This is a genomic window from Leifsonia sp. CL147, assembly GCF_900114565.1.
Taxonomy (GTDB): domain Bacteria; phylum Actinomycetota; class Actinomycetes; order Actinomycetales; family Microbacteriaceae; genus Leifsonia.
The window spans coordinates 56,375-159,267 of the sequence record NZ_FOTM01000004.1; the positions used below are offsets into that span (position 1 = coordinate 56,375).

Consider the following 102,893-nt stretch of genomic DNA (forward strand, 5'->3'; position numbering starts at 1 on the left):
GGATCGCGAAGGTCGGCGGTCGTGCGCGCATCGAGTCCGAGCCCGGCGCGGGCACGACGGTGACGATCCTCTGGCCCGCCTCGGACGAGCACCGCTGGGTGTCCCCGCCGGACAGGCGGCGGCCCGGGAGGCTGTGGCGGGTCCTGGTCCGGAGGTGGACGCATGATCGCCCTCAACCGCGTCCTGTTCCTCAGCCTCGGAGCGCTCTTCTCGGCCTATCACCTCTTCCTCGCGCTCTCGTCGCTGTCCACGCCGCGCATGGCGGGGCCGGCCATCGTGGCGATGGTGCTCTACGCGGTCGCGACGGTGATCACTCTGTGGCCGACGAGTCCCACGAAGATGCCGCTCTGGCTGGCCGCCTTCGACCTCGCTGTCTGCGTCGTCATCCCGATCCTGGTGACCAGCCAGTTGGATGCGTCGAAGGACAACGGCTACGCCACCTGGTACGTGGCAGCGGTCGGCACGTTGATGACCATCTGCGCCGTGCGCCGACGTCAGGTCGTCGCCTGGGTGGGCGTCGGCTTCCTCGCCGTCCAGACCGTGGTCTGGGCGGGCCCAGGCGCGTTGGCGGGTCTCGGCGTCGTCGGGTCGGTGGTGTGGGTCGGCGTCGCGGTGGTGATCTCCGGATCGCTAGCGAAGGCGGGACGGGACGCCCTCCAGTTCGCCCGCGCCGAGCGGGAGGCGACCGAATGGCAGGCGGCCCAGGAGGCGCACGTGATGGAGCGTCAGCTGCGCTTGCGTCAGACGTACCGTGTGGCGGCTCCGATGCTCGCCGAGATCGTCCGCCGCGGAGGCGACCTGACCGAGGCCGAGCGGCGCGAGTGCCGCTACCTGGAGGGCGCGATCCGCGACGAGATCCGCGGCCGGCGCCTCCTCAACGACGACGTCCGCCGTGAGGTGATGGATGCGCGCCGCCGCGGCGTGGTCGTCAGCCTTCTGGATGAGGGCGGCATCGACGACCTCGACCCTCGCGGTCTGGAGTCGGTGCTGCACCGGCTGGCCGAGGCGATCCGCGGCACCACGACGGACAAGCTGATCATCCGGACTGTGCCGCGCTCCTCGGAGACCGCGGTCACGGTCGTCGGGCTGCGCATGTCGGACGACGGGGCGGCGAACGCGCTGGGCGCCGAGTCGGACGACGACGAGGTCGACCTCTGGCTGGAGATCCCGCGTCCCGTCGCCTGAGGCGGTCTACCACGGCACATTCGTGACGAATGGTCGTTCTGCGGGGCTGGGAGTGCACATTCGTGACGAATGGTCGCTTGGCGGGGCTGGGAGTGCACATTCGTGACGAATGGTCGCTTGGCGGGGTTGGGAGTGCGCATTCGTGACGAATCGCCGTTCTGGCGGGGCTGGGACGGCACATTCGTGACGAATGGTCGTTCTGCGGGGTTGGGAGTGCACATTCGTGACGAATGGTCGCTTGGCGGGGCGGGGACGGCACATTCGTGACGAATCGCCGACGGCGACGGGCCCGGAGATGGGGAAAGGGGCCGACACCCGAATTGTCGGCCCCTTTCAAACCCCGAGTCAGGGCGATAACCCGAATATCGCCCTGACTCGCCCCCAAAGCACTCGCCCGCTTACCCTAGTCGGCGAGTGTTTGGCGGTGTACTCACGAGGAGAGACACCTAGCAATAACCATATTGACGCCCTTCCCAGCAATTACATAGTCGTCATTTTGGAGGACACTGGGGGACACGGAGCGGCCCCCGTTCGAGGCGCACCGCGAAAATCCGGGTGCCCCGCACTCGGGGGACGCCACGACCGGGGTACAACGGGCGACTCAGCCCGAGAACGAGCGCCAGGCACCGGGACCCGGGCGCAGTTCCGCGCGCAGGGCACGCTGCGAACGCGACCACGCATCCGGGCCGGAGTCGGCCCGCGCCTCCTTCGCCGCGGCCGCCTGCGCGGCGGCGGCAGCGGTGAGCACAGCGGTCACCGCCGCGACCTCCTCCGCCGTCACCCCGCGCGTGAGGAACCGCAGCTGCGAAGGATCGAGCGGCGAGTCGGACCGGACGTGGGCGCCGCTCACAGCGGGATGTTCCCGTGCTTCTTGGGCGGCAGCGTCGCCCGCTTGGTACGCAGCGCCCGCAGCGCCTTGATGACCGACACCCGCGTCGCCGCCGGCTCGATCACTCCGTCGAGCTCGCCGCGCTCGGCCGCGAGGAAGGGGCTCGCCACGTTGTACGTGTACTCGTTGGCGAGTTTCGTCCGGACGGCCGCGACATCCTCACCGGCCTCCTCGGCGCGCTTGATCTCGCCGCGGTACAGGATGTTGACCGCGCCCTGTCCGCCCATGACGGCGATCTCGGCCGTCGGCCAGGCCAGGTTGATGTCCGCACCGAGCTGCTTGGAGCCCATGACGATGTAGGCGCCGCCGTAGGCCTTGCGTGTGATGATCGTGACGAGCGGCACCGTCGCCTCTGCATACGCGTACAGCAGTTTGGCGCCGCGGCGGATGACGCCGGTCCACTCCTGGTCGGTCCCCGGAAGATAGCCGGGCACATCCACCAGGGTCAGGATCGGGATGCTGAAGGCGTCGCAGAATCGCACGAACCGCGACGCCTTCTCGCCGGCGTCGATGTTGAGCGTCCCGGCCATCGCGCTCGGCTGGTTGGCGACGATGCCGACGGAGCGGCCCTCGACGCGAGCGAAGCCGATGACGATGTTCGGCGCGAAGAGCGGCTGGATCTCGAGGAACTCGCCGTCGTCGACGATCCCTTCGATGATCGTCTTCACGTCGTACGGCTGGTTCGGGGAGTCGGGGATGACGGTGTCGAGCCGGCGGTCCGCGTCCGTGATCTCGAGCTCCGGCTCCGCGTGGAAGGTGGGGAGCTCCGCCAGGTTGTTCTGCGGGAGATAGCCGATCAGGGTGCGCGCGTAGTCCAGCGCATCCTCCTCGTCGCTCGCCAGATAGTGCGAGACGCCCGAGATCTTGTTGTGGGTGAGGGCGCCGCCGAGCTCCTCGAAGCCGACGTCCTCGCCCGTGACCGTCTTGATGACGTCGGGACCGGTGACGAACATGTGGCTCGACTTGTCGACCATGATGACGAAGTCGGTGAGGGCGGGGGAGTACACGGCACCGCCGGCGGCCGGGCCCATCACGATCGAGATCTGCGGGATGACACCGGAGGCGGCCGTGTTGCGGCGGAAGATCTCGCCGTACTTGCCGAGGGCGACGACACCCTCCTGGATGCGGGCGCCGCCGGAGTCGAGGATGCCGATCATGGGCACGCCGGTCTTGAGGGCGTGGTCCATCACCTTGATGATCTTCTCGCCGGCGACCTCGCCGAGCGAGCCTCCGAAGATCGTGAAGTCCTGGCTGAAGACGGCGACGTTGCGGCCGTGGATGGTGCCGACGCCGGTGACGACGGCGTCGCCGTAGGGACGCTTGGCCTCCATCCCGAAGGCGTGCGTGCGGTGGCGCACGAACTCGTCGAACTCGACGAAGGATCCGTGGTCGAGGAGGAGCTCGATCCGCTCCCGGGCGGTCAGCTTGCCCTTCGCGTGCTGCTTCTCGATCGCGGCCTCGCCGCTCGCGGTCACGGCCTCGTGGAACCGCGCCTTCAGATCGGCGAGCTTTCCGGCGGTGGTGGTCACGTCGGGCAGTTGATCGGCCTGACGGGGTTCGGTGTCGGTCACGCCGTTCACTCTACCGGCCAGCCGAATGGCCGCGCCGTTGACGAAACCCTACAAATCCGCCGCCCGGCCCTGGCGGACCGGACCAGTGCGAGAGACTGGGACCGTGGACTTCCAACGCAGCCGTTCTCTCGTCCCCGTGCTCGAAGTGCTCCCGGAGGCGGGCTCGACCAACGACGTCCTGAGCTCCCGCGCCGGCGATCTCCCCGACCTCGCCGTGCTGGTGACCGAGAACCAGACGGGTGGCCGCGGACGGCTCGGGCGCACCTGGGTGACGCCGCCCGGCACGGCGCTCGCCATCTCGGTGCTGATCAAGCCCGTCGGACTCCCTCCCGCGTCGTTCGGCTGGTTCCCGCTGCTCGGCGGCCTCGCCATGAGCCGCGCGCTCGACCCGCTGGTACCGGGAGGCGTGCAGGTCAAGTGGCCCAATGATGTCCTCATCGAGGGCGACAAGGTCTGCGGGATCCTCGCAGAGCTCCTGCCCGGGATGTCGGGCCTGGTCCTCGGAGCCGGCGTCAACCTCTCCCAGACCCGCGACCAGCTGCCCACCGAGACCTCCACGTCCCTCCTCCGTGCCGGCGCGCACGGGATCGACGCCGACCGCGTCCTCTCGGCGTACCTGATCCAGCTCACCACCCTGTACAAGGAGTTCCTCTCGGCGGGGGGCGATCCCCTCCGCAGCGCTCTGCGGGACGAAGTGGCCGAGGCCTGCCACACGATCGGCCGGGCCGTGCGCGTGCACCTGCCCTCCGGGGACGATCTGCTCGGCACGGCGGTCGGCATCGACGAGCACGGCCGGCTGATCGTCGAGTCGGATGCGGGCCGCACCGCGGTCGCGGCCGGCGACGTGACCCACCTGAGGTATTAATTGACCATGACCACCAGCCCGGACGGGACCCCAGCGCAGCCCGCCCAGCCACCCGAGCGCGTGGTGGCCCGGCTGCGGCCCAATGCCCGGAGGCTGTTCTGGCCGAGTCTCGTGCTCATCCTCACCGCCGGCGCCCTCGGCTTCCTGGCCGGCCGGGTCGGCGAGGTCTGGGAGGTGGTGCTCCTCTGGTCGTCCGCTGCGGCAGTGGTGCTCCTGCTCTTCCTGCTTCCGCTGGCCGCATGGCTGAGCCGCCGGTACACGATCACGACCCGCCGGCTGATCATCCGGCACGGCTTCTTCGTCCGGGTCCGGCAGGAGCTGCTGCACAGCCGCGGTTACGACGTGAGCGTTCGGCGGACGTGGCTGCAGAGCGTATTCCGCTCCGGGGATGTGCTCATCAACTCGGGCCTCGACCATCCGGTCGTGCTGAAGGACGTGCCGAGGGCGGACCAGGTGCAGCGTGCGCTGTCCGAACTGATGGACCACTCCCAGACGGTCGTGGCGGTCCGGCGTCAGCAGTCGGAGTCAGTCACCGACGAGACCACGGTCTGGGGTAGCCGCTAGCGTCGAGCCGGTCATCGGCGCCTTCTCGCGGATCACGCGGGAGGGGACGTGCGGGCCGGCGGAGATCCCGGTCAGGCGTTCGGTGCTGCCCTCGCGCCCGGCGCGGGCGTTCGAGCGACGCGGCGAGAAGACCCACCAGCGGTAGAACGCGAACCGGAAGACCGTGCCGAGCGCCAGGCCGATGACGTTGTTCGAGATGTTGTCGGCGAGGAGGCTGTGGTGGCCGAGCAGGTAGTGCGAGACCCACACGCACGCCAGCGGGATCGCCATCCCGGCGAGGCTCACGATGAAGAACTCGACGCCTTCGCGCGTGGCGTTCTCGTTGCGCGTGCCGGAGAAGGCCCAGTAGCGGTTGCCCAGCCAGTTGGTGCCGATGGCGACGAGCGTCGCGATCGCGGTCGCGTAGAGGGTCTTGTGCGGGACGTTCTGCAGCACGAAGAGCATCAGTCCGTTGAAGACGAGGAGGTTCACCACGAACCCCACGCCCCCGACCGCGCCGAATTTGATCAGCTGCGGAAGGAGTCGCGCGTGATGCGCCGATGTGCTCGTCTCGATCGTCATGCCCCTACCTGAAGATGCGCGAAGATGGTCAATGCGTGTCACGGTACGCGGATCAGGTTTCCCGTTCCTGTGAATTTCGCCCTACCCGCATGAAAAGTATCAGAGGAGTGGACGGTCCATGGCTAGTCAGATCATCGGAGTCATCGGCGGCGGCCAGCTGGCCCGGATGATGATCCCTCCGGCGATCGAGCTGGGCCTGGAGCTCCGCGTGCTGGAGGAAGCGGAGGGAATGAGCGCGGATCTTGCCGCGACCGGCGTGGGCGACTACCGCGACCTGGACACCGTGCTGGCCTTCGCCGAGACGGTGGATGTCATCACGTTCGACCACGAGCATGTGCCTCCGGCGATCCTCCGCGAGCTGGTCTCGCGGGGCATCCCGGTTCATCCCGGACCGGACGCCCTGCTCTATGCCCAGGACAAGCTGCAGATGCGCGCGAAGCTGAGCGAGCTCGGCCTCCCGGTCCCCGAGTGGGCGGCGGTGGAGTCGGCCGACGGGCTGGGCGCGTTCCTCGCGGAGCACGGCGGCCGCGCGGTCGTGAAGACGGCGCGGGGAGGCTACGACGGCAAGGGCGTGCGCGTCGTGTCCGAGGCCGGTGGCGCCGACGACTGGTTCCTGGCTCTCGCCGAGGACGGCCGCGGGGGAGCGCTCCTGGTGGAGGAGCTGGTGCCCTTCCGTCGCGAGCTCGCGCAGCTGGTGGCGCGGCGGCCCTCGGGAGAGGTGGCCGCCTGGCCGGTCGTGGAGACCGTGCAGCGCGACGGCGTCTGCGCGGAGGTCATCGCCCCCGCCGCAGGGACGACGGGCGGCGAGGCGGAGACCGCCGCCGACATCGCGCGGCGGATCGCGGACGGGCTTGGGGTCACCGGTGTGCTCGCCGTCGAGCTGTTCGAGACGACCGACGGCCGGCTCCTGGTGAACGAGCTGGCCATGCGGCCGCACAACAGTGGTCACTGGTCCATCGAGGGAGCCGTCACCAGCCAGTTCGAGCAGCACCTGCGGGCGGTCCTCGACCTCCCGCTCGGCTCCACGGAGCCGCGGGCGGACTGGTCCGTGATGGTCAACATCCTGGGAGGCCCGGCCGAAGGGACTCTGGCGGACCGGTACCCGGCGGCGCTCGCCGCGCATCCCGAGGCCAAGTTCCACGGTTACGGCAAGGAGCCCCGGCCGGGACGCAAGGTCGGTCACGTCACCGTCGTCGGCGGCGCGGACCTCGACGACGTCCTCGGCCGTGCGCGTGCGGCCGCCGCGTTCTTCGAGGGCTGACGATCCGGCGGCCGATCTCCTTCGATACCCAGGCAGGCTAGGAGCCGGCGGGCTTCGCCGAGGCGGGATGCAGGGCCTGCCGCACCAGCGTGTGGATCTGCGCGTAGTCGGGCTGGCTGGGATCGATCGTGGGAGGGACGAGCTCCAGCTGGTGCACCGGGAGCCTGCGCGTCTTCATCCCCAGGTCGACGAAGTAGCCCAGCATCGACTGCGGGATGTCGGTCTTCATGACCTGCGTGCCGGCCTTCGCGATGTCCTGGAACTTGGTCACCACGTTGACGGGGTTCACCTGCTTGAGGATGGCATCCTGCAGCTCCCGCTGCCGCGCCATGCGGTCGTAGTCGCTGGTGCCGTGGCGCGCCCGCGCGTACCACTGGGCGTGGTAGCCGTCGAGATGGCGGGCACCCGGCTCGATCCACTCCACGACGCCGTTGAGGTTCTCGTCGCCGCCGATCGGGATGCGTTCCTTCACCGTGATGTCGACGCCGCCGAGCGCATCCACGAGGTCGGCGAAGCCCTGCATGTCGATGAGGACGTAGTACTGGATGGTCAGCCCCGTGGCGCCCTCGAGCGCATCCCGCATCGCCTCGATGCCCGGCTCGCTGCTGTTCTTCTTCGCGTCGGGGTACAGCCCGGCTTTGTACGACTCCACCTCGGTGTAGATGGAGTTCAGCTGGCAGACGTCGACGTCGCAGCGGTCGTGGTAGCCGTAGCCGTCCGGGTACTCCTTGTAGAGGGGCGAGGTCTTCGGGAACGGCACGGGGTCGAGGTCGCGCGGCAGGCCGATGGTGACGGCCTGGCCGGTGTCCGCGTCGATGCTGACGATGGACATGCTGTCCGGCCGGAGCCCCTGCCGGTCGGGGCCCGCGTCGCCGCCGAGCAGCATGATGTTGTAGCGCCCGTCGACGGGAGGCTGGGACGCGGCCGCGGAGAAGATGTCGCCTAGGGCGCCGCGGGCGGATCCGGCCACCACGGACGCGTACCCGGCCGTTCCGGTGATGCCGACCAGGACGAGCACCGAGAAGGCGGCGATCCAGCCGCGCGAGTTCGGCGCCGTCCGGACGAGCCGGACCAGCCGGAGCGTGTCGAGGGTGAGCAGCACCCAGAGGACGGCGTAGGCGATCAGCAGCGCCTGGACCAGGGTGAGGCTCCCGGACTGCGTGAAGAGCGTGTAGATCGCCGCGGGCGAGAGAAGGTAGACGACCAGCGTCGCGATCGCGAGGAGCCAGAGCGTCAGGGTGGCGAGCACGCCTACGCGACCGAGGATGCGGTTGCCGGCGACCACTTGCGCGGAGCCCGGCAGCAGCACGTTGAGCGTGACCAGCCACCAGCCGCGCTTGGTCATCGTGCGGGCGGAGGTGGCGTCGGGATGGCGCAGCGGTGTGGCGATCGTCATGGCGCGGTTCTCACAGCCGGGCGTGCAGGGCCTGGTTCTTCTGCTCCACGGTGGCCTCCAGGTCGGCGGCGAAGTGTGCGAGCGCCTGCGTCAGGGCATCGTCCGAGGTAGCGAGGATCTTGACGGCGAGGAGGCCCGCATTGCGCGCGCCGCCGATCGACACGGTGGCGACCGGCACGCCGGCGGGCATCTGCACGATCGAGAGCAGGGAGTCGAGGCCGTCCAGCCGCGCGAGCGGCACGGGGACGCCGACGACCGGCAGCGTGGTGACCGCCGCCAGCATCCCGGGCAGGTGGGCAGCGCCTCCCGCGCCCGCGATGATGACGCGGACTCCGCGACCGGCCGCTTCCTTGCCGAAGGCGATCATCTTCTCCGGCGTGCGATGGGCCGAGACGACCTCGACCTCGTGCGCGATTCCGAACTCGGTCAGCAGCCGCGAGGCGTCCTCCATGACCGACCAGTCGGAGTCGGAGCCCATGACGACGGAGACGAGCGGCGACGTGTTTGCGGGCATAGCGATCATGCTAGGCGGCGGGTGCCGCGCTGCCGGTCCGCCACGCGGAGCACCCCCAGCTGACCCCTGAACAGGTCACAGGAACTGCCCAGGGCCGGCCGGTACCGTCGCCGCCCTATGACGGGTACAGGTGGATGAATGGGACACGACACGAGACACGACCCGGGCCGGCTGGCTGCCCTCGACGGTCTGCGCGGTGTCGCCGCGATGGTCGTCCTCCTCCACCATTCGCTGTACACGAATCCGCAGTTCCCGGGTGCGCCCGGCGGGGGGACGGCGCCGACCGGCTCGGCGATGTGGTGGATCAGCTACACGCCTCTGAAGCTCTTCACGGCCGGCGTCGAGTCGGTCATCGTATTCTTCGTGCTGTCCGGCCTGGTCGTGACGTTGCCGGTCATCCGCCGCCGCGGGTTCGACTGGGTCGCCTACTTCCCCCGCCGCGCCGTGCGGCTGCTCGTGCCGGTGATCGCGTCCGCCGTGCTCGCGGCCGCCTGGGTCATGGCGATCCCGCAGAACTCGACCCAGCCGGCCGGCACCTGGCTCAGCAACTCCTCCACCCCGGACTTCGGATGGGAGTACATCGTCAAGGCGATGGATCTCCTGGGCGGCGACGGCCAGATCAACAACCCCCTGTGGTCGCTGCGCTGGGAGCTGGTCTTCTCGCTCGCGCTGCCCGTCTTCGCGGTCGCTGCGCTCGCTGTGCGCAAGTGGTGGATGGGCGGCCTGGCGGCGGCGTGCGCCCTCACCTACCTGGGCGCCCACGCCGGCGCCGGCGCTCTGCAGTACCTGCCGGCGTTCTTCGTCGGTGCGGTCATCGCGGTCCGGCTGGAGGCGGTGCGCAACGTCGCGGAGCGCATCAACGCCCGCTGGTACCGGCATCCGCTCTGGGCCGGCCTCACGGTGGGCAGCCTGCTGCTGCTCATCGCACCGTGGCTGGTGGGCCCGGACGTCGGCAGCATCCCGGAGCTCGATCCGGCCCTGAAGGGCCTGGTGCCGCTCGCCGCGGCGGGGCTGGTGGTCGCGGCGCTCGGCTGGAGTCCGCTCGGAGGACTGCTGAAGACCCGTCCCGTGCAGTTCGCGGGGACGATCTCGTTCAGCCTGTACCTGGTCCACGTGCCGATCCTGATCTTCAGCACCTACCTGTTCACGGACGAGCCGTGGTACGTGGCGCTGCTGTTCGGCATCCCGCTCGCGGTGATCGTCGCCGTCGGCTTCACGTGGCTGATCGAGAAGCGCAGCCACGGCTGGTCGAAGGCGGCCGGTCAGTGGGCGTCCGCGCGGTACAGCACCTGGTTCGGGCGGGAGGAGGAGCAGGCCGCGACGCGCTCGGAGGTGGCGGAGGCCGCTGCCCGCCATGCCCAGCCGACGGCGTGAGAACCGGCCTCAGAGGTCGGCGTGCAGCTGCCAGACGCGCTCGGCGGAGTCGCGCCAGCTGAAGGCGCGAGCGCGGTCGGAGGCCAGCACGCCCAGCCGTGCACGGAGCTCGTCGTCGGCGAGCAGGCGCGCGATCGCCGCCGCGAGCCGCTCGGCGTATCCGTCTTCGTCTGCGGCGGTGGCCGGCCGCTCGACCACGAGGCCCGCGCCTGCCGCGACTTCCACCAGAGCCGGGTCGTCGGAGTGGATGACGGGCAGCCCGAACTTGAACGCCTCCACGATCGGGAGTCCGAATCCCTCGGCGAGGCTCGGATAGACGAACAGGGTGGCGCGGTCGAGCGCCACGGCGAGATCGGGATCCTCGAGCCGTCCGAGGGCACGCACGCGGTCCTCGGGCAGTCCGGCGGCCGCCGCGACGCCGGTGGCCGAGCGCTCTCCGATGCGGTCGGGGCCGGCGATGAGCAGCGGGATGGCCTCGGCCTCCGGCCGGGCGATGGCGCGGATCAGCGGCGCGATGCCCTTCCGCGGTTCCACGGTGCCCAGCGTGAAGGCGTACCGTTCGGGCAGGCCGAGACGCTCCGCGCGCTCGTCGGCATCCGGCGGCAGGCGCAGCGACGTCGCCGGTGCGCCGCCGATGACGCGGATGCGGTCGCCGAAGTCGAGCGCCTCGCCGAGCCGGTTCGCGACGGCGTGCGTCGGAACCACGACCGCGTCCGCGTGCTTCCTCGCACGCTTCGCCATCGCCTTGGTCCAGAGCGTCGACGGCGGGCCCAGAGCTTCGGGATGCGTCCAGGCGAGCGTGTCGTGGATGGTCACGGCCACCTGCTGGGGCATCTCCAGCCCGTTGTGGCGGCGCAGGGGTGCGAGCAGCGTCGGGGCGTGCAGCATGCCCGGAGGGCCACCGACCGCGAGCCCCGACTGCCAGGCGAGCGCGAGCTCCCGCCGCGCCAGCGGCAACCGGGTGACCGTGGCGACGCCGGGCAGCCGGTCGCGGACGCTCTGCAGCAGCTCGTCGCTCACGTTCGAGACGATCGCCTCGACGTCGCAGCCACGCGGAGCGGTGGCGATGAGCTGGCGCGTGAGCTCCTCCGTGTACCGGCGAGCGCCGCCGGGCTGGTCGGAGACGAGTTCGTCGACGATCACGCGCAGGGTGGTCACACTGCTCCCCTCTCGCTTCGCTCGGTCGCCTCCATCCAATCACGGCCGACGCGGGGAGCGCGCTGCGGTCAGCAGGATTGGAGCGCGTCGAGCGTCGCCCCGAGGACCGCCGTGCCTCCGAGCAGCGAGACCTGGGAGACGTTCTGCGCGGCGAGATCGGTCAGGACCGAACGGGGGACGCAGCCTCCGTTGACCGTGAAGAGAGGGGCGTGCTTCGCCGCCGCAAGGGCCGAGCCCGCCAGGGCGTCCGGGAAGCCGAAGCCGCTGGCGATGAAGGCCTGCGTGAAGGTCGGGAACGAGGAGCGCCCGACCGTTTCGGCCGTCTCGAACCGGTCCGCGCCCGCCAGCCGGGTCACGCTGATCCCCTGGTTGGAAAGAGAGGACTGAACGCCGGGGGTGATGACGTCCGTGCCGCCGACCAGCGTCACGGCCGTCGTCTGGTTCGACGACAGGAAGGCGGCCGTGGCCGCGTCGATGGCGGAAGCGCCGCCGTTGACGAGCAGCACCGGGGCGCCCAGCGAACCGGCGGCGGCACCGGCCGCGAGGGCGTCGGGGAAGTTGGTGCCGGTCGCCATGAAGGCTTTCGGGATGTTGCCGCCGGGGAAGGCGTTCGCCGCGATCAGCCGGGACGTGGCGTACCGGTCGGCGCCGGCGATGCGGGTCACGGTCGGTGCCAGCTGCTTCAGGGCGTCCTCCACCACCTGGGGGACCACGTTCAGACCGCCGACGATGACGATCTTCGAGGGCTGGAGCGACTGGATCTCCTGCCGGACGGAATCCGGCAGGGTCCAGCTGGTCAGCAGGAGGGGACCGCCGGCCTGTGCCGCCGCCGGTGCGGCGCTCAGCGCGTCGGGGTAGTTGAGCCCGGTGGCCACGTAGACCGTCGGTGCGGTCGTGGGGTAGGCGGCCTTCGCGATGGCGACGCTGGTGGCGAAGCGGTCCGCTCCGGCGATGCGCTGAGTCGGGATCGCTGTGATCTGCAGCGTCCCGGAGACAGCAGGACCCGAGGAGTACTTGCCCCACGCGGCGTTCGCCGTGTAGCTCGTGGTGCCGAGGGGAGCGCCCGCGAGGGAGATCGACCAGGTTCCGTTGACGATGCTCGCCGTGCGCGCGGTCGTCTCGTTCGCGAGCTTGACCGTGACGTAGTCGCCCGCCAGCGCGCCGGTGGCGGTGCCTGAGAGCACGCCACCCTGCAGCACGCGATCGGACGCTGGGAGCGAGGTGACAGCGACCGTGGCCGTGACCGAGACCGCCGGCTCCCAGATGGACGAATAGCGCGCGGACACGCTGGACTGCCCGGTGGCGGAGGCCATCGGGTAGAACGCGGTGAAGTAGTTCGCATCGCCGCAGGCGATCTCCGTCGGACCGGCGGACACCAGCCCGACGGCCGTGGTGCCGCTCACGGCGGCCCCGCCGCTGTCCCCAGGGCCCGAGCAGGTCGAGGCGATCACCATGTTGATGGTTCCGGGGGCGCCCTCCACCTGGATCGGGTAGTCCGTGTCGAGGACGCTGCCGCAACTCCACCCGGTGGTCGAGCCGCTCTTGCACAGCGGCGCGCCGACCACGGCCGGTCCGACCCCGGTCACCGGCTGCAGGGTGCCGGCGAAGGGGGCACCCATGCCGCCGCCCCAGGGGAGGAGGGCGGGACGCGAGGTGTGCCCGATGGTGAGCGCCATCAGGGACGAGTCGGCGCCGTTGCCGAACTGTACCGAGGAGGGGATCCAGTTACCCAGGGGAAGACCCACGATCCCCTGCGTACCGGTCGCCGAACTCGGACCGGTCATGGTGATCTCGTAGGTCGACGTTCCGCTCGTGTAGCAGTGGCCGGCGGACACCAGCTGGGGGGCGCCGCCGCTCAACCCGTAGCCCGGGAAGCCCGCCGAGCAGCGTTCGCCGGAGGTGGCGCCGGGAGCGCCGATGAAGTACGGCTGCCCTCCGTACACGTCCGAGAGGGGATGGACGGGCACATCCGGGACCGGATGACGTGGCGCTGCCCCGACGACGGCCGCAGCGCCCGCGGCGCGTGCCAGCGCCGCCGTGCGGGCATCCTCCGTGTAGACCGTGACGGCCTGGCCATCGACCGTCGCGCTCACTGCGGCGCCGGTCTCCGTGTGCAGCGCCGAGGCCAGGGCGCCGGCATCCTGAGCGGCCGCCGCATCGGCGAGGTACTGCGCCGGCGAGATGTGCAGGTCGCGAGTCACCGCCGAGGCGAGTCCGGGGTCGAGGTGCTTCGCCTGGTCGGCGAAGCTGTCCACCGTCCGCCGGTGGAGCTGCGGCAGCGCCGGGGGAGTCGCGTCCGCGTCCACTTTCGCTGTCTCAGGACTCACCGGGGTGACAGGACCGGGCGTCGGCACGGGAGCCGGACCGCCGGCCCACGCAGGGACTCCGCCGACGATCACCACCGCGGTCGCGGCGATCAGGGCGAGAGGGAGAGCGCGTTTCACAGGAATCCTCGGAAGACGAGCGCAGGATCCCGTTTACCGACCCCCCACGCGGATGACGTTGCACCAAACATATTACGCAGGGTGCTGCTGGGGCACTGTCCCCCGTTCGGCCGGGTTCATCGCTGAGCGAAGAGTCCCTCGGCGGTTGCGGCGGCCAGGGCGTCCTCCCAGGGGCGCATCGGCTGCAGGCCCGCGCGCGTCCAGGCATCGTGACCGAGGACCGAGTACGACGGTCGCGCGGCCGGACGGACGAAGGTCGAGCTGTCCGTCGGCTTCACCCGCTCGGGGTCGAGACCGGCCCGGGCGAAGACGGCGCGGGCGAACCCGTACCAGGTGGTCGCGCCCGAGTTCGTGCCGTGATAGATCCCCGCCGGTGCGTCCGCCTCCAGCAGGGCGACGAGCTGCGAGGCGAGGTCGCCCGTCCAGGTCGGCTGGCCCAGCTGGTCGTCCACGACGTTCACCGTCTCGTGGGCGGCGGCGAGCTTCACCATGGTCGTGGCGAAGTTCGGGCCGCCTGCGCCGTACAGCCAGGCGGTCCGCACGACGAACGTGCCATCGGGATGCGCCGCCAGCGCCAGCTCTTCGCCGGCGGCCTTGCTGCGGCCGTAGGCGTTGATCGGGTCGCGGGGGGTGTCCTCGCCGTAGGGGTGCGTGGCGTGGCCGTCGAAGACGTAGTCGGTCGAGACGGTGACGAGACGCGCGCCGTGCTCGGCAGCGGCGACCGCGAGGTTCTCGGTGCCGAGGGCATTGATCGCGTACGCCGCGTCCTCGTGGGTCTCCGCGTCGTCCACCTTGGTGTAGGCGGAGGCGTTGATGACCGCATCGTGGCCGGAGACGGCCGCGAGCACCGCATCCCGGTCGGTCACATCGAGCTCGGCCCGCGACAGGGCGGTCACGTCCCGCCCGGCGAGGGCCTTCTGCAGGTCCTGGCCGAGCATCCCGACCGCACCGGCGATGAGGATGCGGTTCATCGACGACGTCATCAGTTGTCGAGCGCCGCGCGGGCCTTCAGCGGCTCCCACCAGGCGCGGTTGTCGCGGTACCACTGCACCACGTCGGCGAGGCCCTGCTGGAACGGCACCAGCGGCTCGTAGCCGAGCTCCGCCTGGATCTTGGAGATGTCGACCGAGTAGCGCAGGTCGTGACCGAGGCGGTCGGCGACCCGGTCGACGTAGGACCAGTCCGTGCCGGTGGCGTCCAGCAGCAGCTGGGTGAGCTCCTTGTTGGTCAGCTCCGTGCCGCCGCCGATGTTGTAGATCTCGCCGGCGCGGCCGTTCACCAGCACCATCGCGATGCCGCGGGTGTGGTCGTCGACGTGCAGCCAGTCGCGGATGTTGTCGCCCTCGCCGTAGAGCGGGACGTGCGTGTCGTCGATCAGGTTGGTGACGAAGAGCGGGATGACCTTCTCGGGGAAGTGGTAGGGGCCGTAGTTGTTCGAGCAGCGCGTGATCGACACGTTCAGGCCGTGCGTGCGGAAGTAGCTGCGCGCGAGGAGGTCGCTGCCGGCCTTCGAGGCGGAGTAGGGCGAGTTCGGCTCGAGCGGCCGGTCCTCCGCCCAGGAGCCCTCGGCGATCGAGCCGTAGACCTCGTCCGTGGAGACGTGGACGAAGCGCTTCAGGTTGCTGCGCAGGGCCGCGTCGAGCAGCTGCTGCGTGCCCAGCACGTTCGTCTCCACGAAGATGGACGCGTCCCGCACCGAGCGGTCGACGTGCGACTCCGCGGCGAAGTGGACCACCGCATCCACGGTCGGGAAGAGCTCGTCCAGCAGGCCGCCGTCGCGGATGTCGCCCTTCACGAAGGTGTACCTCGGGGAGTCGGCGACGGGCGCGAGGTTGGCCAGGTTGCCGGAGTAGGTCAGTGCGTCGAGCACGACCACCTCGGCGCCCTCCAGACCCGGGTAGGCGTCCTGCAGAGTGCGGCGAACGAAATTGGAGCCGATGAAACCGGCGCCGCCGGTGACGAGAATCTTCATGGAGTAGGGGACCTGCTTCGTAAGAGTCGGAGATTTCCCGGGCGATTCTACCGGGTGGCGGTCTGCGGACCGATTTCCGGACACGAACGCTCTTGCGTTCGAGCCGATATCACGCGCTAGGGTCGGATCATGCTCATGGGGGGAATGCGGGCTCGGACCCGCGCACTGGTCACTGCTGTGCTCACTGTCGCCGCGATCGGGGGTGCTGTCGCTGTCACGACGCCCGCGGTGGCCGACGACTCCGGGAACGCGCAGGCGTACTACGCCGCGGTCGCGAAGGCGACGGCCGGCCGCGTGCCGTCCGAGGCGCAAGAGAACGCCAACGTCGCCGCCGCACTGGGAGCCGTGGCGTCGCCGGGCCAGGTGCAGGCACTCTCCGCGGCCGACGCGGATCCCGCAAAGTTCGTCGACGGCGATCTGGCGAGCGACGCCGTCTTCTTCAACGGCTCGGCCTGGAATGAGACGCAGATCGCCTCGTTCCTGAACTCGAAGGTCGGCACCTGTACGGGTACCACGCCGACGTGCCTCAAGTTGTACACCACGGCCACTATCACCAAGCCGGCGGACGCGATGTGCAACGGCTACACCGCCTCCGCCTCGGAGTCCTCGGCGCACATCATCGCTACCGTGGCGACCTCGTGCGGCATCAATCCGGTCGTGCTCGTGGTGCTGCTGCAGAAGGAGCAGGGGCTCGTCACCTCGACGGCACCGTCGCAGTACGCCTACGACTACGCCACCGGCTGGAACTGCGTCGACACCCAGGGGTGCAGCGCCAACACCGCGGACACCACCGGCTTCTTCAACCAGGTCTACGGTGCCGCGTGGCAGTTCAAGAGGTACGGCAACGGCGCTCCCTTCACCTGGATGCCCGTCGGCAAGGTCAGCGCGGTCCAGTACAACCTCGACTCTTCGTGCGGCACCAAGCAGATCGCCATCCAGAACAAGGCGACCGCCGCGCTCTACTACTACACGCCGTACACGCCGAACCAGGCGTCCCTCGACAGCTACCCGGGCGAAGGCGACGACTGCTCGGCGTACGGAATCCGCAACTTCTGGATGCTGTTCAACGCCTGGTACGGCTCCTCGACCGCCGGGTCGGTGCCCTCCACCCAGCGCGTCGCCGGAGGCGACCGCTTCGCGACGTCGGCCGCGATCTCGCAGGCCGCGTTCCCCACCCCCGGCGCCGGCGTCCCCGCCGTCTTCGTCGCGAACGGCCTCGACTTCCCGGACGCCCTGACGGCGGCTCCTGCCGCGGCGAAGCTGGGCGGTCCGCTCCTGCTCGTCATGCCCGGCGCAGTGCCCGATGTGATCATGACGGAGCTGCAGCGGCTGAAGCCGCAGAAGATCTACGTGGCCGGAGGTCCCGCGGTCATCGCCCAGCCGGTCCTGGATCAGCTCGCGACCGTCCAGCCGCAGGTGCAGCGCATCTACGGCGGCTCCCGGTTCGACACGTCGCAGCAGATCGCGAGCACGATCTTCGGGACGTCGGTGGCGGGCGCCACCGCGTACCTCGCCTCCGGACTCGGCTTCCCCGACGCACTATCGGCGGGAGGCGCGGCGGGCTCCCAGGGACAACCCGTGCTCCTCGTGAACGGCGGCCTCGACGCCGCCGACCCGGCGACGGTCGCGGCTCTGCACGCGCTGAACGTCACCACGGTCAAGATCGTCGGCGGCACCTCCGTCATCTCCAGCGGATTCGAGACCAGCCTCAGCGGCAGCGGATTCACGGTCGTGCGGCTCTCGGGCGCCGACCGCTTCGGGACCAGCGTGGTGGTCAACCAGGACGCGTTCCCCAGCGCGACCTCCGCGACGTACTTCGCGTCGGGCACGACGTTCCCCGACGCGCTCTCCGGCGCCGCCTGGGCGGGGAAGACGCACAGCCCGCTGCTGGTGACCCGGGCCGGCTGCGTGTACGCGGCGGAGGCCGAGATGGCGCTCCGCGCGCAGACGCTCGTCACCCTCGGGGGCGCGAACGCCCTGGCCGACCAGGTGGGGGCTCTCGCGGTCTGCCAGTAGACTCTCGGGGTGCAGATCCGCGAACTGAACATCCCCGACGCCTACGAGATCACGCCGAAGCAGCACGCCGACGACCGCGGCGTGTTCTTCGAGTGGTACCGGTTCGACCGTCTGGAGGAGGCCGTCGGCCACCGCCTCGACCTCCGTCAGGCCAACACCTCGGTCTCTCGCCGCGGTTCGGTGCGCGGCATCCATTTCGCGGACATCCCGCCGAGCCAGGCCAAGTACGTGACGGCGCCGCGCGGGGCCGTCCTCGACTACGTGATCGACATCCGCGTCGGCTCGCCGACCTACGGCCAGTGGGACTCCGTCCTCCTCGACGACGTCGACCGTCGCGCGATCTACCTGGCGGAAGGCCTCGGTCACTGCTTCGTCGCCCTGACGGACGACGCGACGGTCAGCTACCTGGTGACCGACGTGTACAACCCGGGCCGTGAGCACGGGATCAACCCCCTCGATCCCGACATCGACCTGCGCTTCCCGGCGGAGGCGGGCGAACCGCTCCTGTCCCCGAAGGACACCGAGGCTCCGAGCCTCGCCGAAGCCGCCGCGTCCGGCCTGCTGCCGACCTGGGAGGCCGCCCGTGCCTACTACGCGTCGCTCGACGCATCCACCGACCACGGAGGCAACTGACCGATGCGCGGAATCATCCTCGCCGGGGGCTCCGGCACCCGCCTGTGGCCCATCACCAAGGGCATCTCGAAGCAGCTGATGCCGATCTACGACAAGCCGATGGTCTACTACCCGCTGTCGACCCTGATGATGGCCGGAATCGACGAGATCCTCATCATCACCACTCCGGAGTACAACGACCAGTTCCGGGCGCTCCTCGGCGACGGCTCGCAGCTCGGCATCCGGCTCGAGTACGCGGTGCAGGAGTCTCCGGACGGGCTGGCGCAGGCGTTCATCATCGGCGAGGAGTTCATCGGCGACGAGTCCGTCGCGCTCGTCCTCGGCGACAACATCTTCCACGGCACGGGCCTCGGCTCGTCCCTGCGGAACCACAACGCGATCGACGGCGCGCTGATCTTCGCGTACCAGGTGAGCGACCCGACGGCCTACGGCGTCGTCGAGTTCGACGACACGTTCACGGCCATCTCGATCGAGGAGAAGCCGGCCGACCCGAAATCGCGGTTCGCCGTGCCCGGCCTCTACTTCTACGACAACCAGGTCGTCGAGATCGCGAAGACCATCGAGCCGAGCGCGCGCGGCGAGCTCGAGATCTCCACGGTCAACGAGCGCTACCTGCAGGCAGGCCGGCTGCAGGTCCAGGTGCTCGACCGCGGCACCGCGTGGCTCGACACCGGAACCTTCGAGTCGATGATGCAGGCCTCCGAGTACGTGCGGGTGATCGAGGATCGGCAGGGATTCAAGGTCGGCTGCATCGAGGAGATCGCGTGGCGCGCGGGCTGGATCGACGACGCACAGCTGAAGGCCCTGGCCGCTCCACTGGTGAAGAGCGGATACGGCACCTATCTGAGGGCGTTGCTCGAGCAGCAGTGACGTCCGGCGCCCAGCCGCCAAAACGGGCGGGAGGGGTGTGGCATCGGCGGATCGCCGCGCCGCCCCGTTAGGCTCGCCCGTGTGACGCCCCCTCGCCACCCGTTCCGCGCACTCATCGCCGTGTGCACCACCCTCGTCGTCCTCCTCGTCGGCGGGATCGTCGTGCCGGCGCCGTCCGCGGACGCGGCCGACGGAGCGGACTTCCAGGCCGGCTTCATCATCAGCGATTCGAACTTCTACAACGGCGGCGCGGTCGACGCGGGCAACATCCAGGCCTGGCTGAACCTCCAGGTCCCGACCTGCCGAGCCGGCTACACGTGTCTCAAGGACTACCGGGAGACCACCTACTCGCGCGTCGCGGACCCGATGTGCGCGGCGTACACCGGGGCAGCGAACGAGTCGGCCGCCACGATCATCGCCAAGGTCGGTGCGGCCTGCGGCATCAGCCAGAAGGTGCTGCTGGTCCTGCTCGAGAAGGAGCAGAGCCTCGTCACCGACACCTGGCCCACCGCCGGTCAGTACCAGATGGCGACCGGCTACGCCTGCCCCGACACCGGTCCATGCGATCCCTCGACGCTGGGCTTCTACAACCAGGTGTACAAGGCCGCCTGGCAGTTCAAGCGCTACGGCAACCCGCCGGGGACCTCGAACTACTTCAGCTGGATCCCCGTCGGGCAGGTGAGCGCCATCCGCTACAGCCCGAACTCCGCGTGCGGGTCGAGCAACGTGCTGGTCCGCAACGCCGCCACTGCCGCGCTCTACTACTACACGCCGTATCAGCCGAACGCCGCAGCCCTCGCCAATCTGTACGGCACCGGAGACGCCTGCTCGGCCTACGGCAACCGCAACTTCTGGCGGCTCTACACCGACTGGTTCGGACCGTCGACCTCCGGCGTCCCGCCGATCGGCAACTTCGAGTCGGCGAACCTCCTGGCGACCACGTTCACCATCGGTGGATGGGCGCTCGACCAGACCCTCGCGGCGACCTCGATCAACGTCCAGATCACTTGGAAGACGCCGGCCGGCACGACCACCAGCACGGTGACGGCCTCCGGAAACCGGCCGGACGTCGCGAACGCGTATCCTTCCGCCGGTCCCGCGCACGGCTTCACCGCGAGCATCGCGCGCTCCGGAGACGGCCAGTACACGGCCTGCGTCACGGCGCTGCCGGCGGCCGGGAACACCTCGGGCGCCACCGATCTGGGCTGCCGGGCGCAGTTCTATTCGAGCGCGATCGGGGGAGCTCCGGCAGGTTACCGGGTGCAGGGCTCGGACCGGTATGCGACATCGGTCGCGGTGTCCCAGACGTCCTATCCGACACCCGGAGTGCCGGTGGTCTACATCGCCTCGGGGCAGGGATACGCCGACGCCATCGCCGCGAGTGCGGCAGCCGCGGTGCAGCGGGGGCCACTCCTGCTCACGACCGGCGGCGATGTGCCCGCGAGCGTGATGACGGAGGTCCAACGTCTCGCTCCGGCGAAGATCGTCGTGGTCGGCGGGACGAATGTGATCGCCGACGCGGTTCTCGCGAAGCTGGCGACCGTCCAGCCGAATGTCGTGCGGATCGCCGGCGGCGACCGCTTCGAGACGTCGCGAGCGGTGGCGAAGTACGCCTTCCCGGCCGCGACCGGGGCCTACTTCGCGAGCGGCCTGAACTTCCCGGACGCGCTCTCCGCGGCATCGGCGGCGAGCGTCGGCGGTCAGCCGGTCGTGCTGGTCACCGGCTACGGAGCGGTGGATGCGCCGACCAGCGCCTACGTCACCAGCGCCAAGCTCACCTCGGCCACCGTGATCGGAGGCTCCGCCATCATCGCCGGGTCGTTCGACACCTCCCTCCAGTCTGCGGGGCTCACCGTCACCCGGATCGGAGGAGCCGATCGCTACGACACCAGTCATCTGGTGAACGCGCAGCGGTTCCAGACGGCCGGCACGGCCTACATCGCCTCGGGCATCGACTTCCCGGACGCCCTCTCCGCCGCCGCGATGGCGGGAGCAGCGAAAGCGCCGCTGTTCCTCTCACCCAGCTGGTGCCTGCCGCGCTCGGTCGGCAACGACATCGTCTCGATGAAGACCTCGAAGGTCTACTTCATCGGCGGCCCGTCGGCCCTCTCGGGCGCGGTTACCGGCTACATCGCCTGCTGAGGGGTCTGAGGGGTCAGGAGGCTCAGCGGGCTCAGGCGCCGTCGTCGAGCCGGAGGTAGCGGTAGAACTCCGCCTTGCGCTCCGCTAGCGTGTGGTGCTGGTTCGTCTCGTCCAGGACGAACTCGACCGGGGTGTCGACCTTGCGCAGGACCCAGCCGTGCTTGCGGGCGTAGCCGCACATCCAGATGTCCTCGACGAACGCGAAGTAGCGCGGCAATCCGGTGAAGAAGGACAGGTCGGAGACGATGTCGAGGTCGCAGGCGCAGCCGCCGGTGCCGACGTAGCTGACGCGGTCGCCCGGCTCGGCCGGCGTGCGCGCCCAGTACTCGCCCGCCATCGTCCACGCCCAGTACCCGGCGATGGTGTGCGGGCCGGACGCCTCCAGAAGATCCGTGAGGAAGTGGTCGCTGACATCCTGGTCGTCGTCGAGCATGACGAAGGTGCCGCGTGCGCCGGAGGCCCAGAGCTTCCGGGCGACGAAGAACCGGCCGAGCCCGCCGACGTTGACGGGGCTGCTGAACAGGGAGACGCCGGCGAGGGCGCCGTGCGGACGGTACGCCGCCACCCGCTCCCGGTAGTAGCGGTCGTCGGCCGGCCGGTTGTTCCACAGCAGGAGCCGCACGCGCGGTCCCTGCTGGGCGTCGAGCTCCGTGAGCACCGCGTCGATGCGTTCCCTGCGGTTCCAGAGGCACATGATCACGGTGATCTCGCCGGATCCGCCCGCCGGGTTCGCGGAGTACAGCGGACGCAGCCGGAACCGCCCCGCGCGGTACAACCGCATCGCCACCCGCCAGCGGGCCGCTGCCACCGCACGCCGCGCGAACGTCGCTGCGCTCACCGCGACACCCACCACAGCCGTCCCCACAGCCCGAGGCGGACAGCGAGCCGCACCGGGGCGAAGTACCAGGCCTCGTAGCGGTGCGAGAGGTACCGGTAGGCGCTGTCGTGGTGCGCCTTCTCCATGCGTTTGCGTTCGCGCGAGGTGGAGTGGGCGCCGGTGTGGGTGACGACGGCCTCCGGGATGTAAACATTGCGCCACCCCGCCCGGCCGAGCCGGTCGCCGAGGTCGACGTCTTCGAAGTACATGAAGTACCCCGGATCGAACCCGTCGATCTGGCGGTACGCGTCACCGCGGATGAGCAGGCAGGCGCCCGACAGCCAGCCGGCGTCCCGCCGGCTCTCCGTCTCGCTCTCAGCGCGGTAGCGCACGGACCACGGGTTCGTGGGCCACACCCGGCCGAACAGCGCGTGGGCCACCCCCGTACGCAGTGAGGGCAGTCGCCGCGCGGAGGGGTACACGGTGCCGTCCGCGTCCAGGATCTTCGGGCCGAGGGAGCCCGCGTCCGGGAGCTGCTCGCCGGCGGCGACGAGCGCATCCACGGCTCCGGGGGCGAATACGACATCCGGGTTCGCGACGAGAACGTAGTCCGGTGCCGCCGTCGCGGCGTCCACGGCCGCCCGGACGCCTCCGCCGTAGCCCTCGTTGACCTCGAGCTCGACGAAGCGATGGCCCGCCGCCGTCACGGCGGCCCGAACCGCCGCTGCCTCCTCGGACGCGTTGTCGGCGACGACGACCTCGTCGATGCGCCCGGCGTCCGCGAGCGAGGCGAGGAACGGCTGGATGGTGTCGCTCGAGTTGTACGTCACGGTCACCGCGAGCACCCTCGGGACAGCGTGCGCGGCGGGATCCGTCCCCTCGCCGGTCACGCCGACGGCTCGACGACCTCGGGGACGGAGTGCACCATCCCGATGGCGAGCGGATAGTACGGGACGTCGAACGAGCAGGCCTGCGGCTTGTCCGACAGGTGGCGGCCGGCCCGGTCCATCAGCGATGCGTTCACGAAGTACTTGCCGGCGCCGAAGCGGGCGTCGCGCAGCAGGAAGGCGACGGTCTGCCGCTCCTTGAGCCGTGACACCTCGGCGCCGATCCGTTCCGTCGTCGTGCCGTAGACCGGCTGCCCGAGCGTGTTGTCGATCTGGATCGCGCACTTCCAGTCCTCGATGCCCGTGTCGTGCTCCAGGGTGATCTCGATGCGCAGGTCGTCGCCCGGCTGCACCGGATCTCCGGCAGCCCGGCCGTCAGCCCACGCGCGCGCCTCCACGACCTTGCCGTGCTCCACGCTCACCGGGCCGTGCTTGGCGGTCTGCACGGCAGCCTCCGCTTCGGCCTCGAGCACGCGGCGGCCCTCGAGGACCTTGCGGAACTCGGTGACGGCACCGCCCGGCTCGCCGTCGTAGACGACCTCGCCCTTGTTCAGCAGGATGGCCCGGTCGGCCAGCTCCGTGACCTGACCCAGGTTGTGGGTGACGAGGATGATGGTCCGTCCCTCGTCCTGGAACGAGCGGATCTTGTCCAGGCACTTGCGCTGGAAGGCCTCGTCGCCGACGGCGAGGACCTCGTCGACCAGCAGCAGGTCCGGATCGGTGTGCACCGCGACGGCGAAGGCCAGCCGCACATACATGCCGGAGGAGTAGAACTTCACCTGCGTGTCGATGAAGTCGCCGATGCCGGAGAAGCCGAGGATCTCGTCGAACCGCTCCTCCGTCTCCTGCCGGCTGAGCCCGAGGATGGACGCGTTCAGGTAGACGTTCTCGCGACCCGTCAGATCCGGGTGGAAACCGGCGCCCAGCTCCAGGAGGGCGGCGATCCGGCCTCGGCGCGCGACGCTTCCGCTGGTGGGGTCGATGATGCCGCCGATGACCTTCAGCAGCGTGCTCTTGCCCGAGCCGTTGTGGCCGATCAGCGCGACCGTGTGGCCGGCGCGGATGTCGATGGTGACGTGGCGGAGGGCCCAGAACTCCTCGCGGTGCTGGCGCCCGCGGCCGAAGGCGACGAGTCGTTCCTTGAGGGAGTTGTCCTTGCGGATGACGAAGCGCTTCGAGACATCTCTCACCCGGACGATCTCCGGGGCTTCGTCCTCGGTCGCAGCCGCGGTGGCTGTTGTCGTGTCCGTCGTCATGCTCACACCACCTGCGCGAAGTTGCCCTGCAGGCGCGCGAAGACCCGCTGGAAGCCGAAGAGGAGGACGATGCCGATGACGAACGCGATGCCCATGCGCAGGAGCAGCTGGTCGGGGTAGTGGGCCACGCCCTGGCCGCCCACCCACATCGCCTTCTGGAACCCGAGAACGGCCAGCGTGATCGGATTGTCGGTGTAGATGTCGAGCGCGAGGCCGGGGCCGAGGGCCTCCTGCACCATGCTCCACGAGTAGACGATCGGCGAGGCCCACAGGAGCAGCAGCAGCACGACCTCGACCAGGTACTGGATATCGCGCAGATAGACGTTCACGGCGGCCAGCAGCAGCCCGAACGCCGTGCCGTACAGCAGGAGCAGCAGCACGGACGGGATGAGGTACCAGGTCTCGGCATGCAGCGGTGCCTTGCCGACCACGATCGTCGCGACCAGCAGGATCGCGAACTGGATGACGAAGTTGAACCCGGCCGAGCCCACGCTCGCCAGCGGGAAGATCTCGCGCGGGAGGTAGACCTTCTTGATCAGCCCGGCGTTCCCCACGATGGATGCGGTCGTCCCGCCGATGATCTCGCTGAAGAGCCCGTAGATGGTCAGGCCGGAGAAGACGTAGATGGCGAAGTCGGGGACGTCCCTCGCCGCGCCCAGGACCTTGCCGATGACGACCGCGTAGATGAGCAGCTGGGTCAGCGGGCGCACGAGCGTCCAGATGAAGCCCAGCACGCTGTCCTTGTAACGGGACTTGAGGTCGCGGCGCACGAGCAGGGAGAGGAGCTCGCGGTGCCGCAGGATGTCCCGCAGTGCTGCCCAGGACCCTCCGGACTTGTCGTCGCCGCCGACCGTCACCATCCGCTCCTGGGAGAGCGAACGGTATCGATCCAGTGCAGTCATTCAGTCGTCGTTTCTGTTCTCGGGCATCGATGGATTATAGCTTGCGGCGCCTGCGGGCGACCCATTCGGAGGTCGCGCGGAGCGGGCGGGTGAGCTTCCACGAGGAGCTCTGCTCCAGGCCGCGGATCCGCGTGGCGAGGTCGTTCACGACGCGGTTGCGCTCGGACACGATTCCCGCGACGCGGTCCGGGGCGGGCGCCGGGTCGGCGCAGAACGCGACGAGCGGCCGCAGCGTGTTCTCCCAGGTGTGCTCCCGGGCGTAGACCGCGATGTTCTCGGCGATGCGCGCGCGGGCCGCCGAGTCGTACAGCAACTCCTCGATGGCCCCGGCCAGCGCGTCGACGTCCTCGGGCGGAACGACGCGGCCGAGGTCGTGGTCGCGGATGATGTGGGCGAAGGTGTCGCCATCGGTGCTGATGATGGGGAGGGAGGCCCAGAGGTAGTCCAGGATGCGCGTCCGGAAGCTGAACGCCGTCTCCAGGTGCTCGTAGTGCGTGCTGACGCCGAGGTCGGCGTCGAGGAGGTAGTCCGCGCGGTCCGCGTACGGCACCCACGACTCGTTGAAGAAGACGGTCTCGCCGGTGAGCCCGAGCGCGTCGGCGCGCTCGCGGGCCTGCACCGCCATTTGCATGGTCGGGATGTTCGGGTTCGGGTGGGCCGCGCCCAGGAAGAACAGCCGGAGGTCGGGATGCGCCTTCCGCGCGACGGCGACCGCCTCGATGAGGGTGAGCGGGTCGAACCAGTTGTAGATGCCTCCGCCCCAGACGATCACCTTGTCGTCCGGACCGATGCCCGGGACGGTGCCCTTGATTCCGTGGCGGTTCTGCACGGGAGGCTCGTTCTGGACGCCGAAGGGCGCGACATCCAGCAGGGAGCGCAGGCCCGGGTCGCGGTCGTAGGTGGCGGGGTTGATGCGGGCGAGCCCGGCGAGCTGCCCGAGCCAGAAGTCGCGCTGCTTCTCGGAGGCGCAGACCAGGAAATCGGCGCGCTCCAGCTGGTCGTTGAGCACCTCGACGGTGTCGATGGCGACGGCCAGCCGGTCCTCCGGGTCCAGGTCCTTGCCCTGCTCCAGCTGCTCCAGGTGCATGGGGTCGTAGATGTCGGCGACGACGATCGTGTCGGTGGTCTTGATCCACGGGTGGCTGCGCAGGATGTGTCCCTGGAAGACGAGGACCTCCGCCCATTCGACGTGGGCGCGGAGGCCGCGGTCGTCCGCGAAGGCGACGTGGAAGTCGTCGTGCGAGAGATCGTCGGTCACCCGGTTCGTGGAGAGGAGGCGGACGTCCCCGACCGCGCTCAGCGCCTTGGCGATCTCCCACGCGCGGATCGCCGGGCCGGCCATGAGCACCCCGAGCGTGTCGGGGGTCACGACGAGGATCCGCCTCCTCTGGGCGGTGGCGGGGTCGGTGGTCGGCATGGTGCTCCTTCTGCGTCGTCGAGCGGGCCGCTCCACCGCGGGTCCGGGCCAGACCGTTGGAAGGGCGACGTCGCGGGGGAGGCCTCTCGCCCGCATCCGGGTAAGCGCCGAGCACGAAAGCCGGGGGGAAGGCTATCACCGGTACCGGGGAGCGCGGTGTGCGATCCGGCCAGGCCGGCTGCGCGGATTCTCAGCGACGGCCGCGCAGGAGCCGGGCGGCTCCATCGGCCAGCCGGACCACCCGGCGGCTGCGGAGCATCCCGAGCTGCTCGTGGAGCGCACGGTTCTCCTCGCGCGCCGCGTGCAGCTGGGCTGCAGCCGTCGCCCGGTCGTCGACAGCGGCGGCGAGCCGCCGGTCGAGATCGGCCAGCGCGAGTCCGACCGCGCGGTCCACGGGCTCCGTGGCGGCATCGACCGGACGATCGGCGACCGGCGAGCCGACGGCCTCGGCGATGCGCGTGTCCAGGACGTACTCGCCCGTGGAGAGCCCGGCCTCCAGCTCTGCGGCGTCAGGATGCCGGCACAGGTAGAGAGGATAGAGGACACCGGCGAGCAGGCGCCGGTAGTCCCGCATCCCGTGATGGTTCGGGCTCGGCGTGAGCTCGGAGTTCTCGTACGCGGACCCGGCGTTGCGGACCTTTCGGCTGTACTGCTCCCACGAGCGCCAGGGGAAGTGCAGCACCTCGACCTCGAAGCCGTCCGGGACGGGACCGCGGTTCTCGAGGCTCACGAAGTGGTTGCCCTGCACGACCTCGATGCCCGGGTCGCCGATGTGTGCCGCATCGTGCGTGGCGTGCGCCTTGAGGCCCACCCGGTGGAGCGTCGCCTCCGAGCGGAGGTCGCGGTAGACCAGACGCTGGAGGCCGGTGCCCGCGAGGGCGGCCGGGCCGATCATGTCGTGCACCGGGACATCGAAGGCCTGGATGCTCTTCGGGATCCCGCTGAACGCCTCCTTCAGGGTGAGACCGTCCGCACGGGGAAGCCAGAACTCGTCGGCGTCGGCATTGATGACCCAGTCCGCGCCGTGCTCCGTTGCCGCCTCCCGGGCCATGCGCGTCACGGTGACGGCCTGCTGCTTGCGGTGCTCCGGCTCGTGATGGAGGACGATCCGGCCGTCGGCCGCGAAGCCCTCGAGGAGTTCGGCTGTGCCGTCGACCGAGCCGTTGTCCGTGACGATGAGCGTGTCGACGCCCTGGGCCAGGTGGTGATCGATCATCGCGCCGACGATGTCGGCCTCGTCGCGCACCATCAGGGTCATGGCAAGTCTCACTGACGCCTCCTCGCCTCCCAGTCTAGGCGGGGCGGCTCCACCGGCCTCCCCACTAGACTTGCCCGGATGAACGCATGGATGAGCCGCGCACGTCGTGCGTTCGGCCGCCTGCTGCCGCCAGGATCACAGCGGGGACGAGTCCTCCGAGCGGGCAAAGAGGCCGCGCTCACGTTCCGTGCCCAGCTCCGGCCCCCGCTGCCGGAACCGGAGGTGGAGCCGGTGCCCCGCGGCCCCGGACTGACCGACTATGCGGAGTGGCGTGCCCAGCAGGCCCCGTTCGAGCCGCTCCCGCCCGGGCCGACGAGCAGTTTCCTGGTGCTCATCGAGACGACGGGCACCGAGGACGAGACCGGCGCAGTCGACGAGGCTGCGCGCGTCGCCGCGACGAGGGCGAGTCTCGACGCGCAGGTCGCGGTCGAGCCGCGTTCGCTGGTCGTGCGGACCGGCACGCCGCTGCGCGAGCTGCTCCCCGACGTCGTCGAGGACTTCGTGCTGTTCCTCAAGGCCGGATCCGTGCTCGACCCGCACGCCCTCGAGCAGGTGGCCAAGGAGCACCGCGTCGACCCGGTGTGCCGCGTGATCGGGTTCGACTCCGACCGCATCCTCTCCGACGGAACGCGCAGCTCGCCCCTGTTCCGCCCGGTCTGGTCGCCCGAGGTCCTGCTGGGGGCGAACTATCTGGGCCGTGCCTTCGCCATCCGGGTGCCGGACGCGCGGGCGGCGGTCGGTGTCACGCTCGACGACCACGGCATCTGGCGCCTCCTCCTGCGCTCCGAGCTGACCGAGTCGGCGGTGGGCCGCGTCCCGTTCGTGCTCCTCTCTGTTCCGGATGCGCCCGGCGCAGGTGCGGCCGGGGACGGTGCGGCCGGGGACGGTGCGACCGAGGAGGGTGCGACCGAGGAGGACGCCGCCATGGTCGCGCGTGCCCTCCACGACCGGGGGGAGGATGCGGCCACCGAGGTGAGCGACGGCATCGTCCGTGTCCGGTTCCGGCCGCAGCGCTGGCCGAGCGTGTCCATCGTCGTCCCCACGCGCCACAGCCGGGCCAATCTGGAGCGGCTGCTGCCGAGCCTGGCCACCACGGACTACCCGGCGTTCGACGTGACCGTCGTCGACAACGGCGGCGAGAACGACGAGAACGAGGCCTGGTACGCGGCCGTCGACCCCGGGATCCCCGTCCGTCACCGCTGGTGGCACGAGGAGCCCTTCAACTACTCCCGGGTCAACAACGTCGCAGCGCGCGAGACCGACGGCGAGGTGCTCGTCTTCCTCAACGACGACACGGAGATCGTGGACCCGGGCTGGCTGCGCGAGCTGGTCGGGATCCTGCAGCGCCAGGGCGTCGGTACGGCGGGCTTCCAGCTCCGCACCGGCGAGGGCCTGGTGCAGCACGGCGGAGTCATGCTCGGCCCCGGCGGTTTCGCGGCCAACCTGTTCGCCGGGATGCGCCCCGACGCCGACTCGCTGATCGGTCCCGTCCGCTGGTACCGCAACAGCCTTGCGGTCACCGCCGCCTGCGTCGGCATCCGTCGCGAGCTCTTCGAGGAGGTCGGCGGTTTCGACGAGCGCTTCCAGCTCACCGGGAGCGATGTCGTGCTCGGGCTGGACCAGGTCGTCCACGGCCGGCGCAACGTGGTCATCCCCTTCGACGCCGTCCGGCACTTCGAGTCGCTCACGCGCGGCGCTCACGCTCCGCGGGCGGACTCCTTCGCGAGCTACTGGCGCTACCAGCCGTGGCTCGTCGCCGGCGACCCCTACATCTCGCCGAACGTCTGCCGCCTGGTCGAAGTCCCGCGCTTCGCCGCCGCCGACGATCCGCCTCCGCTCCAGCTCACGATGGCGGGCCTCGGGCGGCCGTGGAAGTCGGATGCGCAGCAGTCCACCATCTCCGAGGACGCCACCGCCCTGATGCCGCTGGCCAGCATCACGGCCGCAGAGGTCGAGCAGGTGGTGGAGACGCACCGCGCGACGACCGGACGGCGGGAGGTGCGGACCATCAACTGGCTGCTCCCCGGCTTCGACCTCCCGTTCTTCGGCGGGGTCAACACCACCCTGCGGATGGCCGACAAACTGGCGCGCGACCACGGCGTCCTCAACCGGTTCTTCATCAACGGGCACCCGGCGAACGAGTTCTACGAGTCGGCGATCGTCGCCGCCTTCCCGGGCCTCGCCGGCTCGGAGGTCGGCCACTACTACGGCACGGAGGAAGGGCTCGCCGCCATCCCTCCGGCGGATGCTGCGATCGCCACGTTCTGGCTCACCGCCCGGGATGTCGCCAAGACGCTGGGCACGCCGCGGAAGTTCTACCTCATCCAGGACTATGAGCCGTCGTTCTATCCGGCGAGCACGATGTTCGCCATGACGGAGCAGACGTATCGCCTGGGCCTGTACGGCATCTGCAACACGCAAAGCATGCATGACATTTATTCGGGCGGGTACGGCGGGACGGCCACCTGGTTCGAGCCGGCAGTGGACCGGACGATCTTCCACGGCGAGGGGCGCCGCGAACCGCAGGCGGACGAGCCGGTGACGATCTTCGCCTATGCCCGCGACCACTTCCGGAACTGCTGGGAGCTGGTGTTCGCCGCCCTCAGCGAGATCAAGCGCCGCCACGGAGACCGTGTCCGCATTGTGGCCGCCGGAGCCAAGTACCTTCCGCCGAGCGCCGACTTCATCGACCTCGGGCTGCTCGACTACCGCGCGACCGGCCGCCTCTACCGCGAGACCGACATCGGGATCACCCTGCAGATCTCGCGTCACCCGTCCTACCTGCCCCTGGAGCTGATGGCGAGCCGCGTCGCCATGGTCGTCCCCGACTCGCCATGGTTCCGCTGGCTGTTCACCCCCGGCGAGAACGCGCAGACGACGATGATGACGTACGAAGAGGTCGTGGCGGCACTGGACGGACTGGTTCGGGATGCCGAGGCACGCCGTCGCATCGCGGCGGCAGGCGAGGCGACGATCGATGCGGCGCACTCCGACTGGGACGCCGCCCTCGACGGCATCTACGACTTCCTCAGCGACCCCGAGGCGAACGCGCGGCCGACGCAGGCGCCCCCGTGGATCGCCCCCTGACCCGCTCCATCCGCCGCGCCTCCACATTCGTGACGAATGTCGCTCTGCGCAGGCCGGTGGGGGCACATTCGTGACGAATGTTGCCCTACGCCGCCCGTGAAGGCACATTCGTGACGAATGTTGCTCTGCACAGGGCGTGGAGGCACATTCGTGACGAATGTTGCTCTGGGCCGGGGGTGGGGGTGCATTCGTGACGAATGTTGCCCTGCGGCGCCGGTGGGGGCGCATTCGTCACGAATGTTGCCCTGCGGCGCCGGTGGGGGCGCATTCGTCACGAATGTTGCCCTGCGGCGCCGGTGGGGGCGCATTCGTCACGAATGTTGCCCTGCGGCGCCGGTGGGGGCGCATTCGTCACGAATGTTGCCCTGCGGCGCCGGTGGAGGCACATTCGTGACGAATGTCGCCCTGCGCCGCCGGTGGGGCACTTTCGTGACGAATGTTGCTCTGGGCCGGGGGTGGAGGCACTTTCGTGACGAATGTTGCTCTGGGCCGGGGGTGGAGGCACATTCGTGACGAATGTTGCTCTGGGCCGGGGGTGGGGGTGCATTCGTGACGAATGTTGCTCTGCGGCGCCGGTTGGGGCACTTTCGTGACGAATGTTGCCCTGCGGCGCCGGTGGAGGCGCGTTCGTGACGAATGTCGCCCTGCGCCGCCGGTGGAGGCACATTCGTGACGAATGTCGCGGGGGCGGGAGCCTAGGCGGAGGGGGTCGAGACGGGCTCGTCCGCCGCCGCGAGGGCGGACGGTTCCGCGTCCCGCGCGGGGACAGGCTCGAAGAGGCGCGGGAGGGATCGCCAGACCCAGACGGTCGACAGACCGAGCGCGACGAGGGCGAGGAGCGTCAGTCCGATCGTGGATCCGGGAGGCTGCCATTCCGGCTGGAGCAGGAACTGGAACCACGAACGCTCGGGTGACGCGTACCGGCGCAGGGTGAAGAGGAAGGACGCGAGCTGCGCGATCCCGAGCAGCACCAGAACGGCCCGGAGCACGGACACCGTGCGGCGGTGCGCGAGGTCCTGGCCGGGTGCGCCGGCAGCTGCGGTCCGCCCGAGGACGCGGTCGAGCGCGAGGCCTCCTGCGATCGCGAGCATGAGGAAGACGGCGAGCATGTAGCGGCCCTGCCAGACGTCGCCGACCTGACGCCAGAGCGCGACCTGCACCATGATCGGCAGGACGAGGAGCGCGGCGCTGAAGCCCGCCGCCACCCAGCGCTCGCGTCCGCGTCCGAGGACGAGGGGGAGCACGATGAGCGCGACGAACACCGCGGACCAGAGCGTCTGGACGCCCTCGGGAGCTGGGACGTTCAGCGTGCCGAAGATGCCCGCGTCCTGACGCCAGTACAGGAACGTCTTCTCGAGCATGTCCTGCGCGACGCCCCAGAGGCTCCCCGGGTAGGGGACCTTGGCCGCGTGGACCGTGTTCTCGGGCCGCGTGAACCACCACAGGGCGAAGAGGCAGATCACCGCGAGCACGGCGAGGACGATCCAGGTGGAACGACGTCGCATCAGCGCGCGCCAGTCCTCGACGCGGAGCAGGGCCACGACCGCGATGGCGGCGAACACGACCCAGAGCATCGCCAGGCTCCGCCCGCCGGTCACGAAGGCGGCGGAGACGATGGCCGTCGCCACCGAGAACCCGAAAAGCCACCCGGACGGGCGTTCTCTCGCGAGCACCAGGAGCGATCCGAGGAGTGCTCCGGCAGCGGCCATCTCGATGGCATTGGGGTTGATGGAACCGCCCAGGAACACGACCATCGGGGTGATCACCGCGGCGGGGAGGAGCACGACCCAGCGGGCCCGGGGCAGGCGGACGAGGAGGACGGCCAGCGCGGCGAACAGAAGGCAGGTGACCGCGGCGGAGAAGATGCGCATGCCGTAGATCGCCGGCGCCCCGGTGAGGAAGGCGCTCGGCAGGCCGGCCATCAGGTAGTACACCGGGCTGTTCGTGTTGGCCGAGCTCGTGTACGGGATCAGCCGCCCATCCGAGACGATCGGGCCGATGCAGTTCGCGGACTGGTCCACCGCCGAGTTATAGCAGACGCCCGCCCCGTCGATCAGCAGGTAGCGCGGAGCCTCGAACTGCATGCCGTTCCCGACCACCTCGCCGTGCCAGGCGGCGGCGGCGCGGACGGCGTGGGACGGCTCGTCCGGCACGGAGTAGACGGGCGTGGCGAGGGCCCAGGCGGCCATCAGCAGGAACAGCCCGGCGAAGACGCCGCAGAACAATCGCCACGGAAAGCTCGTCGACCGTGCGGTGATGGCGGAGCGCGCGTGATCCATCGCGGAGAAGACCTCGTGTCCTGTTGAGCGGTGGGTGGAACCAGGTCAGCTTAGCAATCGCCTGGGAGGGCGCGGGGGGCCCGGATGGCCGCTTTGCTAGGCTGGCGGGCGGATTCGCCAGTGAAAGGACCGCATGCCCACCACGCGCCCCGGAGTCGTCTCGGTCGTCCTCGTGAACTTCCGAGGAACCGACGACACGCTGACCGCAGTCGACCATCTCGGGCGGCTGGACTGGCCGGCGGACCGTCTCGAGATCGTCGTGGTGGAGAACGCGTCGGGCGACGGCAGCGCCGAGCGCCTCCGGCGTGAGGCGCCCCAGGTCGTCCTGATCGAGTCCAAGGCGAACCTCGGCTTCGCCGGGGGCTGCAACCTGGGCGTGCGGTCGGCGTCGGGGGAGTACGTGGCCTTCCTGAACAACGACGCCAAGCCCGATGCGGCCTGGGTCCGCGCCGCCGTCGCGCGTTTCGAGTCGAGCTCCCGCGTCGGCGCCGTCGCGAGCCGGGTGCTCGACTGGGACGGGGACAAGGTCGACTACATCGGCTCGGCGATGACGTGGTTCGGTCAGGGCTACAAGCCGCTGACCGGCCAGCCCGTGCCCTCCACCCCGGATGTCCCTGCGGATGTGCTCTTCGGCACCGGCTCCGCCATGTTCGTGCGCCGCTCCGTGTACGAGCAGCTCGGCGGCTTCGACGAGCGCTTCTTCATGTTCTTCGAGGATGTCGACCTCGGCTGGCGGCTGAACCTGGCCGGCCACCGCTTCGTCTATGAGCCGGCGTCGCTGGCCTTCCACAAGCACCACGCCTCGATGTCGTCCTTCGGCGCCTTCAAGGAGAGCTACCTCCTGGAGCGCAACGCGCTGTTCGCGCAGTACAAGAACCTGGGCGACGAGGCGCTCGCGCAGGTCCTTCCGGCGACGCTGGCGCTGACCGTACGGCGGGGCGTCGCCAAGGGCGGCCTCGACTCGGCCGAGTTCGATCTGCGGAAGGGCGGCTCCAACGACCCGACCATGGAGATCGACAAGGAGACGGTCGCCGCGGTCTATGCGATCGACCAGTTCGTCGAGCACCTGCCCGGTCTCGCAGCGGACCGGGAGCGCATCCAGAGCTCTCGGGTCATCGCCGACAGCCGCATCTGGTCCCTCTTCGGCGAGACCGATGCGCCGTCCTACACCGACGAGCACTACCTGGAGGGCTACGACAAGCTGGCCACCGCCTTCCCCGTGACGGAGCGGCCGGCCGTCACCCGGGTCCTGGTGATCACGGGGGACCCGATCGGTACGAAGATGGCCGGCCCGGCCATCCGCGCCTGGAGCATGGCCGAGGCGCTGGCCAAGGACAACGTCGTGACGCTCGTCTCGCTGGCGGGGGTCGAACCGGTCTCCGCGCCCTTCGACGTCGTGCAGGTGCGTCCGGGCGATGACCGCGCCATGCGGGCGCTGGAACGCGAGAGCGACGTCATCGTCTTCCAGGGCCTCGCGATGGCCCTGTTCGAGAGCCTCCGGAAGACGGACAAGATCATCGTGGCCGACGTCTACGACCCGATGCACCTGGAGCAGCTGGAGCAGGGCAGGGAGCTGGGCCGCGCGCAGTGGGACAAGCAGGTCCTCGACGCCACCGACGTCCTCAACGAGCAGCTGGAGCGCGGCGACTTCTTCCTCTGCGCCTCCGAGCGCCAGCGGCACTTCTACCTCGGCCAGCTCGCCGCGCTCGGCCGGATCAACCCGGCGAACTACGACGACGACCCGGACCTCGAGGGCCTCATCGACGTCGTCCCGTTCGGGCTGTCCGAGACGCCGCCCGCACACGAACGGGATGTGCTGAAGGGCGTCCAGCCCGGCATCGGCCCCGACGACAAGCTGCTGCTCTGGAGCGGCGGCCTCTACAACTGGTTCGATCCGAAGTCGCTCATCGAGGCCGTCGCCCGCCTGTCGGAGACCCACGGCGATGTCCGCCTGTTCTTCCAGGGGACCAAGCATCCGCATCCCGGCGTCCCGGAGATGGGCATCGTGGCGGACTCGCGGCAGCTGGCCCGCGACCTCGGGGTGCTCGACTCCGTGGTCTTCTTCAACAGCTCGTGGGTGGACTACGCGGAGCGGCAGAACTACCTCACCGAGGCGGATGCCGGCGTCAGCACCCACTTCTCGCACGTCGAGACGACCTTCTCGTTCCGCACGCGCATCCTCGACTATCTCTGGGCCGGCCTCCCGATGGTCGTCACCGAAGGCGATCACTTCGCTCAGCTGGTCGAGGAGGAGAAACTGGGCGTGGTCGTCCCCTCCGGCGATGTGGATGCCCTGGTCGCGGCCCTGGAGACTGTGCTGTTCGACGAGAAGTTCATCCGTGCCGCCAAGCGCAACCTCGCCCGCGTGCGCCAGCGCTACTTCTGGAGCGTGGTCCTCGCCCCGCTGGTCGACTTCGTCTCGGAGCCCCGGCATGCCGCCGACCTGGTCGCCCGCGGTGTCGTGGGGCAGGGGACTCCGGCGCGCCGCACCACTCAGCGGCGCAAGAAGCACGGGATCCGCCATGACGTCGGCCTGTTCTTCCACTACCTGCGCAACGGGGGTCCGGCCGTCGTGACGAAGAAGATCCGGAGCCGGCTGGGGCGACGGTGAGCGACGCGTCCGGCGCGAGCGGCGCGAGTCGCGCATCCATCTCGGTCGCGCTCTGCACGCACAACGGCGCCCGTTATGTGCGACGGCAGCTCACCAGCATCCTCGCCCAGACACTCCCGCCCGACCAGCTCGTGGTGTCCGACGACGCCTCGGTCGATGCCACGCTGACGGTCGTGGAGGAGGAGGTCGCCGCGCAGCGCGCGGCGGGCGGCCCGACGCCCCGGCTGGTGATCCTCCGCAACGAGACTCCGCTCGGCGTCACGGCGAACTTCGAGCAGGCCCTCCGCGCCTGCGACGGCGACCTCATCGCACTCAGCGACCAGGACGACGAGTGGGTGCCCGACAAGCTCGAGCGTCTGGCAGCCTACTTCGCCGCCCGCCCGGGTCTCGGCTTCCTCCACACCGACGCCACTCTCATCGGCGACGACAGCCTGCCGGTCGGCGGCACCCTCTTCGAGGCGCTGGAGGTCAGCAACGAGGAGCGTGCGGCCGTCCACTCCGGGCACGCTTTCGAGGCCTTCGTCCGCCGCAACCTCGCCACGGGTGCGACCGCCATGGTCACCGCCGGGCTGCTGCGGGAGGCGCTGCCGTTCCCGTCCGAGTGGGTGCACGACGAATGGCTGGCGATCCAGGCGGCGGCCCGTGACCGGCTCGATCTCAGCGAACGGCCGCTCACCCGGTACCGGCGGCACGACGAGAACCAGATCGGCGCAAGCGACCCGACGCTGCGCCACAAGGTCGGCCGCGTCCTCGGACGACGCGGCGAGCGGAACCGGATGCTCGCGGCCCGCTCGCGCATCCTCGCCGACAGGCTGGCCGCATCGGACGCCGTTCCCGCGGAGCACCGCGCGCTCGCCGAGCAGAAGGCGGCCTTCGAGGCGGCCAGGGCGGCGCTGCCCGCCAACCGGCTGGCGCGCCTGATCCCGGTGGTCCGCCTCGCCCGAGGCGGCGACTACGCGCGCCTCGCTAGCCGGGGACGGCTGGACGTGTTGCGGGACCTGCTGCAACCCTCCTGATCCGTCGCCCTCCACCCTCGCTCGCCGTCGCACGGTACAGCAGGACGGCGGCGACCGCGAAGACGACGGCCGCCACAACGAGCACGACGAGGACGCCGCCCGGCGGTGCCCACGCGGGTGAGCCGAACAGGAAGGTCCTCACCGAGCCGTTCGCCCCCACGGCGTAGCGGCGCAGGGCGGCGGCGAAGGCCCACAGCTGCCCGAGCAGCGCCCCGCCGAGGAGCAGGATGCGCAGCCGCCGCCAGGTGTGCGGCGACCGGAAGGCCGAACCGTCGAGCAGAGCGGCCAGGCCGATGACGAGGCAGAGGAAGAGCGGCAGGTTGTAGCGGCCCTGCCAGATCATCCCTCCGCCGTGGATGTACACGGCTTGCACGAGCGCGGGCAGCAGCAGGAAGGCGCCGGCGAGCACCGCGGCGACCAGGAGCCGCCTCCCGCGGAGCACGAGGAGCGCTCCGATCGCGAGGGAGGCGATGGCGACGCCCCACGCGAAGAGCACGGCCTCGGGCGCCGGCGTGTCGAGCCAGCCGAACAAGCCCACGAGGCCCTGCGAGTAGCCCACGGTGCCCACCAGCACGCGCTGGAAGCCGGTGAGGGGCGAGGCGCCGACGCCCGGGAACTGCAGGGCGTCCTCGGGATGCGCGATCGCGTTGGCGAGCGAGTTGGTGGCGAGCGTCCATCCCAGGGCGGCGATGGTCCCGACGGCGACGGCCCCGATGGCGAGGAGGACGGAGCGCTGTCTCAGCAGCTGGAGCGCGGTCCGGCCGCCCACGAGGAGAAGCGGGACGGCGAGGGCGGCCAGCACCCAGAGCGGGGACAGTCCGCGGGCGTTGACCGCGACGATCGCCGAGACGGCGACGACGGCCGCGCGCCCGCGCAACCGGGCGGGATCGGGCGAGAGGGTGACCGCCATCATGCCGCAGAACACTGCGAGGGTCGCGGTCGCCTCCACAGCGCTCGGGTTGACCGTGCCGCTCAGGAACAGGAGCATCGGCGTCACGGCGACGGCGAAGGCCGCCACGGCAAGCCGCCGCTCCCGGAAGGTCATCACCATCGAGAAGGCGAGTGCCGCGAACAGTGCGGACAGCACGGCGCTCGCCAGTCGCATCCCCAGGAGTCCGCCGGCATCGCCGGACAGGAGGGACGGCCATCCCACCGCGTAGTAGTAGAGCGGGTTGTAGAGCCCGGCCGAGGTGGGCGCGACGACGGTAGCGCGGGTGTCCTCGCCGCTCGGGAGCGGACAGGCGGCGGGGACGGCCGGCTGGAAGGCGTAACAGGTCGTGCGGTGCGCGTCTGCGACGTACTGCGGCACGTGCACGAGGTTGCCCGAGGCGGACGGCCGCCCGAACAGCTCTCCCCGGACCACGCTCGCGGCGCGCACGATGTGGGCCGGTTCGTCGGGCGAGGCCGACGGCGGCGTGGCCCAGGCCCAGACGGCCCCGAGGAGAGCGAGGACGGCCCAGGTGACGAAGAACGCGATCAGCGGGCGACGGGCGGGCACCTCTTCCGTGACGACGACGACCTGGGAGACCTCCGGCCGCCGCTGGTCGGCCGGAGTGCTCAGCGGCGTGCTCACCGGGAGGTCGCAGAAGTCAGCGCCCTGACGGGATGCTCCCGGTGGCCGGCTTCGGTGGCAGCGTTCACGGCCACACCCTAGCGGACGATCGTCAGATCGCGGCAGCGATGGCGGTGTCCGGCGCGTCGCGCCGGTCCGCCAGGGCGACGCGGAGCGTGAGCCATCCCCCGGCGGCGATCAGGAGGGCGAAGAGCACGAGGAGGAGCAGGTTCCCGCCGGGCGGCGCCCAGGGCGGAGAGCCGATGAGGAAGACCTTGAGCGAGCCGATCTCACTGACCGAGTACCGGCGCAGGGTGTTCTCGAACGCATAGACCTGCGCGGCTCCGAGAGCGACCACGACGATCCACGACAGCCGCCGCCAGGAGCCCGCGCGCGCGGAGATCACGAGCCGATCCGAGAGGAGCACCGCGAGTCCGACGACGAGGCAGAGGAACAGCGGAAGAGCGTAGCGACCCTGCCAGATGATGCCGCCGCCGGTGATGTAGACCCCCTGGACGATCGGGGGGAGCAGGACGAACGACGCGAGGAGGAGTCCGGCGAGCAGCAGCGCACGCGAGCGCAGCAGCACGAAGGCTGCGAGCAGGAGTGCTCCGATAAGGGCCGACCACACGAAGAACACCTCGGGCGGGGCCGGGGTGTCCAGCCAGCCGAAGATCCCGATGACCCCGTGCGCATACTCGACCGTGCGCTCGAGCGTGATGAAGAAGCCGCTGAACGGATTCGTCCCGACCCCGGCGTACCGCTGCGGGGTGGAATCGGGATGGTCGACAGCGTTCAGGAGGGAGTTGGTCCCCAGGGTCCACGCCATCGCGGCGACGGTTCCGAGGGCGACGACCGCCGCGGTCACGATCACCGCCCGTCGCCGGAACAGTGCCGCCAGCTCCTGACGGCCGACGAGCATCAGGGGCAGCGCGACGGCGACGAGGACCCAGAGCGGAGACAGCCCCCGCGCGTTGACCGCGATGAAGCCGGAGACCGCCACGGCGACGGCCTGCTGCGCGATGGGCGCGTCCTTCGCGCCGCGGACGATCGCCAGCATCCCGGCGAAGACCGCCAGGGTCGCGGTGGCCTCCAGGCCGTTCGGGTTGACGGACGCATCCAGGAAGAGCAGGAGCGGCGTGACCGCGACCGCGAAGCCGAGCACGACGAGGGGCGATCCCTCCCGGCGCCAGAGGAGCGCGAGTGCGAGCGCGGCGAAGAGCGATGTCAGAACGCCGCTGACGATCCGCATCGCGTAGATGCCGGCGTCGTTCGAGAAGAGGAGGCTGGGCCAGCCGACCGCGTAGTAGTACAGCGGGTTGTAGAGGCCGGCCGTGGTGGGGGCGGTGGTCGTCGCGCCCGGGTCGCGGTCGGCGACGTGGGAGCAGTCCGCGGTCACCCCGGGATGGAAGGCGTAGCAGGTCTCGCTCTGCGTGTCCGCGATGTATCGCGGGACAGTCACGACATGGCCCTTCGGCGAGGGCGTCCCGATCAGCTGACCCCGGACGACGCTGGCCGCACGGATGATGTGGGCCGGTTCGTCCGGCGAGGCCGCGATCGGGGTGGCCAGCGCCCACACCGCCGACAGCGCAGAGAGGAGGGCCCACGTCACCAGGAGCACACGGCGAGGAGACCACGGTGCCCGCAGCGACACCGGCTAGTCCTTCCCGTCGGTCAGCGCGGCCACATGATCCTTCAGCTGCTCGACCTCCAGTTGCAGGATCGCGTGCCGTTCGGCCAAGGTCCGTGTCTTGCTCTCCAGCTGGGTCAGTTCCGAGCTGTGCTGGATGCAGACCAGGAACAGCACCGCGATGCTGACGAAGAACACCAGGTTGACCGGGAGACCGACCCCGAGGAGCTCGGACAGCCAGTTCAGGATCTGGGGGAAGACGCCGATGATCAGCGCGAGGGTGCCGGCGATCAGCCACCAGATGGCGTGCCGTTCGCGCATCCGCCCGCGCCGGAGCATTTCGATGACGACGGCGAGGGTGACGAGCGCCGCGACGATGCCGAAGATGTAGCTGAGCAGTGACATGGTCAGGCGATGGCCGTTTCGGTGATGGCGTGCCGCGGGCGGATCACCGCGACGACGAGAGCAAGGAAGGCGCGGGCGAGGTACACGGCGGACTTGAACGGGTTGTGGCTGGGAGTGCCCGTGGTGCGGGGCCGCATCGAGACCGGGGTCTGACTGACCTTCAGCTGCGCACGGGCCGCGATGACCAGGGCCTCGACCGTGTCGCCCAGGTACTCGGCCGGGTAGGCGCGGGCGAAGAGCTCGACGGCACGGGGGCCGTTCGCCTTGAAGCCGCTGGTGGTGTCGTTCAGCTTCGTTCCGGTGATCCGGCTGAGCACCACCGAGAGCAGGCGCATCGCCCACTTGCGGGGACCGCGGACCTCGTACTGACCCTCGCCGGAGAAGCGGGCGCCGATCGCGATGTCGGAGTCGGCGAGCGCCTCGAGGAGCGAGGGGACGGCGGCCGGGTCGTGCTGACCATCCGAGTCGATCTGCACGACCACGTCGTATCCGTTGGACAGCGCGTACTGGAAGCCGAGCCGCATGGCGCCGCCGACCCCCATGTTGAACGGGAGGCGCGCCACGAGGGCACCGGCGTCGTGCGCGCGCCGCGCCGTCGCATCCAATGACCCGTCGTCGACGACCAGCACCGCGGTCCCCGGGAGCTTCTCGTGGACCTCGGCGACGACCGCGGCGACCGACGCCTCCTCGTTGTAGGCGGGCATGACGATGAGTGTCCGCGCGAGGGACGGTGGCATGGCACTCACCTTACTGGATCGCGTTCCGTCTGCTCCGGTGCTCATCGGACCGTCCGATTGGTGAAGACATGGCGCAGCAGCGAGCTGCTCCCGTCGCGGTCGCCGACGCGCAGCGCCCGGGGGAGCTTCGTCGCAGCGTTCAGCCGGCTGGTCACATGCCGGCGCGCCGCGCGGGCCGCATGGTGCCATCCCATCGCCTCCATGTCGCCGGCGACGTTCTGGAAGAAGCGGCGCTCCTCATCGAAGCGGCCGCCGTAGCGGGCCGTCGCCGAGGACACGCTGGCCTCGTGCCGGCGGTAGCGGAACGTCCGCTCCGGCAGCAGCGCCATCGTGCCGCCCCCGGCGATGATCGTCAGCTGGAGGGCGAGGTCGAGGACGATCTCGTAGTCCGGGTCGAAGCCCTCGGCCTGGCGGACGGCCTCCGTGCGCCAGCAGATCGACGGGAAGTAGGTCCAGTTCCCGCGCAGCAGGCTGACGGCCAGCGGCTCGCCGCGCAGGATGACCGGCTGCGGGCTGGAGGGACGCGACCAGCGCTTCACCCGGTCGGCGAGCGGGAGGATGTCGTTCCCGCGATCGGAGATGACGCTCACCGCCGGCTGGAAGTACGACGTGCCCGGGAAGCGCTCGATGGCGGCGCGCATCTGGGCGATGTAGCCGGGTTCCAGCACGTCGTCGCATCCCATCAGGACGAAGTGCTCGCTCTCCACCAGATCGAGGGACCGCGAGAAGTTGCCGCTCACGCCGAGGTTCGTCTCGTTGAGCAGGTACTGCACGCGCGGGTCGCCGAGGCCTCGCACCCACTCGCCGGGCGCGCGGTCCGGGTACTGGTCGTCGATGACCACGAGGCGCCAGTCCGGGTCGGTCTGCGCAAGCGCACTGCTCACGGCGGCGCGGAGCTGATCCGGGTCGCCGTAGAACGGCATCATGATGTCGATGGTCACGTGGGGAGAAGGCCTTCGTCGGGTGGGTACCTGGCTCGGTCCGTACTATCTTCGCACGGGCGCCAGCGGGTCTCAGGCGAGGGTGCGGCGCCGGTTCAGGCCGAAGGTGCCGACCGGCCACGCCACGACCGCCGCCGCGGCGAGCATGGCGAAGAAGGCGAACGAGCCGATGATCCAGACCCAGATCGGGCCGAACGGGAGCGCCCACCACCACGTGTCCCCGGCGTCGAGGTTGAGGCCCTGCGCGAGGGTGCCGGTGACATAGCGCCGGAGGTTCGTGAACAGCGCGACGTGGTTCGCGAGCCACAGGCCGCCGACGATGAGGATGAGCTGGAAGCCGGACAGCCCGAGGCCCAGGCGCCGGATGCCCCAGAGGCAGACGCCCACGAAGAGGAGGATGAGCGGGTAGATGTAGCGCGGCTGCACGCCGGTTCCTACCATGACCCGGTCGTGGACGAGGACGTAGAGCGGCACGGCCACCAGCGCCATCCCCACGAGCCCGACGGCAAGCGCCTTGCGCAGCGGCGCCTTCCGCAGAGCGCCGAAGGCCACACCCGCGACGAGGGTCGTCGACGGCATCCAGACGATGCCGGGCATCAGGGTGTCGAGCCAGCCCAGCCCCCAGGTCCCGAGGGTGCCCACCCAGAGCGTGGGGAGCTGGAGCAGGTTGCCGACCGCGAGCGCTAGCGTCTGATGACCGGACAAGGGCGTTGCGGTCTCCGGGTTGATGACGCCGCCCTGGCTGCCGGTCAGGAAGAAGATCACGCACACGATGGCCAGGACGAGCGTGAGGATGGAGCGCATCCAGAAGGAACGGGTGCGCTCGGCCTTGAGCAGAGCGACGACGATCATGGCGAGCACCGAGTAGGTGGCCGCATCCGAGCGGGCGCCCGCCCCCATGACGGTGGCGACCGTCGCGAGGGCGCCGAGAGCGATGGTCCGTCCCCGGGTCTCGGCCTCGTAGAACCCGACCAGGCACAGCCACAGGGTCACGGCCGAGGTCGCCGCCCATCCGGAGGGGTTCACGCTCGGGATGATGAACATCCCGAACGGGACCAGCGCGATGATCCCGCCCCACAGCACGAGCGGTCTCCGCCGTGGCGACAGCAGGAGGAAGAGCGCGGTCAGGAGGCCGACGAAGAGCAGGGCATTGAAGGCGCGCATCGCCAGCACGGACGTCGCCGTGTGGTGGCTGACGAAGACGCTCATCGTGACATAGAACACCGGCGGGTAGCCGTGGTCGTTGAAGGTGCCCCGCTTCGACGCCTCGAGCTTCTGCGTTCCCGCCGCAGGGCAGGCCCCGCTCTTCTGGGTGTTGAACGCGTAGCACTTGGCGGCTTTGGTGACCGCCGCGGGGACCAGCTTCACCCCGGGATCGGCGGTCGACTCGCAGAAGCCCGCCCGGTCACCCTGTGCACACCAGATGCTGCCCAGATGGTAGTCCTCGTCCGGGCTCGCGCCGACGGGCGAGGCGAAGGCCCAGGAGAGCAGTGCCACCAGCAGCATCACCGGGATGAGCGCGGCGAAGACCGTCCGCCCTCGGCTGAGCCCGAGGAGTCCGGGACGGGGCGCCCGGGCCGGGCGGCCGTCGCTCGTGCCCGTCGCGTTCACGTCTGCTGCCGAGTCCGCGGGTCGGGCGTCGTTCACGTCGGCCGAATCCATTTCGGTCGCCGCCATCAGCGTCCCGCCTCTGCGCGGGTGTCCGCACCGCCCCGATCGGCGAACACGATGGCATCGGCGGCGACGAACGTCACGTGGTGGTCCTCTCGAGCTGGATGGCGCCCATCCGGATGCGGCGTCTGCAGTCGAAAATACCAGTTCCGGGGCCGCGTGGCAGCCGGACGGCCCGCCGTCCACGGTCTCCCCGGCTGCCGCATGGTTGAATGCACCTCACGGGCGATCAGCCTGAGATCCGTTCCCCGGAGGCACCCATCACCAGCTACGAACCCCTCAACGAGCCGCTGCCCGCGCGCGCCGACGGCGAAGTCCGCACCCGGAGCGCGCGATCCTCGGTCGCGCTGATCCTCGGGGCGACGGTCGTGTCGGGACTGAGCGGCTACGTGGTCACCTGGCGAGTCTTCACCGCGAGTGGAGCGGCGGGCTACGCCGTGTTCTCCGTGTTCTGGTCCGCCCTCTTCCTCGTCGTCGGGGTGCTGTTCGGCGTCCAGCAGGAGGCGACCCGGGCGGTCGCGCAGAGCGACCCGATCGCCGAGCCGGGAGATCGAGGCGGGCGCCGGTCCTCCGTCTGGCTGTTCGCCGCGGTCCTGGCCGTCCTCGTCGCTGTGGCCGTGCTTCTCACCGCACTGCTGTGGGCGGTGCCGGCGCTCGGGCGCGAGCAGGCCGGGCTCTCGATCTTCGTGGCGGTGGGCGCGGGGCTCAACTGCCTGGTGGCGGCCGGCTCCGGTGTGATGGCGGGGAGCGGGATGTGGCGGCAGCTCGCCGGCGTGGTCGCGCTCGACGGCATCCTGCGCGTCGCCTTCGTACTGCTCGCGCTCGCGCTGACCACCCAATCCTGGGCGCTCGCGCTCGCGGTCATCCTGCCGTTCCCGCTCGCGCTCGGTGCCGTCATCCTGACCGCTCCGCGCGCGCTCCTGCGCCGGGCACTCGTCCCCGAGCGGATGCGGACGCTGGCGTCGAACACGCTGCGCACGATGATCGCGGCCTCGGCGACGGCGATCCTGATCAACGGCTTCCCGCTCATCCTGTCGTTCTTCGCGAATCCGTCCGGGCATCGGGAGCTCGGCTCCCTCGTGCTCGGCGTGACCCTGACGCGAGCGCCCATCCTGGTCCCGCTGATGGCGCTGTCGAGCTTCCTGGTCAGCCAGTTCGCACGCATGCCGCAGGGCGCGAGCCGGTTCGCGCTCCGGCTCTCGGCGCTCATCGCCGCGGTCGTCGCGGTCCTCTGCCTGTGCGCCTGGGCTTTCGGGGTCCCGGTCGTCGTCGCGGTGTTCGGCGGGCAGTTCGACCTCGACGCCGGCACGCTCACCGCGCTCGTCGCCTCCTCGGGGATGATCGGGGTGCTCTGCGTGACCGGCGCGGCGGTCCTCGCCCGCAACCTCCACGGCGGCTACGCGATCGGCTGGGTGGCTGCGTCCGTCGTGACCATCGCGCTGCTCTTCCTTCCGTTGCCGCTGCAGCCGCGCGCAGCGCTGGCGCTGGCCGCAGGACCCGCGGTGGGCATCGCCGTGCACCTCTGGTGGCTGCGCGCGCGGAGCACGCGGAGCGCCGGCGTCCTCACCGAGGCCGCTCCGCGGTGACCGTCAGCTCGGTTCGCGGTGCGGCAGCCGCAGCCTCCAGCTCATGCCCTGCGACGCCTTCACCGTGCAGATGATCAGCAGCATCCATCCCGCCTCGACGAGGATCGAGCTCTCGAAGACGCTGGTGACGAGCAGCGCGACGAGCACGAGCGGAGCCCAGGCGTAGACGACGCTGCGGCGGTTGGAGGCGAGCAGCCACGACCGCGTGAAGGCGAGCCCGATCAGGGCGACGAACAGCAGCAGGCCGATGATCCCGACCTGGAGGTACACGTCGAGGTAGGCGTTCAGTCCGTCGGAGTGGTACACGCCGGTGTTGTCCTGGATGGCAGTGAACGGGTAGAGGTCCGTGGGCCACGAGCCGACCCAGCCCCAGCCGATCGACTGCTGGACCGGGATGAGCTGCCAGATCTGGAGCCACAGCTGGTAGCGCACCTGGAAGTCGGCGCGGGCGTTCAGCAGGTCGATCACCCGCGTGCGGTAGATGTACGCGACGACGAGCACGGCGACCGTCAGGATCGCGAGACCCCACTGGAAGTAGGGCCGTTGCTGCGTCGTGGCCTTCCGCAGAAGGTAGAGCGCGAGGGTCGCCAGCCCGACGACGACCGAGACCGCGGCGATCACGGGGGAGTGGGCGAACAGGATGCAGAGCCCGGCCAGGATGATCGAGTACGTCGCGACCGGCGGCCGCACCGAGCGCGTCCGCAGCTCGACCAGGAAGGTGACGAACGCGATCAGGGCCACGATGCTCAGCTGGTTGCGGGTGCCGAACAGTCCCTGGATCGGTCCTCCGACCGCGAGGTTGCCCTGGATGCCCAGGAACCGCATCGGCGCGTCGAGCAGCAGGCCGCTCAGCACCTCCAGCGCCAGCGACAGGGTGAGCAGGAACCGCAGCGCGTCACCGACGACGCGGACGATCTGGATGGCGTCGCGGACGAGGGCGATGTACACCGCCAGGAACGCGAAGATCAACTGGTAGATCACCCCGGCGAAGGATGCCCACTGGTACTGGCTCCACAGGATCGAGGCCGCGCACCACCCGACGAACAGCAGCGCCGAGATGGGCAGCAGCCCGTGCCATTCGATGAGTCGCCACTGCGCCGCGAAGGACAGGGCGGCGAGCACCACGAGGACGGCGAGGGCGCCGATCAGCCCCGGCCATCCGATCAGCCCGCGGATCGCGTGCGTCGAGAAACCGGTGATCACCGCCAGGAGGGCGAGGGTCGAGGTGAAACGGGCAGACCCCAGGAACTCGGTCACCGCGGGCGGCACCAGGGTCCGTGGGGGCGTTGCCATGTTCACAGACTACGGGTGCGGCTACGGCGCGGTCCGTTTGGTGGCCACAGCGAGGGCGACCAGGAGCGCCCAGCCTCCCTCGATGAGGATGCGGCTCTCGGCGAAGCTCTGCGCGATCAGCGCGGCCATCAGCAGCAGCGGCAGAAGGGCGATGGCCCGATACGGCTGGTCGTCCGCGACCGTGAAGCGCGGACGGTCGACCGCGAGGAACCAGGCGCGCCCCAGCGTGGTCAGCACCAGCAGCACGAACACGACGAGACCGGCGATGCCGAGCTGCAGCCAGACATCCAGCCAGGCGTTGTGGGCCTGCAGGTACTCGACGCCGCCTCGTGTCGCGAGGCCCTTGAAGGGCTTCACCCACGGCGCCCAGTAGCTGACCCATCCCCAGCCGGCCACCGGACGCTGCTGCGCCAGCCCGATCACGGCCTGCCAGATGTCGAGCCGGCCGGTGAGGTCCTCGCTCTTGCCGAACAGGGCCGGGATGCGCGAGGCGAAGACCGAGATGAGGACGATGCCCGCGGCGAGGAGGGCGAACGCCGTGACATACACCGGGGTGCGACGCGCGGGGCCGGCCCGCCGCATCCAGAGGGCGAAGCCCAGCACGACCGCCGTGACGAGTGCTGCGGCGATGACCGTGGCCGATCGGGTCAGCGCGAGGGCGAGCGCCGCGAGGACGAGCCACGTGATCGCGGACCCGCGGCGCACGGTGCGGTCGGCGAGCTGGATGCCGAACACGATCAGCGACAGGAGCGCGATCATGGCCAGCAGGTTGCTGTTGCCGAGGATGCCCTGGATCGGGCCGCCGTGGAACAGCAGGTCGCGGCTCCAGTAGAACGCAGAGGGGAGATGACCCGCGGGCACCGGCTGGGCCGGGGTGAGCGGGAGGACCGGATGCCGGACGATCGCCGCGACCACGAGCTCGAAGAGGAGCGACAGCCCCAGGATCCAGCGGAACGCGTTGCCCAGCGCGCTCAGCAGCCCCGGCCAGCCGAGCCGGAGCCCGAGGAAGAGCCCGCCCAGGGTGGTCGCCAGCTGGGCGATCACGCCGAGTGCGCTCGCACCCGGGTAGTCCGACCAGGCGATGGAGACGATGGCCAGCGCCAGGAACACCACGAGCGTCTTCGGCGTGCTCCGCCAGCGGAACCGGGGACGCGAGCGGACGACGACCACGCCGACCACGACCGTCAGCACACCGACGAGCACGAAGTAGCCCGGCCAGCTGATGAGGTTGCGCCAGAAGTCGCCGGCGAACAGCGTGAACAGCGCGAAGGACGCGAGGACCGCCTCCGCCGTCCCCGTCGTGGTCCGTACCGCGGCGACGCGGGCCGGATCCACTCCGGAACGGCGGGGCGCAGGGCGCGCGGCCCGGGGTCGGGCGGGGGGCGGGACGCGCGGGGTTGTCACTTCGGCAGGATAACGGACGGGTCGGTGGGCGGGCGCCGCGCGCCGTGCGCGTTCAGCCGTTGGGATGGGCCACGAACAGCACGCCCTGCCCGCTCACCGCGAGTTCGGTCTCCTCCGTGACGATCGCGGCCTGGCCGCGCTCCAGCCGCAGCGCCCCGGTCGCGCCGCGCAGTTCGACGTGGCCCTCCGTCGCCAGCGCGATCGCGGTACCGGGGAGCGTCACGGTCGCGCTGCCGACGTCTCCCGCGAGCGCGATGTGATCGAGGGCGAAGTCGGGAACGTCCGGCCGGAACGTCTCGACGCCCGGCGCAGGATGCCCGGGGGCGAGCGGCGTCGGCCGGATCGGCGTGAAGTCCAGCACGGAGACGAGCTCCGGGACGTCGATGCGCTTGCGTGTGAGGCCGCCGCGGAGCACGTTGTCGGACGCCGCCATCAGCTCGATCCCCAGCCCGCGCAGGTACGCGTGGATGTTGCCCGCCGGCAGGTACAGGACCTCGCCGGGCCGCAGCGTCGCCCGGTTGAGCAGCAGCGCGAGGACGATGCCCGGGTCGCCGGGGAACGCGTCGTCGACCATCTGCACGGTCTGCGCATCCCGGTCGTCCGGCAGGGCGCGCGCTGCGCGGACCACCTCGGCGACGAGGAGGTCCGCATCCGGGTCGCCGCCGAGCAGCCACTCGGTCGCGCGACGCAGCACGGCAGCCGGATCGCCTTCGAGCGTCCGGGCGAAGCCGGAGAGGACGGCGCCTCCCGTCGCTGCGGCCGCGAGGCGCTCCAGCGCCGCCCGGCTCTCGACCGGGTCGCGGAACCCGCACAGCGCCTCGAAGGGGTCGCTGAGCGCGAAGATGAGCTCCGGCTTGTGGAACGGGTCCTTGTAGTTGCGGTCCGGGGAGTCGGGGGCGAGGCCCGCCGCGTTCTCGCGCTCGAACCCTGCCCGTGCCTGCTCCGAGGAGGGATGCGCCTGGAGCGACAGCGGGCTTTCGGCGGCGAGGACTTTCAGGAGGTACGGAAGGTCGCTCGTCCGCTCCCAGGCGGCGAGGTCGGCCGCCCCGTCCGCCAGCTCCGGGTCGAGCACCCGCGCGGGGGATCCGGGATGCGCGCCCAGCCACAGCTCCGCCTCCGGCCGGCCGCTCGGCTCCGTGCCGAGCAGTTCCGCCATCGCGGTCGTGGAACCCCAGGCGTAGTCGCGCGGGGAGTTGCCGATGCGCACAAACATGCGTCCTCATCCCTTTTGTTCCGTTGGACCAAACTACCAATCGCTTTGTCCTGTCCCTGTGCGGTCCCTAGGCTGACGGCGGCCCGACCATCCCTGTGGACGCACTGGAGCACACATGCCCTTCGAGACCATCGCCGGAGACTTCTACGGCTTCGCGAACCAGCTCACCGACCGGGAGAAGGACTTCCTGACGACGCTGCGCGCCGAACTCGAGTCGGAGCTCAAACCGATCGTCAACGAGAACTGGGAGAAGGCGGAGTTCCCCCGCCGGATCGTCGATGTGCTGCACCGGAACGACGTGATCGGCCTCGGCTTCCCGGAGACGGCGGCCTTCGAGAACTCGGCCGTGTTCCGCGGCTGGGTCGCGCTGGAGCTGGCCCGGGTGGATGCGTCGGTGAGCACCTACGTCGGCGTCCAGAACGGCTTGGCGCTCGGAGCCCTCGGCGTCTGCGGTTCGGACGAGCAGCGGGCCGAGTGGATGCCGAAGCTCGCGAGCGGCGAGGTGCTCGGGGCCTTCGGCCTCACCGAGCCCACCTCCGGCTCCGACTCGGCGCGGGGACTGAAGACGGTGGCCACGCGCGACGGCGAGAACTGGGTCCTGAACGGGTCCAAGCGCTGGATCGGCAACGCCACCTTCAGCGACATCACCATCATCTGGGCGAAGAGCGCAGAAGACGGCCAGGTGAAGGGCTTCATCGTGCCCTCGACCAGCCCGGGCTACACCGCCACGAAGATCGAAGGCAAGCAGTCGCTCCGGATCGTGCAGAACGCGGACATCACGCTCGAGAACGTCGTCGTCCCGGAGTCGATGCGCCTCCAGAACGCGAACAGCTTCGCGGACACGGCGAGCGTGCTGCGGCTGACCCGCGCCGAGGTGGCGTGGGCGGCCATCGGGGTCGCCGTCGGGGCGTACGAGGCGGCGCTGCGCTACACGACGGAGCGCGAGCAGTTCGGCAAGCCGATCGCCGGGCACCAGCTGATCCAGGATCTGCTCGTCAAGTCCATCGGCAACATCACCGCCTCCATCGGGCTGTGCACCCGCGTCTCGCAGCTGCTCGACGCCGGCGAGCAGCGCGACGAGCACTCGGCGCTCGCGAAGGCGTTCGCCACCGCGCGGATGCGCGAGACGGTCGCCTGGTGCCGCGAGGCGCTCGGCGGCAACGGCATCGTGCTCGAGTACGACGTCGCGCGCTTCTTCGCCGACGCGGAGGCGCTGTACTCCTACGAGGGCACGCGCGAGATGAACACGCTCATCGTCGGCCGCGCGATCACCGGGCACGCGGCCTTCGTCTGACGCGGTCTCCGGCCTCGCCTCGCGCCGTGCCTGTCCCGCACATTCGTGACGAATCGTCGCTTGGGCGGCGTGTAGGTGCACATTCGTGACGAATCGTCGCTTGGGCCGTGTGACGGAAGACATTCGTGACGAATCGTCGCTTAGAGCGCCTCTAAGTGCACATTCGTGACGAATGTCGCCGTGAACGGTGACGAATCCCGGCCTTGCTCCCGGGACCGATAGTGTGGCCGCATCCCGTTGGCGAACGATCAGGAGGACCCCCGTGGCGTGGTTGGTGACCGGAGGCGCAGGCTACATCGGAGCGCACGTGGTGCGGGCGTTCCGAGAGCAGGGCATCGACGTGGTCGTCGTGGACGACCTGTCGAGCGGCCACGCGGAGTTCGTGCCGAGCGAGGTCCCCTTCTACCGCGGCACCATCCTCGACGCCGAGCTGCTGGCGCGCATCTTCGCCGAGAACCCGGTCAGCGGCGTCGTCCACGTGGCCGGTTTCAAGTACGCCGGGGTGTCCGTCCAGCGTCCGTTGCACACCTACGAGCAGAACGTGACGGCGACGGCCGTGCTGCTGGGCGCGATGCAGGAGGCGGGTGTGGAGGCGATCGTCTTCAGCTCCTCCGCAGCGGTCTACGGAACGCCGGATGTGGACATCGTCACCGAGACGACGCCCAAGAGCCCGGAGTCGCCGTATGGCGAGTCGAAGCTGATCGGCGAGTGGCTGCTCCGCGACCAGGGCGTCGCGACCGGACTGCGGCACACCTCCCTCCGCTACTTCAACGTGGTCGGGTCCGGCGAACCGGGCCTGCGCGACACCAGCCCGCACAACCTGTTCCCGCTCGTGTTCGACGCGCTGGTCGAGGGGCGGACTCCGCGCATCAACGGCGACGACTATCCGACCCCGGACGGCACCTGCGTGCGCGACTACATCCACGTCGCCGATCTCGCGACCTCGCACGTCGCAGCGGCGAAGCGATTGGATGCGGGGGAGCCGATCGAGCCGGTCTACAACCTGGGCAGCGGCGACGGCGTCTCGGTCGGGCAGATCATGTCGACCGTGGCCGAGGTGACGGGCATCCGCTTCACCCCAGAAGTGGGGCCTCGACGCGTGGGCGATCCGGCGAGGATCGTGGCCTCAGGCGAGCTCGCAGCGCGCGATCTCGACTGGACGATGCGCCACACCCTCGACGATATGGTCCGCAGCGCCTGGGAAGCGCGGCAAGCGGCATCCTGACACCCTCCCGCACCCCGTCCGAGACGGCCGGGCGTGTCGGGATTGTTGTCGTTCCCCGGCGCGTCGCGAACTCTCGACCGGCGGTCAAGGCTTTACGATTCGCGACTTGACGTAAGCGAATGACACCGGTGTAATTAGGGGAACGCGAGAATCTCGTGTTTCAGCAGTTCATGGGTGGGGAGACCGATATGCCAGTGCCTGAATATCGTTCCGGAGTACCCGACGACTGGTTCATCGATCCGGTCCGGCTCGGGGTGCCGGGCGTCCGCGCAGCCGCTGTCGACGACGACAATCCGCTCGCCTGGCAGACGGACGCGCTGTGCGCCCAGACGGACCCGGAGGCGTTCTTCCCCGAGAAGGGCGGCTCCACTCGCGACGCGAAGCGCATCTGCACCTCCTGCGAGGTGCGGTCGCAGTGCCTCGAGTACGCGCTCGCCAACGACGAGCGTTTCGGGATCTGGGGCGGCCTGTCCGAGCGCGAGCGCCGCAAACTGCGCAAGCGCGCCGGCTGAACCGTCTTCTGATCCGCGCCGCGCCCGGCGCAAAGACGTGATCGGCGCGACCCCGACTTAGGCTGGCTCCCGATGTATCCGAGAGTCACCGCCATCGTCGTCGCCCAGAGCGGCGGCCCCCGCCTGCAGCGCACTCTCGACGCCCTCGCGGAGCAGACCCGTCGACCGGACGCCGTGATCGCCGTCGACTGCGCGACCGCCGACGACGCCACCCGGCTGCTGTCGGAGTTCCACCCCACCCAGCTGCTGAGCGTCCCCGAGAAGCTTTCCTTCGGCGCCGCCGTCGCCGCCGCCGTGCGCGTGCTCCCTCCCGCCACGGACTCCGGCCAGCTGCTCTGGCTCCTCGCGCAGGACACCGCGCCGGAGCCGCAGGCCCTCGAAGCGCTCCTGGCGGCCCTCGAAGTCTCGCCCTCGGTCGCCGTCGTCGGCCCGAAGCTGGTGGACTGGGACGATCCGGCTCTCATCCGCGAGTTCGGCGAGGCGATGACGCCGTTCGGGGCCTCGGTGCCCCTGGTCGAGAACGAGCTCGACCAGGCGCAGCACGACGGCCTCAGCGACGTGCTCGCCGTATCCAGTGCCGGAATGCTCGTGCGGCAGGCGTTGTGGGAGCGGCTCGACGGCTTCGACCCGGCCCTCCCGACGGCGGACGACGGACTCGATTTCTGCGCGCGCGCGCGCCTCGCCGGGTTCCGCGTCACCCTCGTGGCGTCCGCGCGCGTCGCGGTCGGCGGCGCCGGCACGGCCGGTCCCAACCTCTCGCCGAAATGGACCGTGCGGCGCCGCCTGGCGCGGGAGCGGCGTGCCGCGCAGCTCCACCGCCGGATGGTCTACGCGCCCGGCTGGGCCGTCCCGCTGCACTGGCTCACGCTCGTCCCGCTCGGCATCCTCCGCGGGCTGCTGCGGCTGCTGCGCAAGGAGCCGGGCTCGGTCGGCGGCGAGCTGAGGGCGGCGTCCCGGGTGGCGTTCTCGGGTCTGGCCGTCAGCAACGCACGCCGGCGCCTGGCGTCCGCCCGCGAGGTGGGCTGGGCGGCCGTCGCGCCGCTGCGCATCCCCTTCGCAGAAGTCCGTCGGAGCCATGCGCTCAAGCGCGAGGCCGCGATGGTCCGCCAGCAGGGGGAGAAGCAGGACCTCGACTTCTTCGGCACCGGCGGCGGCTGGGCGGTGCTGGTCGCTCTGCTCGTCGGTGTGGTGCTGTTCTTCCCGTTGACCGGCTCCGGCGCCCTCACCGGCGGCGGCCTGCTCCCGCTCAACGACTCGGTCGGCCAGCTCTGGGCGAACCTCGGCTACGGCTGGAGGGATGTGGGTCTCGGCTTCACCGGCGCCGCCGACCCGTTCTCGGCCGTGCTCGCCGTTCTCGGCACGATCACCTTCTGGCAGCCCTCGCAGTCGCTGGTCGTGCTCTGGCTGCTCGCGCTTCCCCTGGCCGCTCTCGGAGCCTGGCTCGCGGCCGCCCGCCTGACCGCCCGTCCCACCCTCCGTGCCTTCGGCGCCCTCGCCTACGCTCTCGCGCCGACGCTGCTGGTGGCGCTGCAGGGCGGGCGCCCGTCGGCCGTGCTCGCCCACATCCTCCTGCCGTGGCTGTTCTTCGCCGGGCTCGCCGCACGGCGCTCGTGGGCCGCAAGCGCCACGACCGCACTGCTGGCCGCCGCAACGGCCGCCTGCGCGCCGATCCTCATCCCGGCCCTGCTCATCGCGTGGATCGCGGCCATCGTGTTCGCCGGCCGGCGTGGCGCCCGCATCGCGTTCATCCCCCTGCCCGCAGTCGTGCTCTTCGCACCGCTCGTCTGGGAGCAGGTCTCGCGCGGCGCCTGGGCGTCCATCGTCGCGGACCCGGGCGTTCCGCTCGCCGCCCGGCAGACTCCGGCCTGGCAGCTCGCGCTGGGCTTCCCGGACGGCCTGCTCGGAGGCTGGCACGAGCTGGCCTCCCAACTCATCCTGCCCTCGACCGCTGCGAACATCGCGGTGCCGATCCTGCTCCTGCCGCTCGGGGTGCTGGCGATCCTGGCCCTGTTCCTGCGCGGAAGCGTCCGGGCGATCGTCGCGCTCGTCGTCGCTCTCGCGGGCTTCGTCAGCGCCGTCGTGGCGCTGCACCTCCAGGTCGCCGTCACGGGCGGGACGGTGGTCCCGATCTGGCCGGGGACGGCGCTGAGCCTCTACTGGCTCGGGCTGATCGGCGCTGCCGTGCTGGGCCTGTCCGCCCTCGGCCGCGCGGCGGTGTACCCGGCGTGGGCCGCCATCGTCACTCTTGCGGTGCTCGCGGGGCCCCTCGGGGCGCTGGTCCTCACCGGCCACGGCGACGTCACCGAGAGCGACGGCCGCACGATGCCGGCGGTCGTCACCGCGAAGGCCTCGACGCAACCGCGGACCGGGACGCTGCGCATCGTTCCCCAGGCAGACGGCGGCATCAGCGCCGAGATCGTGCGCGGGAGCGGCCAGACGCTCGACGACCTGTCGACGCTCGCGGACACCCGCCGCACCCTCACCTCGGGGCAGCGTCAGGTCGCGGAGCTGGCCGGCAACCTGTCATCGCGCAGCGGGTACGATGCCTCCGCGTCGTTGAAGCGACTGGGGATCGACTTCGTCCTCCTCACGCCTCCTGCGAGCACGCTCGACCGCTCCGACACCTCCGCGGCGGACGCCACCCGGATGCGCGCCGCCGTCGCGATGGATGCCAACCCGCTCCTCGCCCAGGTCGGTGCGACTTCGAGCGGCCGGCTCTGGGCCTTCGACCGGGGAACCGGCGAGATCGCTGCCGCAGCGCAGATCCCGGCAGGGGCCGGGGGGCTGTGGCGGGTCATCGTCCTGGTCGTGCAGGGCATCGTGATCGGGATCACCGCCCTCCTGGCGATCCCGACCTCGCGCTCCGCCGATCGCGTGTCGGAGCTCTCCGCCCGGCGCCCGGGCAGGCGGAGGGACGAGGAGGCCGCCGTCGAGCCGGAGGACGAGCCGCCGGCGCCGGACGAGACGTCCGAGGGCGTCGCCGCCGAGAGCGTGAGCGAGTACGAGGCCGAACCCGCGGACGAGGCCATCGTCGAGTCGGCGGAGGAGGACGAGATCCCCGGTCGCGAGCCGCCGCCGGCGCCCGAGGCCGGACCCGCCGCGGAGGCGGGGGCCGCCGGGGAGGCGGAACCCGCCGGGAAGGCCGGACCCTCCGCGGAGGCGGAACCCACCGCCGAGCGCGTGACCACCCCGCCCGCCCCGGCCACGCTCGAAGAGGGCCTGGAGGAGACCATCGTCCGTCCACGACGCAGCTTCGAGGGAGGCGACCATGACTGACCGCAGAGGCCTCGCACGGATCGGCTTCCGCACCGTCGGCGGCCTGATCGGCATCGGCGTCGCGCTCGTCGCGGTCGCCGGCGCCACCGTGCTCCCGCTGCCGGGGTTCGCCATCAGCGCGCCCGCTGAGACCGTGGCTCCGGTGCCGGCCGACCAGCAGCGCGTCTGCCCCGGTTCCCTGCTGGAACTCGCCGCCGATGCCGGCGCGGCCACCCGCCCGAGCACGATCGGATCGCCGACCACCGCCTCCGACGCGGATGGACCGGACGTCCGGACCGACCCGCTGAAGCCTGACGCCGACACGTCCTCCACCGAGGACGGACCCTCCGTTGTCAGCGTCGCCACACCGAAGGGCGCGACGACGCCTCCGCTGTTCGCCGCCGCCCAGCTGCAGGAGGCCGCGACCGACGACCTCGCCGGACTCGCGGCGGCGGCCTGCGCGGAGCCGAGCGCGGACACGTGGCTGGCCGCCGGATCCACTTCGCTCGGTCAGACCAGCCTCGTGCTGCTCGCGAACCCCAGCAAAGTGGATGCGACGGTGACGCTGTCGATCTACACGGAGAGCGGCCCGGTGAGCGCCCCCGGCGCCGCCGGCATCCTCGTTCCCGCCGGTGCTCAGAAAGTGGTCCCGCTGTCCGGCCTCGCGCCGACAGCGGCGGCTCCGGTGGTGCGAGTCCAGACCAGCGGCGGCGAGGTCGTCGCCTCCCTCCAGCAGAGTTTCGAGCAGGGCATCCAGCCGCGCGGAGCGGAGATCGCGGGAGCGACCGGCGCGCCCGGCCCTCAGCAGATCATCCCGGGCGTCACAGTGGCATCGATGGCCGCCATCCAGGGCGCTCAGTCGGCGGAGAGCGTCGGCGTCGACTTCCCCGTCGTCCGGCTGCTGGTGCCGGGCGACAAGGACGCGCAGGTGACCGTCGGCGCCGTGGGGGAGGCCGGGACATCCGCCGGGAACTCGTACGCCGCGAGCCTCAAGGCGGGAACTGTCGCCGAGGTGCCGCTCGACCACCTCAAGGACGGCAGCTACACCGTCACGGTCAACTCGACCGTTCCCGTCGTCGCAGCAGCGCGCACCTCGGTGATCGGCGCGAAGACCCGCGACTTCAGCTGGTTCTCCTCGGCGCAGCCGCTGCAGAAGAGCCTGTTGGCCGTGGTCCCGTCCGGCCCTCAGGCCACGCTGCATTTCGCCAACCGGGGAGAGGCGGATCGCACGGTCACCGTGCAGGGTCTCGCCCACGGCAGCAAGCCGATGAAGGTCGCCGTGCCGGCCGAAGGCGGTGCCGGCCTCCGGGTGGCGGCGGGCACCTACCGCGTGACGGGCGCTGACGGCCTCGAGGGCAGCGTCAGCTTCGGCGCCGACGGACGTGCGAGCAGCTTCGCGCTCGCTCCGCCGGGCCCCCTGGCCTCGCCCATCAGGGTCTACCCGAACTAGTCCGTCCGATTGCGCACTCGCGCCTGAGAACTGCACCGTCCCCGGCGACGCCGCCCGTCTTCGGGCTCCAGCGCGACGGCGTCGACCCGCGGCACGCGTAGGCGACCGCGTCGTACTTTTTTGCTCACGGTCGCGTGATGAAACGCATCCGGTCGTGTCCCTCTATGTAGAGAACCCTTTCGATACTGGTTGGACTGACATTGACACGCTTACTCATGACCATTCTGGCGCGACCCGACCATCCCTTCCGCTCGAGGATGGTGCGCCGGTGGCGGCTTGCGGCGCTGGTCGCGGGCTGCCTGGCTCTCGGCGCGCTTGTCGCGGTTCTCATTGTTCCGAACTACTTCGCCGATGCATCGGCGACATCGGTGTCCACCATCTACAAGACGGCGACCAACGTCACCAACGGCAGCAGCGCTGCGTCGTCGGACGCACCCGGCGGAGCCAAGACGGGAACCGCTAAGCCCGGCGACACGCTCAAATGGGTGGTCGACTACCAGAACAACACGACAGCGCCCGCATCGGTCAATCTCAAGGACGTCATCACCAACGCCGGCGCCTATGTGAATGGGTCTCTGCAAGTGCCGCCGAACCAGAACGCGGTCGGAACCATCTCGCCGCAATACACCACCAACGCAGGGACCACCTGGGCCACAGGCACGCCCCCGGCGAATGCCAACGGCGTGGGCTTCACCGGCACCCTCGTACCGCAGGGCACTGAACAGCGCTCCATCAATATTCAGCAACAGCCGAGCACCGCATTCTCGACCACCGGTGGCGATGGCTACAACGTCGCCATGCGCAACGGCCTCACCTACGCGGCCTATCACCACAACACGACAGGCAGCTTCGTCTACTGTTCGCAGCAGGACGGCTCCGTCTGTCCGGGATGGAGTGCCCATGTCCTGACCTGGTCATCGACCTCTGGTACAGCGCTGGGAACGGGCACCACGTTCGACGGCAATACGGGGTGGGAGAACGGCACCTGGATATCCGGAACCAAGATGTTCTTCTTCGCGGCGACGGGGAAGACCCAATCCCCGGCGGCTGTAGGCACAGGATGTGTGGATCTGTCGACGACTCCGCCGAAGAGCTGCGGGTTCACCCAGTTCGACATCGGTAGCTCCGCCTATATCGGCGCGCAAATCGGATCCACTGGAATCCCAGCCTCCAACGGCAACATCTATGCCGTCGCGCAGACCACGACCGGGGCGAAGCTGTTCTGCGTCTCCGTCTCCACGGGAGCCAATTGCGGCGTCCTGGCGCTGAACAGCACGAACGTACCGAACGTAGCAATCTCGTCCGCGACCTTCGGGAACTACGTCTTCGCCAACGTTCCCGTGGTAGGCGGCAGCTGGCTCACGTACTGCTACATCGCAGGTGGCGCGCTGTGCTCGGGCGCGTGGCCAGTGGCCAACAGCAGTTCAAGCGCCCTGGCCGGCGCGGACTACGCGCCCTTCCTGTCCGCGACCGGAATCCTGAAAGGGGTGTGCACGATTCCGAACGGCAACGGATCGTTGCCGACATCGACCTGCTGGAACCTGGCTGGCACCGCGTTGGTGTCGTCGCCCTACGCGGGAACCGGCGCCAAGTTCACCGCGTCGGGTAACGCTGCCGGTGATGCATTCGTCCAGGGCACTAAGGTGTATATCTCTGGCGGTAACACCGTCCTCTGTGTCGATTTCGCGACGTACCCGGGATCGGGGACGGTGCCGTTCTGCAATAACTTCACCCCACCGACGAACAACATCAACTACACCGTTCGCTCGGCGTCGCAGGTCGCACCGAACTGTCTCGTCGCTGACGGTGACGGCGCTCAGATTCTCTTCTTCAACGGGATCACGGGCGGCGGTTGCAGCAGCGTGTCCGCCCCGGTGAGTCTGACGGTGACGCCGCTGAACTTCTACTGCGGATCCGGAGCGGCCGGTTTCAGAGGCTGGGGCAGTCTCACGCTGCCCGGTGCCGTCGCCAGCGCCTACACGAACGCGACGATCACTTTGAGGGATCAGAACAGCAACGTGATCACCGGGTTCAACGGTGTGACATTGGCTTCCGGGGCATCGCTCTCCTTGGCGACGATCCCCACGTCGGTGACGTCGATCACCGCAAGTGTGACCATCAACGGAATCAACGACCCGACCGGTGTCGTGAGTGGGCAGGTCGCGATCACGTGGCAGGGCGATCCGCCGCAGATGTGCTTCCAAACGATCGCCCCGCCGGTGGCATGTGATGCAGCGGCACCGCTGACGCTTTCCAACACGGCCAACGCTGTCACCACGTCAGCGTCGGGCAGTGATGCGCCGAACGGCAATACGACCGGTGTCGTCCAGTTCTCCGACCGGGCTTCCTTGGTGCCAGCGGACTCGCAATGCAGCCTTGTCTTCCAGAAGGTGGCCTCGGTGCAAACGGCGAGACCCGGGGACAAGGTCACCTACACGATCAACGTGACAAATGCGGGGACCCAGGCATACGTCAACGCCGCGTTCAGCGACGACCTGACCGACGTCCTGAAGGACGCCACCTACAACAATGACCAGTCCGCGACCTCGGGCACCGTATCGTATGCAGCGCCGACGTTGTCGTGGTCCGGCGCGCTCGCAGGTTCCAGTGGGAGAGCGACGATCACCTACTCGGTGACGGTGAAGAGTCCTGACACGGGCGACCATTCGCTCACGAACACGGTGGTCTCGTCGACTCCCGGAAACGGGTGTGCTTCGGGCTCATCCGACCCTCGTTGCACGGCGACCGTGGCTGTGCAAGTGACGGACGTGCTGTGGAAGAAGATCGACGCGACCGGCGCCAAGAACATCCTCACCGGCGCTGCCTTCACGTTCACACCCGTCGATGGGGCGGGGAAACCGACCGGCCCCCCGATCGTCGTGACGGACTGTCAGGCCGCCTCGCCCGCCCAGTGCACCGGGAGCGACATCGACCCGATCGGCGGCCAGTTCAGACTGACCAACCTGGGGCCGGGGACGTACCAGCTCGTTGAGACGCGAGCCCCCGTCGGGTTCAAACTCGATCCCACCCCGATTCCGGTGACCATCACCTCCAACTCCCCGATCTCGGTCAGTTTGGCCGATGTGGTCAACAAGCAGTTGCCCGTCCCGGCGATCCCGCTGACCGGAGGCTTAGGGACCGACGCTCTCACCATCGCTGGCGGCGGATTGCTGGCGACCGTGCTCGGTCTGGTCGTCTGGCAGCTGATTCGCCACCGCCGCACGGCCTGAAGATCCCTTGATTCGTGTCCTGATCCTGGGACCGGCGCGCCTGCGCCACTGAAAAGCCTGCTCGTCGCACCAAGCGGCGGACAGAAAGGAAAGAAACGAAAAATGACCGCAATCACACGCCGTCGCGGGCGCGCCGCTCTCGCCATCGGCACGGTGGTGTCGCTCGGAGTACTGGGTGCCGTGGCAATCGGATCCGCGGCCTATGCTGCATCGATCGACACCGCACAGCAGGGCTCGATCATCATCCACAAATACACCAACCCCGGCAACGGCGACGAGAACCCGTCGGGCACCGGAACGGCCCCGAACACGGCACCGATCGCCGGTGTCGTCTTCGAGTACTGCTCGATCAACGGCATCAACCTGCTCGACGGCACCAACACCGGCTGGGACGCGATCAACGCCATCCCGGCCACCGTGCTGCAGGCCGCTGCGGCGCAGGGCACGACACAGCTCGGCAGCTACACCCTGAGCGGGTGCACCAGCATGCCGGCGACGGACGCCGCCGGCATGTCCGCGTCGGTGAAGCTGCCTTTGGGTGCGTACTTCGTGCGTGAGGTCTCCGCGCCGTCGAATGTGGTCGACAAGGCGGCGCCGTTCATCGTCACCTTGCCCACCCCGGCGGACCCGAAGAACCTCAGCGGCGACTGGGTGTACGACGTGAACCTCTACCCGAAGAACACCACGGCCGACGGCCCGGTGAAGAATGTCGTGAACCAGCCGACGAACGGTGCCCTGCTGGGCGCTCCGGTGGAGTACCAGGTCACGCAGCTGGTCCCCGCACTGGCGAGCGGTGACAGCTACACCAAGTTCACCCTGACCGACACGCTCGACACGAAGCTGACTCCGGACACGGTCACCCCGGTGACGGTCACCGGGATCCTCGGGGGAGCCAAGACGACCTTCGTCACGGGCGCCGACTACACCGTTGCGTGGTCCGGCCAGAAGCTCACGGTCACCTTCACTCCGGCAGGTCTGGCGAAGTTGCAGGCGGGCATGAACGTCGTCTTCGACTTCCAGGCCACGCCGAACACCCCGGGGGCGATCGACAACCAGGCGTTCGTGAACCTCAACGACTTCACGCTCACCCCGGGATCGCCGAACGGTCCGGACGGTTCGCCGACCAACACCACCACCACCCGCTGGGGCAACCTGACCCTCGAGAAGGTCAACGCCGCGAACACCGCTGACGGCCTCTCGGGAGCCAAGTTCGAGGTCTACATGGGCACCACCGACCAGCAGTCCGGGTGCACCGCCGACATCACAGGGTTGCAGCAGGTGACCACGGTCGGCTCGAGCTCACCGTTTGTCGTCACGTCCGACAGCGCCGGCATTCTCTCGATCGCCGGCCTCTGGATCGGCGACACCGAGAAGACCGTTGCAGCCGACGGCACCGTCTCCAACACGACGGTCGCCGGACACGACCTGCTGCAGCGCTGCTACGTCCTCAAGGAGATCCAGGCGCCGAACGGCTTCGTCCTCCCCACCGGTACCGCGGCACTCACCCCGGTGATGGTCAAGACCGGTGACAACGGCACCGTCCCGCTGGTGAAGATCGACAACACTCAGCAGGGCGTCCCGCAGCTGCCCTTCACCGGCTCGAACGTGCAGATCGCGCTCACCATCGGCGGCATCGCCCTGCTCGCCATCGCCTTCGGTGGGGTACTGATCATCCGACGCCGTATCGCCAACCGCGAGAACGCGTAACACCAATCCGTGTCAGGGGTGGAGCGGGCTCTCATCAGCCCGCCCACCCCCTGAACCGTTGAAGACACCATGCCCCGATACAGCCCACGCCACGCACCGCCAAAAGCGAAGTGGCGACCCAGTTTCGTCCTCATCCTCACGGTCTTGCTCGCCGTCGTGGGGGCGAGTGTCCTCGCGTACTCACCCGCAGCGAGCTGGATCAACGACTACAACCAGTCGCTTGTCGTCCGGCAATACAACGACGCGATCAAGAAGGTCAAGCCGACCGCCTCCCAGCAGCTTTCCGTAGCGCGCCGCTACAATGCCGACCTCTCGGCAGGCGCGGTCCTCGAGGCCAACACCCATGTGCCCCTCGGCAACGGTACGAGCACTCAGAAGAGCTACGACTACTGGGAGCTGCTCGACACCCCCAACGGGGCGATGTCCCGCATCCAGATCCCCGCCATCGGCGTCGACCTCCCTATCTACCACGGCACCAGCGACGAAACGCTCCTCAAAGGCGCCGGCCACCTCCAGGGGACATCGCTCCCTATCGGCGGCAAGAACACACACTCGGTCATCACGGCACACCGGGGTCTCGCCGATTCCACCATGTTCACCAACCTCGACAAAGTGAAGGTCGGCGACACCTTCACCTTGACGACCTTCGGGCAAGTGATCACCTACAAAGTCTTCGACACCCGCGTCGTGGCGCCCGAAGACACCGCCACGCTTCGTCAGGAGGCCGGACGCGACCTGGTCACCCTGGTCACCTGCACGCCGCTCGGCATCAACACCCACCGCATCCTCGTGACCGGAAAACGCATCCTCCCGACCCCGCCCAAAGAGCTGCGAGCGGCCGCCAACACCAAGCCGGAACTGCACTTCCCCTGGTGGCTCGTCCTCTACGGCGCGAGCCTGCTCCTCATCGCCTCCTACACCGTCTGGGCCGGACGCACCCAAACGCCCGGTCGCCTCCCACCATCGAGTACACGAAGACTGCACGAAATACGCCGTCGGAACGTGCAATCTGTGTGGACTCGATAGTGTGGGGCGACCGGGCTCAGAAGTGGCGGTAGCGGTCCGGCGCCAGGTCCCACGGGTCCTTGCCGAGCAGTTCGGCGACAGCGCGGAAGACGCATCCCTCGATGTACATGCGGCGGTGGACCTCGTCGTCGCGGTGCAGCTTCGTCAGGCGCTGGATCGGGATGCGGTAGAGCACGATGCGACGACGGGCGGCATCCACTCGCCAGCGGTCCACCCCGTCCTCGCCCGAGTTGCCGATCGGGGTCGCCGCGACCTCGAAGTGCACGTTCGACAGTTCCTCCGGCCAGACACCCTTGAGGTAGTCGGCGGTGGAGGCGACGGTCATGTCGAAGAAGTCGATCCGGTTCTGCAGCATCGGCAGGTGCGGACCGGTGACGGGCCCCCGCGCTCCGCGACCGTGCCTGCTCCGCCAGCGGCTCGTCGCCGGGGGCTGGCTGCTGGTGCGGCGATTGCGGGGCATGTCGCCATCCTACGTCGGCCGCACTCGGCTATTCTGAGGGCGATGTTGAGCCGACCCTGTTCCCGCGTCGCGTGTCCGCGCGACGCCGTGCAGACGCTCACGTACGTGTACGCGGACTCGATGGCGGTGCTCGGGCCGCTGAGCCTCAAGCACGAACCGCACGCCTACGATCTGTGCGCCATCCACGCGGAGCGGCTGTCCGCGCCGCAGGGCTGGCAGATCGTCCGGCACGTCGGAGTCACCGAGACCTGACCCGGCCGCCACGACCCGGCGCATGCGACCCCGGCCCGGCCCGGCCCCGCCCGTGCGACCTGACCCGGCGCCCACGACCCGGCGCGCACGACCCGGCGCGATAGGTTAGGGCCATGAGCATCACCGGCGACCCCCGTCTGCAGTCCGTCGTCAAGACCTACGACATCCGAGGGCTGGTGGGCACAGATCTCACCGAGGAGGTCGTGGAGGCCATCGCCGCCGCCTTCGTGGACGAGGTGGATGCTGCCGGCCGCGACGTGATCGTCGGCCACGACATGCGCGACTCGTCTCCGGGGTTCGCCGCCGCCTTCGCCCGGGGTGCGCGGACCCGCGGCGCCGACGTCGTGTCGATCGGCCTCTGCTCCACCGACGAGTCCTACTTCGCCTCCGGCCATCTGCAGGCGCCGGCCGCGATGTTCACGGCGAGCCACAACCCGCCCACCTACAACGGCATCAAGCTGTCACGTGCCGGCGCCCAGGGCCTCAGCATGGACACCGGTCTCCGCGCCGTGCGCGACCGGGCCGCGGCCTACCTGCGCGAAGGGATCCCGGCGGTCGCACGGCCTGGGGGCTTCCGCGAGGAGGACGTGCTGGAGCGGTATGCGGCCTATCTCCGATCGCTCGTGGATCTCGGCGGGATCCGCCCGATCACGATCGTGGTCGATGCGGGCAACGGGATGGGCGGACTGACCGTACCGGCCGTGCTCCAGGAGGCCGCGGGACTCCCTCCGCTGCCGATCACCATCGTGCCGCTCTACTTCGAGCTCGACGGGACCTTCCCGAACCACGAGGCGAACCCGCTGGAGCCGAAGAACCTGGTCGACCTGCAGCGTGCCGTCGTGGAGCAGGGGGCCGACCTCGGGCTCGCCTTCGACGGCGACGCCGACCGGTGCTTCGTGGTCGACGAGCGCGGTTCCGCCGTCACCCCGTCCGCCGTCGCCGCGATCGTTGCGCTGCGCGAGATCGCCCGCGTCCGCGCCGAGGACCCGGACGCCGAGATCACGATCATCCACAACCTGATCACCTCCAACATCGTCCCGGAGACGATCGAGGCCGCCGGCGCGACCCCGCTGCGCACGCGCGTGGGCCACTCCCTCATCAAGGATGCGATGCGGCAGTCCGGCGCGGTCTTCGGCGGCGAGCACTCCGCGCACTACTACTTCCGCGACTTCTGGAGCGCGGACAACGGGATGCTGGCCGCCATGCACCTGCTCGCCGAGTTCGGCGCGCAGGACCGCCCGCTCTCCGAGCTCGCCGCCCGGTACACGCCCTACGCGATGTCGGGCGAGATCAACTCGACCGTGGACGACGTGCCCGCAGCCTTCACCCGGATCGTCGAGGCCTTCGCGCCGCGGGCCGAGTTCGACGAGCTCGACGGTCTCACGGTCACCGGCCGCGTCGGCCAGGACGAGCCGTTCTGGTGGTTCTCCGTGCGCCCCTCCAACACCGAGCCCCTGCTGCGGCTCAACGTGGAGGCGGCCGACAACGCGACGATGGCACGGATCCGGGATGAGGTGCTCGGCCTCATTCGGGGCTGAGGGTGCCGGGATGCGACAATAGGGGCCATGCCGACAAGCACCGCCACCTCCCTGCCGTTCAAGGTCGCCGACCTCTCCCTCGCCGAAGCGGGACGTCACCAGATCCGGCTCGCCGAGAACGAGATGCCGGGGCTCATGGCCCTGCGCGCCGAGTTCGGCGACGCCCAGCCGCTCGCGGGCGCACGGATCGCCGGCTCCCTGCACATGACCGTGCAGACGGCCGTCCTCATCGAGACCCTGGTCGCGCTGGGCGCCCGGGTCCGCTGGGCGAGCTGCAACATCTTCTCCACGCAGGATGAGGCGGCCGCCGCCGTCGCGGTCGGGCCCCACGGCACGCAGGAGGCCCCGGCCGGCGTTCCCGTCTTCGCCTGGAAGGGCGAGACGCTCGAGGAGTACTGGTGGTGCACCCAGCAGATCTTCGACTGGTCCGCGGAGGCGGCCGCCGACGGAGCGGACTATCCCGGCCCGAACCTGATCCTCGACGACGGCGGCGACGCCACCCTCCTGGTGCACAAGGGCCGCGAGTTCGAGGTCGCCGGCGCGGTTCCCGGCGAGTCCGCCGGCGACAACCACGAATACCGCGTCATCCTCGCTGCGCTGCGCCAGTCCCTCGCCGCCTCGAAGGACCGCTGGACCCGGATCGCCGCCGACATCCTCGGTGTCACGGAGGAGACCACGACGGGCGTCCACCGTCTCTACGAGCTCGCCAAGGAGGGCACGCTGCTCTTCCCCGCGATCAACGTGAACGACTCGGTCACCAAGAGCAAGTTCGACAACAAGTACGGCATCCGCCACTCGCTGCCCGACGGCCTGAACCGCGCGACCGACGTGCTGATCGGCGGCAAGGTGGCCTTCGTCGCGGGCTACGGCGATGTGGGGAAGGGCGCGGCGGAGGCTCTGCGCGGTCAGGGCGCGCGCGTCATCGTCAGCGAGATCGACCCGATCAACGCACTCCAGGCCGCGATGGACGGCTACCAGGTGGCCCGGCTGGAGTCGGTGATCGACCAGGTCGACATCCTCATCAGCGGCACGGGAAACCTCAACGTCGTCACGCTCGACCACCTGCTCGGGCTCAAGCACCTCGCGATCGTCGCCAACGTCGGCCACTTCGACAACGAGATCGACATGGCATCGCTGGAGGCCCTGGCCGGCGCCGAGAGGGTCGAGATCAAGCCCCAGGTGCACGAGTGGCGCCTCCCCACCGGTCGCAGCATCCTCGTGCTCTCGGAGGGCCGTCTGATGAACCTCGGGAACGCCACCGGCCACCCCAGCTTCGTCATGAGCAACTCGTTCACCAACCAGGTGCTCGCCCAGCTGGAGCTGTACGTCTCGCCCGAGAAGTATCCGATCGGCGTCTACGTGCTGCCCAAGCACCTGGACGAGAAGGTCGCCCGGCTGCACCTGGACGCGCTCGGAGTGGAGCTGACCACCCTCACCGAGGAGCAGGCCGCCTACATCGGCGTGCCGGTCGACGGCCCCTACAAAGTCGATCACTACCGCTACTGATGGCCCTCGACTTCGCCGACCGGGAGCTCCCCGACGGCCTGATCCTCCGGGTGCGGAGGGAGCAGGACGCCGGGCCGCTCGCCGCCGCCTACCAGCGCAACCGCGGCCACCTGGCGCCGTGGGATCCGACCCGCACCGAGGACTTCTTCACCGAGGCAGGACAGCTCGCCCAGATCCGCGAGCTGCTGGCTCTGCGGGAGATGGATGCTGCGCTCCCGCTGGTCATCGCCGACGGCGACCAGATCGCCGGAGGAGTCACCCTCAGCCACCTCGTGCGCGGCGCCTTCCAGTCGGCGAACATCGGCTACTGGCTGGACCGCGATCATGTCGGGCGCGGGCTCGCGTCAGCGGCGATCGCAGCCGTCATCGAGGTGGCGCGCGACGACTACGGGCTCCACCGCATCCAGGCCGCCACGATGCTCGCGAACCACGCATCGCAGTCGGTCCTGACGCGCGCCGGATTCGAGCGGATCGGCGTAGCGCCCAACTACCTGGAGATCGCCGGCCGCTGGCAGGACCACGTCCTGTTCCAGCGCATCCTGCACGACTGAGCGGTGATCGGCAGGAGCGATGCGCCTGCTAGTGAAGGAAATCCGACCGGATACCGTTCGGATTTCCTTCACTACTGCCATCTGAAGGAGAATCGACCCTCGATCTCCTTCAATTGGACGTACTGATGGGGACGGCAACCTAGCGAACCCACGCGCTTCTCCGCGCGACCACTACGCGCTTGCGTCTCCGATTGGCAACCAATCATCCTCGGCCAGGTACACGACGAGATGCTCCAGAGAGTCCGGCTCGATATTCACTTTCCCCATCCTTGTGCTGTTCCAGCGCATCCTGCACGACGGACATCGGAGGGAGGAATCCGCCTTCGCACGCCAGCGGGCTATCTCACGCATCGTCGTTCACCAATCGTCGTCGTCAAACCGTGCGCTCAGCTGGGGGAGCTCGGCCTCGACGTGCTCGCCTTCTTCCGTGAGATCGAACACGCAGGACCAGCCCCAGTCTCTGTCGTCGCGGCCTTCCGGCATATACACCCGAGACAGGCGCTCGATCTGGTCATCGATGGTGCCGGGCCATTCGGCGAGCCGGCCCTTCTTCCAGTCGATCGTGCCGATCCTGATGTACCCGGCTTCCGCCAAGGCGCGGGCGGTGGCAAGGACGAGCGCCTTCCGTTTCACGTCGTCCGGTTCGAAGAACGTCTTCGCCGCGTAGTTCGCCGCGTCGATCTGAAGCCAGTCACCAGCGGCCATATTCAAATACAGATGTTCGAGCGAGTCTGGCTCGATCGTCATTTCCCCCACCCCTTCGGTAGATGCACCTCAATCGGCGTGCGGACACCTTGGGGAGGGACCCGGTCGACGGGTTCGCCCTCACTAGAGGAATTCCTCGAAGAAGCGGTCATCAGGCGTAGGAAGCGCCTCTACCACCCGCCGCCCCGACCCGGTCAGATTGAGCCAGCACACGTAGTACCAGTACCTGTCGTCCTCGACCTCCGGCGTGTAAACCTCGTCGAGGTGTTCCATCTGCTCATCCAGAGTCCCGGGCCATTCCGCCCAATGAAGCCCGGTCTTCGCTTCCGGGTCCCGATACTGCAAGTCCCCGATGTGGATATAGCCCTCCGCCGCCAACGCCCTCACCACCGCCAAGAGGCGAGTTTTTCGCGTTGGAATATCGAGTTCAAAGTCGCCGGCATGGGAACTGGCGTCTCCGATCGGCAGCCAGTCGTCGTCGGCAATGTACAGGACCAGATGCTCCAACGAGTTCGGCTCGATAATCATATTCCTCATCTAGACCAGTCCATCGAAGAAGCGGTCGTCAGGCTCAGGTAGTGTCTCGACGATGCGCCGTCCCTGTTCGGTGAGATTGAACCAGCACGCCCACCTCCAGTTGTCGTCGTCCCTTCGCTCGGGTGTGTAGATCTCGACGAGGTGCGCGATCTGCTCGTCTAAGCTCCCCGGCCATTCGGCCCAGTGAAGCCCGGTCTTGGCTCCCGGATCGCGGTACTGCAGATCACCGATGCCAATGTATCCGGCCTCCGAAAGCCGGCGGACTACGGCCGTAAGAAGAGACTTTCGCTTCGAGAGGTCTGTCTCGAAGTCGCCCGCGTACGCGTTGGTATTGCCGAGTTCCAACCAATCGTCCTCCGCCAAGTAAAGAATCAGGTGTTCGAGAGAGTCGGGTTGAATGATCACTTCGTCCAGCCTTTCGGTAGATGGACCTTGGTAAGTTTTCCGGCTGGAGACCAAATGTCAATGGTGACCCCGCCAGACGTGCTTTCCTCGCGAATTCCGACTTCTGTGCCGTCGGGTAGCTTGCGCCTCTCTCCCGGGTAGCTCCCCGCATCCTCGACTGGTTCGCTACCGCGAGTGATCTCTTTGTAGATATCGCGTACCTCTTCGGGACTGTCCACCTCGCGTACCCCGGAGTTGTTGCCCTTACAGGTCTTACCTTTGAGGACTTCATTTACGTCCTCAAACGTGGGGGCCTCATCCAGGTACTTCGTAAACGGCGTCACCGCCGGTCCGATGTGCTGCTTGACGCTGCCGTCGGGGTTGTGCGTCCAGTAGTACATGTCGAGCCAGGCGCGCTGAACCCGTTCCTCCGGGGTGTAGAACCGCGATCCGCTGGTGGATCCCGTTCCGACGCCCCCGAGCACGATGAGGGCGAGCGCGGCCATAACGGAAGCGGCACCGCAGACGGCGATGAGCTCGCTGACGCTGTAGGCGCCGCTCATCAGCCACTGGGCGATCTGCTGGATGCCGGCCCCCGCTGCCGGTACCGCCATGGAGGCCGGCTGGATGAAGCCATTGGGGGCTGCCGCTGGACGCCGGTGCGGCGATCGTCGGCGCGACTCCGTCTCGACGAGGTCGTTCTGGAAGAGGCCTCGCGTCGCTGCGTCGAAGTCCCGCAGCGCGCGGAGCCTGTCCTCCAGGTCGTGAACATCGGCTTCCAGCTGGTGCAGTACCAGCTCCAGTCGGCGATTCACATCTCGCAAGGCATCGCCCACGAAGGGCAGCGCGCCTAGAGCGCCCTCGACCGACTGATTCACCTCGATCAGGCGCTCGGTCGCATCCCGCTGCGCCCTCGTCGCCTTCAACTGCGTCTTCAGCTCGTCCTCTTTGAGCACCCCGAATCGACTGACTCTCGAGTCCTCCCACCGGTACTTCTCGAGGTCGTTCTCAAGAGCCTCCAACTGGTCGTGCGTATTCGCCAGTGCAGGAACGATCGCTTGGGAGAACATCAGGTGGACCGCTGAGTAGCCCTCTCCGGATAGCTCCCCGGTCTCCAGGGAATTCACGAGGCGATGACAGGCGCTGTTCGTATCATCCGCGGCCGAGCGAGCCACGGAGAGATTCGCCGAGAGCGTCGCCATCATGCTGTTCGAGTCACCCGGGTCGTAGATCAGGCCCATGTGCCTCCTGTCGTAAGCGTTTCCGGCGGGTGTGTCCACCGGCCCTGCGGAGGCTATCGAAACGAACCGTCTGCCCGCCTATTGCGGTCAACGCACTGGAGCGGGACCTCAGACGAAGGCGCCTGGGAGCACCGGGCGAGCAACCCTATCCGCGCGACGACTCAGCGCCACCCGGCAACTCCGCAAAGGCCCGCACCGGGAAGGTGCCGAAGCCCTCGATCGCGGGCGGGGCGGCCGTGAACAGCGCGCCGCGCTCAGGCAGCTGCTCCAGGTGCGTGAGGTGCTCCACCACGTGGATGCCCGCGGCGAGCAGGATGCTGTGCGCCGGACGGGTGCCGCCGCTTTCGGTGTCGTCGATGTTCAGCGAGTCGATGCCGACGAGGGCGACACCGGAGTCGGCGAGGAATCGTGCGCCATCCTCGGTCAGGAACGGCGCACCCGTCGCGTAGGCGGGCGTACCGAAGTGCGCATCCCATCCCGTGTGCAGCAGGACCGCTGTGCCGGGGGTCGCCCGGCCCTCGAGCGCGGACGCCGGGATGCCGCGCTCCCGTCGGTCGCTCAGGTGCACCACCTCGGCGGGCAGTCCGACGAGGGTGCTCAGGTCGAGTCCGGCGAGGTCCGGCCCGTCCGCGTAGCGGTGGTACGGGCTGTCGAGGTAGGTGCCGGTGTTGCCGATCATGGTGATGACATCCATCGCGAACTCCGTTCCCGGCGCATAGACGCCGCGGGAGGCCTCGCGCGTCAGGTGCGGAGTGATCGCGGGGGAGGGCAGCCCGGGGTAGGTGACCAGTCCTGCGTGGATGCGGTGGCTGAGATCGACGATACGTCGGGACTGCTGCGGCACGGGTCCTCCAGGCGGTGAAAGGGGTCAGCGATCGGGGAATGCATGCGGCAACGTGCTGAGCACCGGGTCCAGTCGCTGCAGCCGCTCCCGCTCGAGCGCCAGACCGCGGGCGTCGCGGTCACGGCGGAGCGCGGCGACGGCGACCAGGAACGTCTCCGCATCCACGTGCGGGAGCGGCGAGACGTACGGTGCGGCCTCGCGGGCCAGTTCCGTGCTCAGCCCCAGGCGCGCAGCGGGCGTCAGCTCGGGGGCCTGCCGCACGAATTGGGCGATCCGGCGGGACAGCCGGTCCGGCAGCCGGGCGACATCCGCGGTCGCCGCCCACGGGATCAGGTGCGGCGCGAGATACAACACGACGGGCGTCGGCCGGGGGACGCGCACCAGCTGGCTGTAGGTGCCCGCCAGGAGGTCGCCCAGCCGTTTCGAGCGCGGGTTCAGGAGGCCGGTCAGGGCGGCGACCGCTCCGAAGGTCAGGAAGATCTCCAGCACGCCGACGAGCGCGCGGATGAAGGAGTGACGGAACCCGATCGCTCCACCGTCGTCGCGGACGATCCGCGCCCCGACGGCCAGCTTGCCCAGCGACCGGCCCCGCGACGCCAGCTCGACGGTCGTCGGCAGGACCACCATCCCGAACACCAGGATGAGGACGACGAGGGTGCCGCCGAGGGCCTCATCCATGCCGCCGTCGGTCGCGGCGAGGAACAGCAGGCAGCCGAACATCACCAGCAGGTAGGTGATGCAGTCGATGATGGTCCCGGCGGCGCGGAGGATGTAGCTGGCGGGCCTGACGTCGAGGACGACGGCCTCGCCGGTGAAGATGTCCCGGTCCCGTTCTCGGTCGCGTTCTCGGTCCCGTTCTCGCTCGCGTTCTCGGTCCCGTTCTCGGTCGCTCTGCGACGCGTTCCCCGTCCCGGTCTGGATCATAGATAGCATCTAATCAGATGGACCTCGACGCCTACACCGCAGCCCGCAGCGCCGACTGGGAGGAGCTCTCCCGGCTGGCGGCGAAGCGACGCCTGAGCGGCCCGGAAGCCGACCGCCTGATCGACCTCTACCAGTCGGGAGCGTCGGATCTCTCGGCTCTGCAGACGAGCGCCGGATCCACCGCGGCCGGTGACCGTCTGTCCCTCGCGCTGTCGTCCGCGCGGCTGCGTTTCACGGGGGCCGGCGCCAACCTGTTCGCGCAGCTCCCGCGCTTCTTCGTGCTCCAGCTGCCCGCCGCGCTGTACCGGCTGCGCTGGATCGTCCTCGGCGTCGCGGTCGCGACGATCGTCATCGGCACGCTGTACGCCTTCTGGATCACGGGGAACCACGACGTGCTGCGCAACCTCGGCTCCGACGCGGACCTGCGCCGCTACGTCGAGCACGACTTCATCGACTACTACTCGAACAACCCGGCTGCCTCCTTCGCGGGTCAGGTGTGGACCCACAACGCCCTGATCGCCGCCCTGTCGATCGCCTTCGGGATCACCGGCGTCTTCGTTCCGTACGTCATCATCCAGAACGCCGTCGGGGTCGGCACCGCGGCGGGTGTGATGTTCGCCTACGGCCGCGGCGACGTGCTGTTCTCGTACATCCTGCCGCACGGGATGCTGGAGCTGACCAGCGTGTTCGTCGCCGCTGCCGCCGGCCTGCGCATCTTCTGGGCGTGGATCGCCCCCGGTGCCCGGACCCGCGGCCAGGCGCTCGCCGAGGACGGCCGGGCGCTCTTCACGGTCGCGGTGGGGTGCGCCATCTCCCTGTTCGTCTCCGGCCTCATCGAGGGCTTCGTGACGCCGTCGCCGCTGCCGGTCTGGGCGAAGATCGCCATCGGCGCCGTGGCGCTCGCCGCGTTCCTCGCCTACATGCTGCTCCTGGGCCGCCGGGCCGTCCGCGCGGGCGAGACCGGCGACCTCACCGAGTTCGAGGCGGGGGCCCGCCGCATCATCGCCGGCTGATCGCGCTCGGCGCCCGCCGATCGCGCTCGCCGCGCTGATCGCGCTCGCCGCGCTGATCGCGCTCGCCGCGCTGATCGCGCTCGCCGCGCTGATCGCGCTCGCCGCGAGCGTATGCGGGAGTTTGGAACGTGTGCGGTTGCTCGCGCCACCGCACACGTTCCGAACAACCGCACTCGCGCTCGGGCGAGGCCCGGAGACCTCACCGGGTTCGAGGCGGGAGCCCGACGCATCGTCGCCGGCTGATCGCGCTCGCCGCGCGCTGATCGCGCTCGCCGCGCGCTGATCGCGCTCGCCGCGCGCTGATCGCGCTCGCCGCGCGCTGATCGGGCTCGCCGCGAGCGTATGCGGGAGTTTGGAACGTGTGCGGTTGCTCGCGCGGCCGCATACGTTCCGAACAACCGCACTCACCCTCGGGCGAGACCGGAGACCTCACCGGGTTCGAGGCGGGGGCCCGCCGCATCGTCGCCGGCTGATCGCGTCCGCCGCGGGCGTATGCGGGAGTTTGGAACGTGTGCGGTTGCTCGCGCGGCCGCATACGTTCCGAACACCCGCATAGACCCTTCGGGTACCGGCGAAGACCCTTCGGGCCCGGCGAACGCCCTTCGGGCACCGGCGAACAGCTTCCGAGGCGCGGCGCGGGGCGCACGGCCCGACGGGGGACGGATGCGGACGGGCGGGGCGGGCGCAAAGCCGTCAGAGACGGCCGGCGGCCTTGAGCGCGAGGTAGCGGTCGGCGAGTGCCGGCGGCAGGTCGGCCGGGGCGCCGGTCACGACGTCCGCGCCCAGGCGGCGGACCGCCGCTGCGACGCGGCTCAGGTCGAGCAGTGACCGTTCGGCCGCCGCCGCGCGGTACACCTCGTCGCGGTCGTGTCGCTCGGTGGTCGCCTGCAGGGTGTCCGGATCGGTGACGCTCGCGACGAGGACGAGGTGCTTGGCGGTCAGCTGCTGCAGCACGGAGAGGAGCCCTCGGGAGGCGCCGGGCGCCTCGATGGAGGTGAGCAGCACGACCAGCGATCGCTGGGAGGTCACCGACGCGACCTGGGCGGGAATGGCCGACCAGTCCATCTCGATCAGGGCGGGCTCGATGCCGGCCATCTCATCCACCATGCGGGAGAGGAGCTGAGGGCCGCTCGCACCCTGCACCCGGCCGCGGACGATGCGGTCGTAGGCGATCATGTCCACGCGGTCGCCGGCGCGGCTCGCCAGCGCGGCGAGCAGCAGGGCGGCCTCGAACGCCGTGTCGATGCGGGGCTCATTGGCGACGCGGGCGGCGGAGGTCCGGGCGGAATCGATCACGATGACGACACGGCGGTCGCGCTCGGGCCGCCAGGTCCGCACCATGACGCGGGCTCCGCGTCCCCCCGTCGGATCGTGCCGGCGAGCGGTCGCACGCCAGTCGATGGAACGGACATCGTCGCCGCGCACGTACTCGCGCAGGGAGTCGAACTCCGTCCCCTGACCTCGCAGCAGCACGGTGGTGGTGCCCTCCAGCTCGCGCAGCCGTGCGAGCCGCGAGGGAAGGTGCTTGCGGGACTCGAACGGCGGCAGCACGCGGATGCGGCCCGGCGCCTCCAGCGTCGCCTGTCGCGCCCACAGGTGGAGCGGACCCCAGGAGCGAACGGTCACATTGCGGACACGGCGCTCGCCGCGACGCCACGGACGAAGGGATGCGACCAGCCGGCGGCGCTCGCCCGGTGGCAGCGACACGGCCGACCGGGTCGGCTCGGCGGCCGCGGACGGCTCCCAGCCGTCGCGCACTGTGCCGCGCAGCGTCCTCCGGCCGGTGTTCGTCACGTACAGCTCCGACTCGGCCTCGGCGCCGAGCCGGACGCGCGCGGGAAGCGACCGTTCGACCGCCACCGAGCGCGGCGAGCCGGCCACCAGCAGGTCGATCACCCCGAGCAGCAGGCACAGCGCGAGCCAGGCGCCCAGCGTCGCATACGCCGCCGCGTCCCGCCCGCCGAGGAGCACGACGGGGATGACGCCGAGCGCGAGCAGGGCGACGAAACGTCCGGATACGGTCACGTCGCGGCCTAGATCGGAACCTGGACCTGCTGCACGATCGAGCGCAGGATCGCGTCAGGGCCGACGCCCTCGAGCTCCGCCTCCGGCCGCAGCTGGATGCGATGGCGCCACACGGGCACCAGCATCGCCTGGACGTGGTCCGGCGTGATCGAGTCGTAGCCCGAGAGCCAGGCCCACGCCTTCGCGGCCGCGAGGAGGGCCGTCGTGCCGCGCGGGCTCACGCCGAGCTTGACCGACGGGCTGCGCCGCGTCGCGCGCGCGAGGTCGACGACGTACGCCAGGACATCCGCGTTCGCCCCGACCGCAGCGGCCGACGCACGCGCCGCCTGCAGCTCCGCAGCGCTGAGCACCGGCGTCACCCCCGCGCCACCCAGGTCGCGCGGGTTGAAGCCGGCCGCATGGCGGCGAAGGACCTCAACCTCCAGCTCCCGCTCCGGCACGTCGAGCGTGAGTTTGAGCAGGAAGCGGTCGAGCTGCGCCTCCGGCAGCGTGTAGGTGCCCTCGTACTCGATCGGGTTCTGGGTCGCCGCCACGATGAACGGGTCGGGCAGCTGCCGGCTGACGCCGTCCACGCTCACCTGACGCTCCTCCATCGCCTCGAGGAGGGCGGACTGGGTCTTGGGAGGCGTCCGGTTGATCTCGTCCGCGAGCAGGATGTTGGTGAACACCGGTCCCTCACGGAACACGAAGCCGCCGGTCTGAGCGTCGTACACGAGCGAACCGGTGACATCCCCCGGCATGAGGTCCGGGGTGAACTGCACGCGCTTCGTGTCGAGGCTGAGTGCGTGGCTCAGGGCGCGGACCAGGAGCGTCTTCGCGACACCCGGCACACCCTCCAGCAGCACATGCCCGCGTGCGAGCAGCGCGATCATGAGGCCGGTGACGGCGCCGTCCTGGCCGACCACCGCCTTGCCCACCTCGGCCCGGACGGCGGCGAGAGCGGAGCGGAGTCGGGCGGCATCCGCCGCAGCGCCGGGGGAGGAGGTCGGGAAGGCGGTTCCCGTGGTGACGTCGGTCATTCATCCATTCTTCCGGTCGGGCCCAGGAGCGGGCGACACAGCGGCGGCGGTGGCTCGTTCGAGCTCCGCCAGGTCGTCGGAGAGAGCCATCAGCTCTCGATCGGTCGCCGGGACGCGCTCCAGCAGGAGGGCGTGCACCGCTCCTCGGTCGCGGCGGGTCGACGCGGCCACCACGTCGGCCACCTCCTGCGTCGTCGACGTGCTCGGCAGGCCGACGAGGGCCGAGAGCCGGCCGATGGTGCCGACGCGCAGCGCATCCGCCGCCCGCAGCCGCGCCGAGGAGCGCTGGTAGAGGCGGGCGCGTCCCTCCCGCGTCTCGCCCGCCCGCACGACGACGGGCAGGTTCTCCACGACCAGCGGGCCGAAGCGGCGGCCGCGCCAGACGGCTGCTGCGAGGAAGACGACCAGGAGGAGGACCATCACGGGAGTCACCCAGCCCGGTGTGAGCGCACTGAGGTCTGGAGGGCCGGTGACCGGCCGGTCGCCGAGCGACGGCAGGTACCAGACGAGCGTCCGGTGCCCGCCGAGCAGGTTGAGGGCGAGGGCGGCGTTGCCCAGCCGGCCGACGCCGTCGTTCGCGAGGACCGCCCCGGAACCCAGGAGATACACGGTGGAGTCGTCGAACGTCGTGCGCACCAGCGAAGCGCTTCCGCCGGGGTCGGTGAAGCACGCCACCCCGTCGCCGGAGACGGTGAACGTGCCGGGCGATGTCGCCTCGCTGAAGTCCGGGGAGCTGCGGGGATCGATGCGCTGAGCGCGCTCTGCGGCACGCACCCCGCATCCTGCGTTCACGGGTCCGCGCGGCTCTCCAGCGGCGCTGACGCCGGGATCGACGGTCTGCAGCGCCTGGAAGCCGGGTTCGACGAGGACGAGCGTGCGGCCGTCGCCGGCGAGTGCGCGGTAGCCGCCGCTCGGCAGATCGGCGTCGGGGTCGTAGACCAGCACCGTCGCGTCGTCTGCGGCCGCCGAGCGAGCCTGGTCGAGGGTCGTGACCGACCGGACGTCGACGCCGTGGTCGCGCAGCACCTGCGCGACGGCTTTGGCGCCGGTCGGAGCGGCGTTCGCCGGGTCGAGGGCGATCCCCTCACCGGCGCGGCCGCCGGTGAGGAGGATGGTCAGCAGAGCGATCAGTGTCGCGATGACGGCGAGCACGATCCACGGCACAGCGCGGCGCGCGGTCTGCCGCACGGTCGGAGAGACCGCGGTCGCTTCCGGGACCCCGACGAATTCGGTCGTCGTCACCGGGGCACCGCCGGCGCTGTCACGCGGAGGCGCCGGAGCCGCTCGTCGAGCGCGACCAGCTGCTGGTAAGCGGCCTCGGTCCCCGGTCGGTCGAGGTAACGGACCTCGTCGAAGTCCCTGGCCGCCCGGCGCAGCGCATCCCTCTCCTCCGGAGCAACGTCGGCAGCGCGGGAGGAGAACTCGCCGGCGGTCGTCCCCGGGGTCACGCGCACCAGCGTCCGTTCATCCAGCCCCGCCGCGATGGCACGGAACTCCTCCTCGACGGCGCTGATCCAGTCACCCGCACGGGCCGCCTCCTCCGCGGCCGCACGGAGCTCCGCAGCACTTCGCGTTCCGTCCGACCCGAAGAGGGATCGCCGCTCCAGGGCGGACCGGCGATTGATCCGCGGTCGACCGAAGATGAAGAATGCGGCCACAATCAGGCCGGCGATCACCAGCACCACGACCAGGAGCAGGACCGGCCCGCCGTCACCGCCCGGCCCCCGGAACAGGGAGCCGATCCAGTCCTGCACGGCCTTGGAGGCCAGGTCGAACCACGTCGGCTTCGCCGCCTGGTACTCCGGACGCGACAACTCGTCGCGCAGCCACTGCTGCGCGTCCGGCGAGCTCGGGTCCACCGGGATGTCGAGGTGCATCACGATCAGCCGGCCGGCCACCCGGGCGCGGGCGATGCGGGCTGGTGCGCGGGCGGGAGATACGGGTCGCGGACGTCCTGTCCGGTCTGACGGCCCTCCACGAACCGCACGAGCTCGAGATCGAGCCCCTCCTTGCGCATCCGCAGGTCGATGTAGAGGAGGGACACCGCCGCCGTCTGGATGACACTCGCGATGGCACCCACGATCGCGGTGACGATGGAGGAGACGACGTTCACGCTCAGCTGGCTGAGGAGAACCTGCGTTCCCGCCCCGCCCGAGCTGATCGACGTCGGTGCGAAGACGGCGCCGAGGATCCCCCCGAGGATGGTGAACGGGATCGCGATCGTCTGGGTGATCGCGTACACGATGACACCCACCAGCAGGATGATGCCGAAGGTGCGCCAGAAGTATCCCGTCGTGAGCCGCCACGACCGTGCGACCGCGGCGAGGAGCGGGAGCCGTTCCAGCACGATCGCGCTCGGGACCATGGCCAGCTTCGTGTTGATCCAGATCGCCAGGGGGATGAGCGCCAGACCGCCCAGGACTCCGACCAGGACCGCGCCGATGGTGCCCGCCTCCGATCCGAGCATCGCGAGCGCTACGACGATGCCGGTGACCAGGGCGATGGCGACGATCCAGGCGAGGCCGAAGAGCATCGTCCAGCCGATGAGCGCGCCGATCCGGCCGCGGATGAGTCGCCAGAGCGCGCCGAAGGTCAGCTTGTCACCGACCGACTCGCGCGCGACATCGGCGACGATGACGCCCTGCAGAAGTGCGCCGAACACCGTGGAGATGACCAGCATCAGCACACCGACCACGATCGTGCCGCCGATCGCGCCCGCCTGCAGAGCCGGCTGGTCGCTCAGCTCTCCGGAGGCCACGCGGCCGGCGAGGAAGGCGAGGAGCGCCACGCCTCCCACGGAGACGACGATGTTCGGGATGCTGTAGAGCAGCAGCGACGCACCGACCGTGACCCGTGGGTTGCGACGCAGGGCCTGGAACGGAGCTGCGAGCAGCGGGCCGAGCGTGAGGGGACGCAGCGGGATGAGACCGGGCTTCGGCGGCGGCGTCCAGCCGGGCTGCGCGCCGGCCGCAGGGTACGGCTGGTGCCATCCGGGCTGTTGACCGTAGGGCGGCTGCTGGCCGTAGGGCGGCGGCTGCTGGCCCCACTGCGGTTGCTGCCCGTACTGCGGCTGCTGCCCGTACTGCGGCTGCGGCTGCTGCCCATAAGGCGGCTGCCCCCACTGCGGCTGCTGCCCCCACTGCGGCTGTCCGCCGTCGGGTGCGGGCCTCTCGGCCCCGGATGAACCAGGCGCCTGCCAGTTCTCGTCGTCGCTCACGCCGTGCCCTTCCGTCCCCCTGCGTCGTGCTTGGTCCCATGCTGGCACATCACCGTGGGTTCGGCGCTCCAGCGGCCTCCGAGGACGATGCGAGGAAGCCGTCGATGGCGGCCCAGGTCGAGTCCGGGGCCTCGAGCTGCGGGAGGTGACCGGCTTCCGGGATCTCGGCGAACCGGGCACCGGGAATGGCGCAGCTGAGAGCCCGCCCGTACGCAGGGGTCACGATCCGGTCGCTCTCGCCCCAGACCACGAGCGTGGGGACGTCCACCGAGGCAAGCCGATCGAGCAGGGTGGAGTCGCTCATCCCGGCCGCGATAGCGGCCATGGTCGCTCCGTTCCCCTGCTGCACGGCGCGCTGCTGGTCGCTGAGGCCGGCCGGGTCCACGTATCCGCGCTCCGGGTCGTGCCAGGCGATCTCCGCGATTCCCCGGGCGTCGAGGGAGAAGAAGTCTGCGATCGGTTCGCCGTCGATGTCCACGCCGACGCCGTCGATGACGACCACGGCACCGAGCAGGCCGTCGTACCGGTCGTCCGCCGCGGCCTGCACCGCCATCTCCAGAGCGATCCAGCCGCCGATCGAGGAACCGATGAGCGCGACGTCCCGCTCGCCGTGCTCGAGGAGGCCGGCGAGGTAGCCCGCTGCGAGGTCTGCGACGGAGCCGATCGAGTCGGGACGCGCGGTCCCCTCCCACCCGGGATGCGTCGGTGCGGACGCATGCATGCTCGTCGCGAGGTGCTCGACGATGGGCGCGACGGTCTTCGGCCCTCCACCGCCATGGAGCACGAGCGCGGGGCGCGCGTGCGGGTCGCCGGCCGTGAGGATCGGCACGTCTGAGGGAAAAGAGGTCACGATGCTCCTAATCAACATGTTTAGATAAAGATGTTGATACAGTAGCACCATGACGACGGATCTCGAAGCCCTCGGCCAGGCGATCAAGCGAGCGCAATACCGGAACCACCGCGCCCTGGACAACGCGCTGCGGGACCTCGGGGTCAGTCTGGTGCAGTGGGATGCGCTGCGCGCGATCCAGCGGATGCCCGGGGCGTCGGGCCACGAGCTCGCCGTCGAGACCTTCCAGAGCGACCAGGCGTTCGGCACCCTCGCGTCCCGCCTGGTGGATCGCGGGCTCATCACGCGCTCGGCGACCCGAGGGCGACGGCTCGAACACACGCTGACCGAAGCGGGAGCGGCCACGCTCGAGGCGGGCCGGCGGGTGGGGACCAGGGTGCGGTCGGAGCTCTTCGCGGCCCTCGACGAGGATCAGCGCGCCGCGCTGCACCGATCGCTGGTCGCACTGATCGAGGAGCCGCCACCCGCCCGATCGCTGGTGTCCCCACTCGCTGCGGCCGGGCATCCACAGGGCGCGTAATGCTTACATTCAAGCCGGTGGCAGGCTGCTCCATTACGCTGGTCATGTCGCTTCACGGCCTGAGGCCGCTCGAGAGGGGTTCGGGGAACTTCGCACATGACTAGTCGCATCCTGGTGGTCGACGACGACACCGCGCTTGCGGAGATGATCGGCATCGTGCTGCGCACCGAAGGGTTCGATCCGGTCTTCTGCGAAGACGGGGCCCAGGCGCTCGAGGTCTTCCGCTCATCCAAGCCCGACCTCGTCCTGCTCGACCTGATGCTCCCGGGCCTGGACGGCATCGAGGTCTGTGACCGCATCCGGGCCGAATCCGGCACGCCGATCATCATGCTGACGGCGAAGTCCGACACCGCCGACGTGGTCAAGGGCCTGGAATCGGGCGCGGACGACTACATGGTCAAGCCGTTCAACCCGAAGGAGCTGGTCGCCCGCATCCGCACCCGGCTGCGTCCGGCGCCGGCGAGCCCGCCCTCCGACGAGCTCACCGTCGGCGACCTCATCGTCGACGTGGCAGGCCACGAGGTACGCCGCGGCGACGCCCGTATCGCGCTGACCCCGCTGGAGTTCGACCTCCTGCTCGCGCTGGCGTCCAAGCCTCAGCAGGTCTTCACCCGGGAGATGCTGCTGGAGCAGGTCTGGGGCTACCACTACAAAGCGGACACGCGCCTGGTGAACGTGCACGTCCAGCGGCTGCGCGCCAAGGTGGAGCAGGACCCGGACAACCCGAAGATCGTCATGACCGTGCGCGGGGTCGGCTACCGCGCCGGCGCCGCCGCGTGAGCTCCCGGAGAGTCGCATGCGCTTCCGGTGGCCGACGCGGGATGCGTGGCGGCGGGTGCCGTCCCGCCTCGCGTACCTGTGGCGCACGTCGCTGCAGGTCCGCACGGTCGCCATCACCCTCCTGCTGACGGGTGCCGCCATCCTCGTCACCGGCATCTACATGGCGCTCAGCATCAGCAACGATCTCTACCAGTCGCGCCTCGACCAGGCACTCCGCGACTCCAGCCGCGCGACGACCACGGCGCAGTCGACGCTGAACGCCTCGGACGTGTCCTCGGGCGATGCGGGCAAGAACCTGCTCAACACCGTCCTGCAGAGCGTGCAGGCATCCACCTCCAGTCGTCTGGTGGCCGCCTATCGCGTCCCCGGGCAGGACACCGGCGTCCTCGCGCCCCCGGACCGCGGCAGCCCGGCGATGAACTCCGTCATCTCGCCCGACCTCCGCGAGAAGGTGCAGAACGGAGGGATGAAGCAGTACTACCAGTCGGTCGCGCTTCCGGCGGGCGGAGGAACCGATCCCGGAATCGTCGTCGGCTCCCAGCTGACGCTGCCGTCGTACGGCAAGTACGAGCTGTACATCGGCTACAACCTGCGCGACTCCGAGAACACCCTGCTCTTCGTGCAGAACACACTGCTCGTCGCCGGCCTGGCGCTCGTCCTCCTGATCGGTGCGATCACCTGGGTCATCGTCCGGTTCGTCGTCGAGCCCATCCGTGTGGCCGCGCGCACCAGCGAGCGACTGGCCGCCGGCGATCTGGCGGTGCGCATCCCGGAGCGGGGCGAGGACGTGTTCGCCTCGCTGGCGCGCTCCTTCAACGGGATGGCCGACAGCCTCCAGAGCCAGATCAACCAGCTCGCGACCCTGTCGCAGCTGCAGCAGCGCTTCGTCTCGGACGTCTCGCACGAGCTGCGCACCCCCTTGACCACGATCCGCCTGGCGGGCGACGTCATCTACGACCAGCGCGAGGGGTTCCCTCCGGCCACCGCGCGAACCGCCGAGCTGCTGCACACCCAGATCGAGCGCTTCGACCGCCTGCTCTCCGACCTGCTCGAGATCAGCCGCTACGACGCCGGCTCCGTGGTGCTCGACGCGGAGCCCACGAATCTCGTCCGTCTGGCCGAGGAGTGCGTGGACGAGCTGCGGACGGTCGCCGAGCAGAACGGGTCGGAGCTCGTCCTCGACGCCCCCGGCGGCTACTTCGACGTGCCGATGGACCCGCGCCGCATCCGCCGCGTCGTCCGCAACCTTCTCGGCAATGCCATCGAGCACGGCGAGGGGCGGCCCGTCGTCGTCACCGTCGACAGCAACGAGAGCGCGGTCGCGCTGACCGTGCGGGACTTCGGGATCGGGATGAGCGCTCAGGACACCGGTCACGTCTTCGACCGGTTCTGGAGGGCGGATCCGTCCCGCAAGCGGACGCTCGGCGGCACCGGGCTCGGGCTCGCCATCTCACTGGAGGACGCGACCCTGCACTCCGGCTGGCTGCAGGTCTGGTCGTCGCCCGGCGCCGGATCCTGCTTCCGCCTGACACTTCCGCGCGTGGCCGGGCGCGAGATCACGGCATCCCCGCTCCCGCTCGCGCCGACGGAGGACAGCGCGGGCGTCCCGCAGGGCAGCGACGCCGCCACCGGGAGCGAGGCGCACGCATGATCGGACTGAGGGGATCGCGGCGTGCGTCGGGCAGCAGGCCGGGCAGGAGGCCGGCGGGCACCCGCGCGGTGCTGGCCGCCGTGGCCGGTCTCGCGCTGGTCGCGCTCGCGGCCTGCGCCAGCATCCCCGACTCCGGCCCGGTGCGCCAGGGAGGACCCGTCGCCCAGGTCAACGACCCGCTCGACCTCGACTTCAACCCCTCGCCGCCGGAGAAGGGCGCGACGCAGCAGCGGATCGTGCAGGGCTTCATCGACGCCGCCTCCAGCCCCAAGAACAACTTCCAGATCGCTCGCGAGTACCTGACCCATGCCATGGCCGCCAGCTGGAACCCCGACGAGTCGGTGACCGTCGACGACGGACGCAACCGCAGCTATCAGGACCAGGGGTCGCTCTGGAGGGTGGATGTGACCCCCGTCGCGAACCTCGACTCCATCGGCGCCTACCATCCGGTGGCGAGCACCGCGCCGGTCGGACTGAACTACCAGCTGGTGAAGGAGAACGGGGAGTGGCGCATCTCGGTCGCCCCCGACGGCGTGGTCATCGACGACCCGACCTTCCGCGCCGTCTACACGCAGCAGACGCTGTACTTCTACAGCGCCGGCTACGGCTATCTGGTGCCGGACGCGCGCTGGTTCCCGGCCCGCGTCGCCTCGGCTGCGACCCGGGTGGCGAGCTCGCTGCTGGCCGGGCCCGCTCCCTGGCTGAACGGGGCCGTCACGACGGCCTTCCCCAAGGGGACGCAGCTGGCAGTGCCGTCCGTGACGACGTCCGGAGGGGTGGCGCACGTCGACCTCAGCTCCGAGGCCGCGCAGGCGGATCCTGCCCAGCTGCAGCGGATGCAGTACCAACTGGAGCAGTCGCTGGGGAGCCTGGCGCAGAGCGTCGAGCTGTCGGTGGAGGGCAACGTCCAGCAGATCCCGTCGCTGAGCTCCTCGGCCCTCCCGATCCGGGACCCGTCGGTCGACTCGCACCCGTATCTCTACCGGGGCGACGTGTTCGGACCGCTGAACGGCGATGCGGTGAGCGCGCTGACCGGCCTGAGCGAGAAGGTGGCGGCTCTGCACCCGACCGCCGTGACGCTGAACGCGTCACGCGATCAAGCCGCCGTGCTGGCGCCGGCGGGGGTCTACTCCGTCCGCAAGAACGGCGACCCTGTCCGGGTGGACGCGCGCCCGGGACTGATCGGACCGTCGCTCGACCCGTCCGGCTGGGTCTGGTCTGTGCCCTCCGGATCGCCCGGCGCCATTCAGGTCGCCGCCGCCAACGGGGGAGAGGCGCACCCGGTCGCGGCGAGCTGGCCGGGCGCCACGGCGATCCTGACCCTCGCGGTCTCGCGCGACGGGACGCGCGTGGCCGCGCTGCTGAAGACGGAGACCGGGTACTCGCTGATGGCGTCCGGCATCGTGCGCGGTGGAAACGGGTCTCCCACGTCCCTCACCGACCCGGTCGAGCTCGCCGTCCCGGCGGCGACGCCACGTTCGGCGGCGTGGACGAGCGACCTCACCGTCGCCGTGCTGAGCGCCACGACCGGCGACGCGACGAGCATCGCCCAGCAGACCGTCGGCGGCGACCAGACCAGCACCTCCGGCCCTTCCGGAGGGCGGATCATCGTCGGCGCCGCTGGGCTCTCGCCCTATGTCGTCCTGAGCGGCGACGGGACGCTCGTCGCGCCCACCGGCACCGGCTGGCAGGCGCAGACGGACAAGGTCGGTGCAATCGCGGTGCAGCAGGGCCAGCCCTGACGCGTCGTCCACAGGCGGTTCGCGGACCACGTTCTCCACCGATTCGCGTCGCCCCCGCCCCGGCAGGGCCACCGCCGTGGATGCTCGAACCATGACAGCTCAGACCCTGATCCGTGAATCCCTGCTCGACGCCGCCGCCATCGTCCTCCCTGTGCGCTGCGCGGGCTGCGGCCGTCCTGATCGCTCGTTGTGCGACGACTGCTCAGCCGCTCTGCGACCCGCCGCCCGAGTGGATGCGGTGAGCGGCATCCCCATCTGGTCCTCACTTCCGTACGAGGGCATTCCGCGGCGCGTTCTCCTCGCCTACAAAGACGGCGGCCGGGTGGATGTGGTGCGAGCGCTGGCGCGGCCGCTGCGGTTCGCGGTGGCGGAGGCGCAGCGCGAGGCGACGGGGAGGGGAGGAGGTGACGGCGCCGGTGGCGCGGCTCTGCTGCCCGTGCTGGTGCCCTCGACCCGCGCGGCCTGGCGCCGGCGCGGATACCATCCCACCCGTGCGGTCCTGGCGCGGGCGCACATCCTGGTCCCTCCGCTCTGGCGCGCCCTGCGGTTGTCGAGACAGACCGCAGACCAGGCGGGGCTGACGGCGACGGAGCGGTCGGGCAACCGTGAGAGCAGTCTCGTGGCCTCGCCTCGGCTCGCGCGACGCGATTGCCTGATCGTCGACGACATCGTGACCTCCGGAGCGACGATCCTCGAGGCGGCGCGGGCGATCCGTGCAGTGGGCGGGAGGGTCGCCGGTGCGGCGGCGATCGCACGGACGCCGCTCCGCGGTGGCGCACATGCTCAGACATGATTCAGCGGACCCACGGCAGATGCTGTCTGTTTTTCGGTACCGGAAGCAGGTCGGCGGCACTACGGTAGACGAAAAGGCGCGATCGAACCGCCCTTCGTGATCCGGGCGGTCATCACGCCGGATCAGGGAGGTCTTCATGGACATCAACATCATCGGACGCAACCTGGGCATCACTGATCGATTCCGGGAGTACGCCACGGAGAAATCCGACAAGGTGGCGCACCTGGCCGAACGAGCCATCTCGTTCGAGATCAAGGTCAGCAGGCACAACGAGAAGCTGGGCACCCAGAACGGCGACGACCGCGTCGAACTGACGCTCGTCGGGCCGCGCGCTGTGGTGAGATCCGAGGCGACAGGACAGGACAAGTACGCCGCCTTCGACATCGCGCTCGGCAAACTCATGGAGCGCGTGCGTCGCGCGAAGGACCGCCGCAAGGTCCATCGCGGGCAGCACAGGCCCACCTCGTTGCGTGAGGCGAGCACGGATGGTTTCAGCACGGTAGGACTCGCGGCGGCTCCCGTCGCGGTGCTCGACCAGGTGGCCACCGGCAGCGTGCCCGTCGTATCCGATGAGACGGAGGAGCCCGTAGCGGAGGCGGCGGAGGAGGAGTACTGCCCCGTCGTGATCCGGAAGAAGGTCTTCGCCTCCGTGCCCATGACCGTGGACGACGCCCTCTATTACATGGAGCTGGTCGGCCACGACTTCTACCTCTTCGTCGACCAGGAGACCATGCGACCGAGCGTGGTCTACCGGCGAAAGGGATGGGACTACGGCGTGATCTCGCTCGACGACGACGCCGATGAGCTGCAGGAGGTCGCGACGGCGGCACGCAAGCTGGGCTGATCGCGAGCGGGTCGTCCCGAACCAGACACACGGAGCGCCGATGGCGGCCGCCCAGGCGGCGGTCGCCATCGGACGTTCGTCCAGGCCCCTCCCAGCCAGAACGAGCCGAACGGCGGGGCTGAACAAGTAGCATGTCTCTAGCGTCGGCGGAGTCTGCCGTCCGGCGCGCGTCCGTCGGGGCGCCGGGCCATCGGCCCGACCGAGTGTAAGTGGAGTGCATCAGTGGCCTCAGTTCTTGAAAAGGTCCTCCGTGTCGGCGAGGGACGCATCCTCCGCCGCCTGGAGGCGTACGCGAAAGCCGTCAATGCTCTCGAAGACGACTTCAGCGAGCTGACCGACGAAGAGCTCGCGCACGAGACCGTCGAGCTGCGCGAGCGCTACGGGAACGGCGAGTCGCTCGACGATCTGCTGCCGGAGGCGTTCGCGGCCGTCCGCGAGGCATCCAAGCGGACCCTGGGCATGCGTCACTTCGACGTGCAGATCATGGGCGGCGCAGCGCTGCACCTCGGGAACATCGCCGAGATGAAGACCGGCGAGGGCAAGACCCTCGTCGCGACGACCGCGGCCTACCTCAATGCGATCGCCAGCCGCGGCGTCCACGTCATCACGGTCAACGACTACCTGGCGAGCTACCAGTCCGAGCTGATGGGCCGGGTCTTCCGCGCCCTGGGCATGACGACGGGTGTCATCCTCGCCGGCCAGACGCCGGAGGAGCGCCGCGAGCAGTACGCCGCCGACATCACCTACGGCACGAACAACGAGTTCGGCTTCGACTATCTGCGCGACAACATGGCGTGGCAGGCGAGCGACATGGTGCAGCGCGGTCACTTCTACGCCATCGTCGACGAGGTCGACTCCATCCTCATCGACGAGGCGCGCACGCCGCTGATCATCTCGGGTCCGTCCTCGGGCGAGGCGAACCGCTGGTTCAACGAGTTCGCGAGCCTCGCCAAGCGCCTCACTCCCGACGTCGACTACGAGGTGGACGAGAAGAAGCGCACCGTCGGAGTGCTCGAGCCGGGCATCGAGAAGGTCGAGGACTACCTCGGCATCGACAACCTGTACGAGTCGGCGAACACTCCGCTGATCTCCTTCCTGAACAACGCGATCAAGGCGAACGCCCTGTTCAAGCGCGACAAGGACTACGTCGTGATGAACGGCGAGGTGCTCATCGTCGACGAGCACACCGGTCGCATCCTCGTCGGCCGCCGCTACAACGAGGGCATCCACCAGGCGATCGAGGCCAAGGAGGGCGTCGAGGTCAAGGCCGAGAACCAGACGCTCGCCACGGTGACTCTGCAGAACTACTTCCGTCTCTACAAGAAGCTGTCCGGCATGACCGGTACGGCCGAGACCGAGGCCGCCGAGTTCATGAGCACCTACAAGCTCGGCGTGGTCCCCATCCCGACCAACAAGCCGATGCAGCGCAAGGACCAGTCCGACCTCGTCTACAAGAACGAGAAGTCCAAGTTCGACCAGGTCGTCGAAGACATCGTGAAGCGTCACGAGAAGGGCCAGCCGGTCCTCGTCGGAACGACCTCCGTCGAGAAGAGCGAGTACCTGTCGCGCCTGCTCGCCAAGAAGGGCGTGCGCCACGAGGTCCTCAACGCGAAGAACCACGCACGCGAGGCGGCGATCGTGGCCCAGGCCGGCCGGCTCGGAGCCGTCACGGTCGCGACCAACATGGCCGGACGTGGGACCGACATCATGCTCGGAGGAAACTCCGAGTTCCTGGCCGTCGCCGAGATGAACGCGCGCGGGCTGTCGCCGATCGAGACGCCGGACGAGTACGAGGCCGCCTGGGAGGACGTCTTCGAGAACGTCAAGGCGCAGGTGGCCGAAGAGGCCGAGAAGGTCGTCGCGGCCGGCGGCCTGTACGTGCTCGGCACCGAGCGTCACGAGTCCCGCCGCATCGACAACCAGCTGCGCGGTCGCTCAGGCCGCCAGGGCGACCCGGGCGAGAGCCGGTTCTACCTGTCGCTGACCGACGACCTGATGCGCCTGTTCAACGCGGGCGCCGCCGAGAGCCTCATGGGCCGCAGCAGCGTCCCCGACGACATGGCCATCGAGTCCAAGGTCGTCAGCCGCGCCATCCGCAGCGCGCAGTCCCAGGTGGAGGCGCGCAACGCCGAGATCCGCAAGAACGTCCTCAAGTACGACGACGTCCTCAACCGGCAGCGCGAAGCGATCTACAGCGACCGCCGCCACGTCCTCGAGGGCGACGACCTGCACGAGCGCGTGCAGCAGTTCCTCACCGACGTGATCGACGACATCCTCGACCAGCACACCGGCGAGGGCAGCGGAGACGACTGGGACTTCGACGCCCTGTGGGTCGAGCTCAAGACCCTCTACCCGGTCGGGGTCACGATCGACGAGGTGATCGCGGAGGCCGGCAACAAGGGCAGGATCAACCGCGATTTCATGCGGCGCGAGATCCTCTCGGATGCGCGCATCGCCTACCAGAAGCGGGAGGAGTCCCTCGGCTCGCCCGCCATGCGGGAGCTCGAGCGCCGGGTCGTCCTCTCGGTGATCGACCGCCGCTGGCGCGACCACCTGTACGAGATGGACTACCTGAAGGACGGCATCGGCCTGCGCGCGATGGCGCAGCGCGATCCGCTGGTCGAGTACCAGCGCGAGGGCTACGCGATGTTCCAGCAGATGATGGGCGCCATCCGTGAGGAGACCATCGGCTTCCTGTTCAACCTGGAGGTGGAGGTCAACCAGGCGCCCGGAGAGGTGGAGTCCCCGGCCGTGGCCGCGAAGGGCCTCGCCCGCGGTGAGAGCGACAACCGGCTCAGCTACTCCGCGCCCGCGGAGCAGGGCGGCGTCGAAGTGCGCAACCAGCGCGGCCAGATCGAGCAGGCCGCGACGGCACGCGCTCAGCGCGCGGCTCAGCAGGCCGCACCTGCCGCCGCTGCGCCTGCGCAGGCCGCGGCCCAGCGGGGTGCCTTCGGTCAGCGCGTGGAGTCCTCCGAGGAGGAGGCTCCCGTGAACCGAGCGGAGCGCCGCGCCCAGGCCAAGAAGCGCTGACGCCGCACGACAGACGACGAATGGCGGTCCCTTCGGGGCCGCCATTCGTCGCAGGTGGCCGGCGCTCCTCGAGCACCGGCCACCTGCGGGTTGCTGCGCTTCTCGCAGGCAGCGGACGTCTCAGAGGACGTTGATGGCCGTCGCCCGCCAGCGCGAACGGTGGCGCTCCAACCGGATGGCCACTGCTCGAGACCGCGCCGGCTGATGCACCATGACGACCGCTTCGATGACGTCCTCGGAGGGGAAGCCGAGAAGCGGATCGCCGATCCGCATGCGCGGCCGCAGGGTCTCCTCCGTCGCGGTCACCCGGGCGCGGGCGACCAGCGTGGTGCGCCGCAGCAGGTTCACGTACACGCTGTCGCTGACCCACCGGCCGATCTGGTCGAGCGGCCGGGCGCCCGCCAGGATCTCGATGACCGAACGTGCCAGGTTGGAGCAGAGCATGTCCGGCGAAGGGTTCAGAAGCTCGGCCGTCGGCCGCACCTCGCGGGGCGGAGCGGCCTCCACCGGATGCAGCGCCCTCAGGGTGGCGGACGTGGGACTGTGTGCGTTGGTGAACATGGTTCTCCTTCGTGCGAGTGACGCGGGCGGTCGATCGATCGGGTGCCCGTCTCCGGATGCGGCGGCCGAAATCTGGTTCATGAATCTCCCTGGAGAGGCGTGTCGGTGGTCCGTGATGAAATTGAGCCGTGATATGTACGATGGATCACTCAAGCAGGCCAGGGCAACCTGGTCCAGGGCACAAACGCTCTGTGGATAACTCCCGTCATCGACACAGACCTCGCGTTTAGGATGGTGTGGTGTCCACGCTCAGCGATCTCGTCCATGCCCACGGCCGTTCGTCGGAGGACGACGTCGAGTGGCTGCACGGCCTCGTGGGCGACTGGCAGCTGCTCGCCGATCTGGCGTTCGCAGACATCGTGCTGTGGGTTCCGACGCTCGATGACGACTTCGTCGCTGTAGCGCACGCCCGGCCGTCTTCTGCGGCCACCCTCTTCTACCGCGACTTCGTCGGTCAGCACATCAAGCCCGAGTGGCGGCAGCAGGTGACGGATGCATTCCGCTCGAAGCGGATCATCGACACCTCCGCCCCGGACTGGTACGAGGAGACGCCGACACGCGTCCGAGCGGTGCCGGTGATCCGCCGGCTCTCCGTGCACTCGCAGCAGACCGCGGAGGAGCCGGTCGCGGTGATCACGCGCCACACCAACCTCAGCGAAGCGCGCACGCCGAGCCGCCAGGAGCTCACCTTCAACGAGTGCGCGAACGACCTCTTCAACATGATCGCGACGGGCGACTTCCCGGACCTCGGCGCTCCGGCAGCTCCACGTCGCGGCGCTCCCCGCGCGGCGGACGGCCTCATCCGGCTGGATGTGGACGGCACCACGACCTTCGCCAGCCCGAACGCGCTGAGCGCCTTCAACCGGATGGGCTTCACGGGGGAGCTGGAAGGCGAGTCCCTCGCCACGGTCACCACCGGCCTCCTCGCCGGGACGATCACCGTGGACGAATCGCTTCCCCTCGTCGTGACCGGACGCGCGCCCTGGCGTACGGACATCGAGGCGCGCGGCGTCACGGTATCGCTGCGGGCGATCCCGATCCGCAACCGCGGGGAGCGCGTCGGGGCCATCGTCCTCTGCCGCGATGTGTCCGAGCAGCGGCACCAGGAGCGCGAGCTCATCACCAAGGATGCGACGATCCGCGAGATCCACCACCGCGTGAAGAACAACCTCCAGACCGTCGCTTCGCTGCTGCGCATCCAGGCCCGCCGGACCCACTCCGAGGAGGCGCGCGAGGCGCTCAGCCAGGCCATGCGTCGCGTCGCCGCGATCGCCGTTGTCCACGACACGCTCTCGACCGGGCTCGCGCAGATCGTCGACTTCGACGACGTGTTCGATCGCGTCCTCCTCCTGGTCGCGGAGGTCGCCGCCAGCCATACGACGACGGTGCACCCCAAGAAGTCCGGCACGTTCGGACAGCTGCCGTCGGAGTACGCGACGCCGCTCGCCCTGGCCCTCACGGAGCTCGTCACGAACGCCGTCGAGCACGGCCTCGCGGGGCGCGAGGGTCAGGTCGAGATCGTCGCCCACCGCTCGGAGGAGTCGCTCACGGTGAAGGTCGTGGACAACGGCTCCGGCCTCCCCGAGGGGAAGGTCGGCACGGGGCTCGGCACTCAGATCGTGCGCACGCTCATCCAGGGCGAGCTGGGCGGCGCGATCGATTGGCACACGATGATGGGCCAGGGCACGGAAGTGACCATCGAGGTGCCGCTGCGCTACCTCACCAAGGTCTGAAACCAGCGGCGCGCCGAACCGGGACGAAGGAAAAGTGCCGAGGGGCGCTCGATGCTAGGTGAGTGAGCGCCGCCTCGGCCGGGTCGTGCGGGCGGATGCCTGGGCTCCGCGCCGACGGTGATGCGGTGGTGGGTCAGGAGGCGCGGCGGGCGCGCGCTGCGCGGCGCTTGAGGGCGCGACGCTCATCCTCCGAGAGCCCTCCCCACACACCGGAGTCCTGGCCGGTCTCGAGGGCGTACTGCAGGCAGATCTCGGTCACGGTGCAGCGAGCACAGACCGCCTTGGCCTTGTCGATCTGGTCGACCGCAGGTCCGGTGTTGCCAACCGGGAAGAAGAGCTCGGGGTCCGCGGTGAGGCAGGCGGCTTTGTCGCGCCAATCCATGAAGATGTGCTCCTTGTTTACGGGGGTTCCTGACCGAGGGGTGGCCATAGAATGCAGGTAAGCAGTCGGGTTGCAGGGTGCTTAGATCCGTGGGGACTCAGACCTGCCCACGACCCTGTGAGCGTTAACTCGACCGTTGAATATGCTCCCATAGCGCCTATCCCGAATCAATAGTTTTGTATGGGATAACGCTGAGAACACGAGCCAGAAACTACAGGATGCTATAGTGCGCGACCCCCAGAACCTGCCTGCAGACGCTCACGCGACCGATCCGGATCGGCCGGCCCGGCCGGCGCTTCTCGTGGTGCTGACCGTGATCCTGGCGCTCGAGGCCGCCCTCGTCGTCGGCGTGGCCGGCTGGCTGCTGATCGAGCTCCTGACCCAGAAGCCGCAGTCGTACCCGTCTGCCGTGGCGATCGTCGTGCTGGTATTCCTGGCCGCCGCCTGGCTGATCGCGACCGTCGTCGGCGTCGCCCGCCGACGTCCCTGGGCCCGGGCGTCGGCCGTCACCATCCAGATCCTCCAGCTCGCGGTGGCGGTGGGATGCTTCCAGGGCCTCTACGCCCGGCCGGACCTCGGCTGGGCGCTGCTCGTACCGGCGCTGGTCGCCGGCGTCCTCGCCGTCTCCCCGGCCGTCGTCCGCACGTCGCGCACCACGCACTAACGCCCCCCCACCGTCGAGTACGCAAAGATTGCACGCGACGCGCCCCGACGACGTGCAATCTCTGCGTACTCGATGGTGGGGGCCCGGCGCGACGAGACGGGACGCGACGAGGCGGGACGTCAGGCGTCGACGCCGAGCTTCTTGCGCAGCGAGGCGACGTGGCCGGTCGCCTTGACGTTGTAGAGCGGGAGACGGAGCGTGCCGTCCGGGTCGACGACGAACGTGGAGCGGATGACACCCTCGACGATCTTGCCGTACAGGCTCTTCTCGCCGTACGCACCGTAGGCGCGGTGCACCGCGAGGTCTTCGTCGGACAGCAGCGGGAAGTTCAGCCCCTCCTGCTCCTGGAACTGCTTGTTCTTGGCCGGCGCATCCTTCGAGATCCCGATCACCTGGTAGCCCGCCGACTTCAGCGAGTTGAGGTTGTCGCGGAAGTCGCACGCCTCGGTGGTGCATCCGGGTGTCATGGCCGCCGGGTAGAAGTACACGATCACGTTCTTTCCGGCGAAGTCGCCGAGCGAGACGGTCGCGCCGTCCTGGTCGGCGAGCGTGAAAGCGGGGGCCGGCTGTCCGGCTTCGAGTCGAGTGTCAGTCATGTCCCTATTCTCACGCCGCAGCCGTGCCGATCGGATCCGCGGTCAGCTTCCCGCCTTCGCCAGGAGGTTCACGGCCGAGACGATGCGGTCGAGGTCCTGCTCGGTGAGCGAGGGATGCACGGGGAGGGACAGCGCCTCCCGGGCCGCCCGCTCGGTCTCGGGGAGGTCCAGCGGGAGCCCGAACACCGGGAGGCGGTGGACGGGCGTCGGGTAGTAGACGCCCGTGCCGATCCCGTGCTCCTCGCGCAGGGCGCGCGCGAAGCCGTCGCGGTCCTCGGCCACCCGGATCGTGTACTGGTGGTAGACGTGCGTGGCTCCGGGCGCGACCGGGGGAGTGACGACGCCCTCGATTTCCGCGTCGAAGCGGGCGGCGTTGTTCCGGCGCTGCTGGGTCCATCCGGCCAGCTTCCTCAGCTGCACCCTCCCGATGGCGGCATGCAGGTCGGTCATACGCGCGTTGAAGCCGGCGATCTCGTTCTCGTACGGGCGCGCCATGCCCTGATTCCGCAGGAGACGGACGCGCTCGTCGGTGCTCTCCGCCGCCGAGACGACCATGCCGCCCTCGCCGGAGGTCATGTTCTTGGTCGGGTAGAGGCTGAACATGGCCCACTCGCCGAAGGTGCCGACCGGTCGGCCGTCGAGCTCGGCGGCGTGGGCCTGGGCGGCATCCTCGAACACGGCGAGGCCGTGCTCTTGCGCCAGGGCGGTGAGCCCCCGCATGTCGGCGGGGTGACCGTACAGGTGGACGGGCATGATCGCGGCGGTGTTGGGGCCGATCGCCCGGGCGGCCGCCTCGGGGTCGAGGCCGAAGCTGTCGCGCTCGATGTCGGCGAACACCGGCGTGGCTCCCGCGAGCACGACGGCGTTCGCCGTCGCGGCGAACGTGAACGACGGGACGATGACCTCGTCGCCCGGCCCGATCCCGGCGGCGAGCAGGCCGAGCAGCAGACCGGAAGTGCCGGAGTTGACGGCCGCAGTCGGCCGGCCGCCCACGAGGGCTTCGGAGAACTCGCGCTCGAAGGCGCTCACCTCGGGGCCCTGGGCGAGCATGCCGCTGCGCAGCACCGCATCCACTGCGGCCCGCTCGTCGTCGCCGATCAGCGGCCGCGCAGCAGGGATGAAGTCCAGGCCCGTCACAGGACCACCTCCAGTGTTTCGTCGTTCTGGCGATAGCGCTCGCCGGTCTGCGGGCAGATCCAGTGGTCGCCGTCGAGGACCAGGGGGATGCCGGCGCGGCCCACCCAGCCGATCCGCCGCGCGGGCACGCCGGCGACGAGGGCGAAAGCGGGCACGTCGCGGGTGACGACGGCTCCTGCCGCGACCGTGGCCCAGGCGCCGATCTCGACCGGGGCTACGCACACGGCACGGGCTCCGATGGAGGCGCCGGAACGCACCAGCACACCGACCGGCTCCCAGTCGGAGGCGGACTTCAGCGTCCCGTCCGGCGTGATGGCACGGGGGAAGGTGTCGTTCGTCAGGACGACCGCCGGGCCGATGAAGACGCCGTCTTCGAGGACAGCGGGCTCATAGACCAGCGCCTGGTTCTGGATCTTGCAGTTGCTCCCGACGCTGACTCCCGCGCCGATGTAGGCGCCGCGGCCGACCACGCAGTTCTCGCCGATCGTCGCGTCTTCGCGAACCTGTGCCAGATCCCAGATCTTCGTCCCGTCGCCGACGGTCGCCGACTCGGCGACATCGGCATTCGCGGCGACAAACAACGAGCTCCTTCCTCCCCAGCAGAGTGGCTCCCGACGGGAGCTTCGCCGCGGCGCGCACCGGCAGAATCCATGCGACGAATGTAATGAATGTATGATCGAGTGGCCTCTGTTCTGCTGGAGGCCCGGGCTCTCCAGGTCCCACGCACGACGGCGGACGTGCGGGGATCGGCACGATCGTTCTGCGGTCACGGCACCTGCTCCGCGAGGGAGCGCCCGTCGTGAGAACCTCCACCCGACTCGGAAGGCGCACCACCGAAGACATGATCGTTTTCATCTACGGAACGACGGCAGAGGCTATCAAGCTGGCCCCCGTCATCGGCCGGCTCCGGGAGCGGGGTGCACCTACCCAGCAGTGGGTCACCATGCAGCACACCGAGGCGCTGGTGAGCGCGATGGAGCAGTTGGGGCTCGGGACGCCCGACCAGGTGATCGCGCGCGGCGCCGCCGGAAAGCCCTTGCGTGGCACAGTCGACGTCGTGCGCTGGGGGATGTCGGTGCTGGGCTGGCTGCGGAAGAACCGCAAGGCGGTCGCCGCCTCGCTGCCGGAGAACACCGTCATCGTTGTGCACGGCGACACTCTGACGAGCGTCGCCGGTGCGTACATCGCCAGGCGGATGGGATTCGACTGCGCCCACATCGAAGCCGGACTGCGGAGCGGCAACTGGCGGCACCCCTTCCCCGAGGAACTCGACCGGCGCATCGTCGGGACCATGGCGACGGTGCACTACACGCCCTCTGCCGAGGCGACCCGCAACCTCCAGAAGCGCTCGAACGTCGTCTACACCCACGGGAACACCGCGCTGGACGCGTTGCTCGACCACGGCGCACGCGACGTATCGTCCGACGACCCCTACGGCGTGGTGCTGCTGCACCGGTTCGAGTTCATCTCCAACAGCCAGCTCGTGGACGACACGCTCGCCGCCCTTACCGCAAGTCCCGTGCCGTTGCGGCTGATCGTGGACGCCTACAACCGCGAGACTCTGGAGCGGGTGCTCGCCGGCCAGGGCGGCGACCGCATCCAGATCATCCCGAAGCTGCGGCACGACGAGTTCGTCGCACTGCTGGAGAACGCTGCGTTCGTGGTGACCGACTCCGGCGGCATCCAGGAGGAGTCCGCGCTGCTGGGCGTCCCGACGCTCATCCATCGCAAAACGACGGAGCGGGGCGAGGGGATCGGCCGCAACATCGTGCTCTCCGGATGGGATCTGGGGCGACTGCGGTCCTTCCTCGACGACTATGCGTCGCTGCGCCACGAGCCCGACCGGCCGGAACGCTCCCCGTCGGACGTCATCGTCGCCGATCTGATCAGCCGAGGGTATGCCGAGTAGCGACGACAGGGCGCGGCCGCAGCGCCGGGGCCCCGGCATGATCACGCGCCACGGGCGGGCCCTGGCGGAGATCGCCGGCGTCAGCGCTCTGGGGATCCTCGCGACCACCGCCTTCCAGATCATCACCATCCGAGGTCTCGGGCCGTCGGCGTACGGTCTCCTCGCCGCCGCCCTGGCCCTGATCAACGTGGCCGCGATCGGCAGCTCCGCCCTCCGCAACTCGGTCGCGGTGACCACGGCGGAGGCGCTGCACGTCCCGCACAGCGTGCCGGGGGAGCGCACGCGGCGGATGGACGGAGCGCTCATCGAGGCGCTGGTCCTGGGCGGGATCGGGACGCTCGGCGTGTTCGCGCTGTCCTCCCGGCTCGCCGCGCCGGGCGCCGTGGGGGTCGTCACGATCGTGCTGACCGCGGCGGCCATGATCCCCAACTTCCTGTTCGCCCTGGCCCAGGGCCGGCTGCAGGGCGCGGAGGACTCGCGTGCGGTGGTCTGGTGGTCCACGGGCGCGCAGGTGGCGCAGGCCGTGCTCGCCCTGGCGGCCATCCTGCTGGGCGGCGGCTCCGTCGCCATCCTCGCCATCCTGGTCCTGACCGCGCTGACCGGCGCGATCGGGGCCGGGTCCATGGCGCGGCGCCGGGCGCTCGCGGTCGGCCGGTCGCCGTTCACGATGCAGAGCACCGTGGTGCTGCTGCTCACGGTCGGCTTCGCTTGGCTGACGAACGCCGACGTCGTGCTGGTCCGCGGAGACGCACCGGATGCGGTCGCCGGCGCCTATGCCGCTGCCGCAGTGCTCATCAAGACGACGCTGATCATCCCCTCGACCTTCTCGCTGTACCTGCTGCCGCGATTCGTGCGCAGCAAGGGCAACGCGGCGCTCACCAACCTGGGGGTCACGGTGATCCTGGCGGTGACGCTGCTCACGGGACTCGTCATGTTCGCCGCGGTCTCGCTCCGCGGACCGTGGATCGTCGGGCTGCTCTTCGGCTCCCACTACGCGCAGACGGCGCAGATCGTGGTGGCGTTCTCGGTGGCCTGGCTGCCGTGGGCGCTCGCACAGGGCGTCCTGGTGCGGATCACGGCCATCGCCTCCCGGACGGCGCTCGCCGTGTTCCTGCTCGGAGCCGTCGCGCAGTGGCTGGTCGCCTCCGCGACGCTCCCCGATGTGGATGCGTGGCTGATCGGCAACGGCCTGATCGGCCTGGCGATCTTCCTGTCGCTCTACGGCATCCACTGGGCGCTGCTGATCCGGAGCCGGCGTGCCGGGCAGGAGCGCGCGATCGAGGAGCCCGCGACACCGTGACCGGACCGCAGCTGAGCATCGTCATCGCCTCCTTCGACTCGGCGCCGTGGCTTCCGAGCACGATCGGCTCGCTCGCCGGTGCACTCGCGCGGAGCGGTGTGGAGGCGGAGATCGTCGTGGTGGACGACGGCTCGACGGACGACACGGCGACCGTGCTCGGCACGCTGGCGGCGGAGTCGAGCATCCCGATCCGCGTCATCGCGCAGGAGAACCGCGGCCGTTTCCTCGCCCGGTTCGCGGGCGTTCAGGCGGCCCGCAGCGAGCGGGTGCTGCTCTTCGACTCGCGACTGCTCATCGACGAGGACGCGTTCGCCTACCTGGAGCGGATGGATGCGCTGCGGCCCGACGCCCGGGCCTGGATCGGCCACGTGCCGACCGACCCGGCGGCTCCGCTGGTCGGGCGGTTCTGGGAGGTGCCGACGCACGTCTTCTGGGGCGGATACCTCGCGCATCCGGTGCCGACGGACATCACGCCGGCGAACTTCGACCGGGTGCCGAAGGGGACGGGCTGCCTGGTCATCGACCGCGAGGCCTTCCTCGAGGCGTGCCGTGCGGCCTGGCCCGAGGAGAACGCCGACCTCGTGTCCGACGACACCCGCCTACTGCGCCACGTCGCGGACCACGGAGCCCTGCGCATCGACCCGGGCTTCCGTGCGCTGTACCGTCCGCGCGTGACCGTGCGCGGGTTTCTGCGGCACGCCTTCGTGCGCGGGACGCTGTTCGTCGACAGCTACGCCGGCACGGGGTTCGTGCGCGACCTGGTCCTTCTCGCGCTGGTGGTGGCGCCGGTCCTGGCGCTTGTCGTGATCGTCCTGGCCGCCGTATCCGGGCTCTGGTGGCTGATCGTGCTCATCGTCGCGCTCGCTGTCGCAGGTGCTGTGGCGCTGGCGCTCGTCGCCGCCGCCCGGGCGGCGGCGGCCCGGGCGATCTTGTCGTTCGCGACCTACGTCGTCCCGTTCGGCGCGGTGTTCTGGGCGGGCCTGGCGCGCGGCGTCTGGGTGCACCGGCGGGCCTTCGGCTCCGCGCGCGTCCGTCCGGCCCCTCGGGCCTGACCCCCGGCGTCCGTCCGGCCCCTCGGGCCTGACCCCCGCGTCCGTCCGGCCCCTCGGGCCTGACCCCCGCGTCCGTCCGGCCCCTCGGGCCTGACCCCCGGCGTCCGTCCGACGCTGCGGGGCTTCGCGCGGTGACTGCGGTCGTTTGTCACGACTGCCATGGGGCGAGCCGCCGCACACGTTCCGTGCGACCGCAGTCGCGGTCGGAAGGGGCGGGAGCCGGCCGACCGCAGTCGCGGCGGGAGCCGACCGATGGCAGTCCGCACCGGGAGGGGGCATGGCGGCTGTCGCGGTCGCGGGGTCGTGCGGTGACTGCGGTCGTTTGTCACGACGGCCTTGGGGCGAGCCGCCGCACACGTTCCGAACGACCGCAGTCGCGGTCGGAAGGGGGCGCGACGGGGCCGGCGCGACGGGACCGTGCCGGCGCCGGCGGCGGCGGCGGTCAGCGGGCGAAGGTGGTGAGCAGGCGCTGGAGGGAGTCGAGGCGGGCGCGTCCGGCCTCGCCCAGCCGGCCCTCCTCGACGGCCTCGTTGATGGCGCAGTCCGGCGCGTCGGGCAGGTGGGTGCATCCGCGGGGGCAGTCCTCGGCGATGGCCGCGAGATCGGTGAACGACTTGAGGATGCTGTCCGTGTTCACATGTCCCAGACCGAACGATCGCACGCCCGGGGTGTCGATCACCCAGCCGTGATGCCCGGCGCCGTCCTCGATGCGGAGCGAGACCGTGGATGAGGAGGTGTGCCGGCCGCGTCCGGTCACCACGTTCACGTGCCCGGTCGCGCGCCGGGCGCCGGGAACGAGGGCGTTGACCAGGGTCGACTTGCCCACCCCGGAATGGCCGACGACGACCGTGTCGTGCCCGACGAGGGCGGCCGCGATCTCCTGCAGCGGGATGTCGTCCTCCCGGCTGGTGAAGACGGGCAGACCGAGTCCGGCGAAGTTCGCCAGGAACGGTTCCGGGTCGGCGAGGTCCGTCTTGGTGACGCAGAGCATCGGCTCGATTCCGGCATCGTACGCGGCCACGAGGTAGCGGTCCACGAGGCGCGTGCGCGGCTCGGGGTTCGCGGCAGCGACCACGATCAGCATCTGGTCGGCGTTGGCGACGACGATGCGCTCCACCTCGTCCGTGTCGTCCGCACTGCGCCGCAGCAGGGTCGTCCGCGCCTCGACCCGGACGATCCGGGCGAGCGTTCCCTCCTCGCCGGTCGTGTCGCCGACGACCGCCACGCGATCGCCGGTCACGATGGGGTTGCGTCGCAGCTCGCTCGCGCGCGCTGCGGTGACCTGGCGCTCCCGGTCGGTGTCCTCGTCCAGCAGGATCGTGTAGCGGCCGCGGTCGACGCCGAGCACGCGAGCGATCTCGGCGTCGGTGTGGCCGGGGCGCGTCTTGGTGCGCGGACGGTTCCCCTTCGGGTTCGGCCGGCTGCGGATGCTGGACTCGTCGTAGAGGTCGAGCTCCTCATCCTCGTCGCCGTCGTCCCACCACGAGCCGGTGCTCTCGGGTCCGAAGCCGTCGGGTCCGCTGCCGGATGCGCCGCTGCCCGTCCCCGTGCGGTCAGTCACGCGGTGCGATCCCGCCCTGCAGCATCCCCGTCCAGAGCTGCGTGAACTGCGGGAGGGTCTTCGCGGTCGTGGCGACGTTCTCGATCTCGACGCCGGGGACCGCCAGCCCCACGATCGCGCCGGCTGTGGCCATCCGGTGATCCTCGTAGCTGCGCCACACCCCGCCGTGGAGCGGCTGCGGATCGATGCGCAGGCCGTCCTCCGACTCGGTCACGGCGCCGCCGAGCCCGTTGATCTCGGCGGCCAGGGCGGCCAGCCGATCGGTCTCGTGGTGGCGGATGTGCCCGATGCCGGTGATCTCGCTCGGCCCGTCGGCGAGGGCGGCGATGGCGACGAGGGCCGGGGCCAGCTCTCCTCCGGTGCTGAGGTCGAGCTGGACACCGTGGGGACGGTCCGGCCCGGTCACCGTCAGCCGGTCGCCCTCGCGCGTCACGGTGGCGCCGAACAGGGGGAGCAGCTCGGCCAGGTCCGCGCCGACCTGGGTGGTCGACTCCGGCCAGCCGGTGATCGTCACCGTCCCGCCCGTGACGACTGCGGCGGCGAGGAACGGCGCCGCGTTGGAGAGGTCGGGCTCGATGTCGACGTCCCGGGCCGCGATGGTGCCCGGCGCGACGATCCAGCGTCCCGTCTCCGGCGACTCGACGGTCACGCCGCGCGCCGCGAGGGCGGCGATGGTCATCTCGATGTGCGGGAGGCTCGGCAGGCGGTCGCCGGAATGGGTGAGGTCGAGTCCGTTCTCGAACCGGCTCGCCGAGAGCAGCAGGGCGCTCACGAACTGGCTGGAGCTGGACGCATCCACTTCGACAGGGCCGCCGGCGACGCGGCCGGTGCCGTGGACGGTGAAGGGGAGGGATCCGCGGCCGTCGTCGTTCACATCCACGCCGAGCGAGCGGAGGGCCGAGATGATCGCGCCCATGGGCCTGCCCCGTGCCGAGTCGTCGGCGTCGAACATGGTCGGGCCGAGGGCGAGCCCGGCGATCGGCGGGACGAAGCGCATGACCGTTCCGGCCTGACCGCACTCGATCGTGGTGCTGCCGAGCAGCTCCTCGGCCGGGGTGACCAGGAAGTCCGCGCCGAAGGCTCCGGCGCCCGGCTTTTCGTCGATGCCGACGCCGAGCGCGCGCAGCGCCTCCACCATGTTGGCGCTGTCGCGCGAGTGCAGCGGAGCGCGCAGCAACGACGGCGCATCGGCCAGGGCCGCCAGCACGAGCTCACGCGCGGTGAGCGACTTCGAGCCGGGAAGCGCGACGGTCGCCGAGACCGGCCCGTCGGCGACCGGGGCAGGCCACAGTGTGTTCGGCTCGTCGGACCGGTTGTCGCCGTACGGATCGAAGTCGGGAGCGGAATATTTCGAAATCAGCATTGTTGTCAAGATTATCCGTGTTCACGCCGAGAGGAAGGATCCGCCCGTGGCCGCAACCGCCGTGCTCGACGTCCCCAGCGTCCTGACGCGTCGGCTCGGCGACCCTGCGGGGTCCTTTGCCGGAGTGGATGCGGGGCTCGCGCAACTAGACTGGCCGGTGATGAGCACCGAGACCCAGGATGCGGGCCACCTCTTCGAGGAGCAGGCCCTGCCTTTCATGGACCAGCTGTACGCGGCCGCCCTGCGAATGACCAGAAACCCGTCGGACGCGCAGGACCTCGTGCAGGAGACGTTCGTGAAGGCGTATGCGGCGTTCAACCAATTCCAGCAGGGCACCAACCTGAAGGCCTGGCTGTACCGCATCCTCACCAACACGTTCATCAACACCTATCGGAAGAAGCAGCGCGAGCCCTACCAGGGGACGATCGACGAGCTCGAGGACTGGCAGCTCGGAGGTGCGGAGTCGACCACCGCATCCACGAGCCGCTCGGCCGAGGCGGAAGCGATCGACCACCTGCCGGACAGCGCCGTCAAGGACGCGCTGCAGGCCATCCCGGAGGACTTCCGGCTGGCCGTCTACTTCGCCGATGTGGAGGGGTTCTCCTATCAGGAGATCGCCGACATCATGAAGACCCCGATCGGCACCGTGATGAGCCGCCTCCATCGCGGCCGTCGCATGCTGCGGGAGCTTCTGACCGACTACGCGCACGAGCGGGGCCTCTCGGCCGTCCAGGGGGACCGCGCCGTGCAGACTTCCAGGAGCAAGAGATGACCGACTGTGGATGTGAGAAGGCGAAGGCCGAACTCGAGGAGTACCTGCGCAACGAGCTGTGCAGCGAGGATGCTGCCGACGTGCGCGAGCACCTGGCGAGCTGCGCCGGATGCTCTGACGAGGCGCACCTGAGCGTCGTGCTGACCGAGGTGGTGCAGCGCGCCTGCAAGGAGACCGCTCCCGAGACGCTGCGCACCGAAGTGCTGCTGCGCATCCGCTCCTTCCAGGCCAGCGTCCACTAACCGGGCTGCCGCCGGGGGCGGCGATTCGTCACGAATGTGCGTTCGGAGCGCGGTTGGGCGACGATTCGTGACGAATGTGCGTTCGGAGCGCGGCTGGGCGACGATTCGTCACGAATGTG

At 69.9% G+C, this 102,893-nt stretch carries 85 protein-coding genes and 1 pseudogene (1 of these 86 cut by a window edge); 41 read left to right on the forward strand and 45 right to left on the reverse strand.

Features of this window, described 5'->3' with window-relative positions; genetic code table 11:
* Positions 1-20, forward strand: a pseudogene (locus tag BM287_RS18245) (ATP-binding protein) (its annotated part extends 160 nt beyond the left edge of the window); the annotation flags it as partial.
* Between the two features lie 142 nt (positions 21-162).
* On the forward strand, positions 163-1,185 hold the full coding sequence (locus BM287_RS05125) for a hypothetical protein (protein WP_090036620.1): 1,023 nt from the start codon (positions 163-165) through the stop codon (positions 1,183-1,185).
* Positions 1,186-1,786: 601 nt separating this feature from the next.
* Here BM287_RS05125 and BM287_RS05130 read toward each other — a convergent pair.
* A complete protein-coding gene (locus BM287_RS05130) occupies positions 1,787-2,035 on the reverse strand; it encodes an acyl-CoA carboxylase epsilon subunit (protein ID WP_090036623.1) in 249 nt (82 codons plus the stop codon).
* Positions 2,032-3,654, reverse strand: coding sequence for an acyl-CoA carboxylase subunit beta (locus BM287_RS05135; RefSeq protein WP_090036625.1), 1,623 nt, complete (start codon positions 3,652-3,654; stop codon positions 2,032-2,034). The genes BM287_RS05130 and BM287_RS05135 overlap by 4 nt, the downstream gene beginning before the upstream one ends.
* A gap of 94 nt (positions 3,655-3,748) precedes the next feature.
* Between BM287_RS05135 and BM287_RS05140 the strand changes: the two genes are divergently transcribed.
* Together BM287_RS05140 and BM287_RS05145 are read left to right on the forward strand one after the other, a co-directional pair.
* On the forward strand, positions 3,749-4,510 hold the full coding sequence (locus tag BM287_RS05140) for a biotin--[acetyl-CoA-carboxylase] ligase (RefSeq protein ID WP_090036627.1): 762 nt from the start codon (positions 3,749-3,751) through the stop codon (positions 4,508-4,510).
* A 6-nt stretch (positions 4,511-4,516) separates the two neighbouring features.
* On the forward strand, positions 4,517-5,074 hold the full coding sequence (locus tag BM287_RS05145) for a PH domain-containing protein (protein ID WP_244527902.1): 558 nt from the start codon (positions 4,517-4,519) through the stop codon (positions 5,072-5,074).
* Here the strand turns inward: BM287_RS05145 and BM287_RS05150 are convergent.
* Positions 5,036-5,635 carry a GtrA family protein gene (locus BM287_RS05150; RefSeq protein WP_090036631.1) on the reverse strand — a complete coding sequence of 200 codons (600 nt, stop codon included), beginning with the start codon at positions 5,633-5,635 and terminating at the stop codon, positions 5,036-5,038. The genes BM287_RS05145 and BM287_RS05150 overlap by 39 nt on opposite strands.
* A gap of 73 nt (positions 5,636-5,708) precedes the next feature.
* Here BM287_RS05150 and BM287_RS05155 point away from each other — a divergent pair, with 73 nt between their 5' ends.
* The gene (locus tag BM287_RS05155; protein ID WP_280140929.1) at positions 5,709-6,896 is read left to right on the forward strand and encodes a 5-(carboxyamino)imidazole ribonucleotide synthase; all 1,188 of its coding nucleotides are present in this window, start codon (positions 5,709-5,711) and stop codon (positions 6,894-6,896) included.
* A 37-nt stretch (positions 6,897-6,933) separates the two neighbouring features.
* On the opposite strand, the gene BM287_RS05160 is transcribed toward BM287_RS05155, so the two are convergent.
* Together BM287_RS05160 and purE are read right to left on the reverse strand one after the other, a co-directional pair.
* The gene (locus BM287_RS05160) at positions 6,934-8,292 is read right to left on the reverse strand and encodes an LCP family glycopolymer transferase (RefSeq protein ID WP_090036636.1); all 1,359 of its coding nucleotides are present in this window, start codon (positions 8,290-8,292) and stop codon (positions 6,934-6,936) included.
* 10 nt (positions 8,293-8,302) lie between these two features.
* On the reverse strand, positions 8,303-8,806 hold the full coding sequence (purE, locus tag BM287_RS05165) for a 5-(carboxyamino)imidazole ribonucleotide mutase (RefSeq protein ID WP_090036638.1): 504 nt from the start codon (positions 8,804-8,806) through the stop codon (positions 8,303-8,305).
* 138 nt (positions 8,807-8,944) lie between these two features.
* Between purE and BM287_RS05170 the strand changes: the two genes are divergently transcribed.
* The gene (locus BM287_RS05170; RefSeq protein WP_244527904.1) at positions 8,945-10,180 is read left to right on the forward strand and encodes an acyltransferase family protein; all 1,236 of its coding nucleotides are present in this window, start codon (positions 8,945-8,947) and stop codon (positions 10,178-10,180) included.
* 9 nt (positions 10,181-10,189) lie between these two features.
* On the opposite strand, the gene BM287_RS05175 is transcribed toward BM287_RS05170, so the two are convergent.
* The 4 genes from BM287_RS05175 to rfbB form a co-directional block, all read right to left on the reverse strand.
* Positions 10,190-11,338, reverse strand: coding sequence for a glycosyltransferase family 4 protein (locus tag BM287_RS05175; RefSeq protein WP_090036640.1), 1,149 nt, complete (start codon positions 11,336-11,338; stop codon positions 10,190-10,192).
* A 68-nt stretch (positions 11,339-11,406) separates the two neighbouring features.
* Positions 11,407-13,782, reverse strand: a complete 2,376-nt coding sequence (locus BM287_RS05180) for a cell wall-binding repeat-containing protein (protein WP_090036643.1) — start codon at positions 13,780-13,782, stop codon at positions 11,407-11,409.
* A gap of 116 nt (positions 13,783-13,898) precedes the next feature.
* A complete protein-coding gene (rfbD, locus tag BM287_RS05185) occupies positions 13,899-14,753 on the reverse strand; it encodes a dTDP-4-dehydrorhamnose reductase (protein WP_244527906.1) in 855 nt (284 codons plus the stop codon).
* An 11-nt stretch (positions 14,754-14,764) separates the two neighbouring features.
* Positions 14,765-15,754: a dTDP-glucose 4,6-dehydratase gene (gene rfbB / locus BM287_RS05190; protein ID WP_090036646.1), complete on the reverse strand. Its 990-nt coding sequence runs from the start codon at positions 15,752-15,754 to the stop codon at positions 14,765-14,767.
* 129 nt (positions 15,755-15,883) lie between these two features.
* Here rfbB and BM287_RS05195 point away from each other — a divergent pair, with 129 nt between their 5' ends.
* The 4 genes from BM287_RS05195 (at position 15,884) to BM287_RS05210 (ending at position 21,415) form a co-directional block, all read left to right on the forward strand.
* Positions 15,884-17,770, forward strand: a complete 1,887-nt coding sequence (locus BM287_RS05195; protein WP_090036648.1) for a cell wall-binding repeat-containing protein — start codon at positions 15,884-15,886, stop codon at positions 17,768-17,770.
* A 9-nt stretch (positions 17,771-17,779) separates the two neighbouring features.
* The gene (gene rfbC / locus BM287_RS05200) at positions 17,780-18,403 is read left to right on the forward strand and encodes a dTDP-4-dehydrorhamnose 3,5-epimerase family protein (protein WP_090036650.1); all 624 of its coding nucleotides are present in this window, start codon (positions 17,780-17,782) and stop codon (positions 18,401-18,403) included.
* Between the two features lie 3 nt (positions 18,404-18,406).
* A complete protein-coding gene (rfbA, locus tag BM287_RS05205) occupies positions 18,407-19,273 on the forward strand; it encodes a glucose-1-phosphate thymidylyltransferase RfbA (protein ID WP_090036652.1) in 867 nt (288 codons plus the stop codon).
* An 81-nt stretch (positions 19,274-19,354) separates the two neighbouring features.
* Complete coding sequence (locus BM287_RS05210; RefSeq protein WP_090036654.1) at positions 19,355-21,415, forward strand: cell wall-binding repeat-containing protein; 2,061 nt, start codon at positions 19,355-19,357, stop codon at positions 21,413-21,415.
* Between the two features lie 31 nt (positions 21,416-21,446).
* Here BM287_RS05210 and BM287_RS05215 read toward each other — a convergent pair whose 3' ends face one another.
* The 6 genes from BM287_RS05215 to BM287_RS18190 all read right to left on the reverse strand — a co-directional run bounded on the left by BM287_RS05215 (position 21,447) and on the right by BM287_RS18190 (position 27,964).
* Positions 21,447-22,253 carry a glycosyltransferase family 2 protein gene (locus tag BM287_RS05215; RefSeq protein WP_139230621.1) on the reverse strand — a complete coding sequence of 269 codons (807 nt, stop codon included), beginning with the start codon at positions 22,251-22,253 and terminating at the stop codon, positions 21,447-21,449.
* Positions 22,250-23,122 carry a glycosyltransferase gene (locus tag BM287_RS05220; protein WP_090036658.1) on the reverse strand — a complete coding sequence of 291 codons (873 nt, stop codon included), beginning with the start codon at positions 23,120-23,122 and terminating at the stop codon, positions 22,250-22,252. The genes BM287_RS05215 and BM287_RS05220 overlap by 4 nt, the downstream gene beginning before the upstream one ends.
* Positions 23,119-24,375, reverse strand: coding sequence for an ABC transporter ATP-binding protein (locus BM287_RS05225; protein ID WP_090036660.1), 1,257 nt, complete (start codon positions 24,373-24,375; stop codon positions 23,119-23,121). The genes BM287_RS05220 and BM287_RS05225 overlap by 4 nt, the downstream gene beginning before the upstream one ends.
* A 2-nt stretch (positions 24,376-24,377) precedes the next feature.
* Positions 24,378-25,277, reverse strand: a complete 900-nt coding sequence (locus tag BM287_RS05230; protein WP_090036662.1) for an ABC transporter permease — start codon at positions 25,275-25,277, stop codon at positions 24,378-24,380.
* 34 nt (positions 25,278-25,311) lie between these two features.
* Positions 25,312-26,694: a glycosyltransferase family 4 protein gene (locus tag BM287_RS05235; RefSeq protein ID WP_244527908.1), complete on the reverse strand. Its 1,383-nt coding sequence runs from the start codon at positions 26,692-26,694 to the stop codon at positions 25,312-25,314.
* Between the two features lie 190 nt (positions 26,695-26,884).
* Positions 26,885-27,964 carry a glycosyltransferase family 2 protein gene (locus tag BM287_RS18190; RefSeq protein WP_280140925.1) on the reverse strand — a complete coding sequence of 360 codons (1,080 nt, stop codon included), beginning with the start codon at positions 27,962-27,964 and terminating at the stop codon, positions 26,885-26,887.
* A gap of 66 nt (positions 27,965-28,030) precedes the next feature.
* On the opposite strand from BM287_RS18190, the gene BM287_RS05245 reads away from it, so the two are divergent.
* Positions 28,031-31,039, forward strand: coding sequence for a rhamnosyltransferase WsaF family glycosyltransferase (locus BM287_RS05245; protein ID WP_090036668.1), 3,009 nt, complete (start codon positions 28,031-28,033; stop codon positions 31,037-31,039).
* A 695-nt stretch (positions 31,040-31,734) separates the two neighbouring features.
* On the opposite strand, the gene BM287_RS05250 is transcribed toward BM287_RS05245, so the two are convergent.
* A complete protein-coding gene (locus BM287_RS05250) occupies positions 31,735-33,318 on the reverse strand; it encodes a DUF2142 domain-containing protein (RefSeq protein WP_090036670.1) in 1,584 nt (527 codons plus the stop codon).
* Positions 33,319-33,451: 133 nt separating this feature from the next.
* Here BM287_RS05250 and BM287_RS05255 point away from each other — a divergent pair, with 133 nt between their 5' ends.
* Positions 33,452-35,929 carry a glycosyltransferase gene (locus BM287_RS05255; protein WP_090036672.1) on the forward strand — a complete coding sequence of 826 codons (2,478 nt, stop codon included), beginning with the start codon at positions 33,452-33,454 and terminating at the stop codon, positions 35,927-35,929.
* Positions 35,926-36,945 (forward strand): glycosyltransferase family 2 protein, encoded by a 1,020-nt coding sequence (locus BM287_RS05260; RefSeq protein ID WP_090036674.1) that lies wholly within the window; start codon positions 35,926-35,928, stop codon positions 36,943-36,945. Before BM287_RS05255 ends, BM287_RS05260 begins: the two co-directional genes overlap by 4 nt.
* Here BM287_RS05260 and BM287_RS05265 read toward each other — a convergent pair.
* The 6 genes from BM287_RS05265 to BM287_RS05290 form a co-directional block, all read right to left on the reverse strand.
* Positions 36,896-38,518 carry a DUF2142 domain-containing protein gene (locus BM287_RS05265; protein ID WP_244527910.1) on the reverse strand — a complete coding sequence of 541 codons (1,623 nt, stop codon included), beginning with the start codon at positions 38,516-38,518 and terminating at the stop codon, positions 36,896-36,898. The two genes, BM287_RS05260 and BM287_RS05265, sit on opposite strands and share 50 nt — an antisense overlap.
* Positions 38,519-38,609: 91 nt before the next feature.
* Positions 38,610-40,118 carry a DUF2142 domain-containing protein gene (locus BM287_RS05270; protein ID WP_211772958.1) on the reverse strand — a complete coding sequence of 503 codons (1,509 nt, stop codon included), beginning with the start codon at positions 40,116-40,118 and terminating at the stop codon, positions 38,610-38,612.
* Positions 40,119-40,154: 36 nt separating this feature from the next.
* On the reverse strand, positions 40,155-40,532 hold the full coding sequence (locus BM287_RS05275; protein WP_090036678.1) for a DUF2304 domain-containing protein: 378 nt from the start codon (positions 40,530-40,532) through the stop codon (positions 40,155-40,157).
* A gap of 2 nt (positions 40,533-40,534) precedes the next feature.
* Positions 40,535-41,269, reverse strand: a complete 735-nt coding sequence (locus BM287_RS05280) for a glycosyltransferase family 2 protein (protein ID WP_090036680.1) — start codon at positions 41,267-41,269, stop codon at positions 40,535-40,537.
* A gap of 41 nt (positions 41,270-41,310) precedes the next feature.
* Positions 41,311-42,210, reverse strand: coding sequence for a glycosyltransferase family 2 protein (locus BM287_RS05285; protein ID WP_090036682.1), 900 nt, complete (start codon positions 42,208-42,210; stop codon positions 41,311-41,313).
* A 72-nt stretch (positions 42,211-42,282) separates the two neighbouring features.
* The gene (locus BM287_RS05290) at positions 42,283-43,887 is read right to left on the reverse strand and encodes a DUF2142 domain-containing protein (protein ID WP_090036684.1); all 1,605 of its coding nucleotides are present in this window, start codon (positions 43,885-43,887) and stop codon (positions 42,283-42,285) included.
* Positions 43,888-44,093: 206 nt separating this feature from the next.
* Here BM287_RS05290 and BM287_RS05295 point away from each other — a divergent pair, with 206 nt between their 5' ends.
* The gene (locus tag BM287_RS05295; RefSeq protein ID WP_244527911.1) at positions 44,094-45,467 is read left to right on the forward strand and encodes a lipopolysaccharide biosynthesis protein; all 1,374 of its coding nucleotides are present in this window, start codon (positions 44,094-44,096) and stop codon (positions 45,465-45,467) included.
* Between the two features lie 3 nt (positions 45,468-45,470).
* Here the strand turns inward: BM287_RS05295 and BM287_RS05300 are convergent, their stop codons facing one another.
* From BM287_RS05300 to manA, 3 genes are read right to left on the reverse strand one after another with little or no spacing between them, the layout of a single operon-like run.
* On the reverse strand, positions 45,471-46,760 hold the full coding sequence (locus BM287_RS05300) for an O-antigen ligase family protein (protein ID WP_090036686.1): 1,290 nt from the start codon (positions 46,758-46,760) through the stop codon (positions 45,471-45,473).
* A gap of 21 nt (positions 46,761-46,781) precedes the next feature.
* Positions 46,782-48,164, reverse strand: a complete 1,383-nt coding sequence (locus BM287_RS05305; protein ID WP_244527913.1) for an O-antigen ligase family protein — start codon at positions 48,162-48,164, stop codon at positions 46,782-46,784.
* 52 nt (positions 48,165-48,216) lie between these two features.
* Positions 48,217-49,377, reverse strand: a complete 1,161-nt coding sequence (gene manA, locus BM287_RS05310; protein WP_090036691.1) for a mannose-6-phosphate isomerase, class I — start codon at positions 49,375-49,377, stop codon at positions 48,217-48,219.
* Between the two features lie 115 nt (positions 49,378-49,492).
* Here manA and BM287_RS05315 point away from each other — a divergent pair, with 115 nt between their 5' ends.
* The 8 genes from BM287_RS05315 to BM287_RS05350 all read left to right on the forward strand — a co-directional run bounded on the left by BM287_RS05315 (position 49,493) and on the right by BM287_RS05350 (position 63,076).
* Positions 49,493-50,671 (forward strand): acyl-CoA dehydrogenase family protein, encoded by a 1,179-nt coding sequence (locus tag BM287_RS05315; protein ID WP_090036693.1) that lies wholly within the window; start codon positions 49,493-49,495, stop codon positions 50,669-50,671.
* 262 nt (positions 50,672-50,933) lie between these two features.
* Complete coding sequence (galE, locus tag BM287_RS05320; RefSeq protein WP_090036695.1) at positions 50,934-51,896, forward strand: UDP-glucose 4-epimerase GalE; 963 nt, start codon at positions 50,934-50,936, stop codon at positions 51,894-51,896.
* A 188-nt stretch (positions 51,897-52,084) separates the two neighbouring features.
* The gene (locus BM287_RS05325; RefSeq protein WP_090036697.1) at positions 52,085-52,408 is read left to right on the forward strand and encodes a WhiB family transcriptional regulator; all 324 of its coding nucleotides are present in this window, start codon (positions 52,085-52,087) and stop codon (positions 52,406-52,408) included.
* A 72-nt stretch (positions 52,409-52,480) separates the two neighbouring features.
* Positions 52,481-55,684, forward strand: a complete 3,204-nt coding sequence (locus tag BM287_RS05330) for a glycosyltransferase (protein ID WP_090036700.1) — start codon at positions 52,481-52,483, stop codon at positions 55,682-55,684.
* Positions 55,677-57,113 (forward strand): DUF5719 family protein, encoded by a 1,437-nt coding sequence (locus BM287_RS05335; RefSeq protein ID WP_090036702.1) that lies wholly within the window; start codon positions 55,677-55,679, stop codon positions 57,111-57,113. The genes BM287_RS05330 and BM287_RS05335 overlap by 8 nt, the downstream gene beginning before the upstream one ends.
* 215 nt (positions 57,114-57,328) lie before the next feature.
* Positions 57,329-60,343: a DUF7927 domain-containing protein gene (locus tag BM287_RS05340; protein ID WP_090036704.1), complete on the forward strand. Its 3,015-nt coding sequence runs from the start codon at positions 57,329-57,331 to the stop codon at positions 60,341-60,343.
* Positions 60,344-60,445: 102 nt separating this feature from the next.
* The gene (locus tag BM287_RS05345) at positions 60,446-62,050 is read left to right on the forward strand and encodes a SpaH/EbpB family LPXTG-anchored major pilin (RefSeq protein ID WP_090036706.1); all 1,605 of its coding nucleotides are present in this window, start codon (positions 60,446-60,448) and stop codon (positions 62,048-62,050) included.
* A 144-nt stretch (positions 62,051-62,194) separates the two neighbouring features.
* The gene (locus tag BM287_RS05350) at positions 62,195-63,076 is read left to right on the forward strand and encodes a class C sortase (protein ID WP_244527915.1); all 882 of its coding nucleotides are present in this window, start codon (positions 62,195-62,197) and stop codon (positions 63,074-63,076) included.
* Positions 63,077-63,092: 16 nt separating this feature from the next.
* Here BM287_RS05350 and BM287_RS05355 read toward each other — a convergent pair whose 3' ends face one another.
* Positions 63,093-63,536: a metallopeptidase family protein gene (locus tag BM287_RS05355; RefSeq protein WP_090036711.1), complete on the reverse strand. Its 444-nt coding sequence runs from the start codon at positions 63,534-63,536 to the stop codon at positions 63,093-63,095.
* Between the two features lie 42 nt (positions 63,537-63,578).
* Here BM287_RS05355 and BM287_RS05360 point away from each other — a divergent pair, with 42 nt between their 5' ends.
* The 4 genes from BM287_RS05360 (at position 63,579) to BM287_RS05375 (ending at position 67,383) form a co-directional block, all read left to right on the forward strand.
* Positions 63,579-63,788, forward strand: coding sequence for a DUF3499 family protein (locus BM287_RS05360; RefSeq protein ID WP_090036713.1), 210 nt, complete (start codon positions 63,579-63,581; stop codon positions 63,786-63,788).
* Between the two features lie 113 nt (positions 63,789-63,901).
* A complete protein-coding gene (locus BM287_RS05365) occupies positions 63,902-65,326 on the forward strand; it encodes a phosphomannomutase/phosphoglucomutase (RefSeq protein WP_090036715.1) in 1,425 nt (474 codons plus the stop codon).
* 27 nt (positions 65,327-65,353) lie between these two features.
* Positions 65,354-66,832, forward strand: coding sequence for an adenosylhomocysteinase (gene ahcY, locus BM287_RS05370; RefSeq protein WP_090036717.1), 1,479 nt, complete (start codon positions 65,354-65,356; stop codon positions 66,830-66,832).
* The gene (locus tag BM287_RS05375; protein ID WP_090036719.1) at positions 66,832-67,383 is read left to right on the forward strand and encodes a GNAT family N-acetyltransferase; all 552 of its coding nucleotides are present in this window, start codon (positions 66,832-66,834) and stop codon (positions 67,381-67,383) included. The genes ahcY and BM287_RS05375 overlap by 1 nt, the downstream gene beginning before the upstream one ends.
* A 357-nt stretch (positions 67,384-67,740) precedes the next feature.
* Here the strand turns inward: BM287_RS05375 and BM287_RS05380 are convergent, their stop codons facing one another.
* The 6 genes from BM287_RS05380 to BM287_RS05405 form a co-directional block, all read right to left on the reverse strand.
* The gene (locus BM287_RS05380; protein WP_090036721.1) at positions 67,741-68,130 is read right to left on the reverse strand and encodes a hypothetical protein; all 390 of its coding nucleotides are present in this window, start codon (positions 68,128-68,130) and stop codon (positions 67,741-67,743) included.
* Positions 68,131-68,211: 81 nt separating this feature from the next.
* The gene (locus BM287_RS05385; RefSeq protein WP_090036900.1) at positions 68,212-68,616 is read right to left on the reverse strand and encodes a hypothetical protein; all 405 of its coding nucleotides are present in this window, start codon (positions 68,614-68,616) and stop codon (positions 68,212-68,214) included.
* Positions 68,617-68,625: 9 nt separating this feature from the next.
* Complete coding sequence (locus BM287_RS05390; protein ID WP_090036722.1) at positions 68,626-69,030, reverse strand: hypothetical protein; 405 nt, start codon at positions 69,028-69,030, stop codon at positions 68,626-68,628.
* Complete coding sequence (locus BM287_RS05395) at positions 69,027-70,250, reverse strand: hypothetical protein (RefSeq protein WP_090036724.1); 1,224 nt, start codon at positions 70,248-70,250, stop codon at positions 69,027-69,029. The genes BM287_RS05390 and BM287_RS05395 overlap by 4 nt, the downstream gene beginning before the upstream one ends.
* Positions 70,251-70,395: 145 nt before the next feature.
* Positions 70,396-71,094: a cyclase family protein gene (locus BM287_RS05400; protein WP_090036726.1), complete on the reverse strand. Its 699-nt coding sequence runs from the start codon at positions 71,092-71,094 to the stop codon at positions 70,396-70,398.
* A gap of 24 nt (positions 71,095-71,118) precedes the next feature.
* Entirely contained in the window at positions 71,119-72,018 is a 900-nt protein-coding gene (locus tag BM287_RS05405; protein WP_090036728.1) for an RDD family protein, read from the reverse strand.
* A 17-nt stretch (positions 72,019-72,035) separates the two neighbouring features.
* Between BM287_RS05405 and BM287_RS05410 the strand changes: the two genes are divergently transcribed.
* On the forward strand, positions 72,036-73,031 hold the full coding sequence (locus BM287_RS05410) for a stage II sporulation protein M (protein WP_090036730.1): 996 nt from the start codon (positions 72,036-72,038) through the stop codon (positions 73,029-73,031).
* 693 nt (positions 73,032-73,724) lie between these two features.
* Here BM287_RS05410 and BM287_RS05415 read toward each other — a convergent pair.
* Genes BM287_RS05415 through BM287_RS05440 form a run of 6 tightly spaced genes read right to left on the reverse strand, consistent with a single transcriptional unit; the run spans position 73,725 to position 80,142 of the window.
* Positions 73,725-75,056: a DUF58 domain-containing protein gene (locus BM287_RS05415; protein ID WP_090036732.1), complete on the reverse strand. Its 1,332-nt coding sequence runs from the start codon at positions 75,054-75,056 to the stop codon at positions 73,725-73,727.
* An 8-nt stretch (positions 75,057-75,064) separates the two neighbouring features.
* Positions 75,065-76,075 carry an AAA family ATPase gene (locus BM287_RS05420; RefSeq protein WP_090036734.1) on the reverse strand — a complete coding sequence of 337 codons (1,011 nt, stop codon included), beginning with the start codon at positions 76,073-76,075 and terminating at the stop codon, positions 75,065-75,067.
* Positions 76,076-77,317, reverse strand: a complete 1,242-nt coding sequence (locus tag BM287_RS05425) for a DUF4350 domain-containing protein (RefSeq protein ID WP_244527917.1) — start codon at positions 77,315-77,317, stop codon at positions 76,076-76,078. It abuts the gene before it with no gap.
* Positions 77,314-77,973, reverse strand: coding sequence for a DUF4129 domain-containing protein (locus BM287_RS05430; RefSeq protein ID WP_090036736.1), 660 nt, complete (start codon positions 77,971-77,973; stop codon positions 77,314-77,316). Before BM287_RS05430 ends, BM287_RS05425 begins: the two co-directional genes overlap by 4 nt.
* Positions 77,958-79,292, reverse strand: coding sequence for a hypothetical protein (locus BM287_RS05435; protein WP_090036738.1), 1,335 nt, complete (start codon positions 79,290-79,292; stop codon positions 77,958-77,960). Before BM287_RS05435 ends, BM287_RS05430 begins: the two co-directional genes overlap by 16 nt.
* A gap of 49 nt (positions 79,293-79,341) precedes the next feature.
* Positions 79,342-80,142: an alpha/beta fold hydrolase gene (locus tag BM287_RS05440; RefSeq protein WP_244527918.1), complete on the reverse strand. Its 801-nt coding sequence runs from the start codon at positions 80,140-80,142 to the stop codon at positions 79,342-79,344.
* Between the two features lie 49 nt (positions 80,143-80,191).
* On the opposite strand from BM287_RS05440, the gene BM287_RS05445 reads away from it, so the two are divergent.
* The 7 genes from BM287_RS05445 (at position 80,192) to secA (ending at position 89,502) form a co-directional block, all read left to right on the forward strand.
* Positions 80,192-80,662, forward strand: a complete 471-nt coding sequence (locus BM287_RS05445; protein WP_090036742.1) for a MarR family winged helix-turn-helix transcriptional regulator — start codon at positions 80,192-80,194, stop codon at positions 80,660-80,662.
* A 96-nt stretch (positions 80,663-80,758) separates the two neighbouring features.
* Positions 80,759-81,442, forward strand: coding sequence for an MtrAB system response regulator MtrA (gene mtrA / locus BM287_RS05450; RefSeq protein ID WP_090036745.1), 684 nt, complete (start codon positions 80,759-80,761; stop codon positions 81,440-81,442).
* Positions 81,443-81,458: 16 nt separating this feature from the next.
* Positions 81,459-83,093, forward strand: a complete 1,635-nt coding sequence (gene mtrB / locus BM287_RS05455) for an MtrAB system histidine kinase MtrB (RefSeq protein WP_090036748.1) — start codon at positions 81,459-81,461, stop codon at positions 83,091-83,093.
* On the forward strand, positions 83,090-84,835 hold the full coding sequence (locus BM287_RS05460; protein WP_090036750.1) for an LpqB family beta-propeller domain-containing protein: 1,746 nt from the start codon (positions 83,090-83,092) through the stop codon (positions 84,833-84,835). Before mtrB ends, BM287_RS05460 begins: the two co-directional genes overlap by 4 nt.
* Positions 84,836-84,926: 91 nt before the next feature.
* Positions 84,927-85,628 (forward strand): ComF family protein, encoded by a 702-nt coding sequence (locus tag BM287_RS05465; RefSeq protein ID WP_211772959.1) that lies wholly within the window; start codon positions 84,927-84,929, stop codon positions 85,626-85,628.
* 136 nt (positions 85,629-85,764) lie between these two features.
* Entirely contained in the window at positions 85,765-86,472 is a 708-nt protein-coding gene (gene raiA, locus BM287_RS05470; protein WP_090036752.1) for a ribosome hibernation-promoting factor, HPF/YfiA family, read from the forward strand.
* Between the two features lie 222 nt (positions 86,473-86,694).
* Complete coding sequence (gene secA / locus BM287_RS05475; RefSeq protein ID WP_090036754.1) at positions 86,695-89,502, forward strand: preprotein translocase subunit SecA; 2,808 nt, start codon at positions 86,695-86,697, stop codon at positions 89,500-89,502.
* 120 nt (positions 89,503-89,622) lie between these two features.
* Here secA and BM287_RS05480 read toward each other — a convergent pair whose 3' ends face one another.
* Positions 89,623-90,063, reverse strand: a complete 441-nt coding sequence (locus tag BM287_RS05480) for an Rv3235 family protein (protein ID WP_244527920.1) — start codon at positions 90,061-90,063, stop codon at positions 89,623-89,625.
* A gap of 239 nt (positions 90,064-90,302) precedes the next feature.
* Between BM287_RS05480 and BM287_RS05485 the strand changes: the two genes are divergently transcribed.
* A complete protein-coding gene (locus BM287_RS05485) occupies positions 90,303-91,796 on the forward strand; it encodes a sensor histidine kinase (RefSeq protein WP_090036903.1) in 1,494 nt (497 codons plus the stop codon).
* Between the two features lie 133 nt (positions 91,797-91,929).
* Here BM287_RS05485 and BM287_RS05490 read toward each other — a convergent pair whose 3' ends face one another.
* Entirely contained in the window at positions 91,930-92,178 is a 249-nt protein-coding gene (locus BM287_RS05490) for a WhiB family transcriptional regulator (RefSeq protein WP_018190103.1), read from the reverse strand.
* A 226-nt stretch (positions 92,179-92,404) separates the two neighbouring features.
* On the opposite strand from BM287_RS05490, the gene BM287_RS05495 reads away from it, so the two are divergent.
* Entirely contained in the window at positions 92,405-92,842 is a 438-nt protein-coding gene (locus BM287_RS05495; RefSeq protein WP_244527922.1) for a hypothetical protein, read from the forward strand.
* A 119-nt stretch (positions 92,843-92,961) separates the two neighbouring features.
* On the opposite strand, the gene bcp is transcribed toward BM287_RS05495, so the two are convergent.
* From bcp to BM287_RS05510, 3 genes are read right to left on the reverse strand one after another with little or no spacing between them, the layout of a single operon-like run.
* Positions 92,962-93,438, reverse strand: a complete 477-nt coding sequence (gene bcp, locus BM287_RS05500; RefSeq protein WP_090036756.1) for a thioredoxin-dependent thiol peroxidase — start codon at positions 93,436-93,438, stop codon at positions 92,962-92,964.
* A gap of 42 nt (positions 93,439-93,480) precedes the next feature.
* On the reverse strand, positions 93,481-94,575 hold the full coding sequence (locus BM287_RS05505; protein WP_090036758.1) for a DegT/DnrJ/EryC1/StrS family aminotransferase: 1,095 nt from the start codon (positions 94,573-94,575) through the stop codon (positions 93,481-93,483).
* Positions 94,572-95,156, reverse strand: coding sequence for an acyltransferase (locus BM287_RS05510; RefSeq protein ID WP_090036760.1), 585 nt, complete (start codon positions 95,154-95,156; stop codon positions 94,572-94,574). The genes BM287_RS05505 and BM287_RS05510 overlap by 4 nt, the downstream gene beginning before the upstream one ends.
* A 260-nt stretch (positions 95,157-95,416) precedes the next feature.
* Here BM287_RS05510 and BM287_RS05515 point away from each other — a divergent pair, with 260 nt between their 5' ends.
* Genes BM287_RS05515 through BM287_RS05525 form a run of 3 tightly spaced genes read left to right on the forward strand, consistent with a single transcriptional unit; the run spans position 95,417 to position 98,836 of the window.
* Positions 95,417-96,484 (forward strand): UDP-N-acetylglucosamine 2-epimerase, encoded by a 1,068-nt coding sequence (locus BM287_RS05515; protein WP_090036762.1) that lies wholly within the window; start codon positions 95,417-95,419, stop codon positions 96,482-96,484.
* 37 nt (positions 96,485-96,521) lie between these two features.
* The gene (locus BM287_RS05520) at positions 96,522-97,784 is read left to right on the forward strand and encodes an MATE family efflux transporter (RefSeq protein ID WP_090036764.1); all 1,263 of its coding nucleotides are present in this window, start codon (positions 96,522-96,524) and stop codon (positions 97,782-97,784) included.
* Positions 97,781-98,836 (forward strand): glycosyltransferase family 2 protein, encoded by a 1,056-nt coding sequence (locus BM287_RS05525; RefSeq protein WP_090036766.1) that lies wholly within the window; start codon positions 97,781-97,783, stop codon positions 98,834-98,836. The genes BM287_RS05520 and BM287_RS05525 overlap by 4 nt, the downstream gene beginning before the upstream one ends.
* 442 nt (positions 98,837-99,278) lie before the next feature.
* Here the strand turns inward: BM287_RS05525 and rsgA are convergent, their stop codons facing one another.
* Together rsgA and aroA are read right to left on the reverse strand one after the other, a co-directional pair.
* Positions 99,279-100,265 (reverse strand): ribosome small subunit-dependent GTPase A, encoded by a 987-nt coding sequence (gene rsgA, locus BM287_RS05530; RefSeq protein WP_244527940.1) that lies wholly within the window; start codon positions 100,263-100,265, stop codon positions 99,279-99,281.
* 124 nt (positions 100,266-100,389) lie between these two features.
* Positions 100,390-101,760 carry a 3-phosphoshikimate 1-carboxyvinyltransferase gene (gene aroA / locus BM287_RS05535; protein WP_090036770.1) on the reverse strand — a complete coding sequence of 457 codons (1,371 nt, stop codon included), beginning with the start codon at positions 101,758-101,760 and terminating at the stop codon, positions 100,390-100,392.
* A 160-nt stretch (positions 101,761-101,920) separates the two neighbouring features.
* Here aroA and BM287_RS05540 point away from each other — a divergent pair, with 160 nt between their 5' ends.
* Entirely contained in the window at positions 101,921-102,532 is a 612-nt protein-coding gene (locus tag BM287_RS05540; protein WP_244527942.1) for a sigma-70 family RNA polymerase sigma factor, read from the forward strand.
* On the forward strand, positions 102,529-102,774 hold the full coding sequence (locus tag BM287_RS05545) for a zf-HC2 domain-containing protein (protein WP_090036773.1): 246 nt from the start codon (positions 102,529-102,531) through the stop codon (positions 102,772-102,774). The genes BM287_RS05540 and BM287_RS05545 overlap by 4 nt, the downstream gene beginning before the upstream one ends.
* Positions 102,775-102,893: the final 119 nt, after the last annotated feature.

Bases quoted from the DNA above. Each gene is read 5' to 3' on its own strand.
- BM287_RS05125 (WP_090036620.1), top strand. From the start codon at position 163: ATGATCGCCCTCAACCGCGTCCTGTTCCTCAGCCTCGGAGCGCTCTTC.
- BM287_RS05145 (WP_244527902.1), top strand. From the start codon at position 4,517: ATGACCACCAGCCCGGACGGGACCCCAGCGCAGCCCGCCCAGCCACCC.
- BM287_RS05150 (WP_090036631.1), bottom strand. From the start codon at position 5,635: ATGACGATCGAGACGAGCACATCGGCGCATCACGCGCGACTCCTTCCG.
- BM287_RS05160 (WP_090036636.1), bottom strand. From the start codon at position 8,292: ATGACGATCGCCACACCGCTGCGCCATCCCGACGCCACCTCCGCCCGC.
- purE (WP_090036638.1), bottom strand. From the start codon at position 8,806: ATGCCCGCAAACACGTCGCCGCTCGTCTCCGTCGTCATGGGCTCCGAC.
- BM287_RS05170 (WP_244527904.1), top strand. From the start codon at position 8,945: ATGGGACACGACACGAGACACGACCCGGGCCGGCTGGCTGCCCTCGAC.
- rfbD (WP_244527906.1), bottom strand. From the start codon at position 14,753: ATGAACCGCATCCTCATCGCCGGTGCGGTCGGGATGCTCGGCCAGGAC.
- rfbB (WP_090036646.1), bottom strand. From the start codon at position 15,754: ATGAAGATTCTCGTCACCGGCGGCGCCGGTTTCATCGGCTCCAATTTC.
- BM287_RS05195 (WP_090036648.1), top strand. From the start codon at position 15,884: ATGCTCATGGGGGGAATGCGGGCTCGGACCCGCGCACTGGTCACTGCT.
- rfbA (WP_090036652.1), top strand. From the start codon at position 18,407: ATGCGCGGAATCATCCTCGCCGGGGGCTCCGGCACCCGCCTGTGGCCC.
- BM287_RS05225 (WP_090036660.1), bottom strand. From the start codon at position 24,375: ATGACGACGGACACGACAACAGCCACCGCGGCTGCGACCGAGGACGAA.
- BM287_RS05230 (WP_090036662.1), bottom strand. From the start codon at position 25,277: ATGACTGCACTGGATCGATACCGTTCGCTCTCCCAGGAGCGGATGGTG.
- BM287_RS05235 (WP_244527908.1), bottom strand. From the start codon at position 26,694: ATGCCGACCACCGACCCCGCCACCGCCCAGAGGAGGCGGATCCTCGTC.
- BM287_RS05245 (WP_090036668.1), top strand. From the start codon at position 28,031: ATGAACGCATGGATGAGCCGCGCACGTCGTGCGTTCGGCCGCCTGCTG.
- BM287_RS05250 (WP_090036670.1), bottom strand. From the start codon at position 33,318: ATGGATCACGCGCGCTCCGCCATCACCGCACGGTCGACGAGCTTTCCG.
- BM287_RS05255 (WP_090036672.1), top strand. From the start codon at position 33,452: ATGCCCACCACGCGCCCCGGAGTCGTCTCGGTCGTCCTCGTGAACTTC.
- BM287_RS05275 (WP_090036678.1), bottom strand. From the start codon at position 40,532: ATGTCACTGCTCAGCTACATCTTCGGCATCGTCGCGGCGCTCGTCACC.
- BM287_RS05280 (WP_090036680.1), bottom strand. From the start codon at position 41,269: ATGCCACCGTCCCTCGCGCGGACACTCATCGTCATGCCCGCCTACAAC.
- BM287_RS05290 (WP_090036684.1), bottom strand. From the start codon at position 43,887: ATGGCGGCGACCGAAATGGATTCGGCCGACGTGAACGACGCCCGACCC.
- BM287_RS05295 (WP_244527911.1), top strand. From the start codon at position 44,094: ATGCACCTCACGGGCGATCAGCCTGAGATCCGTTCCCCGGAGGCACCC.
- BM287_RS05300 (WP_090036686.1), bottom strand. From the start codon at position 46,760: ATGGCAACGCCCCCACGGACCCTGGTGCCGCCCGCGGTGACCGAGTTC.
- manA (WP_090036691.1), bottom strand. From the start codon at position 49,377: ATGTTTGTGCGCATCGGCAACTCCCCGCGCGACTACGCCTGGGGTTCC.
- BM287_RS05315 (WP_090036693.1), top strand. From the start codon at position 49,493: ATGCCCTTCGAGACCATCGCCGGAGACTTCTACGGCTTCGCGAACCAG.
- BM287_RS05325 (WP_090036697.1), top strand. From the start codon at position 52,085: ATGCCAGTGCCTGAATATCGTTCCGGAGTACCCGACGACTGGTTCATC.
- BM287_RS05330 (WP_090036700.1), top strand. From the start codon at position 52,481: ATGTATCCGAGAGTCACCGCCATCGTCGTCGCCCAGAGCGGCGGCCCC.
- BM287_RS05335 (WP_090036702.1), top strand. From the start codon at position 55,677: ATGACTGACCGCAGAGGCCTCGCACGGATCGGCTTCCGCACCGTCGGC.
- BM287_RS05340 (WP_090036704.1), top strand. From the start codon at position 57,329: ATGACCATTCTGGCGCGACCCGACCATCCCTTCCGCTCGAGGATGGTG.
- BM287_RS05345 (WP_090036706.1), top strand. From the start codon at position 60,446: ATGACCGCAATCACACGCCGTCGCGGGCGCGCCGCTCTCGCCATCGGC.
- BM287_RS05355 (WP_090036711.1), bottom strand. From the start codon at position 63,536: ATGCCCCGCAATCGCCGCACCAGCAGCCAGCCCCCGGCGACGAGCCGC.
- BM287_RS05360 (WP_090036713.1), top strand. From the start codon at position 63,579: ATGTTGAGCCGACCCTGTTCCCGCGTCGCGTGTCCGCGCGACGCCGTG.
- BM287_RS05365 (WP_090036715.1), top strand. From the start codon at position 63,902: ATGAGCATCACCGGCGACCCCCGTCTGCAGTCCGTCGTCAAGACCTAC.
- ahcY (WP_090036717.1), top strand. From the start codon at position 65,354: ATGCCGACAAGCACCGCCACCTCCCTGCCGTTCAAGGTCGCCGACCTC.
- BM287_RS05375 (WP_090036719.1), top strand. From the start codon at position 66,832: ATGGCCCTCGACTTCGCCGACCGGGAGCTCCCCGACGGCCTGATCCTC.
- BM287_RS05380 (WP_090036721.1), bottom strand. From the start codon at position 68,130: ATGACGATCGAGCCAGACTCGCTCGAACATCTGTATTTGAATATGGCC.
- BM287_RS05385 (WP_090036900.1), bottom strand. From the start codon at position 68,616: ATGATTATCGAGCCGAACTCGTTGGAGCATCTGGTCCTGTACATTGCC.
- BM287_RS05395 (WP_090036724.1), bottom strand. From the start codon at position 70,250: ATGGGCCTGATCTACGACCCGGGTGACTCGAACAGCATGATGGCGACG.
- BM287_RS05405 (WP_090036728.1), bottom strand. From the start codon at position 72,018: ATGATCCAGACCGGGACGGGGAACGCGTCGCAGAGCGACCGAGAACGG.
- BM287_RS05410 (WP_090036730.1), top strand. From the start codon at position 72,036: ATGGACCTCGACGCCTACACCGCAGCCCGCAGCGCCGACTGGGAGGAG.
- BM287_RS05420 (WP_090036734.1), bottom strand. From the start codon at position 76,075: ATGACCGACGTCACCACGGGAACCGCCTTCCCGACCTCCTCCCCCGGC.
- BM287_RS05445 (WP_090036742.1), top strand. From the start codon at position 80,192: ATGACGACGGATCTCGAAGCCCTCGGCCAGGCGATCAAGCGAGCGCAA.
- mtrA (WP_090036745.1), top strand. From the start codon at position 80,759: ATGACTAGTCGCATCCTGGTGGTCGACGACGACACCGCGCTTGCGGAG.
- mtrB (WP_090036748.1), top strand. From the start codon at position 81,459: ATGCGCTTCCGGTGGCCGACGCGGGATGCGTGGCGGCGGGTGCCGTCC.
- BM287_RS05460 (WP_090036750.1), top strand. From the start codon at position 83,090: ATGATCGGACTGAGGGGATCGCGGCGTGCGTCGGGCAGCAGGCCGGGC.
- BM287_RS05465 (WP_211772959.1), top strand. From the start codon at position 84,927: ATGACAGCTCAGACCCTGATCCGTGAATCCCTGCTCGACGCCGCCGCC.
- raiA (WP_090036752.1), top strand. From the start codon at position 85,765: ATGGACATCAACATCATCGGACGCAACCTGGGCATCACTGATCGATTC.
- BM287_RS05480 (WP_244527920.1), bottom strand. From the start codon at position 90,063: ATGTTCACCAACGCACACAGTCCCACGTCCGCCACCCTGAGGGCGCTG.
- BM287_RS05490 (WP_018190103.1), bottom strand. From the start codon at position 92,178: ATGGATTGGCGCGACAAAGCCGCCTGCCTCACCGCGGACCCCGAGCTC.
- bcp (WP_090036756.1), bottom strand. From the start codon at position 93,438: ATGACTGACACTCGACTCGAAGCCGGACAGCCGGCCCCCGCTTTCACG.
- BM287_RS05515 (WP_090036762.1), top strand. From the start codon at position 95,417: ATGATCGTTTTCATCTACGGAACGACGGCAGAGGCTATCAAGCTGGCC.
- BM287_RS05520 (WP_090036764.1), top strand. From the start codon at position 96,522: ATGATCACGCGCCACGGGCGGGCCCTGGCGGAGATCGCCGGCGTCAGC.
- aroA (WP_090036770.1), bottom strand. From the start codon at position 101,760: ATGCTGATTTCGAAATATTCCGCTCCCGACTTCGATCCGTACGGCGAC.
- BM287_RS05540 (WP_244527942.1), top strand. From the start codon at position 101,921: ATGAGCACCGAGACCCAGGATGCGGGCCACCTCTTCGAGGAGCAGGCC.
- BM287_RS05545 (WP_090036773.1), top strand. From the start codon at position 102,529: ATGACCGACTGTGGATGTGAGAAGGCGAAGGCCGAACTCGAGGAGTAC.